Origin of the sequence: Aeribacillus sp. FSL K6-2848 (genome assembly GCF_038004325.1) — a bacterium.
GTDB classification, from domain to species: domain Bacteria; phylum Bacillota; class Bacilli; order Bacillales; family Aeribacillaceae; genus Aeribacillus; species Aeribacillus composti.
On the sequence record NZ_JBBOQQ010000001.1, the window covers coordinates 2,153,256 to 2,268,598 of the forward strand.

Consider the following 115,343-nt stretch of genomic DNA (forward strand, 5'->3'; position numbering starts at 1 on the left):
ACGATCAATGAATTTGAACAGCTTCCAGCACCAACTATTTGCGCGATTAATGGCGTTGCATTTGGCGGAGGCCTCGAATTGGCGTTAGCTTGCGATATCCGTATTGCCTCTGATCATGCTCAGCTTGGATTAACCGAAACGGCGCTTGGGATTATTCCAGGTGCTGGCGGAACTCAGCGTCTCCCGCGTTTAATCGGAAAAGGCAAAGCAAAGGAGCTCATTTTTACGGCTAAACGGCTAACGGCAGCGGAAGCAGCCAGCATCGGAATAGTAGAATATGTTGTGCCGTATGAGCAGTTAATGGAAAAGGCAAACGAACTTGCCGGACAAATAATTCAAAATGCGCCGATTGCTGTTGCCCAAGCTAAAATAGCCATTAATCGAGGTCTGGAAGTCGATTTATATACAGGTTTGAAGCTGGAGCAGATGGCTTATGAGATGACAATTCCAACGAAGGATCGTTTAGAAGGGCTGCAAGCCTTTAAAGAAAAGCGGAAGCCTGTTTATAAAGGAGAGTAAAGGAGGAAGTGCAAGTGATCAACGAGCAAGCAAAAACATTGACCGAGAAATTGGCGGAACAAGTCGAAAAAATTGAACAAGGCGGCGCATTAAAGTACCATCAAAAAAATGCGGAGAAAGGCAAGCTATTCGTACGAGATCGTCTAAAGCTGTTATTTGATGAGGGAATGCAATTTGAGGATGCTTTATTTGCCAATTGTCTTGCTGACGGTCTGCCAGCTGATGGCGTGGTAACAGGGATCGGAAAAATCAACGGGCAAACCGTATGTGTAATGGCCAATGATTCAACGGTAAAGGCGGGATCGTGGGGATCACGGACCGTAGAAAAAATCATTCGTATCCAAGAAACCGCAGAAAAGCTTCGGTGCCCGATGCTTTATTTAGTAGACTCGGCTGGAGCGCGGATTACGGATCAAGTCGAAATGTTTCCTGGTCGCCGCGGGGCAGGGCGCATTTTTTACAATCAAGTAAAGCTTTCTGGAAAAGTGCCGCAAATATGCTTATTATTTGGACCATCGGCGGCCGGCGGTGCTTATATTCCAGCTTTTTGCGATATCGTCATTGTGGTCGAAGGAAACGCTTCGATGTATTTAGGATCGCCGCGAATGGCGGAGATGGTGATTGGCGAAAAAGTGACGCTTGAAGAGATGGGTGGAGCGCGAATGCATTGCAGTGTCTCTGGATGTGGAGATGTACTTGTGAAAACAGAAGAAGAAGCCATTCAGTTTGCCCGCAAGTACTTATCTTATTTTCCAGCCAATTTCGCTGAAAAACCGCCAATTGTCGAAGCAAAGCCAGCGAAGAGCTTTGAAAAAACGATTGAGGACATTTTACCCCTGAATCAAAATGCGCCGTTTAATATGTATGACTTGATCGAGCGTTTTATTGATGAAGGCTCTTTTTGCGAAATCAAAAAGCTGTTTGCACCTGAATTGATTACAGGACTTGCTCGCTTGAATGGACAGCCAATCGGTATACTCGCTAACCAGCCGCGCATCAAAGGCGGTGTTCTATTCCATGATTCGGCTGATAAAGCAGCCAAATTTATTACTTTATGTGATGCCTTCCATATTCCGCTTTTATTTTTAGCCGATATTCCAGGATTTATGATCGGCACAAAAGTGGAAAGGGCAGGAATTATCCGCCATGGAGCGAAAATGATTTCAGCGATGTCAGAAGCAACGGTTCCGAAAATTTCTATTATCGTGCGAAAAGCGTATGGGGCAGGTCTTTATGCGATGGCTGGCCCGGCCTTTGAACCGGATTGCTGCTTAGCGTTTCCTAATGCGCAAATTGCCGTGATGGGACCAGAAGCAGCGGTTAATGCAGTCTATGCCAATAAAATTGCTGAGCTTCCTAAAGAAGAACAGGCAGCCTTTATTGAACAAAAACGGGAGGAGTATCGCCGCGATATTGATATTTATCGTTTAGCCTCAGAGATGGTGATAGATGGAATTATCGCTCCAAACCAGCTTCGCGAAGAATTGATTCGTCGCTTTGATGCCTATATGTCGAAATATATCGTCTTTTCGGAAAGAAAGCATGGAGTATATCCGGTGTAATAAAAAAGGTTCTTTGTCAAATATTGGGGTTCAGGCTGCCGCGCTTCGCTTGGTGGCCTTTTCTTCTGGAAAGGGGGTACCTCCCTTTCTAAAAGAAAAGGTAGTGCTAGCCTATATGTCCCTGTTACTAGTAAGAGACGCAAACAGTAAAAATAGAACTGTGTGCTAAATGAACAATATAAAAATAAATTTAATTTACTGTTTTTAAGGAAGTAAACACAAAATCTGAAAAAGGGGAATGCTATAAACCCCCTTTTTCCTCATAATTTGCTATAATTGATGTTAGCTTAAAGAGTAAGGCTGTCAATTAACTCTGAATAAGATTCGCGTTCATTTCACTGTCACAAATTTTTCCTTCGTGTAAATATAAAATTCGATTCCCCAATTTTTTTGCTTCCTCAAGATGATGGGTGACTAATATAATGGGAATGCGCCAAAGCTTATGGATACGTAATAGCTCTTCATGACCTTTTACACGTGTTTGATTATCTAATGCAGAAAAAGGTTCATCTAAAAGCAAGGCATCCGGCTCGGTTGCAATGGCTCGTGCAATGGCGACCCGTTGTTTTTCGCCGCCTGAAATTTCAGACGGATATTTATCTCTAAGGTGTTCAATTCGCAGCTCTTTCATTAAATTTTTGACAAAGCTTTCATTTTGCATGCCATAAGCAATGTTTTTCCAAACAGTCATATGGGGAAAAAGCGCATAATCTTGAAATACATAGCCGATGTTTCTTTTTTGAATAGGAACAAATACTTTCTTATTTTCAAATAAAATGGTGTCGTTTAATCGGATGATGCCAGCAGCAGGTTTGCTTATCCCAGCAATACAATTTAAGATTGTCGTTTTTCCGGAGCCGGAGGGACCAAAAAGGACAACAATCTCATTGGCCACTGAAAATTTTACATCTAATTCAAAATGGGATAGTCTTTTTTGGATTTCAACGATAAGCATAAGAAAAAACTCCTTTAAGTAAGCGACAAATAAGCTCTAAAAATTTTTGAACTTACTATTTTTGTACATGTCTCATCATATTCCTTTTGCTCCACCAATTTAGCCATAAAATAGCGCTAAAGCCAAGGGCAACGATAATGATCACCCAAAATTTTGCCGCTTCCAAATTACCTGACTCCACCGCAAAATAAATGGCTAGAGGAATGGTGTCGGTGACATTCGGAATATAGCCGGCGAGCATGAGAGTGGCACCAAACTCTCCTAACGCTCGTGCAAAGGATAAAACTAAGCCAGCTAACAGTCCTGGCCATGCCAGTGGAAAAGATATCGTCCAAAACACTCTCCATTTCGATGCCCCCATTGTATATGCAGCATTTTCAATATTTGGGTCATACTGCCGAAACGCTGCAGATGCACTTTGATACATTAAAGGAAAAGACACGACGACTGCTGCGATCACAACAGCATACCAAGTGAAAACAATTTGGAAATCAAACCAATCAAGCAGTAATCGACCAATAAATCCGTTTTTACCAAATATATATAATAAACCAAAGCCCACAACTGTAGGCGGAAGCACGAGTGGCAGCAAAATAATCGCTTCTATAATACTTTTCCCTCGAAAGGAGTTACGACTAATCAATCGTGCCAACACAACCCCAGTAACAAATACAATAAACGTGGCGATTGTTGCCGTTTTTAAAGAGAGTATAAGCGGCGAGTAATTCATATTTGTCGTTCACCTTTTCATAAAGTTTCATCATTTTTCGTTATAAATGGTTATAATTATTTTGAACTTTGGAGTAAAGGAAATGGTAAAACAAGAAGTTGAGTCATTTCCATTGAAAAAGAGCGAAACAAAACATGATATAATCAAGATTAGATATAAACTACATAGCCATCTTCTTGTTAAGAAAATAATTAATTTTATTTATATTTAAATATAAATCATTGATACAGAAGTTATCAATACAATATATCAAATTACATTTAATTACTTATAACGAATTTTTTTATGAAGGAGCAAGTAGGTATGGAAAAAAATCTTTCTTATACAACCGAGGAAGTGGCAAACATATTAAAGGTTTCAAAATTAACCGTATATGATTTAGTGAAAAAAGGGTTATTACCTGCTTATCGTGTCGGACGACAAATGCGAATTGATCCTTCCGATCTAGAAGAGTATATAAAAAAGTCAAAAGAAGAACTGCAGCCAAGCTCCGTACAGTCATCAAAAAAAGAAACATCGATTGAAACTCAAGGGTATTTGCAACCTAGACAATTAATTATAAGCGGCCAGGATATGAGCTTAGATATTTTGGCGAACTACTTAGAAAAATCCTCGAAAAGGTTTCGGCCACTTCGTTCTTATGTTGGAAGCTTAGAAAGCCTAATTTCAATGTATCAAGGATATTCAGACATTGTCAGTACACACTTAATCGAAGGAATTTCAGGTGAATATAATGTTCCGTATATCAATAAGATACTAGTGAATTTTCAGTATATCGTGATTCATTTACTAACAAGGAAGGCAGGCTTTTACGTCAAAAAGGGAAACCCGTTGAATATTAAGCATTGGGAAGATTTAAGAAGAAAAAATATAAAAATTGTGAACCGGGAAAAAGGTGCGGGTGCTCGTGTTTTACTAGATGAATGTTTGAGAAAGTATCGCATACCTGTTTCTGAAATTAACGGCTATGACAATGAGGTAACCAATCACGTAAGTGTCGCAAGTGCTATCGCTAAAGGGGATGCAGATGTCGGGGTAGGAATTGAAAGAGGGGCTAACCTAGTTAAAGATGTCGATTTCATTCCGTTAGTTAATGAAAAGTACGATTTGGTTATTTTAAAGAACGATGAAAATAGAGAGTTAATTAGTCAAGTCCTGCAAATTTTAAGATCGGTTCACTTTCAAAACGATTTAAAAGCACTAGGAGGCTATGATTTGTCACAAACCGGACAAGTCGTTTATGAAAGCTGAAATGGATCCAGCTAAAAGCCAGGGGTTCTCTTAAAAACCCCTGGCTTTGTTTTATCACTTTTTGGCACTGGAATATCTGGTTTTCTTGATTCGTGAGCACTGGAAATGAAAAACTAAAAAGAGAAACATAAGTATATCTTTTTCTATTATATTTATTTATAATTAAATATAATTAATTATAAATAAAAGAAAATAGGATGTTGTAAAGATGAACATTCATTTTAAAGCGATAGGAAAAATTCTAACCCCTTTTAACACCTTGGAAGGAATGCCGATTCAATCGGCGGCGGCGAAAAATGTAGAAGGAACAATAGAGCTTAACCCATTGTATGTAGAAGGGATGAAAGATCTGGACGGCTTTTCTCATCTTATTCTTATTTATTATTTTCATAAGGTTCATGAATATTCATTGCAGGTAGTTCCTTTCTTAGATGATCAACCCCATGGTATTTTTGCAACAAGATTCCCGAAAAGACCGAACCCAATCGGCTTTTCAGTCGTTCGATTGAAAAGTATTGAGGGGAACCATATCCATGTCTTAGATGTCGATGTATTGAACGAAACACCTTTACTCGATATAAAGCCTTACGTTCCGATGTTTGATGCAATAGAAACATCTAAGATTGGATGGTTTGAAAAAAGAATCGAAAACATAGATAAAGTAAAAGCTGATAAAAGCATTTATTGAAAAGGCGGTATTGGCAAGGCCGATTAAAAAGCACCTTATGGCTCTTTTTTCATTGCACTGAACAAATGTGTTTTTTCTATCCATGAACGGAGACACTTTACTATTCTATATAATTATATTTTATATAAATTAATTATATGCTATACAAAATAGTTATAAGAAATTATAATAAGTTTTATATTAGATTAAAAATAGAAGGGGGAGAGAAAGCATGAAGCATTCTATTCGCATGATCATGTTTTTGTGTGCTTCAATCTTTTTTATTTTTGGTTGTACAAACGAGGGAGAAAAACAGGAATCAAAGAAGACAGAGGATAAACAGACAGTACAATTAACCATCTCAGCAGCCGCAAGCTTACAAGATGCCTTAACGGAAATTCAGAAAAAGTATGAAAAAGAACATGAAAATATAAAAATTACATTTAACTTTGGAAGTTCTGGTGCATTGCAACAGCAAATCGAACAAGGAGCGCCGGTAGACCTATTTTTCTCGGCTGCTGAAAATAAGTTTCGTCCACTCGTAGACAAAGGATTGATTAACATAGAAGAGAGTAAAAACTTGCTAGGAAATGAAATCGTTTTAATCGTTCCGAAAGATAAAGCAGACACAGTAAAAGGATTTCAGTCTTTGGCAGACAGCGGTATTAAGCAATTTGCATTAGGAAATCCTGAAACTACTCCAGCAGGTCAATACGGGCAGCAAACTCTGACCAAGCTAAATCTTTGGCCAAAAGTAAAAGAGAAAGTCGTATACACAAAGGATGTGCGCCAAGTATTATCATATGTAGAAGCAAATACAGTGGACGCAGGAATTGTATTCAAAACTGATGCTCAAATATCTGATAAGGTAAAAATTGTCGAAATTGCAGACGCAAATATGCATGATCCTATTATTTATCCAGTTGGCATCATTAAGGACACAAAGCATAAAAAAGAGGCTGCCGATTTCTATCAGTACCTGCAGACAGAAGATTCGTTTCAAATTTTTGAAAAATTCGGATTTAAGATTTTGAAATAAGCGGGCTTCATTACTTTAAAAACAAAAAATCATAAACATCGATATATCAACGTTTCTAAAACATTAATGGGGGCGTCAATAAGCCGTATAAACGACTTATAAGACACCCCCAAAGCTCCTCAAGAACAACACTGTCATATTTTGGAGCACGAGGACTATGAGATGATAAGACCTTACATCGTTATTAGGTAATTGATTATGGTTTGTCAAAAACTTTTAGTAAAGGGCCCCTGCTAATCGACTTTCAAAAAAATAACCATGCACAACTCATGAAAGCAGCCCATAAAGTATATTATCATTCTAATGGATAATCGGGAGGAATCTATATTGAGTTATACATTTCCGGGAGGTCAACCGCAGGGGAAGCCCATCTTTATCACAAGTAAAATCAGGGAAGCGATGGTCGCTGAGTTAACCGCAATTAATGATTATAATTACCATATTGCAAATTCCAACATGGAAGAAGTCAATAGGGTTTGGAGAATGATCATGCTGGATGAAAAAAAACATTACGGAATGTTTCTAACCCTCTTGCGCAAATACGATCCTGTACAATATCAAACCTATCTCTACTATCAAAACACTCATTTGGATGTAAAGGAACCAATGCAGACCTATAGACCCAATTATGATAAACAATTGATATTAAATCTTGTCAGAAGTGATCTTAAAGGAGAACTAGAGACAGCCGTACTTTATGATCAATATGCAGCTGAAATCTCTATCCCGGATGTTAGTCATGTTTTCTCTGTCATTAGCCGTGATGAGAAATTCCATGCAGAACATTTAACGAAGCTCTTGATAAGTTATGATCCTGATCCCTACAATGGTCTGAAATAAAACTGAACTAAGCCCTTAAACGGTGAATTCCCTCCTTACTCAAGGGGAATGTGTCATCCTCATTCCCCTTGAGTAAGCAGTCTTCTCACCATAAATGATAAATCTAAAAGTCATGTCATTCATATAAGCTTCCCTAGCAATTTTTTATCTACAACTATTTCCACTTGTGATACGGTTCACCTTTAATTAATCTTAAACTGTTCAACAAATTCAATCCCTTTCCATTAGTGAAGTGACAAAAAATATCATCAAACTATAATTTTACTGAACCGTAAACTCTGACTCTTCACCTCTATATTTTTGAACTAATGTCCCAGCATCACGATTCTAACTCTCCCGCAGCCGCTTCATCACCATCCGCTCCCACCACTTCCACGGCAATATATTTTTCAAGACCATTCCTAATTTCACGCCTTTGCCAACCGGATACCGCAATTTCGGATAAGGAGACTTTGCCACGTGTACAATCTGTTGGATCACTTCATACGGAGAGGGTGCCGTGTCAGCAACATGGTTGACATATTTCAAAATTTTCTCCATCTCTTTAACATAAGGAGAATCCGGATTGACCGATACCGCATCCAGCCCTTTTGACCAGATTTCCGTTTTATAGGATCCCGGTTCAATTAAAACGACATGAACACCGTACGGCAGCATCTCTAAACGCAAAGACTCGCTGAATCCTTCCACCGCAAACTTGGATGCCACATAAGGTCCCATAGAAGGGAATCCGATTCGTCCGCTAATACTGCTTATATTCACAACCTTGCCGCTTCTGCGTGCCCTCATCGACGGCAAAACAGCTTTTGTTACTGCCACCAAACCGAAAAAATTCGTTTCAAATTGCCTCTGCCATTCTTCAACAGCAAGCTCCTCCGTAAACCCTCCCGCTGCATACCCCGCGTTGTTTACCAACAGATCAATTTGGCCGTAATCTTCAATCACATTCTGAATTACAGTTTCCGCTGCTGAAAAATCGGTTACATCTAGTTGGATAATCTCAATCCGGTCTGTTACACCTGCTTCTTTGGCTGCCGCTTCCAGTCGTCCTCTCTTATCCAAATCTCTCATTGAAGCCAGCACGCGGTAGCCTTCGCGGGCAAGCGCTACACTTGTTAGCAATCCAAAGCCGCTTGAAGCTCCTGTAACAAACGCAACAGGTTGTTTCTTTAAAGTTTGATTCACAAGATTCCCTCCAGCTATTCATATTCTAACACTGCCTCGTATACTAAGTTTCAGAAAGTTTTTTTATCGAATTTCCAGTCCGATACGCTCCTTGACAATCGCATATCTTGGGTGGTTGCCTTTGTGGGAGGGGCGCGCCCCTCCCACAAAGGGTTGAGCGTACCGGGGTTGGACTTTTCGCAATGTTCCTGGATAATGGTCTTAGGATCATCGGGGATACTCTTCTCACTCCTGTAGCTTTGACTACTTGTAAAGTCTGTCTCCTCGGCCCCTGTTTGGACGTCTAACCCGCAGGCTGTTCCCGTTGGTTTTCCCCATGCTGGAAGGAGCAGCTTCCAGGGCAGCCCATGGTCCAACGTGAGTTCTCATATGCGAGGGTGACTGGTCAACAGGCGCGATCCGGGGGCATCCCGAAGAGTCCGACCCCTCGATCCTACAACAATAGGAGGTGATCTCATGAAACTCTACGTCGGGATCGACGTGAGCTCACGCGACTTAGCCACCTGCATTATGGATCATGAAGGAAATACGTGCGCACGCTTCAAAGTGGATAATCATCTTCTGGGCGCCACCTTCCTTCGGGATCAAATCCTCCTGTGGGCTAACAAGCGAAAGCCAACCGAAATTCTGATCGGGATGGAAGCCACCTCGGTCTACAGTTGGCATCCAGCTATGTTTTTCCACCAGCAGGAGGCCTTGCAGGCTTGGAACGTCAAGGTGTTTACGATCAATCCAAAGCTCATTCGCAAGTTTAAAGAAGCCTATGTCGACTTGGAGAAAACGGATGACATCGATGCTTGGATCATTGCGGATCGGCTTCGCTTCGGCCGTCTGAAGATGACGGCTGTCCTCAAGGAGCAGTTTCTCGCGCTTCAGCGACTGACACGCATGCGATATCATCTCGTCCACCAGTTAACCCGTGAGAAACAGTATTTTCTCCAGCACTTGTTTTACAAATGCAGTTCCTTTACCCAAGAGGTGGACAGTTCGATCTTCGGACATGCCATTCTCGAACTGCTGCTTGAGTCGTGGAGCCTCGATGACATCTGCCAAATGGATGTCAAGCAGTTGGCCGACTTCCTGCGCCAAAAAGGGCGCAATCGCTTTGCCGATCCGGAATGCATCGCCAAGTCGATTCAAAAGGCGGCCCGTTCGTCGTATCGGTTGTCCAAGTGTGTCGAGGATTCCATCGACTTGCTGTTAGGGCTGTCGATTCAATCAATCCGCAGCCTGCAATCGCAGCTCAAAGAGCTCGATAAAGCCATTACCCGCCATCTTGAAGGCATTCCGAACACACTGCAAACCATCCCAGGCATCGGACCGGTTTATACCGCAGGCATCCTGGCCGAAATCGGGCAAATCGAGCGGTTTCACAACCAGGCCGCCTTGGCAAAATATGCCGGCTTGACATGGTCCAAGCACCAATCGGGCCGTTTTCAAGCCGAGGACACCTCCCTCATTCGTTCCGGCAATCGCTATCTCCGTTACTACCTAGTGGAGGCTGCCAACTCGGTGCAACGGCATGATGCGACGTTTCGTGCGTACTACCGGAAGAAGTATGAGGAAGTGCCCAAACACCAACATAAACGAGCCCTCGTCCTCACCGCTAGAAAACTCGTGCGTGTGATCGATGCGCTGCTACGCAACGGTCAAATCTACACGCCAAGAAAGGGGGAAGATCGATAAGAGGATCGATCTGGTATACCAATATCAACCTTTAGACCCAGTTTATTACATGTACCAATACTGGGTTTCTTCAGTATTGCCTTTTTTCGGATCATCGGACAAGGGAATTTCCAATTTCTATGATTTTTCACCTTGACATATTACCGCAGGACTTTTTGTCAAATATATGTAGAGCATCATCACTGCTTTCGTTCGCAAATTCCTTCAAAAATCTGCTCCACCTAGATGTTTTGACAATTCCTGTCTCTTCTTAATAAACACTTTTTATTGGAATTGTATCATGGAAATAATGAGATAAAATAAATCCTGCCTTCTTTACAGAGGATTGGTTAAAAATATTTAATTATTAAAAATCGCCAAGTATAATAATTACCGGCGATTTCTAACTTCTATCATAGCTCATATGAATAAGTCGCTTTGCCTTTTCAAAATCTTCATCATTATAAATACTGACTTCTAAATCCCCTGTTCCGATATGACCGATATTTCGTACATCACGGCTAAATCCTGGCTCGAGTTCAATTTCATCTGGATTCACTTTTAAAAATAAGACGATTTTTTCTGTCTGAGGATGCACTTCTAAGCAGACAAAATTTTTAATGCGCTTAAAGGCTATGTAGTATTTTAATACAGCCATTTGTACATCATCGCCTAGTGCCATAATATATGCTTTTATTGCTTCAAACCGGTCTTTTAATTCTGTACTGGATTGTTCCAGATATTCGGAGACTGTCTTATATCCGGGCTTCGATGAGTTAATATGGTTTTCAACTTCCAGTAATGGTTGTGCAGTTGTTGTATTTACTAAATCGAGCAAAAGAAATCCATCTTTATAAAACTTATACTGGTACAACTCAATGTTCCGATTAATTTGTTGAACAGCATGTTCGTCATATTTTGTGAATCCACCCGCAATACATAATAAGCGCGGATTCGTCCAATCAATTGCGTCAGCCAAGTCATTACCGTATTTGCGCATTACCATAAGAGTGAATTTTGCTTTATGATCCAACAGCCAGTCCAGATAATATAATCCTTGGTTAATGACATTTTCATTGACAGCTCGTTTATATTCGATAATAACTGGAGAGTTATTTTCATCAATACCTAATGTATCGATTCTGCCGCCATGTGTCTTGCCAGTAGAATATTCTGATGCTAAAAACCGTACACCTAAAAATGTTTCAAGATTACGCTCAATAAGGGTTTGCAGCGATTTTTCAATTGTCAGAGAAGTGCCTTCCAATTCACTTACATGTTCTCCATTTATACGAAATAATTTAATATCACCCATGAAACTACTCCTTCTTTTATTGTGCATCTAAAACTACAATTACAATAAATGAATAATGATAGTATACAATAAGCGTTGATATTTAGCGGACTAAATAATTTTTTCGCTTGTAAATGAGACATATTAGTCAATCTGTGTAAAGAATACGGAAGAACGTAACAAAAGACCCCAATTCAATTTTAATAATGTTCCACTCGTTCGGAAATATGTTTGCAAAATTATTTTGGCTCTTTGAAATACTAGAGAAACCAATCAATACATTCATTACAAAGACTGCTTGATTATTAACTACATGAAATGTTTATTACCCTTTACAAGAAAGGAAATCATGTTGCAAATTGCAACACCAAAGAAGAAAAAAAGTAAAACTGTTAATCGCTTTTACTCAAGTGTCGTTATTAAACTATGAAAAAATTGGGGAATTTTAACGTTTTATTTTTCCTCATAATCAATTGTATTTATATCCATTACCAGTATAATGTATAAAAATGTAGTCAAGAGGTGATATCAGTAAATCAAATCATCAAAATAGTTCTGCTAGATCGAAAGCATGTTGAAGCGTATGTACGTGCGGGAACAAAAGATGGTCGAGAACAATCGATATGAAAAGTGCAAATTTTTGCAATTCAAGCCGTGTAAACTAAGTTGTCAGGGAGGACCATTATTTGCAATCAGGTCATGTTTCAAAAATCAAAAGCTGCTTAAATAGGTTTCAAATTTTCACAAGTCTGGCGGCATGGTTGCATCGGTATGTTCAGGTGCACTATTGTTGGCAGAAGCAGGTCTATTATCCGGCAAAAGGCAACTACACATTCATTTGCGATTGAATACATGAAATCTAATTATAAGGACATTGAAGTAGTTCAAAATGTCCGATTTGTGGATGAAGGCAAAATTCTAACTTCTGCTGGAGTGTCAGCTGGAATCGATATGTCTTTATACATCGTAGCAAAATTACTGGGAGAAACAGTAGCACGTACAACAGCAGCTACAGAAGAATATCCATAATGATTTGAAAATATTGGGGGAGCTGGTCGGAAGGTTCAGTAAAGTTGAGCATCACTTGACTGTAACTTGATTTTCATACAGGCGAAACAGCGAAAATTTCTGTTTCGCCTGAAGTTATTTGCACTGACTTACAAAATTTCTTTCACACTTTCGGGTCAATTATAAGATTATGTTAAAAATCATCGTTGATTTATATAAGTATATTGTTATATACTTATTAATGTTAAGGAAATGATACTACTAAACAACATTTATGTCTCGGAGATGAAAAACAGCAATTTATCGTGTTGAAATGATTCTAAAGCAATTTAGGAGTTTTATCTTTCTTTTTCATTTATATATAAGCAAATAATTATATAACTATACAAGTATAGGAGGTTTTTCGATGCAAAAAGCAGTGGAGGAAATAGAAAAAGCAGCACACATTTTAAAGCTACTTGGTGATAAAACACGTTTAACGATTATGGCCATTTTAAAGAAACGCGAGTGTTGCGTCTGTGAGCTTCTAGAGGTATTTGATATGAGTCAGCCGGCTATTAGTCAGCATCTTCGCAAGTTAAAAGATGCAGGATTAGTAAAAGAGGATAAGAGGGGACAGTGGATTTATTATTCCCTCAATCTAGAAAATGAGTTATATGATTTCATTCAAGAAATTCTGCAGCACATTCCAGATCAAACAGAGAATATTCGTAAGATTGAGGAAACCAACCCTGCGCTTCGTTGCGGTTGTTAATCTACTAATTAAATGGGGAGGAAAAAATGAGTAATACGGGGAAAAAACGGCTATCGTTTTTGGATCGATACTTAACGCTTTGGATTTTCCTTGCTATGGTAGCAGGAATTGGCTTAGGATTCGTCTTTCCGGGCTTTGTAGACGGAATGAACAGTTTGCAGGTAGGAACGACATCGATTCCAATTGCCATTGGTTTAATTTTCATGATGTATCCTCCGTTAGCAAAAGTTCGCTACGAGGAGATGGGACGCGTCTTTAAAAATGTGAAAGTATTAGTGTTATCGCTCGTACAAAACTGGATTATTGGACCGATTCTTATGTTTTTGTTGGCGATCGTATTCTTGCCGGATAAACCGGAATACATGGTCGGACTCATCCTAATCGGTCTGGCACGTTGTATTGCGATGGTGATTGTCTGGAATGATTTAGCGAATGGAGATAGAGAGTACGCAGCTGGATTGGTGGCGTTTAACTCTGTATTCCAAGTGTTATTTTACTCTGTTTATGCGTATGTGTTTGTGACAATCATTCCGGAATGGTTAGGACTAGAAGGTGCTGTCGTTCATATTACAATGATGGAAGTCGCCAAGTCGGTGTTCATTTACTTAGGAATTCCGTTTCTTGGCGGAATGGTGACGCGCTTTTTGTTGGTAAAAGCAAAGGGCAGACAATGGTATGAAAAAGTATTCATTCCAAAAATCAGCCCGATTACATTGATTTCTTTATTGTTTACGATTATCGTCATGTTCTCTTTAAAAGGAGACGCTATCGTAAGTTTGCCGTTGGATGTAGTGAGAGTCGCCATTCCATTGTTCATTTACTTTGTATTGATGTTTTTCGTTTCCTTCTTCTTGGGGAAGAAATTTGGAGCGAGCTACCCTGTCACCACCACACTTGCCTTTACAGCCGGCAGCAATAACTTTGAGTTAGCGATTGCTGTAGCTGTTGGCGTGTTTGGGATCCATTCTGGTGCAGCATTTGCAGCTGTCATTGGACCACTTGTGGAAGTGCCTGTCATGATTGCATTGGTCAACGTAGCATTATGGTTTCAACGAAAATACTTTAAAACCGAATCAGTATCATACTAACAACAGAGGTGCAATAAAACATGAAAAACAAAAAGATCATTTACTTCTTATGCACTGGCAACTCTTGCCGCAGCCAAATGGCAGAAGGATGGGCAAAAAAATATCTTGGCGACGAGTGGGAAGTTTACAGCGCCGGTATCGAAGCTCGCGGATTAAATCCAAACGCGGTAAAAGTCATGAAAGAAGTAGGAATTGATATTTCGAACCAAACATCGGATATCATTGATCCGGAAATTTTAAATAAAGCGGATTTGGTCGTAACATTATGCGGTCACGCCGCAGACCATTGCCCGGTAACACCTCCGCACGTGAAACGCGTACATTGGGGATTCGATGATCCTGCGAAGGCAGAGGGGACAGAAGAAGAAAAATGGGCTGTTTTCATGCGTGTTCGCGATGAGATTGGTGAAAGAATTAAACGTTTTGCTGAGACTGGTGAATAACTTCCTTCAGTCCCTCCATATCAATAACAAAAAGAGCCTGGAGAACTTTCTCGGGCTCTTCGTGTTTTTTAGGAGAAGAATTAGACAATTAACGAAAAAGTCATATAGCATTGGCTGTTGCAAGACAATATCAACATTAAGATTAATAGATTTGCTGCAATGGGGCAGATTTTAGGGAGAAAAATAGATATTTAATTTAGGTAAAAGTTTTAAGGGATTTATAGTACGATTTGAGGCTTCAATTATTACATTTTTGAAACACCGCCCGATTTCTAACATTATTTTATTTTGGTTATGTGTAGTTTAAGTGGGGCTTGAAAGAATAAAATCGAGAAAGCTTCCGATACAAGCGTCGATTCACAATCGCCTGAATGTGGGACCTATTCAAGTTTCGATATTGGCTGTTTTATACGAGATGTTGATGTATGCGATGGATTCAACTACCGCTATGGAACGCACGTTAAAGAGTTAGGTGATTAGTTGTCGGATGACTTTCGAAAGACGGAACATTCCTTTCTCCAGGTCAGCTAAAGAAGCGTAGGAATAAGAAAGGCGAAGGTACTGGGCTGCATGCTTATCATAGACATTTCCTGGATTTAATAGAATTCCATGCTCTAATGCTTTTTCAAAAAGTTTCCGTATGGAGATTGAAGGCAATATGCGCAGCCATATATAAAAACCGCCTCTAGGAACAGTCCAGGTCGCAATATCGGAAAAATACCTCTGTAATGAATCAATCATGATCTTCCTTCGAACCTTCAATTCTTTTCTGACCTCTTCCAAATGTTGATGATAGAGCCCGCTTGCTAGCCATTCCGCAACAGCCCATTGAGACAAGGAACTGGATCCGTAATCGGTTTGCATTTTAATATCCGCCAATCGCTCAATAACAGGCTTCGGTCCGACTATCCAGCCGATTCTCAGACCGGGACTCAATGTTTTCGACATGCTCCCAAGATATAAAACAAGCCCATTTTTATCGATGGCTTTCAATGGTGGGGGAGGCGGTGAATCGAGCCAGAGTTCCCGGTATACGTCATCTTCAATAATCGGCATCCGCTCCTTTTCGCATACATCAATCAATTTTCTCCGTCTTTCTTCGGACATCAAAATTCCTGTTGGATTATGAAAGGACGGAATTGTATAAAGCAATGAAGCATTTTGCCGCTTTTTTTGTTCCGAAATCTTATTTGCTTGAATTCCATGCTCATCTAAAGGAAGTCCAAATAATCGCATATCGGCAGATTGAAATACATGCAGGGAATACAGGTACGATGGTTTTTCCAGAAAGATCGTAGCACCTCGCCGCAATAGACCTATTGATATCAATTGCAATGCCTGCAGAGCTCCTGACACAATCAAAATGGAAGAAGGGGAAGCTTCAATCCCGATGGTTTTCAAATATCTACTGAGCTGTTCCCTGAGAAAAAGCAGCCCTTTCGGTTCCTCGTAGCCAAGTGAATCAATGTGTCCCGTCAGCTTTTCAAATACTTGTTTCATCATCTCACGTGGAAATAAATCTGGAGAAAGCTCTCCTGTTCCTAAACGGATGATATTTGAATCAAACTCTGCTTTATTGATTTCCTGTATCGTAGGCAAATTAGGATAATAACTCCCCGCTTGCACATAGGAATTCCAGTCTGGGGGAGGGGTAGAGGTCATCAAAGACCATGAATTGTTAATAATCTTGGTACCGCTCCCTCTTTTTCCTTTCAGCAATCCATCAGCAATCAATTCTTCCATAGCCGCCACGATCGTACTGCGGTTCACTCCGAATGCTTTGGCCAATGTGCGTTGAGGAGGGATTTTTGTCCCTAAAGTCCATTCTCCTGTTTCAATCTTTTCTTTAATATATTCTTTGATCTGGATATAAAGGGGAACTGGAGTCGATTTGTCTGGCTTCCAATCTAATTCATTCATGAAAAAATACTCTCCCTTTACAATCATATGAGTCGATTATACAACTTGGTTGGTATTGAATCCATCCAATTGGTTGGAGACAATAATCGATTTCCGAGTAAAATTGTATTCATATGCTATACAATAGGAGGGATTGGAATGGCGGAAGCCTTTATTCACGGACTTATTCTTGCATTTGGACTTATTCTTCCTCTTGGCGTCCAAAACGTTTTTATATTTCATCAAGGAGCTCTTCAGAAACACTTCATTCATGCGCTCCCAGCCGTTTTAACTGCTTCACTATGCGATACGCTTTTAATCATCCTTGCTGTTTTCGGAGTATCTGTGATGAACTTTAGTTCTTTAACCAAAACGGTCCTACTAAGCATAGGAATTCTGTTTTTGTTATATATGGGGTGGAGCACTTGGAAAAGTACCTCTTCTACTGATAAAGAGAATAACGAAAAAACAGCCAAGGAAACTTTTACACCATTCAAACAAGTTGTGTTTTCAGCATCGGTCTCGCTGCTCAATCCACATGCGATCATGGATACGATTGGCGTGATCGGAACGAGTTCACTTCAATACAATGGAGGGGAAAAAGCAGCTTTTGCACTTGCCTGTATTCTAGTTTCCTGGATCTGGTTTGCGGGGCTGGCTTTGGCAGGACGGAGAATAGGGGATCTAGATCAATCTGGACGTTTGATGAATGCTTTTAACAAAATTTCCGCGCTCGTCATGTGGGGAGCAGCGATTTATATTGGATTCACACTGGCAAAATAAAAACAGGAGTTTGCAGTAGAGGTTTCATTACTCCAAATAGTAAACTCTTGTAAGTCTATGAAACAGGATAATAAACTAAAAAAAAATCCAGTTGCTGATTACTATAATAATCGGGAGACCAATAACTAGGAGAAAATTTTTTTTGCGGAGTTGAAGGGAGGAGATAGGATTGAAACACCCGTATGCTCATTATCGTCCTTTATTTCCTGTTTTAGCATCGAAAATCCATCTGGCGAGCTGTTCGCAAGGAGCCATTTCAAAAACTGTTTCCGAATCGATTGAAGAGTATATGAATAGTTTGCTAACGGCGGGGGGTAATTGGAATCAAGCAATAAAAGTAGTTGAACAGGCAAAATACAGTTTTGCAAAATTAATCGGTGCTGAACCTAATGAAATTGCTGTATTATGCTCGGTCTCTGACATTTTTTCTACTATCGCCTCTTCACTTTCTTTTGAAAAAGGGAAAAATATCATTGTGACGACAGATATGGACTTTCCAACCGCCGGTCATGTATGGCTCGCTCAGGAGAAATTTGGAGCAAAGGTCAGATTTATTCCTTCTCAACAAGGAGTCATTCCTTTAGAATATTATGAACGTTATGTAACGTCTGACACACTTGTCACATCCATTTCCCATGTCTGTTATTACAACGGTTTTAAACAAGATCTCAAGGCGATTGCAGACATTGTTCATCGTAAAGGTTCACTTCTTTTTGTTGATGCATATCAATCTGCTGGACAGGTGCCTATTGATGTAAAGAAAATGGATATCGACATATTGGCAGCAGGAACAAGGAAATACATGTTAGGTATTCCGGGAATATCCTTCCTATACATAAAAGCTGAATTGGCAGAGAAATGGAAACCGCGTGTCACAGGATGGTTTGGTCAGGAGGATCATTCGAAATTCAATGTTCATCAAATTATACCAGCAGCTGGAACACGTCGTTTTGAGACTGGAACGCCTTCTTTTATAAGCGCTTATGCAGCAGCTGCCGCTATTCGTTTACTTCTTGAAATAGGAGTGGAGAATATATCTTCTTATTTAAACCTATTAGCTCAATTCGCATTAGATTATGGACAAGAAAAAGGATTACACACTGTTACTCCTTTATCGGCTCACAAAAGAGGCGGCCTAACTGCTTTTTATGTAAAAAATGCTGGGCAAATAGAATCGATCTTGAAAGAGAGAAATATCATTGTTTCTGCTAGAAACGACGTCATCCGAATCGCTCCTCATTTTTACAATACGCAGGATGATATTCGGCAAGCCATTGACGAGCTAACAACTGTTTTAACAGCGAATAAATAAGCAGCACAGGTCTAGGTACTGAAAGACTCGAAACTTTTTCATGGTTCCAATAACAATATATGAGTGGTTTAAAGCGGACAAAAGATTTGTGTGAATAGTCTATTTTTAACTTTATAGTGCAAAATTCAGCTAGTTTCACAACTAATGTCTTAACAGTTTTTTTCGGCTCCATTCAACGATCTGATGGAGCTTCAGTTTATTATTTAAAATGATTATTTGCAAATTGCAAATAATATAGTATAAATAAATATAGAGGTGAAAAAATGGAAAACGTTAGAGAGCTTTTTCAAGTGATGACACGTCGTTTTGGATTGCTGAATAAAAATTGCTGTTCTATTGATGGTGTTGATATTTCTCTCGTTCAAAGCCATATTCTATATGAAATTGATAAAAGAGAATACCCTTCTATGCAACAAGTGGCCGAAGTATTGGGAATGGATATTACGACATTCAGCAGACAGATTCAAAATTTGGTCAAAATGGGTTTAGTAAAAAAAACGCCGCTCCCTGAAGATCGAAGAGTATACACGTTATCTCTAACCAACGAGGGAAAATTTATAGCAACAACTATCGATCGAGAAATCAGACAATATTTAGAAGAGGTATTTTCACACATGACGGAATTCGAGAAAGAAACAGTAATTCGTTCGATTAAATTGTTGAATGAGTGCATGGCAAAATCGAGCGTATGTTGCAAACCATTATTTTAAGGCAAGCTATCTTGGCTTGCCAATTCGTTAAACTTATATTTGCATTTTGCAAATAAAATAAAAGAGATAAGATTATTCGAAAATTTCTTTCTGTTTCGTTGGAATGAACTCTTTTATTTTTAGTATTTTGATTGTTATTCACTTTTTAGATAGATATATTCAGGCTTGAAAAATACGGGTTGAAAGTCAAGCTATGCAAAGTAATGCCGAAAGGAGAGATAAAGATTAAAAAGGAAACATGAGAGAAGATTCACAGGACACCTTTTACTATTTGCTTTTGGGTTCAGGCGTTGGAGCCGCTATTCATGGCGCTGTACCGACAGAATGAATTTCAATCTAAATGGGGGTGTATTGCTGCAATCATCGAAAATCCTTGGATGTCCGTCTTTTGGTGATTCCTATCTCGCCAATGTTGATTACAATGAGCATGACATTGCATTGATGATTAACTGAGAAGCTGCAAGCTTACCGGGATATCAATATTGCACAGTATCTTTAAAAAGAAACTAGTCTTTGCGTTTGTAGACTCTGTCATGACGATGGCAGGGTTATTAGGATTTTTATTCTATCTTATTTAAGGAGTGATCACTTATGAATCACATGAATAACGATCAAATCCGGCAAAATGTCCGAAACCGCTATAAGAAAATTGCGCTGCAGGAAGTGAATTCTGGGGGTTGTTGTTCAGTCAGTTCCGGAGGTTGTGGTACACCTAAGGAGGTATCGGCAAAACTAGGTTATTCGGATGAGGAATTATCTGCCGTACCAGAAGGAGCCAATCTTGGACTTGGCTGCGGCAACCCGCTGGCAATTACGGAATTGAAACCTGGAGAAGTAGTGTTGGATCTTGGTAGCGGTGCTGGATTTGATTGCTTTCTGGCGGCACAACAGGTTGGAGAAACCGGCCGCATCATTGGTGTAGATATGACGCCAGAAATGATCAGCAAAGCTCGGAATAATGCTGCCAAGAATGGTTATACCAACACTGAATTTCGATTAGGAGAGATTGAACATTTACCGGTTGCAGATCGTACGGTTGATGTTATTATTTCCAATTGTGTCATTAATCTTTCTCCAGATAAGCCCCAAGTGTTCAAGGAAGCCTATCGTGTGCTGAAAACAGGTGGTCGCCTTGTCATTTCCGACGTTGTAGCGACAGCAGAGCTTCCATCGGAAATCAAAAACAATATGGATGTCTTGTATTCGAGCTGCGTATCAGGAGCAGCATCAATTAGAGAACTGGAATCATTGTTGCAACAGAGTGGATTCATACAGATCACCATTGAACCGAAAGATGAATCGAAGGAGTTTATCAAAGACTGGGTGCCTGGAGCGAACATCGAAGATTACATTGCTTCTGCGGTCATAAAAGCAATGAAACCTTAAAAAACGTGGTGTAACAGATTAGAAACTGTTAGGTAAGACAAAATGAGCAACTTGTTTTCCATGATGATTCCGATCTCATGAAAAAAGTGAAGATATTGCATACAAAACCGTTATGGATGTTGCCCATCTACATTTAATCGTAAGTGTTGTTATTGTGACATAGAAAAGGCAGTAGGGCGATTCCTAGTGCCTTTTGCCTTTTCTATATAAAAAATAAGGAGAGATTAAATATGAACATTCGCAGCTTTTACAAAGAGGATTGGCTGCAAGTGAAGGAAATTTACGAGCAAGGAATTGCGACAGGACAAGCAACGTTTGAAACGACAGTGCCACAATTCGAAAAATGGGAATCGACAATTGCTGAAAACTTGTGTCTGGTTGCTGAAGATGAAAAAGGTATTCAAGGCTGGTGTAAGATCAGTAAAGTATCAGATCGCTGCGTATATGCAGGAGTGGGAGAGGTGAGTGTATATGTTCGAGATGAGAGCCGAGGAAATGGTGTTGGAAAACAACTTCTGCAAGCCATGATCAAAGAATCGGAAGCAAAAGGATTTTGGACATTAAATGCAGGGATTTTCCCTGAAAACATACCAAGCTTACGTTTACATCAAAGTGTTGGATTTCGTGAAGTTGGTATACGACAACGTTTAGGAAAGTTAAATGGCGTATGGCGTGATGTTGTATTCCTTGAACGCCGCAGCAAAATTGTGGGTATAGATTAATCGTTGCTTTAAAAAAATGATAAACATTTCAATTGAACAGGAAGTGATGGAATTTGTTAGGTAAAAAGGAAAACAGCAATTTATCAAAATTTTCTTTATATATTGGAATGGATAAAGAAATTAAATATAATAAAAATGATAATCATTATCATTAATGGATTGTGGAAGGGGGTATTATGTTGACTTCACATTTATTGATTAGGGATATTCACGATTATTTTGATCATTTCAGTCAACTTGTGCATGGACATGTTCAAAACAATGATTGGGAACAACAGTTTTTCCTGCCTTCACATATTGGGAACGGAACGGTTGACATCATTGCATCTAGGGGTTAAGCAAAAAATAACAGGTAATGAACGATAAGCAAAACAGGCGCGAAATGTTTATATATTTTTGGTAAAATCCTCTTGAAATATTCAGAAAATTCTTTTAAAATAAGTGTAAACTTCATCCTATCTACCTTTTACAGGTGAAGGTAATGAAGATATCTCTTCTTATCTTAATTTAACAGTTGACTGATAAGATTCCATTTCCAGCCTTAGCCGGCTGGTTCAAATGGTTCGTAAAGCCAGTCCATATCACTAAAGTGTGTTTGGGCTGGCTTTATTGTTTTTAAGAAACCTTTTTCAATAGGAGGCGGTGAACATCGGAGGCGCACTAGAGGGTGTAAAGGTATTAGATTTGACTAGGGTGCTTGCCGGCCCATATTGTACAATGATTTTGGCAGACCTCGGAGCAGATGTCATTAAGGTAGAAGCCCCGGGCGGCAGCGACGAAACGAGGTTCTGGGGACCGCCGTTTCAAAACGGTGTCAGTGCTTACTATTTATGTGCAAATCGCAATAAGCGAAGCATTACCGTGAATCTGAAATCGGAAGAGGGCAGGAAAATCATTCGAATTCTGGCAAAAGAAGCGGACGTGCTCATTCATAATTTTAAAACTGGATCGATGGAAAAATGGCAGCTCGACTACGACTCCTTACAAAAAATAAATTCACGGCTCGTCTATTGTTCCATCACGGGATTCGGGGAAACGGGCCCGTACCGGTATCTGCCGGGTTATGACTTTATTATTCAAGGGATGAGCGGCCTGATGAGTATAACCGGAAGCGAAGAGAGCGGTCCAATGAAAATCGGTGTTGCCATGGTGGATATTTTAACAGGATTATATTCGGTCATTTCCATTGAAGCGGCTTTGTTGGAAAGGGGAAGATCGGGCAAGGGGCAAAAAATTGATCTATCACTGATGGATACAGCGGTCAGCTCGCTTGCCAATGTCGCCAGCAATTATCTAATTTCCGGGAAGGTACCGCGTAGACTCGGGAATGACCATCCGAATATAGTCCCTTATTCGAAATTCAAAGCGTTAGATGGGGACATAATTATCGCCGTCGGGAATAACCGGCAGTTTGCCACACTATGTGAAGTAATGGGGCTGAGCGAAATGGCAATGGATGCTCGCTTCTGTACGAATGTGGCAAGAATGGAAAATAAGCTGGAGCTGACGAGGATTTTAGAAGACCAGCTCCAGCTCAAATCGGTCAATGAGTGGATAAAACTGTTTTCAGAAAAAAATATTCCATGCGGTCCCATCCATACTATAGATCAAGTATTTGAACATCCACAAGTTTTGGCCCGTGATATGGTTGTCCAAGTCGAACACCCGGAAGCAGGAATGGTAAAACTCGTTGGTTCGCCTGTTAAACTATCAAGAACGAATACAAAGATAGAACGTCATCCGCCGATGGTCGGGGAGCATACATGGGAAATCCTGCAGGAAGCTGGATTTTCATTTGAGGAGATTACCTATTTTAAAGAGAATAACATTATTTAATCGCGGGAGGAGTTTTTAAGATGAATTTTGAATTCACAGAAGAACAACGGATGTTGAGAAAGATGGTCAGAAATTTTGTTGATAAGGAAATTATCCCGAATATGCGAGAGTGGGATGAACGGGGATATTTCGATACGATCATTTGGAAGCGCTTAAAAGAATTAGGCTTGCTGGGTGTCTGCATCCCTGAAAAATACGGCGGCAGCGGAATGGATTATAATTCGCTGGCCATCGTTTGTGAAGAACTGGAAAGAGGCGACACAGCTTTCCGCACGGCGGTATCCGTTCATACCGGATTAAACAGTATGACGTTGTTACAGTGGGGGACCGAAGAACAAAAGCAAAAATATCTCGTTCCACAAGCAAAAGGTGAAAAAATCGGCGCCTTTGGCTTAACAGAACCGGGAGCTGGATCTGACGTGGCATCACTTGGAACAACGGCTGTTAAAGACGGTGACAACTACATTTTAAACGGCTCCAAAACATGGATATCTTTATGCGATGTCGCCGATCATTTTATCGTGTTTGCGTATACAGATAAATCGAAAAAGCATCATGGAATTTCCGCCTTTATCGTCGAACGCACTATGCCTGGATTTTCATCCAAGTCCATTAAAGGAAAGCTCGGAATCCGATCCGGAAATACAGGAGAATTGTTCTTTGATCAGGTCCGTGTACCAAAAGAAAATTTACTTGGCCAAGAAGGAGAAGGATTCAAAATTGCGATGTCTGCGCTGGATAATGGACGTTTTACCGTTGCTGCAGGGGCAGTAGGCCTGATTATGGCATGTTTGGAAGAAAGTGTAAAATATTGTCACGAGCGTAAAACATTTGGCAAAGAAATTGGTAAACACCAGCTTGTCCAGCAAATGATTGCCAACATGGAAGCGGGATTGCAAATGAGCCGTTTATTGGTGTACCGTGCTGGAGAGCTCAAAAACAAAGGATTGCGCAATACGAGAGAAACATCTCTAGCCAAATGGCAGGCCTGTAATTTTGCCAATAAGGCCGCAGATGATGCGGTTCAAATTCACGGAGCCTACGGTTATTCCAATGAATATCCTGTTGAGCGCTTCCTAAGAAACTCCAAAGCTCCTGTTATTTACGAAGGAACAAGAGAAATCCACACCATTATGCAGGCAGAATATGTGCTTGGGTATCGTGAAGATAAGCCATTAAATAACATGCTGCCAGCCTGGCCCTTTGAATGTGATAAAGAGACAGTAACGGATAGTTAGGTACCAATCGATAGCAGGATCGGATTCCATTTTGCATCCGATCCCCTTATTGCTTATTGATTGATAGCTTCATACTGTTTATACAGATCTTTTAATGCGGCAATTAGGGCATTATTGGCCTTTCCTAAATAACCATTCTTTAACTCTTCCAACGGCTTTTCAATGCCGTTGCGCAAACTATGACCTTTCAAGAGCCTGGAAATATATTCTCTGCCGTGTTCGGTAGCAAGCGTACAGGAAGCATCCACAATCACACCATATAATTTATCAACCTCTGCTGTAATCGTTAAAGTTTCATAAACACTTCTGGCCGCCATCCCTGTCGGAAGTTTGGCGTGACCGGCAATAAAATAAGTATTCATCCATAATCTCTCCTAATCGTTTTATTTTTAGAATAATATGAAAATAATCAAATGATAAGACTATTGATAGATGAAATTTCCAATACATCCCTAACGAAAAAGTTATGAAAATGAAAATATGTGAAAGGCAGAATTAATAGCAAACTTATTTTATGTGGTACGCCATACTTGGTCATATACCTTCGTATATGATTTGAATGTATTTTCTCCCCGTTGGAACAAGTGCGTTCGATATCTATCGGATTAAAACAGGTAGTCGTTTGTTTAAAGTACCAAGGTACCCTAAAATTTACATCTTTAATGCTCGAATGAAGCGATATTTAGAGGTAAGCGTTCAGATTACGGAGCTCTTTCTCTCATTTGAAGTGATTTTTAATCGCTCTTATGAAGAAAAACTTATCATTGGAAGCGGAGGAATTTAGCAGCTTTTGTCGTAAACTAAATACAGAAAGGAATCTTTGTTAAGAACATCAACCATCCTGCGAATAAAAGAAAAAAAGGTTAAGGCAACACTATTGCATTAATCAAATAGATTCACGGGAGGTTGTTTAATAAGTAAGGTGGTGTTGTAATATGGATAGAACTACTATTTTTATAAGTTCTGTTGCACAAGATGCTCTTTCCTCTATACGAAACGCTGTATTTGAAGAATTAAAAAATATGGGGCATGAACCTATTCGCTTTGAAGATAGTATGCGATATATTCATCAAGATGCCATCCGAACTTGTTTGGAGTACGTATCAAGAAGTGATATCTTTCTGCTATTTATCGCGGATAAAGCAGGAACATTCTTAGAGGATGAAGGGAAAACTGTTACTCACCTTGAATTTTTACGTGCATATCACGAAAATAAACGTCTTATCGTGTATGTTCACGATATAGTTCTTGATACCTATTTTCGGACGATCAGACCTCAAATAAAACAATCGTTAGTACAGTATTTAAGCGAACACGGTAAAGAACCGGATTCAATGTTGAATTTTATAAGCGAAAATATTAAAGAGGAGCCTCATATTGCCGAAAATTACGTATGGTACTTTCTTTATGATGCAGAACAAAAAGGGATATATTTCGAAAAATGCTCATTAGGTGTCGAAATTCTTTCAAACATAAAAAGCTATCTTTCAGCTCTTTTCAAAGAAAGCCTTCAATACTTAAATATTCGTTCTGAAATAGAACGGAGCTTAGAACATGTAGAATTATACGGGGATTTTTATGAACTATCACTTGAATTCATAAGTTTATTGCGGAATGGGCAAATTACAAATTGGAGAAGGCTATTAGCGCTTTTACGATCTAAGATGGTCGGCTGCAATATTTACTCTACAAATACAAAGTACCAACAAGAAGCTATAGGAGCATTAATGGACTGTAAAGCCGTAACTCTTTACGAAAAAAGAGATAACCAGATGATTTGCAAAGAATATGATGGATTAACAACTCCTGAGAACTTTTCATTAGATGATACCTCTTCTTATGTTGTGCAAACATATAATGATCATAATCATGATGAAAAGCTATACTATTCACTGGAAAAAAGAATATGTTATTTCTTGTTTAAGGTAAAGACTTACGTATTTTGCTTTCATCTGCCGCTGCTAGGAGAGTGGGATTATTATAAACTGAAGGCTTACCAAGAGAATATATTTAATGCTATACTTGAATCAAAAGGATATTCTTATTGTTACTTTATCAAAATGCTGTTAGGAGGTCTCTCAAATGAACAATTATAAAGAAAATGTAATATTAATCGCCTCCGCACCACATGGATATGGAAAAAAAGTTGTAACGAATCGTCTTAGTCAAATGAAACGTGATCACGCAAACTTACAAAATAAACTTTCCCAAATAAAAAGTTCATTTCGTCATTCAAAATAAACGCTCATGATGAAGGAGTAATATCCATTTCTTCGAATGTTTCAAATTTGCACGTTCTACAATTTCAATATGTTCATAGCAGAAGAAGCCCATCTATCACCAAAGTATTCAAGAAGAAGGTCAGCAGAACTTTATGAAAAGAATGCCCAAACGGATATCATAAAAGAGTTGTTTGGAAAAGCAATTGGAGGGGACATATCTGTATTCGAAAAGTTGGAGAAGTTAGATAAATTATCAAACCAGATGCAGAAAGGAATTTTCGTTAAATTAATCAAATAGATTCTAACTTCACAAATTCACGACACAAATGAACCCCCCTGAAGAAATTCTCGAATTTGAAGGAGTAACCATTAAGGATACACACCATGAAAGCTTTGCAACATCAGTAAAAAGTAAGAATTTTCTTAGACATGAAAAAAAGTACGTGGAAGCATTGCGCTTATATGAAGAACTGTATCAAAAAGAACCAGGAAATTTAAATTATCGTTATAAATTAGCTGTAAGTACTCCTCATGATTGATGATTTAGAATAATAATTCATCTAATCGGATTTTCTTACAGTAAAACGCGGTGTTATAATTTGCGGGTTGAATATTAATGCATGAAATCTAAGAAAATCAAGTCGATCGGTTTGTTAAATTAACTGCTTTTTAACGATGTTCACTTTCTTAACTAGATAATTAATAAATATTGTGAATACATCAACAATAATAACTTAAATTAATTTTTTTCTAGTTCAGATTCCTTTGAAATGCTTGTTGCATTGGTGATAGAGATTTATAGAAAAGTTATTGTAACTGCATTGGAGAATCATTTAAAAGCATGTGGATTTGAAGTAAACTTAACTAAATTCGTTTATATATGAGCGGTCGTAAAACCATTAAGGAATTTTACGACTGGATTTATCTCATGACAAAGGATTGTACTTAAAACGCAAATTTGAAGTGTTCCCGGATCAAAATTTTGATACAGAAACATTGCAAAACGCAAAATTAAAGACAAAACATGCTGTTGCAGAAAGAAAAAAGCTTTTATCGATGAATATCGAAAAAAAATTATTGCATTCATCGAGCCATGTGAAACTGCATGAATTACATTAGGAACATATTATACATGGTTAAAACGTGACAAATCATTTAGCGAAGAATTTTATAAAATTAACGAAAGGGCAGTTAAGTAGTCAATAGCTGCTTTATATTTTTCAAATTTTAGTTTACATAATATATAGTGAAGGGCTTAAAAATAGAATTATAGGAAGTTCTCATAATTTATCATACAAAATTTGATAAAACGAATAAAAAATGATAATTATCGTTCAAAATACTTTATAAAATTTTAGCAAATATGTTCTTAAAAGTCTACTTTATTACAATTCTCCTAACTATAGCTTATAGAGACTCATTCTTTCAACATTTAATAACTTTGTTCAATTTGTTTCTGCCACTCATCATAGAGCAAGGTTTAGAATATCTGGTGGGATTGGCAGGCTCCATCATGGTAGCATAAGTGGGTGAATAAGCCGTATCGAGAGTGTGTTTGATGAATTTTGTCATGACCTTGTTTTTTTGCAGCTCTTGCTACTGGTGGTGCAGTCATTGCTGGAAAGTATATGGGTAGTAAGAAAATGGAAGAATCAAGAGAATCAGCGAATCAACTGGTATGGTTCGTCGGTACCGTTTCCATCATCATGGTCATTATTTATCTAATAAAACCGCTTATTTTGAATGGTCTTTTTGGACAGATTACGAATGAAGTACACAAAGATGCGAGTACTTGCCTGATGATTACAGCAATATCTATTCCGTATCTTTCATTATATAATGCGCCGGAGCTGCGATATTCCGTACGATGGGTAATTCAAAACTACCGATGCAGAAGGGCTGAAAGTACAGAAATTTATTTTTGGTGATATGATTGACAGAATGTAGGAAAGCATGCCTGATAATCAGAAGCATATTCAGAGTTATCTTTCGGCGTATTGTTTTGGTGATATATATATAAGAGGTGGACTGCATTTGAAGACAAGGGAACTGTTGACATTCTGTATCCTCTGTACCTTGGGTGGATGTGAGAATCAGATCCGCAGACATATTCAGAAAAATGTCAATATGGGCAATAATAAAGAAATTTTGATATCAGCTCTGACCAGTGTATCCCTTATATTGGGTTTCCAAGGACTTTGAACGCACTTGCCTGTATTAATGAAATGATTCCGGAATAAGTAAAAATCTAATGTCCAAAAGGGAGACACCGAATGGTTGGAACTCGTAACAAATGAAGAATATAACAATTTAAAATAAGCAGTTAAAAAATTTGAACAAGCATTTATGTTATGGATTAAATGCTTTTATCCATATATAATCATTTATATAAAGGAATTTGTGTTAAAAAACTTAATTATTTGCAAATAGATTACTTCAATTTTTTTAATAGTATTAATAAAAGATATTCAGGAGGGTGTTTATATGGCAGTTGAAAATGCTGCAAAAATTGAAAATCAGGATACACATAGCGCAATCCCTTCTTGGAGTGGTTACGATTATCAAGGTAAAGTAGCTATATACACAGTTTTGTCCATGATAAATATCATGGATATTGAATCTGAAGATATGAACAAATTTACGGTGGAAATTGAACATTTAGAGGATTTTTCAATAAAAAAAAATGGGTATTATCAATCGATTCACCAGGTTAAATCTTATCAACAAAAATATAGTCTAAGTTCCTACAAAGGAGCAGTGCTAGAACTTTTGGGTAAAGGTTCAAAATATAATAAAGTTAAGTCCGCACATCTACATACAGCTTGTCAAATTAATTCAGTTACAAAAGAAGAAGTGAAAAAACAAATCAAAGAATTTAATCCTGATAGTAAAGTAGAGCAATTTAAAGAATATAAAAAGCTACTTTTTGATGAAAACAAGTTTGATGAGGCATATGAAAAACTCTTCATTAATGATGATGATAAAACCTCTTTCAAAAGAGTAATCGACATAACTGATATTGAAGATGAAATAAAAAATCAAATAGAATTATTTTTTGAAAAAAACGAATCGAAAATTGATGTTAACTACGCTGCAACATCTGAAAATATAAATTTTATCTACTCAAATTTATTAGCTGAAATTGATCGGATTGTTGTCTCTCTTCATAAGAATAAAGATAACTCTCGCGAAATTCCCTTTTCTGTTTTTATTAAAATATTAACAGAAAAAAATGTTTTTCAATTAACCCCATGTACAGTTTCAAACTTTTTAAAAAATGAACTTTACAAATATTTTATTGAATACTGCGAAGAAAATGAATTATCTGAAGAAGAAAACGCTAAAGAATTAGAAGTTTGGTATAAAAATTGGCAGTTCGTTAAAGAGTTAAGTGATAAAGATTTTTTATTGATATGCCGAAAAATATCTCCTAACGTTTTTGTGAAAAATGCAGATTCTTTATCTATAAATGACTATCGCTCATTAATGAATGAAAACGGTGTTAAATATAGTTTGTTTCGTATGATTTTAGAATTGGAACATTTACCCACGTGTTTAAAAAATATTTACGTGTTAGAAAAAAATGGTGTCCATCATCTTATAACTACTATTGCAAACAGTCCAGGGAAAAATACAGTAAATTCTATTGGTAAAAAAATATTTAATAATTTAAAAAAACATAACGATTTATTACAACTTTTATATGATATTAATAAAATGATTAACTTGCATCTCGAAGGAACATTTAGCGGAGATATTTTTGAAATCGAAAAAGCGTATCAAGAAGAATTCCTAAAATCACCAAACACTTATAAAGAGAATATAACTCGTCCGAAAAAAATTGAATTTATCAAGGTTGATGAAGCAGTGGAGGTACTAAAATGAAACAAATAATTGAAAAAATATTTGAAGAAAAAGATTTTCTTATCGATAAAGAGTTACTAAAAGACCGGAATAATTTTTTTGCAGAAAGAACTAACAATAACAAATTTGATTTTTTCGTCGTTATGTTTGAATCACTAGATTCTTTTGAAAAAGAAAATGTTGAAAAAAAAATCGAAAATTTTCTTACAGAAATTATTATAACAAAAACTAATTATTTAGGGATAGATAAAAATCTATCATTATTACTGCTATTAAATATACCTACAAATGAGTATACAAAACAATTAAATAATTTAATTTATGATTTTGAGGAAGACCCGTATGATTTTAAAAAATATGTATTAGTATATACAGATAAACAAGTTGCGTTGTTAAAGGAAAGATTAACACAATCTGGGGAAAACATATTGAATTATCTTCAATATACATTACTTAATGCGGATAAGTTTACAGCTTTTAAACAGGGGATTTCGTCGGAGGAAACCTTAGAATATGATTTAATTACAAAACTTTATATCAAGTTGCCGTTTTTAAACATAAATTACGAAACAAAACAGCTCTCCAATGTGGAAGAAGAAATTAAGCAAGGCATTAATAAAGAAGATTACGAAATATGGGAAAAGCTAATTCAATATCAAAATGAGGAGCTTATTGAGGATGAACTAGATCTAGATCTTTTACTGCAAGAATTAGGAGTTGAGGGAATTGAATAAGTATATTATTAAAAAAATATATATTGAAAATTTTAAGTCAATTGATAAAGCAACCATTCATTTTAAGGGTGAAAATTTAAATATTTTAGATGGTCCAAACGGTTTTGGAAAAACTACAATCTTTGATGCTATAGAGTTAACATTAACAGGGAAAATTAGGCGCATCGAATCAAACAGAATAGTACCCGCAAATAAAGGATTTGAAGATCTATTATTAAGTAAAAATCAAAGAAAGCCAACAATTATAAAAATAGAATTTTCGAATCTCACAAAACCAAATGATAATATTGTATTGGCAAGGAAACTAAATAATTTTACTGATTTGACAAGTAAACAAAAGCGTCCAGAGATATTTGATCAGTATTATCTGTATAAATTGGAAAGCTTTGATGATGAAATTACCGAAACAAAACGAATTAAAAATGAAAAAGTAAATGAGTTATTTGGTATTAATAATTTGCATGATCGATTTCATCTTTATCATTATGTTGAGCAAGAAGAATGTACATTTCTATTTAAGCAAAATGAAAAAGATAGAATGATTGCAGTATCAAAATTATTTAATATTGAAAAAGAAACTAATCAGAATAAGTTTTTTGAAAAGATTAAAGGAAAATTAATAACAAAAAGAACCAACATAAAAAGAGAGATTGAGGCGGAAAAAAGAAATTATAACGAAGAAGACTTAAAAAAGGAAAATAAAGAATTAGAGTATTTCCCTCTAATTTCTGACTCTTCTATCGAAGGAATACCGTGGGATCAAAAAGAAATAAAACCATTGGATAAATCAATAAAAGATCAATATATGAATCAATTAGACGAAGTAATGCATTTTATAAAATTTTTTTCCGAATTTAAAAAAGAATTAAAAAACGAAGAAATTGACAATATCATTAAAAATGAAAATAAAATAAAAGCATTAATTATATTTAGTCACTTTAAATATAATTTTTCTGAATTAGAAAAAAAACATAAATTACAGAAAAAGCTTGAAACTATTTTAGAAATTTTAATAAATAAAGATATTATTGAGAAAACAATAGATTGGAGTTTTTTGTATAATACACTAAATATTGAGATTAATGTAGAAGAAATTATTAATAAAATAAACATTATTAAATCCATAAACAATCAAGCAAATGAACTATCTAAACTAGTAGAAAAGATGAATGAAACTCGTGAAAAATTACAGCAGCAATTTGAAAAATACATACAAATGAAGAAGGACAAAGATAATCAATGCCCACTTTGTGGAGCAGACTGGGATAGTTTTTTGGATTTAACTGAACATATTTCAATTAAAACAAAGGAATTTTATAGCGATTACGATAAGTCAACAAATACAGTCGTTTATGAAACAGAGGAACTTTATAAGAAGTATTTAAGTGCTATCATAAAAGAAATAGAAAATTTTTTATCAAAACCTGAGAATAAAATAGATGAAACTTTTATGAATCAATTAAAAAAATATTCAGGTGTTTCGAATAATATACAGAAAGCAAAAAATTGGTTTAAAGAGTTGGGAATTAATATAGAAAAGTATATAAATAGAGAAATGAAATATGTTGAGGACTTAGAAGAAAGAGTAGAACAAATAACAAATGATTTAATATCTAAAAAAATTGAAGTTAGTGATGAATGCAAAGAAAAGATGAATAGCTTTAAGCGCTTATATTCTGATCTCTTCAGAAAAAATGATGAACTGATTCAAAGTCTTGATGTAGAAAAAATTCAAAAAAAGAAGCGGTATATTGATTATTTATATCTACTTCAATCAAGCCAATCATATAAAAAAGTACAAGCCCTGCGAAAAAAATTAGAAAAAATAGAAAATTTAATTACATCATTAGAAAATATTATACGAGTATATAACAATAAGATAAACGAATATAGAGGAAAAATGATAAGTGATATTGAAATCCCGTTTTATATTTATAGTGGTAAAATCATTCAAAATCACCAAAGAGGACTTGGGGTATTTATTAAAGAAAAAGATGATTCCAGAGATAATCAATTAAAAACGATTAATTTTATTCCTCCAGAAAAAACAGATCATGATATTGTGCATTCATTCAGTTCTGGGCAATTGGCTGCAACTGTTATTGCATTTACCTTAGCTTTAAATAAAGTTTATAATAAAAATGGCATTTTTACTTTATTAATCGATGATCCAATACATACAATGGATGAAATGAATATGGCATCATTTGTAGAGCTTCTAAGAAATGATTTTGAAAACAAACAAATCATTCTTTCAACCCACGAAGATAAAGTTTCATTATATATTCGATATAAATTTTTGAAATACAATTATAGTGTGGGTAATATCAACGTAAAAGATCATTTATATATTGAAGCATAATTAAATAATTGAGCATTTTGCAAAATTAGATTTTTTGGATAAAAGTATAAAAAATAAAGCACTCGACAAATAGCTACCAGTATGTTATTTTACAAAATATTACAATAATCTTGTTTTCGGGCATACCTACAGAATTTTTCACATTGAATTTTTTTAAGCGGCTTTCTTCCCTTTATTTTCCTTTGCCATCGCTAGCGCTGAAACAAGTAATACAATAGCGTTCAGGTAAATATGGGTCTTTACTTTTTCAATTCCCCATACATGTAGGGAGTTCGCCGTAAGGTAGCTTTTCATTCTTGAATTACAGCGTTCTACACTTGTCCTCTCGTTGTAAAGCTCTTTCCAACGTTTTGTATCACGGTGCGGATTGGAATATCGGCGCACATCCTTTTTGATGTCGACTTTTACCACCATTCCATAGTTGGAAGATGAACAGGCTGCCATTCCTAATGGGCAATCCACTTTGCCGGTTGCGTGAGGACATCTGAACTTGAGCTGGTCCTTATCAGCTCCCCAATAAGTCATTTCATAACCCATGGAACAACGCGGAGTTCCATTGGAAGAAATCCCTTCAGGAGGCTCTTTTTCGTTGCGCAAATTGAGCGGGATAATGGCTTGCGCTCCAATGTTTTTGGCTGATTCATAGTTTTTTAGTTGGTCATATCCGCCATCCATGATCAGAAATTCAATTTTGGATTTGGTACGCTCTGCCACTTGCTCTATTAATTCTGGTGCGACTTCTCCATCGTTCACATGGGCAGGGGTTACTTTTATGGCTATTGGCAGTTCGCTTGCGGTATCGACTGAAAGATGCATCTTATAGCCAAACCAGGTAATTTTATTGCCGAAGGAATCATATTTTGCGCCCCAATTGGCATTACCCGTTTGTTCACTACGCTTTTTGGGCTGTTTCTTTTCATAGGCATCAATGGCGGCACTGTCGATGGCCTGGTGGCTGCCGTCAATTATTCCTTCCTCCTGAGCTAACTGTACCAAGTCAAGGAAGATCTTTTCAGCCAGCTTTTTTTTGGTAAGTGCCGCAAAAACCCGGCTGAGAGTGGAGATAGACGGTGCGGGGCGATCAATCGATAAACCGCATTGATAACGGAAACGAAGGTCTTTATCCAATCGATGATGAAGGGCGGTAAAGGTGTCGATGCCTTCGAGTGGGGCAGCGATGAGAGCCCTTAGAATCCCTTCTCTGGAATGACCGTCAGCCCCTCGGGGTGAAGAACTTCTCAACTGTTTAGCATAAGGGCGTAAATCAAGCGAGCTAAAAAAGATAGGTAATTTCTCTTTTGACTCTAATTTTTGCAGTTCTTCAAAGGAAAATAGGCTTTCTTGTAGAATATACAAAGTGACTTCCTCCTTTTGAATTTTTGTGGTTTCGTCACTTCAAAAATTCTACATTTTAGGGGTGAAGTCCTTTTTTATTTCGTTAAAAACCTTGTCACTCTTGGGTTAAAAAATCTGCAAAATGCTCAATTCAGAAATAAGTATGTAATCTACTAATAATTTTTGTGTAGGTTACATACTTTTTTTTGAATAAATTTTACCCGTTCGACTAGAAATAATATTATATAAATGTTTAAATACAAAAGTAAATATTTACCAAAAGGGGATGGTTGTTTGCGTATTGATCAGGAAGAGCATTTTAGAAGAGAAGTAATTGGTGCAATAAATACCTATATTAGAATGATAAACGAATCAGATAAATGGGATCCAGTTGGCTTAGGAATAATCGATAATGTATGGAATTCTCATTTGGAGGATAATGGAGATACCTTTGTTGCCACTTTGAATATTAAAGGAAATAAAGAAAAGATTTATTTTAAAAAGGATGATTGGAAATCATTTAATGCCAATATGATGGCAAATCAACAATTACAAAATCTTTTTAACCGTTTTTCAAGAGGAGATTATAATAAACTTAATCAAAAGAGTATCTGATTTATGAAAGTCCAAAAATCAAGCAAGAACTGAAGAAACAAGGGATTCGTGTGTCTCAAAAGACGGTGTCTATAAATAAAGATAATTTAGATATTCGAAATATCGTAGATCGGAGTCTTGTCAAAAACTTAATAGAAGAATTAAAAAGGAACAAAAAAAACAATAAATTCAGACGCTATTGTAATCAACGGTGATAAAATCCCCAATAACAACGGTTTAAAATTCCCCAATAATAACAGATAATCGTTTCGAAACAACATCTTAGATGGAGTGGAGAAACGATGCTGAAGATTGGGGAGTTTTTTATGGTTCGAGAGTTGTATCAGAAAGGCTGGACACAAACAGCGATTGCTAAAGAAACAGGGTTTGATCGGAAAACCATCCATAAATATCTCAAGGAGGACAAGCTTCCAGAGCGCAAAGTCAATAAGAAAAAGAAAGAAAGTAAAAGCGATGGGATACACCGGCAAGATCACGATATTAAGAGATTTTGTTCGACCTTATCGAGAACAGCAAAAGAAACAAGCTACCTTACGGTATGAAACACCACCAGGTAAACAAGCCCAAATGGACTGGGCCTAAGTAGGAAAGTATATGGTGGCCAATCAATACCAAGATATTTATGCGTTCGTTATGGTACTTGGTTATTCTCGGATGAAATATGTGGAGTTTACCACCAATATGAATATGGAAACCTTAATAAAATGCCATATGAACACATTTGCTTATTTTAACGGTATTCCTGAACAAATTCTCTATGACAACATGAAAACCGTTGTTCTCAAACATACTCCAGTGGAAATTCGATTTAATCGAAAGTTTGAGGATTTTCTAGCCTACTACGGTATTATTCCAAAAGCATGTCGACCGAAACGTCCCCAAACAAAGGGAAAAGTAGAAAGAGTAGTCAAGTATTTAAAAGAGAATTTTTTTCAACGAAAGCATGAATCTACTCTTCAAGCCTTAAACGAAGACATTCGAACTTGGATGGATCAAGTTGCCAATCGAAAACCGAATCAAACAACGAAAGAACCGCCGATTCAACGTTTTGAGAAGGAACAGAAGTTCCTTCAATCATGGGGAGTCAAACTGTTATTCCCTACGAATCGTTGGGAAACACGAGAGGTCAGTCGAGATTGTTTTGTTTCACACAGAGGAAAAAAATATTCTGTTCCCTATCGCTACGCAGGACAAACGGTCAAAATAAAAGAAACGCTTATTGAGATTTATGATGAACAGGAATGTATCGCGAGACATCCGATATGGATTGGGCAGGCATCCGCACAGATCCAAATGGAACATTTATTGGTTCCGTTGTAAACAAATTATTCCTTGTATAACCAACTTTCTTTTCCGCATTGCCTTTCTCATGTCCACTAGACGGGTTACACGGTTGAACTTCAAAGCCATAGTGACATTTAAATCTAATAAAAGAGTCAGTGTATGTTCGCTTGTCCCCTTTACCAATTGAAACAACTACTACAGCTAAGTTATCAATTCGTAAATAGGTTGGAACTCCCCCCGCCTGATGAAACAGTTGTTTTAATCCTTCTAGGAAACATTCCGTATTTTCACTTTTTGCAACAGTCATGTTACCGAAATCCACTTGTGCTTCTCCAGGAGAGAGTTTCTTCAAAACTTTCTCCATCTGCGTATTTCTTAACTGTCCTCCAATTACGGCCAGTCTTTCTTGCAATTTCATTTATTGACAAATCTTCTTTCTCTCTTAAATGTTTGATATAATTAACTTCAGGCATTGCTAGCATCCTTTCATTTCCTCCCACTGTTAAGATCGCTCAATCTATACAGTAGGAGTTATTTTAGGGGCTGGCAAGCCTATTTTTTATGCAGTTAAGTTCTGCACAAATTCCTTGCAAATCTCTGTACTTTTATTTTGCAATAAACAGGAGCAATCCGGATTAGATTTAGTGTAAACTTAATTAGGTAATTCATCAGTCAATATTTATCTCGGCTTCCGCTCTTGATTTACACAAGATGATGTCTACTCAATTATCATTAATTGTATTGACTTTTTCGAAGGTGGTGTCATGGTGATCACTAAAATAAATTTTACAGATGGAACTTTTATTGCTTCCAAAGACGAATTTGGCTATCAGGAAGTGTTAGATGATTTTGATAATTGTAAGAAAATTAGAATAATTACATATAACATTTCAAAAGAAGAGGATATTTTAACTGAAAGTTTATTGGGATTAAAAGAAGATGTAGATATAGAGATAATTACAAATATTCCGGCTAGATTTGAATTTTACTCCAACTCATATAAAGGGCAGCATATGAGAAATACTGCTAGGACAAATATTAAGACATATTTAACAAAGTTAAAACCAGATAATTTCAGTGCAAAAATGATGCCTTTTTTTAATTTTAATAATCACTGTAAAATTATTGGTACTGAAAACATCATCTACATTGGAAGCCAAAATTTTTCAGAAGAAAGCCAAAAAAATTATGAAACAGGAGTAATCATTAAAGACCAAATTTTTATTGAGAATCTATATTCCACATTTTTTGAGCAATTAAAAGAAGAATCGATACCATATTTTGATGAGAGCTATGATGAATTAAGACTATTTTGTATAAGTATTTTAACGAGAATCAACAACCACTATAATCATATTAAAGATTCAATGTTCATTTATCATGAAAAAATCGATCAATGGATTTTTAATGATGATGAGACCAAGTTTTCGGTTAACGATTTTTATAAGTTAAAGTACGATTTATTGGAACTTGAACAGATAAAAACATTAATTGAAAATTTGGATGTAGATATATATGAATTAGAGGATGTAGTTCAGCGGTTACATGATATATTTTCTAACATAAATTCAACTAATCCTGTCTATCTATTATCAGATCAAGGCCCCTTTTATGATTATGTGAAATATAATTATGATGACATGTTTTGGGAGTGTTTTGATGAGTACAGGTTGGAAGCATATGATGAGTATCTCAGTGAATATCAGGAAAAAGCGATGAATGATGCTTCTAACATTTTGACAGATCTATTAGAAGAAGCAAGAGAAGATGTATACTTAATTTTTAACAGTTTAGAACAATTAATAAAATACCTAGAGGAATTAAATGTGATTCTAGAAAAATACTCTCACAAAGCCGTAAATAATAAAATCGATAATACTTAAAGAACGTGTTTCAAAACGCATAAGCGAGATACAGAAAGGAAGGAAAAATCTCGAAATTATATACAACAAAGTAATCAAAAACAACTTTCGAAAAAGAAGTATGAGCTTAACAAAAAAGTAGTAACAATAACAGTCAAAGCAAATGGCGATCACTAAACTCATTTAATTCATTTGATTTTTTGTCTTTCCAGAAATAAATAATTAAAAAAATTAGTTAAAAATCAAAATAAAAAATATTGACAATCAATATTAATTTGTTAAGACAATATCATATCAAAAAATCTGAAAAATGAATATAAACCAACAAGGGAAAACCCAAAATCATTTAGCATTACTTTTCGTGCTTTATGCACGTTTAGTGATGGTAATGGTTTGGGGTTTTTATTATGTATTGGAGGATGAAGTATATGGAAAAAACGAGAATTACGGCAAAAAGTACACTCATTGAAGCTTATATTGACTTTGAGAGTAAAAAAACTGGTCTAAAAATACGCGTCGCAGTTATAGCAATACTATAAGTGACGTTCAGGAAGATATGATTGCAAAAGGGATAGAACCCATACTAGAAGAATCTTGACTATGATTATGCATTAACATGGGAAAACGAAACTAAGACAGAGAAATTCTTTACTCCCCACGGATTTAGATATACTATTGCGACTTTGTTTCATGAAATCGGTGTATCAGAAGATAGTATTAGATTCTTATTGGGGCATTCAAATTTTGAACTGCGCAATCTTAGACATTACATTCTTAGCGACGCGAAATATATCAAGGAAATTAGAGCTGCGCAAACTCTATTAGAGTCATTATTTGAAACTACAATGTATCTTGAGACAAATCATAATATTAAAGTAGATTTGGATTTGGTTTTTCAAGAGTTTCCAAATGCTTTTGATAAACAAAACAAATACCCTAATTATGTAAATAACTTTACAGCGGAAATTATTTTTTTCTCGCTGTCCCAATTACGGCACGAGATTAATAAAAGAAGTCAAACTCAATTTGAAGATGGTATTACTTTCAAAGCTCCTGAATTGCATAATCCATTTCAAATCATGCCACAGCATGGATATGTGCCAATAAACAATCACATACCATTTAATGGAATATATAACCAAATACCGCAGGGAAGTTCAATGCCGTATAGCGGAGGAGGATACAACGGTTCATTGCAGCAACCAATATTTTTCACACACCGGTTACAGAATGGAAATAGATAACCAAATAACTACCCAGATTGGGTAGTTATTTGGTTATGAAGGAGCTTCAAAAATATTAAAGGAGTCGATTGCTTTCTTTTTCTGCTCAAAATCTACATGCGTATAGACTTGGGTTGTGACTAAACTTTCATGGCCAAGCAGATCCTGAACGATACGTAGATCGACATTTTCTTGAATCAGTAATGTGCAAAAGTATGACGCAAATGATGTAGAGAAAACCGTTTAGGTGGAAATCCAGCTTTTTCCAAAGTTTCTTTAATATTTTATGTAGACCTCGTGGGTTCAACCGGTCGCCATTCTTATTAATAAATACAGGTTGTGAAGGATGTAACAGGTACTCAGGTAAGCTGTTCTTATAGTTCACAATAAGAGGGACTATCATTGGGTGAAGAGGGAGTAGGCGTTCTTTTTTGCCTTTACCATGGATACGAATAGTGTTGTTAAATAGGTCAAGCTGCTCCCATGTTATGTCAACTAATTCAGATCTGCGCATACCAGTCGTTGCAAGTAATTTAAACATCAAATAAAAAATAGATAATTCGTTTAACAAAAAACTGACGAAAAATTATGAGGAACTTAGAAGAGGAAGTGCCTAATAATTGTTTTTATAGGAACTTGAAGGGAAGAACCCCTAACATTACGAAGAAATAAGTTAGTTTACATAATATATATTATAGGAAGTTAAGTAGATGGAATATCTCAAAAAGAAGATTACTTGTAGTAATGAGACAGAAAATGAAAAATGGAGGGCATCGAGTAAAAAAATATAAATTCATTTCGTTCCAATTGATTGCTTTCCGAAGAAAAAAATTTTTTGGGGTAACTGTTTAAGTCTTACCAGTTCATGAAAGGTTTTGAAACCAATTGGTTCTGACTCTCTAATTTCTCTGGTTTAGCGTCGAAATATTTTTATTTAAAGAATGTTCGAAACGATAAGGTTTTTTAAATCTTCTACTGACCGGGGAGCGTTTAATAATAACGGAACCATCAGTTCGATAATTTGCATTTTCTTTTTTCATATTCTCCCTCCTAAAAAATCAAGAAAGTAACTTTATAATATTTTAGTTTACATAATATGTTTATGTATAACTTTTTGTTCAAGCTTATCTGTTCCGCTTGCAAACAAATCGGGCAAGCAGGCGGCTAAATATTTGGCGTCCCCCGCCCCTTTTGCTCCCTATTTCTCATTTTTCTCATTTGGTAAAAACTGAACTCGATCGTTGAAAAACGTTTTATAGCCGAATTGCAGCGCTAAAAATGAAGAGATGCCGACACTGCCGGCAATGCCGATTAAAATGGCGATTTGGTATTCAATTGCAACTAAAGGGCTTGCCCCCGCTAAAATTTGCCCCGTCATCATTCCCGGCAAGAAGACAATTCCCATTCCGATCATGTTGTTAATCGTTGGCAAAATGGCGGAGTCAAAGGAAGAGTTGACGATATCTTTCGTCGCTTTTTCCGGCTTTGCTCCCAACATTAATGCTCCTTCAATGATATGTTTTTGCTTTGAAAAATTTTCGACCATTTGTTTCATTCCCAACGTGATGCCAGTCATGGAATTTCCGATAAACATGCCGGCAATTGGAATGAAATAACGAGGTTCATACCAAGGCTTAAAGTGAATAACAACTAAATTAAAGTAAAACAAGCATGCAATAGAACCAGCAATCATGGAAAAAGCAATGACGAATTTTAATTTTTTTGTTAATGGTGTGTCTAATTGCTTGTAAATATTATAAACTGCAAACGATTCCATCAAGAAAATGATCAGGAAAACAATCCAAGGCGACGGATGATCAAAAATAAACATTAATATGTATCCGACTAGCATTAGCTGCACAGACATGCGGATGGTTGCAATGATAATTCTTTTTTCCCTGTTGATTCCCCTTCTTTTTGTCAGCCATAATAAAATAACAATAAACAAGTAAGCGGAAATCAGTCTCCAAAATTCAATATTAATGACGCCGTTTTCCATGTGCCATCACCCTTATTTTTGAATTTGAATAATTTTGTCAGCATATGTTTCCGCCATTTCCACTGAATGCGTGACCATTATGACCGTTTTTCCTTTCTTACTTGCTTCGGTGAGGAAGGAGTTCATTACCTCGTCCTCTGTCCCTTTGTCTAATGCTGATGTCGGCTCATCCAGCAAAAAAACATCCGGTTCCATTAAAAATACCCTAGCAAGAGAAAGCCTTTGTTTTTCGCCGCCTGATAAGGAATCGGCATCTTCCTCTAGTTTTTTCTCCAATTTCACCAATTTTAACGCCTGAATGAGATAATGATCGTCACATTGTTTTTTCTCTGCAAAAATTCTTCCAATATTTAAATTTTCACGAATATTCCCGGTAAATACTATCGGCTGCTGAGAAAGCATGACAACTTCCCGCCTTAGTCTGATGGGATCCCATTCAAAGACAGAGCGCCCTTTATAATAAATTTCCCCTTCATCTGGTGAAAGCAAATGATTCAACATTTTTAATAATGTCGTTTTTCCGGAACCGCTTTGACCAATAATGCATGTTACTTGATTTTTTTCGATCTCGAGCTCTTCTATTGAAAGAATCTGTTTATATTTTAATCGCTTGATTTGAAACATTGCGGATTCTTCCTTCCTTTATACTATACGTATATGATTGCCATATAGGCTAAAGACTTTTCATGTCTTCCGCTTTTGTTCTCTAAAAACCATTTAAAAATGATCCGTTTATTAAAAATGGTCACAAAAACTAACATAAAAAAAGAAATCATCACCATGGTGATCACCCAAAGCCAAGCCATTTTCATATTTCCTGAATCCATTGCGACATAAATCGCTGTTGGCACGGTTTGTGTTTTACCCGGAATATTCCCGGCAAACATTAAAGTCGCTCCGAATTCTCCCAATGCTCTCGCAAAACTTAACACGAAACCTGATACGATCGATTTCATTGCTAACGGCAAGGAAACATAGACAAACACGTTCCATTCATTAGCCCCTTCCACTCTAGAAGCGTCCTCAATTTCCTTGTCAATCGCTTCAAAACCATTTTTCGCAGATTGGTACATCAATGGAAAAGCAACAACTGAAGATGCGATGACAGTTGCCCACCAACTAAATATAATCGGCTGGCCGAAAAGCCATTCCAGCGTCTTGCCAAGCCAACCATTTCTGCCGAACACGATGATCAGTAAAAATCCAACAACAGAAGGAGGCAATACGACCGGCAATAACAAGGCAGTTTCGATGAAAGACTTTCCTCTAAATCGCTTTCGTGCCATCAATTTGCCTAAGCAAACACCAGTAATCAACACAATCAACACGGAGACAAAAGCAGTTTTTAACGATAAAATGACCGGCGGCCAAAAATCGACCACATTAGTTCACCTGCTGAAATCCAAATTTTTTAAGAATCGACATTGCTTTTTCCCCTTGCAAAAATTGATAAAATGTCTCCGTTTCATCTGCGTGCTTTGTCCGTTTCATCATCGCCATCGGATAGACAATTCGGGAATGTGTTTTTGGGTCAATGGCAGCCGAAATTTTCACTTTTTTGGACTTCTTGGCATCTGTTCGATACACAATGCCAGCATCAACATTTTTCGTTTCTACATATGCCAGCACTTGGCGGACATCTTTTGCATAAATCATTTTAGGTTCAATCTTGTCCCAAATATGTACACTTTGCAGCGCTTCTTTTGCATATGTTCCGGCTGGAACCGCCCCGGGCGTACCAATAGCAATCCGCTTAATGTGCACCGCTGCTAAATCTTCCAGATGATCGGCAACTTGATTTGCGTCATTAGGCACAACCAAAACTAGCTCATTGCCGGCAAGATTTGTTTCTTTCTTAATGAATCCTTTGTCTCTCAGCGGTTTAAGTTGTTCTTTCCCCGCCGATATGAACAGATCCGTTGGCGCTCCTTGCAAAATTTGCCTTTGCAAAGTACCTGAACCGCCAAAATTCAATGACAAATGGATATTCCGATGCTCACGTTCAAAGGATTTTTTTATTTTCTGCATACAATCTTTTAAACTTGCCGCAGAAGAAATCGTCAACTCTACCTTTTCCTGCTTTGGAGGATTGCAGCCTGCCAAAATGAGGATCATCAATATAAAAATAACAAACATTTTCTTCCTTTTCACATTTCTTACCCTCCTAAAGAATCATAGTTTTTGCGTATGATACTTCATTATAAGTTAAGATTGCCCCTTAAGAGAACATTTTTGGCAAAATAAGAGAACAGCTGCCTGCAGAAATGGCAGCTGTTTGAGTGGTTTATTTGGCTAAATGTTGTTTTGAAGATCGTTTTCGATATATAACATAACTGCGGAGCAAATATTGAAAAGGAATGCTAAACACGTGAACTAATCGGGTGAAAGGCCAAACAATGAAAATGAAAAGAGCACAAACAATATGGATTTTAAACCAAATTGGTACATCAGCCATATAAGAAGGATCAGCTTGCAACAAGAAGATGCTTCTAAACCATGGTCCAATCGTCAATCTGTAATCAAAGCCGTTTGAATCAATGTTTAATATTGTCGAAGATAAACCGCTCATTATAACAACTGTCAATAAAAAGAGCACAAGCATATCCGTTTTGCTACTTGTCACCCGAATTCGCTTCACAAATAACCGTCGTTTCCATAAAATGAATAATCCGATGCACGATATGATTCCGGCCGGGATGCCAAATAGTATGGCCATTTTATGATAAATCGCTTCAGAAATGCCGATTGATTCATAAAATGATGCCGGAATCAAGATCCCCATAACGTGTCCTGCCATTACAATCAAAATTCCCCAGTGGAATAACAAACTGCCGATACGTAATTCTTTTTTTTCCAAAAATTCGCTTGATTTAGCCGTCCAACCCAGTTGGTCGTATTGGTAGCGAACAAAATGGCCGCCGATAAAGACCGTAAAAACAATATAAGGGAATATGCCCCAAAGAAATTGCTCCAGCATTTTTTCACCCCTTTCTCCCGATGCCGATTTCTCGAAGGACAAGCAATAATGCGTGCAAAATTTCTTGATAAATACTTTCAGCCTCTATTAATCTTTGCTGAATATCGCGAATGTTTTGTAAATATTTCCCAAAAATCGAAGCAACTTGGTGTTCCTCGGCCAGTGATGCAAATTCGAGCATTAGCGGCAGATAATCGGGAAGTTCTCTTTCAGTAGGTTCAAAGCCTGCTTTTTGGTAAGCCTGTTTTAATGCTATTAACTCGAAGCCGCGCTCCCTCTGTTCTCCCAAATTGTGATAAGTGACATATAAATTTGTTTTTTTTCCAAAATCGAATGTGTCAACATAAGATTGAATTCTTTCATTTTCATCCATTTTCCGAATAGCATCGATAAAATGCTCCATTTTTTCGCAGATTTGTTCCGGCATGTATTTTTTTGCTTCAAGACAATCATGCAGCCCTTTATACCACATGTCATCAGGATAGGTTAATAAATACGAAAGCACCTGAAAAACCGTTTTAAATGGTTCTTGCACAGCCAATCAACTCCGTTTCATGAAAGTGTGCCGCATGCGCCGGGGCCTCCAGCAAAAGAAAGGCCGCATGCGCCTTGCTCGTTATATAAGTCGGCCACTTGTTCACGATGGGAATGTGGAATAACAAATCGATCATTGTACTTGGCTATAGCCAGCAGCCGATACATTTCCTCCACCGCTTCTCCAGTCAAATGGAGCGATTTGATCATTTCTTCGTTTGGCACTTTATTCGTTTGCAATGCCCTCATATATATCCGCATTGCAGCCATTTTTTTCAAAACGGTGCGAATTTGTTCTTGATCTCCTGCCGTCAATAAATTGGCTAAATACTCGATCGGAATTCTCATTTGGTCGATTGCCGGGAAAATGTCCATATCATGTGCTTTGCTTCCTTTTCCTTCAATCATATTCGTAATCGGACTTAGCGGCGGAATGTACCAAACCATAGGAAGCGTGCGATATTCAGGATGAAGTGGAAGAGCAATTTTCCATTCAACCGTCATTTTGTAAATAGGCGATTTTTGAGCAGCTTCGATCCATTCTTCCGGTATTCCTTCCTCTTTTGCTTTTTGAATGACTTCAGGTTCATTCGGATCTAAGAAAATGGACAATTGCGATTCATACAATGATTTCTCGTCTGTTACGCTTGCCGCTTCTTTTACTTTGTCGGCATCATACAGAATGACGCCAATGTAGCGAATGCGGCCAACGCATGTTTCCGAACAAATAGTCGGCAAACCTGCTTCAATTCGAGGAAAACAAAGGGTACATTTTTCCGCTTTATTCGTCTTCCAGTTAAAATAAACTTTTTTATAGGGGCAGCTGGATACACAAAATCTCCATGAGCGGCATGCATTTTGATCAACCAAAACAATTCCGTCTTCCTCCCGCTTATACATAGCACCGGAAGGACATGCCGAAACACAGGACGGATTGATGCAATGTTCACAAATGCGCGGCAAATACATCATAAAGACATCTTCAAATTCGGACTTAATGGAGTTTTCCATTTTTAAGACATTCGGATCTTCCAGTGCTGTCACGTTGCCGCCGGCCAAATCATCTTCCCAGTTTGGCCCCCATTTCACTTCCATATATTCCCCCGTCAGAACTGATTTTGGCCGGGCGACAGGCTGATGTTTTTTTTCAGGACTGTTCGTTAATGTTTCGTAATCATAATTCCATGGTTCATAATAGTCATCAATCGTCGGCAAATCCGGGTTATAAAAAATGTTGAGCATCCGCTTTGTTTTGGAACCGGATTTCAATCGCAGATTCCTATTTTCATCCAATTCCCATCCACCATTATATTTTTCTTGATCTTCCCATTTTTTCGGGTAACCGATGCCCGGTTTTGTTTCGACATTGTTAAAGTACATATATTCTGCACCTAGGCGGTTTGTCCAAGTATTTTTGCATGTAACGCTGCACGTATGGCAGCCGATGCATTTATCTAAATTCATGACCATTCCAATTTGCGCCTTAACTTTCAAGCCAATCTACCTCCTTCAATTTGCGGATGATGACGTTTAAATCGCGCTGGTTTCCCGTTGGACCATAATAGTTAAAACCGTAGCTCAGCTGAGCATAACCACCAATCATGTGCGTCGGTTTCACATGAATCCTTGTTGGACTATTATGTGTTCCTCCCCTGTTATTTGTTAATTTCGTACTAGGAACATTAATATGGCGATCTTGGGCATGGTGCATAAATGCCATTCCTCTTGGAATTCGGTGGGAAACAACAGCACGTGCGACCACAACGCCATTGCGGTTAAAACATTCGATCCAATCGTTGTCTTGTATATCCGCTTCAGCTGCGTCATCCTTATTTAACCAAATGGTTGGACCGCCGCGGAATAAAGTAAGCATCGGTTGAGAATCAAAAAACATGCTGTGGATCGACCATTTGTTGTGTGGAGTTAGATAGTTCAATGTAATTTCTTTTCCTTCCGCTTCAGGTCGTTTTTCTTGAAACGGTTTATGCTGCAATGTTGGTTTATAAGTTGCCATCGCTTCGCCAAACTCCAACATGATTTCATGATCTATATAAAACGACTGGCGCCCGGTTAATGTCCGAAACGGGATAAGCCGTTCAATATTTGTTGTAAACGGCGAATAACGTCTTCCGCCTTTTTCGCAGCCGCTAAATGCAGGAGAAGTGATCACAGTTCTCGGTTGGGCCGTAATTTGTGCAAACGTAAAACATTCTTCTTCCCTTTCAGCAGCTAAATCTTTTAAAGGCATGTTTGTTTTTTTCTCAAGAGATTCCCAAGCCTTGACTGCAATGCGCCCGTTTGTCGTGGATGAGAGCGTCAAAATGGCTTCAGCCGCCTTTCTAGCATCACTGATATCAGGCATGCCTGCGCCAATCCCTTCTTTCATTGTTCCTAACGTTTTTTTCAATTTTTCATACTCCTCTTCAACAGACCAGTTAATCCCTTTAACACCATAAGGTGAGGCTGTTACATTCGGTCCTAGGGAAATCATTTTTTCAAAAATTTTTGTGTAATCTCTTTCCACAACATGAAATTGCGGCATTGTTTTCCCCGGGATAGCTTCCGCTTCGCCCTTGCTCCAGTCTTTCACTTTTCCAAACGGCTGTGCCATTTCTTGCGGTGTATCGTGTTGCAGCGGTGTTGCCACAATTTCTTTAACCGGCTTCATGTCCAATTCTTTTGCCAGATCTGAAACGGCTTTTGCTAATGATTTGAAAATTTCCCAATCGGTGCGTGCTTCCCACGGTGAAGCAATGGCCGGATTGAACGGGTGTACAAATGGGTGCATATCAGTACTGCTTAAATCATGTTTTTCATACCAAGTAGCGGCTGGAAGGACAATATCAGAATATAACGCCGTTCCAGCCATGCGAAAATCCAAATTGACCAATAAGTCCAATTTCCCTTCCGGAGCTTTTTCAGGCCAGTTAATTTCCGAAGGCCGCACCGAATCGCCGTCATCATTTAACAATCCGTTTGCAGCACCGAGCAAATGTTTCAAGAAATATTCATGCCCCTTGCCTGAGCTGGAAATTAAATTTGCCCGCCAAACAATTAAATTGCGGGGAAAATTTTTTTCATGATCCGGATCTTCAATAGCAAATTTTAGTCTTCTTTCTTTAAGCTCGTTGGCAACAAACTTTCTGATATCTTCCAATGTTTTCGCTCCTGATGAAATAGCCTCGTTGTACAGCTGAATTCCGCTTTTTTCAAAAGTCGGATAAGAGGGCAGCCAGCCGAGTCTCACGGCCAGCACATTGTAGTCAGCGTGATGGTGGTATCTCGCTTTATCCTGCAACGGAGAAACAAGACCATCCACCGATGACTCTTCATAACGCCATTGATCGGTAGCGAAATAAAAGAAAGACGTTCCGTTTTGCAATTTTGGAGGCATTTGCCAGTCACGGGCCATCGCAATCGTTTGAAAACCCTCTACAGGTCTCAGCTTTTCCTGCCCGACATAATGGGCCCAGCCTCCACCGTTTACGCCTTGAGCTCCAACAAATAACACAAGATTTAAAACGGCTCTGTATAAAATATCTGAATGAAACCAATGATTGATCCCAGCGCCGACAATGATCATCGAACGGCCGTTGGTTTCAATTGCATTTTCCGCAAACTCGCGGGCGATTTGAACTGCTTTTTCCCTGTTTACTCCTGTAATGGTTTCTTGCCAAGCCGGAGAAAAGGCTGCATTCTCATCATACGTTTTGGCGACATCGCCGCCTATGCCGCGGTCAACGCCATAATTGGCCAACACTAAATCATAAACGGTTGTGATAAACAGTTCTCCATTTTTTGTATTAAGTTTTTTTACCGGAACTTTTCGATGCAAAATATGATTTCCTTCAACAGAAAAATAAGGTATTTGAATTGTTGCCAATTCATCTTCAGTTCCAAGGAAAGACAAGAGCGGTTCGATTGCTTCGCCTGTTTGTTCGTCCTCGAGTTTCAAGTTCCATGTTCCGTTATTTTCCCAGCGGGAACCGATTGTTCCATTTGGAATGGCATACATTTCGGTTTTTTCATTCCAAACGAGCGGTTTCCATTCACCATTCTTTGTCTCCAGTCCAACATCCGCTGCATTTAAAAAGCGGTCTTGAACAAATTGTCCGTTTTTCTGTTTTGTCAGCGTCACTAAAAAAGGGAAATCTGTATATTGTTTTGCGTAATGGATAAAGTAATCGACTTTACGATCGACATAATATTCTTTTAAAATAACATGCCCCATCGCCATGGCTAATGCACCATCCGTTCCAGGTTTTACACTAAGCCATTCATCAGCAAATTTGGTTGATTCCGCATAATCGGGACTGACCGAAACAACTTTTGTCCCTTTATAGCGAACCTCAGCCAAAAAATGGGCATCAGGTGTTCTTGTCAACGGGACATTTGAACCCCATGTTAAAATATATCCGGAATTATACCAGTCGCTGCTTTCCGGAACGTCTGTTTGATCGCCCCATATTTGCGGCGATGCCGGAGGCAAATCGGCATACCAGTCATAAAAACTTAGCATTGGACCCCCGATGAGAGACATGAAACGTGAACCGCCGGCATAGCTCAACATCGACATTGCTGGGATCGGCGAAAAACCGATGTTGCGGTCTGGACCGTATTTAATGACAGTATAAAGCAAAGAGGCGGCAACAAGTTGGAGCACTTCATCCCATTTTGCACGCACAAACCCTCCTTTACCGCGTGCTTGTTTATATTGATTTGCTTTTTCCGGATTTTCTACAATGCTTTTCCATGCTTCTATCGGTGTTTCATGCTTTCTAAGAGCTTCGCGCCACATACTCCATAAAACGCCGCGAACATACGGATATTTGACACGCAACGGACTGTAAATATACCAAGAAAAGCTTGCCCCGCGCGGACAGCCTCTAGGTTCAAAATCAGGCATATCCGGTCCTGTACTTGGATAATCCAGCTGCTGGCCCTCCCATGTAACAATCCCGTCCTTCACATAAATGTTCCAACTGCATGAACCTGTACAGTTTACGCCATGGGTTGAACGAACTACTTTATCGTGCTGCCATCTTCTCCGATATACGTTTTCCCAATCACGATCCTCATTTGATAACTGGCTATGACCTTCTGAGTATTTTTCAATAGGTTGGATATATGTTAATTTTTTAAAAAACGATTTCCCATTTGCCAACGCTGTTCACTCCTTTTCTTTTATCCCTTTTATCCTTTCTTTCACTATAAAAAGTACGGAAATAAATAAATGTGATACACATCACAAACATTGCTGTTTTCACAAATATGTCGAAAAAACGTGATAAAATCTTTTTCCCATAAAAGAAAAAGCCGTTCCCTTTTGGTCGACAAGCGGCAGTTTATCACAGTTTCCTTTACGATCCTTCAATGGAAAGAAGCCTGCCCCATTTTCCTGAATTTGCAAAAAAAAGCCGGCATTCTGCCGGTCTTCCTGACGGTTATTCAATATTGCAATAAGATTTTGGACAATCTTCACAATTGATTTGCTTTTTTAAATAATCGAGATTATGAATGATGATTTTTCTCCCTTTGAACGAGACAATGCCTTTTGACTTTAAGGCATTTAACTCGCGGTTAACACTTTCGCGTGATGTTGAACTGAAATTAGCTAAATCTTGATGGGTGATTGAAACATCTAATAAAATTCCGCTGCTAATTTTCACACCATAACTATTTGACATCCGTATTAAGGTGGAATAAAGTGCGCCCTTTTTTCCATATAATACAAGGTCTCGAAATTTCGTATGCTGCTTGCGGAAATGTTCCGTCATCATTTTTAAAAACTCAACAGCAAACGCCGAATTTTTCAAAAGTTCTTTTTCAATCGTTTTATTGTAGATGATTAAGACTTCACTATCTTCCAATGCACGGCAATTAAATAAATATCGGCCGTTATTGGAAAAAATCATTAATTCGCCCATTACTGCGTTCGGTCCACATAAACGCAGACACAATTCTTTTCCGTCTCCGGAAAATTTGCTGATTTGAAATTTACCACGTGAGACAACAAAAAAGTTTTCGCCGACTTGTCCTTCTTGGAACAAAAACGTTCCTTTTTTAACTTTTTCTTTTAAATAAGCCAACTTTTTTAATGATTCTAAATGTTGGTCATTCAATGTGTTCGCCATTTTGATCACCATTTTTTAAATCTTTTCGGAAAAAGTCACCGTTTTTTCCGCCAGTTTTCTCAACCAAATAAGTCTGACCAATGATCATGCCTTTATCAATAGCTTTGCACATATCATAGACAGTCAAGGCGCATACACTGGCAGCTGTTAATGCTTCCATTTCCACTCCTGTACTGCCTTTTGTTTTGGCAAATGCATGGATCACCAATTGATAACGATTTTCATCAACTTGCCATTGAAAGTGAATGTCCACCGCTGTCAATGCGATCGGATGGCACATTGGAATAATATCGGCAGTTCGTTTTGCCGCCATGATACCGGCAACTTGAGCCACTGAGAGTACGTCTCCTTTTTTGATTTGCCCTTGCCGAATTTTTTCATACACTTCTTTTGCAACAAGAACACTGGAAACGGCATGGGCGGTTCTGACCGTTGTGTCTTTTTCTGAAATATCGACCATTCTTGCGCGTCCTTGTTCGTTCAGATGTGAAAATGAGTTCATTCTTTTACCCTCCACTTATTGGAGGAATCAAGGCGACGACGTCTCCATCGCCTATCACATCCTCCTCTGCAGCAAATTCTTCATTAACGGCAACCATGATCGATGAGGATGCCGATATTGAATAGTCGTTTTTTAAAATGTCCCGAAGTTGTTTAACAGTTATATTTTGGTACGGGAGCAAAAGTTCGTCTTTTTGCAATTGCTCTTTTAAATGGGCAAACAGCAACAGGCGGATCATTCCATCAACTCCTCAGGAAAGCCATTTTGATATGAAACAGTTCCTTTTTGATTGCCTACCCACATTTCGCCATCTTCCCAGTGTTCTTTTTTCCATATCGGAACGATTTCCTTGATTCGTTCGATTGCAAGCCGGCATGCTTTGAAAGCATCATCGCGATGCGGCGTTGAAACAGCAATGGCTACGGCAACATCCGTAATTTCCAATTTTCCAATGCGGTGAACAATCGCCGTTTTTGCTTCCGGAAAACGCTCTTTTATTTCAGAGCCGATTTGTTCCAATTTTTTTTGCGCCATTGATTCGTAAGCTTCATATTGCAAAAACAATGTTTTCTTGCCGTTGGTAAACTCTCTGACAGTGCCGACAAACGTCACAATAGCACCTGAAGAACGGTCGACAACATGGTCGATCACACTGGACACATTAATCGGTTCACGGACAATATGAAACATTTTTTGCAAGACGCCTCCTTTCACATTTTATCGGTTTAAATGCAGATAATTTTTTAACCAGTTTATTAGCAGGTCATCATCCTGACCGAGGATGAACGATCGTTTCTTTTTCATCGGTTTTCTGCTTGCGATTGCTTGAATGTTTGGAAGTTCAAGCAAATCCAAGTCATTTTCATCACGAAGACAAACGATTTTAGGATAGGATAATTTTTTATACCCTTCAATAAACAAAACCTCGATTTCAAAAAAATGTTGATAAAGCTCAATGAATTTCATTATAGATTTGCTTTCATCAATCCTTGCATGCAACAAGAGCGCCCCTTCCCCTGCAACAGCGGAAACTTTTGCACCTGCTTGAAAATGGCGAACGGAATCTTTTTGATATACGTCGGGAGTGCCTCCGTGGCCGTGATGCTTCAGCACACCGACTTTAATACCGAGGAAAGCAAACTCTTTGACGCATTTTTCGATAATGGTAGTTTTGCCGCTGTTTTGATAGCCGACAACTTGCATAATTAACATTGCCAAATAGGGGCTCCTTCTTCATCTTCTGTTAACAGCACATCCACTTCGGTTCCCGCTCGATAGCCTCTTGTCCCCCCTGGCAAGACGGTCAAACTATTGGAATCAATCAAAGAAGAGACAATATTTGATTTATCTTTGCCAATTGGTTCGACGGTCAATTTCCCATTTTGATAAGATAGTTTCGTGCGAACAAACCTTGTAAACGGATTCGGTTTTAAAAAATCCGCTGCCAGTTCGGCACGTATTTTTTTCAAATATCGGTGTTTTTGCCCGAGCATTGCTCGGATGTAAGGGCGGACAAACAGTTCAAAACCTACATAACAAGCAGAAGGGTTGCCGGATAAGCCAAATAACAATTTGTTGTCGACTACAGCAGCTGATGTCACACTTCCGGGGCGCATGGCAATTTTATCAAACAACAATTCGGCACGAAGCGATTCGTAGACGGCTGGAATATAATCGTAATCGCCGACTGAAACTCCGCCTGTCGTTACAACGATATCCGCCACATCCATGGCGTTTTTAACAGCTGCCAAAACATTTTCAAACGAATCATTGACAATTCCGCATCCAACCGGTTTAGCGTGTGCTCTTAAAATTTGCGCTTGCAACATGTAAGCATTGCTGTTGCGGATTTTCCCGGGTTCAAGCGGCTGATATACTTCAAGCAATTCGCTGCCCGTGGCGATGATGGCTACTCTCGGTCTTTTCATAACGGGAATATGATAAAAGCCAAATGTCGCCAAAATTGCGGTAATACCTGGATTAATCATCGTCCCTTTTTCAACTAGCAGGCTTCCTTTTTTGACATCTTCGCCAATGCGCGACAAATTTTCACCGGGCGATATATTCCGTTTGATTTCCACATACACTTTGCCATTGCGTTTCACTTCTTTTGTTAATTCTTTCATGACGACAGCATTTGCCCCTTTTGGAATAGCTGCACCAGTCATAATTTTAACGGCTTGATTCGGAAGAATGCCATCATTGTAGACACTTCCTGCCCCGATGGTTCCAATCACTTCCAATTGAACAGGCTGTTGGGATGACGCTGATTGCGTCGATTCAGCAAAAATGGCATAGCCATCATAAGGTGAACGGTCGAACCAAGGTACATCTGTCGTCGCAATGATGTCCTTGCCAAGGATGCGTCCAAAACATTTCTCGATCTGGACGTATTCCCATTCCCCTTCCATGCTTCTATTGATCACTCGTTCAATCGCTTCTTCCACCTTAATCGGTTTTCGCACGTTGTCCATTCCCTTCTTTTACCAGATTATAACATCACTTTACCCATGATGCGTGATAATCGGTGTGCAATTTATCACAAAATAAATGCGGATATAAACATTTCACATAATGTTCATTGTTAGAAAGAGAAATCTATTATTGGCTAAAAGTTTCGTAGTCTTCTTTTGTATTAATATTTAGAAACAATTTTTCTTCATCAAACTTTACATATTTTACCTTTATTTGGCCAAGCAGTTCCTTTACCGATAATTTTTTTTGCTCTAATAAGCTTTTGATTACCTTCTTTGTTTTTTGATGATATGCGGCCGCAAGCGGTTCTGTTTTGCCGTTTACGATAGGAACAACTGCCTCATACGGAGTGTTAAGATAGCCTGCCAGCTTTTGAAACACGGCTGCTTTTATAAAAGGGGTATCACACGGTGCGACCAAATACCATTCAGAATTGTATTGGGACATCACGGTGTAAATTCCTGCAAGCGGTCCGTGCCCTTTATATATTTTCAAATCATATGTATAAGGAATGTTTTGGAGTTCAGGCAATCCTGTTTTGATCTCCGGACGGATCACTGCAACAATCTCATCAGCAACTTCTTTCAAGGCATCGACGCTAATCATAAGAAAAGGCTTGCCGTTTCTTTTGGCCAGTGCCTTCGGTTCGCCAAAACGCTTGGATTCCCCTCCAGCCAAGACGATTCCAATGATGTTTTTCATTGCCTATGCATCTCCCAAACGATGTGGCGCAGTTCGGGCAGAATTAATTTTTCCATGGCAAGACGGACTGCATTCGTCGACCCCGGCATGCAAAAAATGACTTTATCTCCTATGGCACCAGCCAATGCTCTACTTAACATGGCGGCACTTCCGATTTCCTCGTAGCTTAAATAGCGGAACAATTCGCCAAACCCCACCATTTCTTTTTCAATTAAGCTTTTTACTGTCTCCACTGTTACGTCCCGTTTCGTAAACCCTGTTCCACCGTTTAATAAAATGATATCAATATCATGATTGCTTTCCAAAATGGCAGACCGTATCTCTTCTTTGCTATCTTCAACAATTACGTATTCTTTCACTTCCATCTGTTCTTTCTGCAGCATTTCAACAATTAGCGCACCGCTTCTGTCGGTTTCCTTTGTTCGTGTATCGGAAACTGTAATGACTTTGCAGCGAACTGAAACGTTTGCTTGCCTTTTATGATCGTTGGCACCCATTTTCCATCACCCGCCAATATAAGACATTTCAATTCGTTTTTTTGCAGAAACAGCTTTTCCTCTTTCTTCAGAGTAATGATCCCTGCGATTAGACCAAATACTTTCAATTATGCTTTTGAGTTCTTCATCATTTGCTCCATTTCTCATTACCGACAAAATGTCGACGCCATTTGAAGCAAAAAGGCAAGTAAATATTTTTCCATCCGCAGATAAGCGGATGCGTGTGCAGTCAGAGCAAAATGCCTGCGAAACAGAAGAAATAAAACCAATTTCAACTTTGGAATCGACGTATCTGTATCGTTTCGCCACTTCGCCCAAATAGTTGGCTTCCAACGGTTCAAGCGGCATTTCTTTGTTAATGAAATCATGAATTTCCTTGCTTGTTACCACTTCGTCCATCTTCCAGCCATTTAAAGTACCGACATCCATATATTCAATAAAACGGAGAATGATCCCTTTTTCTTTAAAAAAGCGGGCCATCGGCAAAATTTCTTGATCATTCCATCCTTTTTTTACAACCATATTCACTTTTACTGTAAGGCCATTGGAAACGGCTTCTTCGATTCCTTCCAAAATGACGGCCGATTTTGCTTTATTCCCGTTTAATTTCGCAAACACTTCGTCATTGAGAGCATCAAGGCTGACATTAATTCGGTTTACACCCGCTTTTTTTAATTTACCGGCATACTTTTTTAGCAAAAATCCGTTTGTTGTCAATGAAATATCTTGAAGACCTTCAATGTTTGCCAACATGCCGGCGAGAACGTCAATCTCTTTCCGTAAAAGCGGTTCACCGCCTGTCAGACGAATTTTTCGCACACCAAGTCCTACAAAAATATTGGCTAAGCGGTAAATTTCCTCAAAGGTCATCAGCTGCTCCCGCTTCAAAAAACAATATTCTTTTCCTTCTATTTCCGGCATACAATATACACAGCGAAAATTGCACCGATCCGTCACCGAAATGCGCAAATCCAATAAAGGGCGGTTCAATTGATCTCGCAACATCTTCCTCTCCTTATACATGCTTTCTTCATATGTTACAGACAAGCTAAACAAAAGAATGTGATCTCTGTCACATCAATTCGAATGATCATAAAAGATTAAATTAATTGTAAAAAAAATTTTCTGAAAATGAAACCTATTTGGAATTCATTTTGCCAATTTTCCATTTTTTATGGCTAACATGATGGGGCTCTATACGATGAATTGGGGAAACAAAATAGATAAACGAATAATACGTTAAGATTTCGGAAACGGAGGCTTTCTTAAAAGAATCAGCAGTTTTCATGATGGACACTGTACCCTTGCTTGGCGAACTGTAAAAAAGGCAGCCCTTCGGCAGCCCTTTTTGTCCAAACTATTCCTTTCTTAAAAGTTCGAGTGTTTCATTAAATTCTTTTTCAATTTCATGATTCGGCTGATAAGTAAAAATGCTGACAACAACTGTGACAAGGACGTTTAATAAAAACCCGGGAACAATTTCATACAGCGTGTCAGAAAGCGCGGAATTCCCCCAAATAAATACCGTTACAGCGCCAACAATCATGCCGCAAAGTGCACCAATCCCAGTTATTTTTCTCCAATATAACGCAAAGATAATAATTGGACCAAAAGCAGCTCCAAAACCAGCCCAAGCAAACGCAACAAGATTGAGAATGGTATCTGATTGTTCCCATGCAAAACAAACGGCAACAACCGATACAGCGAGTACTGCTAGACGGCCCAGCAAAATATATCTTTTGTCGGAACCATCCCGTTTGAAAACAGCCTTATAAATGTCTTCTACCAACGCCGATGAAATAACTATGAGCTGCGACGAAACGGTGCTCATAATAGCCGCAAGCACTGCAGCAAACATGATTCCCGCTATAAACGGGTGAAAAATCATTTGCCCCATGGAAATATAAACCGCTTCAGGATCAGAAAGAACTACTTCGGTGTTTTGGTGAAAATAGGCAACACCAATCAACCCTGATAACACTGCTCCTCCCAATGTTAAAATCATCCAACCGATGCCGATTCTTCTTGCTTGTTTTATTTCTTTGGCCGTTTTAATCGCCATAAATCTTATAATGATATGGGGCTGCCCAAAATACCCAAGCCCCCAAGCCAAGGAAGAAACCACACTGAAAACTGTTGCATTTGCAGTAAAGCTTAACAGATTCGGATCCACATGGCGGATGGATTCCACTGTTTCCTGAATGCCGCCAGTTTTCCATAAACCTATCACGGGTACAAGGATTAAAGCAAAAAACATAATGGTGCCCTGAACAAAATCTGTGTAACTAACAGCAAGGAATCCCCCAAACAAAGTATAAATGAGGATGACGGTGGCAACGACTAAGAGAAAGACATGATAATCATATCCGAATGAGCTTTCAAAAAATACTCCGCCAGCCACCATGCCTGATGAAACATAAAAGGTAAAATAAACGAAAATAATGAGCCCAGAAACAATGCGGAGAAATTTAGCATTTTGTTTAAAGCGGTTGTCAAAAAAACTCGGTATGGTGATCGAATCATTGGATACTTGTGTATAAACCCGCAGACGCGGTGCAATCAGTTTCCAGTTGAGCCAAGCACCGATCGTCAAACCGATGGCAATCCAAGCCTCTACCAGACCGGCGGCGTAAATGGCTCCCGGCAGCCCCATGAGCAGCCATTGCGACATATCCGCTGCCCCGGCGCTTAGCGCCGACACTGCCGGGCCGAGAGAACGCCCGCCAAGCATAAAGTCTGAAAGATTATGAACTTTCTTATATGCATAAAATCCAATTAATACCATTCCGATAAGGTAAAGAAAAATAGCGGTCAGTTGATAAACATAATCAGTCATGGAATCTCCCCTTATAAAAATAATTTTGGAAGCAGTTTTGAAAAATTATTTCCACTCGAAAGTTGTTTCAGATGTAAGAAGGTGCTTTCAACCACATTCAAAAAGGGTTTCTTCGCATAATTTTAGTAATTCCGGTCGATTGCTCCACAGCGCAGAAAATGCTAGGACAGGAGAAAAGAACGTGTTTATTATGGAGAAATTTGTACAGGCTTGATATTCTGCTTGAAACGGTCAGAATTTCTGAATTCTCGCTTCTTAACGATGATGATCTCCTCTTGCCTGTTCAGGTGAAAACAGTATAAAACAAATTCCTTTTTAAGACAATTTTTTTCGGGTAAGACGGAAAACGTCTTTGATGAGCCAATTGATATTTTGCGGTCGTTCAGCCAAACGGCGCATGTAATAGCCGAACCAGTCACGGCCGAAAGGCATATACGTTGTCATTTGATAGCCTTCGTTTGCCAATTCATATTGCATTTCCTGTCGAAATCCATAGAGCATTTGAAACTCAAATCGATCTTTTGGAATATTGTTTTCTTGAATAAATTTTTTCAATTGACGAATAATCCGATGGTCATGGGTTGCAATGGAAGTGAATGTATTGCCAAGCAGTCTTTTTTTCGCCAATTTCAAAAAATTTTGATCGATTTCTGTTTTGCATTGAAACGCAACTGCCGGACTTTCCTTATAGGCTCCTTTGACAATCCGAATGCGAACATTTTTCAATTTATCAAGAACCTCTTCCGCACATCGAAGATAGCTTTGTATAACCGTTCCCACGTTTTGATAATCTTTCAAAAGCAATTTTAAAATATCTATTGTCGGCTGAAAATGGGCATAATCTTCCATATCAATGTTTATAAAAATACAGTATTTGGTGGCCGCATCCAAGATTTCTCTCATATTTCCAAGGCAAAAATCCCGATCAATATCCAGCCCCAATTGGGTTAATTTTACTGAAACATGGCAATCCAGTTTTTCTTGATGAATTTTTTCCAACATATTAATGATTTGTCTTTTTGCTTTGCCGGCTTCTTCTTTATCGGATACGAATTCCCCCAGATTGTCAACAGTACAGCTGATTCCTTGTTCGTTCATTTTTTTAATTGTAAGTGTGACGCTGTCAATATCTGTCCCGGCAACGAACTTCTCAGCTCCAAGACGGAATCCCCATTTTCTTGCTTTTTTATTTAAAAATTTGTTTGTTGACAGAGCGATGAAAAAATTTCTTATTAAATTCTGCACCCCTTTTCCCCCTTACCTTTTTTACTCGGACCATCCGTTTATCAAGTTAACAATTCCCGCCTCTAGACATCGCTTTTATTGGACCTTTGTTCCTCAATTCTAATGTTAAAACATTTCGGAAACGGTTTTTGCTACCATGAACAATTTTAAATAGTCAGGGCCTCCAGCTTTTGAATCGGTACCGGACATTTTGAACCCCCCAAAAGGCTGATAGCCGACAATCGCAGCGGTGCATCCTCTGTTAAAATAAAGATTTCCAACATGAAATTCATATTTCGCCCGTTCCAAATGCTCCCTTGTATTTGAAATCACTGCACCTGTCAGCCCGTATTCAGTGTTGTTGGCAATTTCCAGCATTTCATTAAAATCTCTCACTTTTGCGAAAGCCACGACCGGGCCGAAAATCTCTTCCTGCATAATGCGCGCACTCGCATCCACATCTTTAAAAATTGTCGGGTACACAAAATATCCTTCGGAATCATCCGTTTGCCCGCCGTACACAAGTGTTCCTTCCTTTTTTCCGATTTCAATATAGCTTTTGATTTTATCAAATTGTTTTTGATTAATGACTGCCCCCATGTATACATCTTCTTCAGCTGGATTTCCCACCGTTAATGATTTTGTCAGCTCAACCGTTTTTCTCAACACTTCGTCATATACAGCCTCGTGAACCACCACTCTCGAGCAGGCCGAACATTTTTGGCCTGAAAAACCGAATGCGGAATGGACAATGGCATCGGCAGCCAAATCCAGATTTGCACTTTTATCTACAATGATCGTATCCTTGCCGCCCATCTCGGCAATCACCCGTTTTAAAAAATGCTGACCTTCCTGTACTTTTGCTGCCCGTTCATATATCCGGACACCAGTAGCCCTTGAACCGGTAAAATTAATGAAGTGCGCATCCTTATGGTCAACCAAGTAGTCCCCGATTTCTGCTGGGTCTCCGGGGACGAAATTGAGCACGCCTTCGGGCAGACCGGCTTCCTCTAGAATTTCCACCAGTTTGTATGCAACAACAGGAGTATTTTCCGACGGTTTCAGCAATACCGGGTTTCCGGCAACAAGGGGGGCAACTGTTGTTCCGACCACAATGGCGAAAGCAAAGTTCCATGGCGGAATCACCACCCCTGGCCCCATTGGCTGGTAAAAATAGATGTTATGTTCATTGGGCCGGTTGTTCATCTCTTGGTTCTTTGCAAGTTCGAGCATCTGTCTTCCATAGTATTCCAAAAAGTCAATACCTTCTGCTGTATCCGCATCTGCCTGTCTCCAAGGTTTGCCGGCATCATAGACGAGCCAGGCGGAAATCTCATGTTTTTTGCTGCGGGTGATGGCTGCCGCTTTAAAAAGCACATTTGCACGTGCCTCTGGGGACATTGTCCTCCATTTTTTAAAAGTTTCCTTTGCTGCTTCAAATGCCTGCTCAATGTGTTCTTTTGTCGCTTTTGACACTTTGCCGACAACCTGTTCTTTGTTCGCCGGATTAACAGATATCAGCTTTTCTTCGGTAAAAATTCTCTTGCCATTGATGATTAATGGGTACTCTTTGCCCAGTTGGCAACAAACCTTTTTTAAAGCGGCTTTAAACTCCCTTCGGTCAGCTGGATTGAGAAAATTGGTAAGTGGCTCGTGTTTGTAGGGAAAAACCATTAGTAAAACCTCCTTCATAAATCAACCTTCACTTTAAAATATGCAAAAATCATGCCAATCTTCTAAAATATTGGAAAAGTGGCATACATATTTTAATTTGTAATACTGCCCGTTTTTTTACTTGCAGCACACTTTCCAGTTCCAAGGCAACCTTCTATTTGTAGTAAATGACGCAGTTGAGAATGATCTTTTTTCAATGGCGTTTTGCCCGGGTTAGAAGAATTTTTCGCGCAATGGCCGCTGAACATATCAGCAAAGAAATAATCTCCCCCACCAAATACCTCAGCTGTTTCTACTTTAAAAACAACCTCTCTCTTTTCCATTTCCAGCAAAAACATTATTCATAGCGAAATGGGGGCAAGTCCTAATTATTGTAAAATCACACTCCCAGCTCAGCGAACTTAGCTCCCGGCAAATCAATACACAAAATTCTTTACTTAATCCGAAATGGTACCGATCTTTCATTGAAAACTGAAACATTTTCTAACAAGCAGTTCAATTGATGTTGCAACATCTTCCCTTCCCTCAATTGAAAGGCTATATGCCAATACGGCATCACGAATCAATTATTCATAAACTTTTCAAAAGTGATGCCGATGATGTGATGCAAATCACAAATTGCGGGAATTGTTTTTACTATGATGACCATTGATAAAAAAGATGGAAAGGAGAATATGGATGGGAAAAACTGTTGAATTAGATGTTCGCGAAGATTTAAAGAAGAAATTAGAGCCGTTTCAAAAAATCATGGCGGCCATTCAGCCTCTTGCACAAGGAGATGTATTTATTTTACACGCTCCGTTTAAACCCGTTCCGCTTTTTCCTATCATGAAGAAAAAAGGGTTTTCTTATCAAGCGGAAAAAATAGAGGATAAACATTGGAAAATTACCTTTGTTAAAACGGAGGAATGAAAAAATGATACTGGATAATCGCGGCTTAGAGCCCCCACAACCGATGATGCGGACTTTAACGGCATTAGCAAAATTAAAAAAAGGAGAAACGTTGAAAATTATTAATGACCGCCGCCCGATGTTTTTATTTGAACAACTTGACGATCTCGGTTATACCTATCAAACGCAAAAGCGCAGTGATGGAAGCTATGAAATAACGATTGAAAAGAAGGATGACGATGATGACGGCTAATCATACTTATGAAACGAATATTCGAATCCCTTTTTCGTTTATTATTTTTGGCTTACTGGCGTTTTTCCTTTCTCAAATTCTTTTATTTCTGTCAACTCGTCAGCTTTCAACCGGGGAAATGCGCCTTCCTGTCGTATTGTCAGCTGTCCATTTATTAGTGATTGGCTTTGCTTTAATGACAGCCATGGGGGCCATGTATCAGCTTGTTCCAGTCGTGTTTTTAACCCCGATATGGAATGAAGCATTCGCTTTTATCCAAATGGTCGTCACGTCATTAGGAATACTATCTTTTAGCATCAGCCTGGCCTTTAATATTCAAACGGCTATATTTTCAGGCTTGCTTCTTACTTGCGGGATTGTAATGTTTTTATGGCAGATGTTCATGACATTAAAAAAACAGAAAAAAAGAACGGTCATCACTTTATTTGTTGGTACCGCCCTCATTTGTTTGCTCCTAACGATCGGGCTCGGATTGACGCTTGCCTATCATTTTTGGAGCGGCAGACAATTAATCGATCATGATTTGATTTTCAAAGCACATATATTGCTGGGATTTTCCGGTTGGTTTACACTTCTTATCTTCGGATTTTCTTACAAAATGGTTCCGATGTTTTCATTGGCGCATCATTTTTCAATGAACACGGCCCGATATGTCTACATTTTTTATATAAGCGGTCTTGTATTAACTTTCATCAGTTTTATAACTGCAAATGACTGGTTGTTATCAGCAGGGCTTCAATTGATGGCTGTCGGATATGTGTTGTTTGCATACCATATGTTTGCCATTTTAAAGAAAAGGATGAAGAAAAAACTGGATAAACCTTTTCTGTTTGCTCTTTTGGCCATTGTTTTTGGAGTCATCCTGCACATAGCGGCGGCCGGTTTTTCTTTTGAAAGTGAAGCCCATTCCCGCATCTTTTCCATCATCATCTACTGTTATCTGTTCGGCTGGATTCTATTAAGCATCATTGGCTACTTATATAAAATTGTTCCTTTTCTATGGTGGACACACCGGTATAGCAAAAAAATCGGCAAAGAAGCGGTGCCGACTTTGAAACAAATGATAAATGAAAAATGGATTGTGATGGAATGCTGTTTATTTGTTGCGAGTCTTATCGGCATGATCGCTGCCCTTGCCTCTTCAAGTGCTGGTCTATTTTATCTTGCACAAGGAGGAATGGTGCTGTTTTCTGGATTATTTGCCTGTACGATTGGCTCCGTATTGCTGAAATAAAAAAATAAGGGAACGATTTACTGAAATATAAAGGGTGATGTTACAATGGAAATAAAAGCAAAAATTTTGGAAAAACTGCAAAACGTTTTAGATCCTGAATTGGGAATTAATGTCGTTGATTTAGGACTGATCTATAAGATTGAAGTAAAAGACGGAACTGCATTCATTTTAATGACATTGACTACACCCGGCTGTCCGTTGCACGACTCAATAGCAGGCGGTGTGAAACGCGCATTGCGTGATATTGAAGGCATTCAAGACGTAAATGTCCAAATCACTTGGAATCCGCCTTGGTCCCCTGATAGAATGAGCGAAAAAGCATTAAGGCAGCTAGGGTTCCTTTCCTAAACGTTTTTCAAAGACTGTTCCTTTCCTGAAAGGGACAGCTTTTTTTATGAAAAAAGTCCCAATGATTTTGGTGTTTTTGGCTCCACTTCCAGCGCACAAACAACAGCGTCACATTTAAGATTTTCGTCGTTTCATCCTTTCCCAGCCAAAAAAATCCCCCTCCAGGAAAACCTTTTTACAAATGCTGTCTGCCTGCAGGGGATAAGTTTTGGTTGGATCTTGCACAATTAATATTGGTCGGCTGTTTTTTCAACTGTTTTTCCTAATGCAATGCGATTTAATATATAACACACTATAGCAAATAAGCAAAGAAGCAAAAACCCTAGCGAATAAGAACTTGTCGCATCTTTTACGATTCCCATTAAAATGGGAGGAAAGAAACCGCCGATGCCGCCCCAGGCTCCAACAATCCCTGTTACAGCACCAGTTTCCTTTGCAAATAATTGCGGAACTAATTTAAAAACCGCACCATTTCCTAATCCTGCCATGATGGCAATCAACAAACAGGCGATAGTCATGACAAACATGTTGCTCATTCCGAATGCAAGGATGGCTGCCCCGATTGCAATACCCGCAAAAACAAACGTTAAAATCCTCTCTGCTCCCATCCTATCGCTCATATATCCGCCAATTGGTCTTGCCAAAGTGGCAATTACAGTAAAACCGGCTGCTCTAAGTCCTGCATCGACGGAAGATATATGAAACAAATCAATCAGAAGCGACGGCAAATACAAACCTAAAGCAACAAAAGCGCCGAATGTCACAAAATAGAGAATCGATAATATCCATGTATGCTTATATTTCATTACTGACAAGGAATCAATCATTCTTTGTTCAGTTTTCGGCATTTCCGGCGTGCAAAACCAAACGAACAGAAGCATTATAACGATCGGAAAAATATAGGTTAAAAATGCCCCTTTAAGTCCGAAAACTTCTGCGAGTGTCGGAACAGAAAAACTGGCTACGGCTGTTCCAATATTGCCCATGGCATTGATTCCTAAAGCTGTTCCTTGTTTTTCCGGCGGTGTCAACCGGGAAACAAATGTAACTGAAATCGCGAATGACGTACCGGCCATTCCGATGAAAAAAGCCCAAAACATCGTCATTCCGTAAGAATTGGCAAAACTGACGCCAACTAACGGAACAATTAAAAATAATAAAAGCAAGGAGAACATTTTCCGTCCGCCATACCGGTCAGTCCAAATTCCGAGTGGAATCCGCATCACAGAACCTAGCAAGACGGGTATGGCAACTAAGATGCTTTTTTGTGTTGATGTCAAATTATATATGTCCTGGAACGTACTTGCTAACGGAGATAAAATTCCCCATACGGCAAATGCAAATGTCATGGCTAAAGTAGTGACTGGCAGTAATGCTTTTTGTTTCATCAAAATCCCCCTCCTAAACAGATGATTGTTCCATCATTTGTATCATAGAAAAATAGGCGGGGAATGTTTGTGAACTTTATCACATAATTATTGATTGCCAAATAATTGTTAAAATTTCATCTCAACAAAAATGTTTTTACGATTTTTGCCCATTCAATCAAATTGAAAAGCCGCTTGCGTTTCCAACGGTTTAAACTTCCCGTTTTTGGCGAAGCGCTTTAGGAATGTATACACAATAAGGCTCACTCTCCAAATAGTCGCCTGTCACAGCATACGCTCTTGAGCGTGATCCTCCGCAAACAAAACGAAATTCGCAAACACCGCATTTTCCTTTATAAAGATTTGGATTGCGCAATTTTTGAAATATTGGTGATGTTCTATAAATATCGGCCAGTGATGTTTGTCTTATATTTCCCGCTTTGATTGGAAGCAATCCGCTCGGGTAAACATCGCCAATATGGGAAATAAACACAAAACCGTTGCCATCATTTACTCCCTTCGGAGCACGGCCGAGTCCGTCCACTTCCCCTGTAGCCCCTTTAAACAAAATATCTTCATAATGGATTTCTTTTCCATCTATTTGCTGTTCACGCATTTTGGCTTGCAAGACGACACGACGGTAATGTTGTCCGGCAGTCGTTTTAATATCAAATGGTACACGTTTGCTCTTTTCATATAACCAACGAAAAACTTGTTCATGTTGGGCGGGAGAAATCATATCCGATTGTTTTCCTCTTCCAGTTGGTACGAGGAAAAAAACGCTCCAAAGAACGCAATCAAGTTTTTCAACAAAATCCGCCATTTCTTCAAGAACATGAACATTGTAGCGTGATACAACCGTATTAATTTGAACAGGAATCTTAAATTCATGCAAATATTTGATTCCTTGCATCGTTAAATCGAAAGAACCTTTTGTGCCGCGAAAATGATCATGAATTTCCGCATTCGGGCCGTCCAAACTAAATGCCCAACGGGAAAGCCCGATATCTTTTGCCCTCTGCATCACTTCTTTTGTTACATTTGGAGTTGCACTCGGCGTGATTGAAACACGCAATCCCTTTTCAATAGCATATTCGGCAAGAGCGAATAAATCCGGCCGCATTAATGGATCACCGCCGGTAAATACTAATAGCGGCTGGTTCATCGCAAAAATATCATCAATTAATTTTTTTCCTTCCTGAAAAGTCAACTCATGGGGATCACGATGATATTGCGCCTCGGCTCGGCAATGCAAACAATTTAATTGACATGCTCTCGTCAACTCCCAAATGACTATAAAAGGGTTTTGGTCATAATCCATCATCACATACAAACTTTCTTTAAAATGAAAAATATCTCTGCTTCTTCTCATCATATAAAAAGGTGAGATTTTCGAAGTGAAAGCCATCACACTTTCCGATAAAAAGGAAGAAATGATTTTTACGAAAAAGTCATTTTTTTGACAAATGTTCAACTGCTGCGGATCTTCCCCGCGATTGCTTCGGTAATTCGCAAATGGATGAGCTGGTCTGCACCAAACCTTAAGTATGTTTACCACCTCATTTTTATTAAAAACTATGATTTACATCACACGACTCATTTGTAAAGAAACGCTATAATATGAAAAGAAAAACAAAGTTGAAATGAAGGTGTGATGCCATGACAAATAGCTGGGTCGTTGAAAGATTAAGAAGCGTTCCCCTTTTCCGCGAACTGTCTAATGAAGAATTGACTTCCATAGTCGCTATCTCTCAAGTACGTACCTATCAACCTAAATCATATGTATTCATGCAAGGCGACCTGCTGGAAAACGTATATTTCATCCATTCAGGAACGATTAAAATATATAAAACGGACAGAAATGGAAAAGAACAAATCGTTTCCATCTTGCAAAATGGAGAAATGTTTCCCCATATCGGATTTTTTCGCAAAGGATCTTACCCTGCTCATGCAGAAGTTATGGAAGAATCTACATTAATTGTCATTCCCATCAAAGATTTTGAGGAAACGCTTATGCTCTTTCCGGTATTGTCCATCAAATTGTTTCGTGTGATGAGTGAAAAAATTATAGATTTGCAAAATCGGTTAGAAGAGCAAATTCTTCATAATACATATGAACAAATCGTATTGTTGCTGTTGCGGCTTACCAAAACGAATGCACTGCCGCAAGGAAAACTTTATCGTTTGACAACCCATTTAACGAATCGGGAATTGGCAAATATGATCGGAACTTCCCGTGAAACCGTAAGCAGAACGCTTAACCAGATGAAGCGGAAGGGTCTTATTCTTGTTGATGACGACGGATATTATTTGGTTGATGCTGAACAATTGGAGAAAGAAATCTTTATGTAGCGGCCGCCAAAAAGAAAACTGTTTTTTGATGAATGTTTGAAGCGATTAAGAATCATAATAAAGGAAAACGAATTTTCATGGAGGAAACGAAATGTCCACAAAACGTCAAGACAAGAAAATGAAAAATAACCCAACCTTCGGAGCATATGATGAACCTGTAAAGAGCGGCAGCGAATCCGACCTAAAACAAGGTTTGGCCATAACGCAGGAACAAATAAGAGATACATATACGGAGGGCACAATTGATGGAATGATAGAGGATGTTGACGGCAACAACATCCCGTTGAAGACTGAAAAAGAATGATAATGCCTTTTTTTCCTGATATTAAAAATTTAAGTGAAAATGCCTGTACCCCCTGCAATCATCATGATGAATGCGGGGGAATTTCATGGCCAATTTTGTCTTGACAGCGTTTAAAAAAATATATCGGCATTACTTCCCCAAAAAAATCGAATGATCATTGGGCAATCAACCTTCTGCAAAGGGAAAATGCGCTTACGGCAGCATGAACAGATTGATGATCATAAACATTGCAAAACAAAAATATACGGCATTGCCCACTTCAATTAAACCGATTTTTAAAATCGGCATTTTTTTTCCGTAAAAATAAACAGCTCGAATAACACTCGGAATATAAGCTATTATAAAAACGGCATACTCGGTAGCGACCAAGCCGATCATTAAGAAAACATGAAAACCCCATGACAACCATTTATAGTTCGGATTGTTTTTTTCCCGAATCATTGTTTTGACATAAAAAGTGCTGCCCACAAAAAATAAAAAACAAAGCATTATGGTGATGAAAGCTTCTTTTGTTATTTCTCCGCTTACAATAAAAGAACTGGCAAGACCTCCAATGCAAAAAACAGCGATTGCTGCTAGATCATTGAAAAAAGCACGATCTTTTTTCTTTTTCCCATAATAAATATTTATTAAAAAAAACGGTGTCATCGCCATTCCGAAATATATTATTTCCCATCTATAAATTAATGGAAAGAGCAGTATAACGGCAGCAGCGGCAAAATAAAGAGCAAACCACTTTATATAAAATGGCTTGCGCTTATTTTTCATAGCCATCAGTAACGGATATGTTGCTAAATATAAACATAACCAGCCGATAAATAATGGAATATGAATCCAAGAGAACCCTCCTATATAAGCCCCCAATAGAAATGGTATAACAAGCATTGCCCAGGCTCCATGCTGTTTTGGAATCACTAATTTCTTGACGGTTGCCATCATGTATCCACCTTTCATCAACAATTTCTTCTAAATTCCATTATAGTGAAAAAAACTAGCTACGTTGTGATTTGTTGCATACCTCTTTGTTTTGTCACAAAATAGCCACAACACTAAACGGGAAAGTGACACCTGTCACTATTGAAAAGAACGAGTTGCGATATTATCTTTTTAACAATGAAATTGGGAGGGCAAAATAATGAAAACAATATTTACGGAAAATACGACAGTTGGAGAAATTGTCGCAATGCTTCCGAAAGCGAGCGATGTTTTTAAAAAAAATAAAATTGATTTTTGTTGCGGCGGTGATCGCTCTTTAAAAGAAGCAGCCGATAAACGGGGAGTGGCGATTGAGGAATTAATGAGTCAATTGCAGGATCTGTATGCTGCAATTGATGAAAAAACAGAGAAAAATTGGTTGACAGCAACATACTCAGAACTTATTGACCATATCATAAATAAACATCATCGTTATTTGTTGGAAGAACTGCCAAACCTTAGTCCCTATGTGACAAAAGTTATGCGAGTCCACGGCGGAAATCATCCACATCTAATAAAGGTTCATAAATTGTTTAATGAATTAAAAACGGAACTAGAACAACATTTATGGAAAGAAGAGTCTGAAGTATTTCCGCTTATTAGCCAGTTCGAGAAGCAGCCGACAAGCGAAAACGAACAAAAAATGAAAAAAATGATTGCCGATCTTACGAATGAACATGATAAAACAGGGGATATCATAAAAGAAATTAGACGGATCACAAATGACTATACCCTTCCGAACGGGGCTTGCCGAACATATCAACTCGTTTACAATCGTTTAGAAGCTTTGGAATCAGACTTATTTGAACATATTCATTTGGAAAATAACGTATTATTTCCACGCATTCTTCAATAATTTCGGGTGGAAGAGGCGGCGATCCCCCGCCTCTTTCTTCACCATCTACTTTCCATCTTCGTTGAGTCTAAGATCCATTTCAACATCACGGAAACGGACTGTTCAGACCTTGATCTAACCATTAAAACTTAAAACGTTTTATCAAGGACGAAGCTAAAGGCTATTGACAAGCAAAGTTTCATGGCATGCCGTCGTAATAGAGTTTTTTTCAGAGAATAGAAAGCTAAAAACGAAAAGCGCCTCGGTGTGTGACGTCATTTTCGCTGATGTTGCTGAATAAGCGGCTTTCGATATGGTTTCTTTCTTTTTGGAAGCGCTCTTTTTCTTGTTTTGATATTCTGCTTGTTTGGCACAAAAGAAGAATAACTTAAACATCTTTCTTCTGATATAATAAGTATAATAAGTTATATCCAACTTTTTTCAACTACACCACTACGATCACAAAGGAAGTGAAGGGAAATTGGAGGAATTTGTAGGATTTTGTATAAGGTGCAGCAAACCTATTCATTGTCTAAACGGTTTTTTGAATGGGGCTATTGACGAAAAAAATGGGTCGTTGTTTTGTTTTTCATGCTTAGAAGAGAATGAAAATTCGGATTTTTCTCATCAATCTCATTGAAAGCGCAAATAAATGGCATTTAGATTATGCATTTCAAACAACGTTTAGAAATGTGTCCGAATAATATGTCTGATCGAGACCAAGGGGTTTTCTTTCAGAATTTGCTCCTAAACCGCCAATGAAGCAAAATATCACTGTATTAGAGTGAAAAACCCCTATCCTCACTAAATCCGGATAGGGGTGATCATTTTTTATGCTTCCGTTTCCAGCCAGCTATCAGTGACTTCTCCTGCCTCCTCTTTATCTATGTAAAAGGAACCGTTGCTGTATCGATCAGTCACCTTCACATTGGAAAGAGGCACTATTTCCCTGATGCCTTTCTCCGTTTCCAATACCAAATTCTCATTTCCGTTGACGAGTAAGACGGCCGCTGTCCGATGCGGGTTTGTTTTCAGCTCTCTGTACAGCATTGATCCTCTTCTGGCTCGTTGTGTTCGTTCGATTTCCCCGATATTGATCATTTTCACAGCGCCTCTGTGCGTGACAATGGCGAGCTTTTGATCGTTAACATGTTTCTGAGCAAACACAAGTCCAGAAACGACTGCATCTCCTTCCTTTAATTGGATGCCTTTGACTCCTGCTGCACGGGAGCCGACAATATTCACTTCTTCTTCGTGAAATAAAAGACCGTATCCAAAACGGGTGGATAACAAAATCAATCCTGTTCCATCAGTTATATGAACCGCAACCACTTCATCGTCGTCTTTTAAATTGATCGCAACAAGCGGCTTGGAGTATCGCTGAGCTTTATATTGGCGAATTTCCGTTTTCTTCACCATGCCTTTTTTCGTAACAAACAAGAAAAATTTCTCGTCGTCAAAACTTTTTAAAGGAATTCCTTGTACAATCCGTTCATCTTGATCAATCGGAATGGTCCTTGAAATATGCTGTCCAATATCCTTCCAGCGAATATCCGGAAGCTCGTGAACAGGACAATATAAATAATTTCCTTTGTTTGTGAATAAGAGAAGAACATCTGTTGTGTTCATTTCATACTGGCATAGCAGTCGATCCGAATCCTTCATGCCGAAATCTTTTCCGTTTGATGCTGTATACGACCGCAAGCTCGTACGTTTCACATAGCCGTCTTTTGTCACAGTAACAATTGTATCCTCGCTTGCGATGAGGGATTCCATATTGATAGTTATGGATTCAATTTCCGCCTCAATCTTCGTCCGCCGCTCATCGGCAAATGTTTTTTTCAATTGTTTTAATTCGGATTGAATGACTTTGGAAAGCTTTTTTTCATCCTCCAAAATGCTTGTTAACCCCTTGATTTTTTTCTCAAGCTCTTCTTCTTCCGCTTTCAACGCTGTAATATCAGTGTTTGTCAGACGGTACAGCTGCAACGAGACAATCGCCTCTGCCTGCGGCTCAGTAAATGCAAATTCACTAATTAAATTATCTTTCGCATCCCGTTTATCTTTTGAAGCACGAATAACAGCGATCACTTCATCCAAGATGGATAGAGCTTTGATTAATCCCTTTACGACATGCTCCCTTTCTTGAGCTTTTTGGAGCTCAAAAGTCGATCGGTTAATCACGACTTCCTTTCGGTGTTCGATGTAGGCATCCAACAATTCAGGCAGGCTTAATAATTTCGGATGCCGACGGTGAATTGCAACCATATTAAAGTTATATGGAACTTGCAAATCTGTGTTTTTATATAAGTAATTTAAAACTCCTTCAGCATCGGCATCTTTTTTCAGTTCGATGACGATGCGAAGACCTGTCCGGTCCGTTTCATCGCGCACCTCGGCGATTCCGTCCACTTTTCTTTCGTACTTAAGGTCATCTATTTTTTTAACTAAATTTGCTTTATTGACCTCATACGGAATTTCTGTAATGACAATTTGCTCTTTTCCGCCTCTGATTTTTTCAATTTCCGCTTTACCGCGAACAACAATTTTTCCTTTTCCTGTTTTATATGCTTTTTTAATCTCGTCGATTCCTTGAATGATTCCTCCAGTCGGGAAATCAGGGCCTTTTAACACTTCCATTAATTCCTCAACTGTGCAATCCGGATGATTCATTCGCATAATCACAGCATCAATGACTTCGCCAAGATTGTGCGGAGGAATATCAGTTGCATAGCCGGCCGAAATCCCTGTTGAACCATTGACAAGCAAGTTTGGGAACATCGCGGGGAGAACGACGGGTTCTTTCGTTGTGTCATCAAAATTCGGTACAAACTCGACTGTATTTTTCTCAATATCTTTTAAAAGCTCGGAAGCAAGTTTGGACAGCCGTGCTTCCGTATAACGCATGGCGGCAGGAGGATCGCCGTCAAGGCTTCCGTTGTTTCCGTGCATTTCCACTAAAACATTGCGAACCTTCCACTCCTGGCTCATCCGAACCATCGCTTCATATACAGAAGAATCTCCATGCGGATGGAAGTTCCCGATAACATTCCCGACTGTTTTGGCCGCTTTTCGAAATCCTTTATCATGCGTATTTCCGTCCATCAGCATCGCGTATAAAATTCTCCGCTGCACCGGCTTCAGCCCGTCGCGAACATCCGGAAGCGCGCGGTCTTGAATAATGTATTTGCTGTACCGTCCAAAACGGTCGCCCAGCACATCTTCAAGGGGTAAATCGACATAACGTTGTTGAGCTTCCATGCTGCTCCTCCTCTAGCACATTGTTTTAAATTTCGAACATGTTGTCATTTTCGTCAATACCAAAAGACACATTTTTTTCGATCCATTGTCGACGCGGTTCAACCTTGTCACCCATTAAGGTTGTCACTCTTCTTTCCGCTCTTGCTGCATCATCAATCCGGACGCGGATGAGAGTGCGTGTTTCAGGATTCATCGTCGTCTCCCATAGCTGCGGCGCATTCATTTCTCCAAGCCCTTTGTATCGTTGGATTGTGTAGCCTTTGCCGACCTTCTTAATGGCAGCGGACAGCTCCTTCTCATTCCATGCGTATTCGATGACTTCGGATTTGCCGCTGCCTTTGCTTACTTTATATAAAGGCGGAAGCGCAATATAGACTTTCCCTGCCTGAATGAGCGGCTTCATATATCGATAGAAGAAAGTCAATAAAAGCACTTGGATGTGGGCGCCATCCGTATCAGCATCCGTCATAATGATCACTTTGTCGTAGTTGCAATCTTCAATGTTAAAATCAGCACCGACGCCAGCTCCGATTGCATGAATAATTGTATTGATTTCTTCGTTTTTAAAAATATCCTGCAGCTTCGCCTTCTCCGTATTGATCACTTTTCCGCGCAGAGGCAGAACAGCCTGAAATCTTCTATCCCGACCTTGTTTCGCTGATCCTCCCGCAGAATCCCCCTCCACAAGAAACAATTCATTTTTCTTTGGATTCCGTGATTGAGCAGGCGTAAGCTTTCCGCTTAAAGACATTTCAGATTTTTTTCGTTTTTTTCCTGATCTTGCTTCTTCGCGCGCTTTTCTTGCCGCCTCTCTTGCTTCTTGCGCTTTTATCGCCTTTTTAATCAGGAGGGTGCTGATCTCCGCATTCTCTTCTAAAAAATAAGATAATTTTTCCGAAATGACTGTGTCAACAGCAGATCTCGCCTCTGTTGTACCGAGTTTTCCTTTCGTTTGCCCTTCAAACTGCAAAAGTCCTTCAGGGATTCGGACGGAGATAATTGCCGATAGCCCTTCACGAATATCTGTTCCTTCCAAGTTTTTGTCTTTCTCTTTTAATAAACCGGTCTTTCGTGCGTATTCATTAAACACTCTTGTCATGGCAGTTTTGGCGCCTGCTTCATGTGTGCCGCCGTCTTTTGTTCTCACATGGTTGACAAACGACAAAATGTTTTCGCTGTAGCCGTCATTAAATTGGAAAGAAAATTCGACTTCAATTCCTTGCTGCTCACCTTCGAAAAAGACAACAGGATGAAGAGTTTCTTTTCCTTCATTTAAATATGCGACAAATGATTCGATCCCATTTTCATAACAATAAGATTCTTGAACATTGTTCCGTTCATCAATCAAATCAATTGTTAATCCTTTTAGGAGGAATGCAGACTCCCGCAATCGTTCACTCAATATGTCAAATTGAAAAGTCGTAGTGCTGAAGATGAGAGGATCTGGTTTAAAATGGACTGTCGTACCGGTTTCTTTTGTTTCTCCTATCTTTTCTAATGTCGTAACGGGTTTCCCGCCCTTTTCGAACCTTTGCTTGTAAATAAATCCGTCCCGTTTAATCGTCACTTCAAGCCACTCAGATAAAGCATTGACGACTGAAGCGCCTACTCCGTGCAAGCCGCCGCTTGTTTTGTAACCGCCTTGCCCGAATTTTCCTCCTGCATGAAGTACGGTTAAAATTACTTCCGGAGTCGGCTTACCAAGCTTATGCATGCCAGTCGGCATTCCTCTTCCTTTATCAGCAACAGAAATGCTTTCATCTTTATGTATTTTGACAATGATATGGTCTCCGAAGCCTGCTAATGCTTCATCTACAGAATTGTCAACAATTTCATATACAAGATGATGCAATCCTCTAGCATCCGTGCTGCCGATATACATCCCCGGCCGTTTCCTTACTGCTTCCAATCCTTCCAATACTTGAATCGCATCGTCATTGTATTCCATTATCTTTGCTTTTCCCACAAACAAATAACTCCTTTCAAAAAACAAGAACAGATGTTTGTAAACTGTATTTTACATGGTTTCCCTGCGTTTGGCAATCTTACACGGCAACGTATATTATTGTATTACTCAAATGTTGTATGTTTCAAACCTTTCTTCAAAAAAAGAACCCATCAAGATGATGGGGGAAACATTTGTTATTTTGTTAACGCATGCGCTACTTTTATACACATATCCATGATAACGGGATAACCTTTTTCTTTTAATAATTGATATGCTTCCTCGTTAACGCAGCCTAATTGAGCCCAAAAAACATCGGCATCAATTTCTAAAAATTCTTTCGCAACATCTAATAAATGCTCGGAACGTCTAAAAACGTTTACAATATCCACATGGCCTTCAATTTCTTTTAAGGATGAGACCGCTTTGACACCCAAGGCTTCATCGATCATTGGATTGACAGGAATAATCTCATACCCCGCATTTTGCATCGCTTGTGAAACTTGGTAAGATTCTCTTTCAGGATTGTTGGACAAGCCGACAACAGCGATTCGTTTGCTTTTTTTTAAAATATCACGGATTTCGTCCAGACTTGGATTTTGCATGAAAATTTGTTCACTCCTTCCAATGTTTCTTTTATTATAACTGTAAAAGCGTCGAACACCAAAGTTTTAAAATGGCTTTTATCAACAAAATATAGTCCTGATCGAATCAATTGTGTACAATAATAATAGAATCATGAATATAAAGGAGTTTCATTATGTCTTTTCTATTAATCTTAGTCCTTATCTTAGCTTATTTAATTGGTTCCATCCCCTTTGGACTTATCGTTGGCAAAATTGGATACGGCATTGATATTCGTGAACATGGAAGCGGAAATTTAGGTGCAACCAACACTTTTCGAGTGCTTGGAAAAAAAGCCGGGCTGTTTGTTACGGTTGCAGACATTTTAAAAGGAACTCTCGCAGCTAGCCTCCCCGTATTGCTTAGTGGCGACCTTCACCAAGCATGGACGCTCATTGCAGGAATGGTGGCTGCTGTAGGACATATGTATCCAATTTTCGCAGGCTTTCGGGGCGGAAAAGCCGTGGCGACAAGCGGAGGGGTGCTGCTTTTTTATAGCCCATTACTCTTTTTATCTATGCTTGCTGTATTTTTTCTTGTTTTATATGTATCAAAATATGTTTCTTTATCCTCTATGGTTACAGCACTGTATACGTTAGTTTATACCATTTTTACCGGTGATGCGGCTTTAATGATCATTGTCGCGATCCTCGCAATCTTTGTTTTCTATCGGCACAGAGCCAATATTAAAAGGATCTTAAATAAAACAGAGCCAAAAGTGAAATGGCTGTAAAATAGAAAGGAGCGGGAACTCATCTTCTCGCTCCTTGTTTTAATTGTGATAGTTTGATAAACACATCCATCAACGTTTTATAGCCTGATTCAACAAACATTTTTACATATTCACACCAGATCGCGGCTGTCATTTTTGCATCTTCTAAGGCGTGATGACGCTTTTGGACCGGGATGGAAAAAAACCGGCAGCATTCATCTAAACTTACGGCAATTTGTTCTCGCTGAACGAGCTGGAACAGCATGGCTGTATCCACAATCCGATGTTTAAATGGAATGCGGAAATGCTCCTTATTAGCTTCTGTAAGAAAATTTTTTTCATGATTGGCATGATGGGCGACAAGCGTCCGATTTTCTGCAAATTGATAGAAACGAATCAATACTTCCGATATAGGGGGAGCAGCTCTTACGTCTTCTTCAACAATTCCTGTCAATTTTTTTACATCAACGGGAATTTCCCCTTCATACTGAACAAAAGAGTAAAATGTATGCTTTTCTTCAATCTGCATGCCGTGAACTTTAACTGCTCCAATCGAAAGAATTTGATCCCCTTTTTCCGGAAAAAAACCTGTTGTTTCCAAATCAAGCACAACAACGTCCAGCTCCTGAAGAGGAGTTGACAAGCTTTCCTCCCGCTTTAAGTCTTGTTCCATTTTCCGCAAAAACGCTGCATGCTGAAGATTCGTTTCAAGACCTGTAAATGCTGAAGATTGCATTTTCCCCTGAAATTGCTTCATCAAGTGAAAAAAAGATGGAAGTTTCATGGATTAACGCCCTTTTCAATGATGGATTTCGTTTCATTCATCAATTTTTTTCCGCCTAAAATGATTTTTTTTAGCCTTCCTTTTTCTTCTTTTGATAAATCCTTTAAAGAGAGGTAATGAACTTCATCATATGTGTTCGCTTTTAATGAATTTTTAAAATGAATCGTTACTAATTCTTGAAAATATGTGTGATATGGAGATAATACATGACGAAAATACCCCTGCTTCATCAGAAGCTGAAACCTCGAGAGCGTAGACGTATCCAACAATCGTTCTTTGATCGCCAATAAGCGGACAGAATTAATGTAAGGCAACAACCCGGCCTGTTTTAAATCAATAGCGCCTGAATGAGGACCGTATGTTTCAGGAAGCAGCTGATGAAAAATACCCACCCCTTTTTTGACATGCATTGTGTTGTTTAACAATCGACCGAGAAAATCAGGATTATATTGAATATATTGGAAAATCTGGTTTTTCAATCGATGAATCGATTCGGATTGTCCGATGATCATACGCGCATCAAAAAAGATTAATAAATAGCGGATAGAATCAAATGTTTCATCCTGGAGCCATTTATTGATCTGCTTGCTCCAGCTTTGTTCCGATCGGCACCATAAAGAAGTTGAACACATGACATTTCCTTCGCAGTAAGGATAACCGATGACGTTCAAGCCGAATGAAACTTCTTTTCCAAGCAACAAAAAGTAGTCGAGAGCTTCTTTCTCATTGGAATGAAAAATGAGTCCGTGGTCTTGATCGCTTATTTTCGCCTGCTCGCCTCTTCCGCCGCTTCCGACTAAAAACCAAGTAAATTCACAAGGCGCAGGGCCGTATTTCTTTTTTACAATCTCGAAAGAAAGATGGAAGGATTGTTTCATAACCTGATCGTGTATACTGTTTAATTCCGTCACTGTTTTCGCTTTTTGCAAATGGCTGTTGCGCCATTCCTTCAATTGTTTGTAAGGATTCCCCATGTGTATAAAAATCCCCTTTTTTATAAATAAGCGTACAGATGATACATCATCCATACGCTCTTGCGGTTAGCTTCCAAGCTTTTGTTCATTAGATTCAAATGCTTCCGGATACCCATAAACTCCGTGCTCGCTTAAGTCCAAACCGATCATTTCTTCTTCTTCTGTCACCCGCAAACCATTGAGCAATTTTTTCATCACAGCTAAGATGACGAATGAAACAACAAAGGCGTATAAACCTGAAGTAAACACTCCCAATGCTTGAATGCCGAGCTGCGTAAAGCCTCCGCCGTAAAACAATCCAGGGTTACCAATAGTTGCTAATTCAGGGGTTGCAAAAAATCCAGTTGATAAAGTGCCCCAAACACCAGCTACTCCGTGAACAGACAAACAATAAATCGGATCATCAATTTTAACTTTATCAAAAAACTTCATACTAAAATATACAAGAATTCCAGCTATTAGTCCGATTACGACAGCAGCCCATGTGTCGACAAATGCACAAGATGCGGTAATGGCGACCAATCCTGCAAGCGCTCCGTTTAACATTGTCGGTATATCAGCTTTTCCGCCAGCGATCCATGAAATGATCAAGGCGCTTACGGCTCCTGCTCCGGCAGCTAAATTCGTGTTCAAAGCAACAAATCCAAAAAATCCATCCTCAACTGTAATCGTGCTTCCTGCATTGAAACCGAACCAGCCAACCCATAAAATAAGTACGCCTAGAGCTGTATAAACTTGGTTATGTCCATAAATATTATTAACAGAACCATCTTTGTTATATTTACCGATCCGAGGCTTCAACAAGATCGTTGCAGCCAAAGCTGCCATTGCACCTGTCAAATGAACAACGGTAGAACCTGCAAAATCTTGTTTTCCATGTTCTGACAGCCATCCTCCGCCCCAAATCCAATGAGCAACAACTGGATAAACAAGTGCGGTAAACAATACAGAAAAAATTAAATAAACTGAAAGTTTCGCCCGTTCCGCAAATCCAGCAAAGGCAATGGCGAGAGAAACTCCGGCAAAGGCTAACTGGAATACAAAAAAGACGGATGTTGAAAGAGATAATCCATCTATTTCATATCCTGAATAAAAAAAGTCAGACATTCCTACAAAAAAGTTGCCGTTCTTCCCAAAAATAAATCCATAGCCGACTGCCCAGAAAACAATGGAGGCAATTCCGAATGTAAAAACAGTTTTTCCGGCAATATGTCCGGCATTTTTCATTCGTGTAGAACCCGCTTCGAGCAATATAAATCCTGCTTGCATAAAGATGACCAAAATAGCTCCCAGCATCACCCATAAACTGTTCATTAACGTTAATGAGTCCATAGCACAACCTCCCATGTAATTATTTCTTCTTAATTGTGTTATAAAAAATAACATAAGAAGTATATCTCTATTTTTACACCCGTTTTATTTTAATGTCAATTCATTTTCCATAATTTTTCGAAAAAGTATGTTAGGAAATCTAACATATAAACAAAATTAGACAATAGTTTATTTTTTCCGACAAAACGTTTATGATAGTAAAAACAGTATTTAAGGAGGGTTTTATGAGAAAGGTTTTCTTAATATTCGCAATTATTTGTTTGATGCTTTTTTCAGGATGCGGCAGCAAAGGTCAGGCGAATGAGCAAAACGCGGTAAAAAAAGAAAATGTGGATGATTCGCCACAATCTATACAAGCTGCTCCCAAAAAAGTGGAGCCGACCGAATCGCTCGTCACTGTTTCTGCAATAGGTGATGTTCTCATACATAGCCAGCTTTTTAAAGATGCGAGAACCGGGAGCGAATCATACAATTTTAAGCCAATGTTTGCAACAGTAAAACCTTTGCTCTCGAAAAGCGACTTAGCCATCGCCAACCAAGAATCGATCATTGGGGGAACAGAACTTGGAATCTCCAGTTATCCGTTGTTTAACAGCCCGTTCGAAGTGGCAGATGCGCTAAAAGATGCTGGCATTGATCTCGTCTCAACAGCAAACAATCATAGTTTAGATAAAGGAGAAAAAGGTATTTTAAATGCGATTCAGCATTATGAACAAATCGGGCTACCGTATGTAGGGAGCTTTAAAAACGAAGCGGACGCCAATACATGGAGAATTCAACAGGTCAACGGGGTGAAAATCGGCTTTCTTTCGTATACATATGGGACAAACGGTATTCCAGTTCCGAAAAATAAACCCTATTTAGTAAACCTTATAGATGAAGAAAAAATGAAAAGGGATTTAGACACACTAAATGGACAAGTTGATGTAACTATTGTTAACATGCACTGGGGAGAAGAATATCAATCCTTTCCAAGCGACGCTCAAAAAAAATGGGCACAGCTGCTAGTCGATCATGGAGCAGACATAATCATTGGTCACCATCCTCATGTATTGCAGCCGATCGAATGGCTGGAAGCAAAAAATGGAAACAAGAGTATCGTTGTGTATTCGTTAGGCAACTTCTTGTCTGGCCAAAAGGGAGATGGAAAAGACATCGGTGGGATTTTTTCGATTGATGTAATTAAGCGGACTGATGCTAACGGTACGACACTGACTTTGAAAAATCCGCGTTTACTCCCTACCTACGTGACCAAAAATAAAAATCATCATTATTATGTTGAATTGCTGGACCGAATCGACAAAAACGCCTATGAAAAAGTGATGAAGCATATGCATCAATGGTTGGAAACGAAAGAAGTGACGAACTCTATCCAGTAGAGTTTATTCATGGAAAGAAAGCTTTTCATGTAATATAATGTAAACAGGAAGCTGATATTAGGAGTGACAAAAATGAAACTGAATATTACCGATGATGCAGCAAAATGGTACAAGGAAGAATTGGAGTTAAACGAGGGAGATGCAGTCCGCTTCTTTGTCCGATATGGCGGATGCGGCCATGTGCAAAGCGGTTTTTCCCTTGGAATTGCAAAAGAAGCTCCAAATCAAATCGGAATAAAAGCCGAAAAACTAGGGGTCACATTTTATGTTGAACATGATGATTTATGGTATTTCGACAATCATGACGTGACCATTCAATTGGATGAAAAAATTCATGAACCTGTTGTTCGTCTTATAAATTAGCAAATCGATTAAAAGCATGCTATAGGTCGAAAAACAAGTCTTTGTCAAAGAGCTGTTCTAGTAGACGAAGCATGCTATAGTCAGTAAAAGAAACCCAACCGCAAATTTAATTTGCCGATTGGGTTTCTTGTTTCATCTCATCATTTTTTACTCAAATCTGACTTCCACATGATGCCCGTCAAATCTTTTATTTTTTCAGCAATTTAAATCTTCTTAAATGATCGGTTAGCTGATATTTTTGCAGGATTTCTACTTGTTTTTCCCCCAGCAGGTCAAAATGCGGAAAATCTTTATGATGATGGATCCACTCCATTTTCAAACCGTTCTTATTTCCCCATTCTATTAAATGCTTTATATTGCTGCATCCGACCTTTGTTACAGAATGATAATCCGGAAACCGTTCATCATACCAATAATGCGTTAAAAAGGCGATTTCCCCTTTCCGCACTTTTTTCTTCCACTCAGCAAGCTCCTCTTTCTTGATTCCAAAGGCCAATCTTTATCTCTCCTCTTTCATCGCTTTTACATATGCTTCGTGCCATTCAGGATATAATTTCTTAAATACAACTGGGCGAAACGTTTCTTTTTTTACGCAAACATGGCTGGAAAAACCTTTTGCTGCCAATTCGCCATGAGAATTAAAAATTTCGTATCCATATACTGTTTTAATTCCGTTATATTTCTCAATCCACGTATGTATTATTGCCTTTTCACCGTATGTAATCGGTTTTTTATATTCGATTTGAATATCCACGACAGGGGAAATTATTCCGTCTTTCTCCATCGCTGCATACGAAAAGCCAAGATCTTGGATCAGCTTCGTCCGTCCAACTTCCATCCATATAATATAATTGGCATGGTACACGACACCCATTTGATCGGTTTCCGCATAACGAACTTCTATTTCTTTTGATGAAACAAACATAAGCTTCTCTCCCTTGCAAAAAATGAAATCGATCGAAAAAGCCTGCATCAGCGTCTGTGATACAGGCTTTCTATTTTAGGCCTTTTCAACTTTCTTACTTAAATTTTTTTGCGGAGTCTGTTTTTTATTCAAGCCGGTCCAACAAAGTTTGTCCCATTGTTGGCCGTTCATCAAATGAATTTAGAAGACAAAAATTTTCAATGAACAATTTTATTATAACATTTCCATTTGCAATCGAAAACTAAAATGGAATTATCAACCTAAATTGAAAGCTAGGAGTTTCGTTCACGGGCTTCATCTTTAATTTCTTGTCGCATCGCCTCAATGCTTTCTTCTCTGCGGCGATTTTTTGCCTCAATCTGTTCACGCTCTCTGTCGTTGGCAAACTCTAATGTTTCTTCTGCTCTTTCGATGTTTTCAATCGTATTTTGTACCATTTCCTGCAATTTTTCAACATTGTCGGAACGGTCATCACGATTTGTTCGATTTTGCATCAAATATTCTCCTTTCTGGGAAAAATTGTTTTATCGCCATTTCAAATATAGTTTGTGCATTTGATGTTAAATTATGAAACGAACCTGTTTCCTCAATGAAAAGGAGAAAAATGATGGAACCATAATTATATTATGTAAATTAAAAGGCGGTGGACATATGTCCTACTCGCCTTTTGTCTGAATCACTTGAGGATGCTCATTCGTCTTATTTTGCATTTTTTTCCCTTTGTTTCCACCGAATCCTCTCGGTTTTGTTCCGATATGATTCGGATTAAAATGAGACTGGATATCATTTGAATTTGTCATCAAACAATCGCCTCCTGCTTTTATTGTTTACCAATAAAGCAGAAAACATGCTGTCAAACACGACTGTTTGCTATCAGCTCGATTTTTCCAATTGCCGTTTTTCCAGCCTTTTTTCAAGTCTTTCTTCAATTTCATTCAATGCTTCACGGTCTTTTAGCAAGTTTTGCTTATTTTCCAACACAAGCTGTTTAAACGAAATTTTCGTTTTTTTCATTTTTTATCCCTCACTTCTTTTCTCTGTTACTTTTATTGTACAAAATATTCCGACACTTTCCCGTTGAAAATTTGAATGTTTAATGACAATATAACCAATAATGCAAAATTTCATACGTTTCAAAAAAACTCTTCTTTTGCAAAAAGAAAAAATCGGCAAAGTCAGCCGATTCTTTTTGATTCCCGAAAGGAAATCAGCGTCTTTTTATTTCAGGTTTAGTTTTTCTTTTATCGTTTTTTCATTTAATTCTCCCACTACTTTATCTTGTATGACTCCATTTTCATCAAGAAAAAATGACGTCGGATATGTAAGAATTTTATATCCACTGTTCATTTTATTTTTTGGATCAAGTAATATCGGAAACGTAAATCCAGCCTGTTGAACAAAATTTTCAACATCTTTTGCACTTTTCTCACTGGCAGTAAAGTTAACCGCGACAATCGTTACTTCATCTTGATGCTTTTCATATATTTTTTGCATGATCGGCATTTCTTTTTTACATGGTGGACACCAAGTGGCCCAAAAGTTTAAAAGTACTTTTTTTCCATAAAAATCGGAAAGCGATTTCTTTTCTCCATCCAAAGTCGTCACTTCAAAATTCGGAGCTTTGTTTCCTATTTCTAAACCGACTGTTTCCTTCTGGGAATTGATCCATTGCCATACTGCAATCGCTGCTAATGCGATTAATAAAAAAACAGCAAGCTTTTGTTTCATAAACCATAACACCTCTGATTCAATACGATAGCATTTCGAAATGATGCCCAACTTCATCATATATTATTTTTGTAAAAAAAACAGTATTTCATATCAATTGTCTAATTTTAGCCAAAAAATAACGGGAACTATGAACAGTTCCCGCTTTTTTTCAATTATTATCCTTTTAATCTTTCTCTTAATACCATTTGTAAAATTCCGCCATGTCGGTAGTAATCAATTTCAACTTCACTGTCAAAGCGAACTAATACTTCAAACTCTTTTTTGTTTCCGTTCTCATCAGTTGCCGTTACTTTGATGTAATCGCGCGGTTTTACCGATTCATCAATGTGAACATCCAATACTTCTTTACCGGTTAAACCAAGTGTTTCCGCATTTTCGCCTTCTTTAAACTGAAGCGGAAGAACACCCATAAGAACAAGATTAGAACGGTGAATACGTTCGAAGCTTTCAGCGATAACCGTTTTGATTCCCAATAAGTTCGTTCCTTTAGCAGCCCAGTCGCGAGAGCTTCCCATTCCGTAATCTTTTCCTGCCAGTACAACAAGTCCTGTTCCGTCCTGTTTATATTTCATGCAAGCGTCATAAATAGACATTACTTCGCCTGTCGGCCAGTACGTTGTATATCCGCCTTCAGTTCCTGGTGCAATTTGGTTGCGAATGCGGATGTTTGCAAACGTACCTCTCATCATTACTTCGTGGTTTCCGCGTCTTGAACCGTAAGAGTTGAAATCTCTTGGCGATACACCTTTAGACAGCAAGTATTGGCCTGCAGGAGTATCTTTGCCAATCGCACCTGCTGGAGAAATGTGGTCTGTTGTGACAGAATCACCGAATTTTCCAACAACGCGAAGCCCTTTCAACGGTTCTACTTTACCAGGCTCAGGAGACAATCCTTCAAAGAATGGCGGATTTTGGATATAAGTAGACTCTTCGTCCCATTGATATAATGGCTCATCTGTTGTTTCAATGGCATTCCAGCGTTCGTTATCATCAAATACACGTTCATATTCTTTACGGAATAATTCTGGTGTAACAGTTTGTTTCACAACTTCATTAATTTCTTCCATTGAAGGCCAAATATCTTTAAAGTAAACATCGCTTCCGTTTTGATCCTTTCCGATTGGATCATTCAGTAAATCAATGTCAACAGTCCCTGCTAATGCATAAGCAACAACTAGAGGCGGTGAAGCTAAATAGTTACCTTTCACGAGCGGATGAATACGGCCTTCAAAGTTCCGGTTTCCGGAAAGAACAGATGTGACGAGCAAATCATTTTCAGCGATCGCTTTTTCAATTTCATCTGCAAGCGGTCCAGAGTTCCCGATACAAGTTGTACATCCGTAACCGACGAGGTTAAACCCTAATTTTTCAAGATAAGGCATTAAGCCAGAATTTTGAAGATAACCGGTTACAACTTTTGAACCAGGTGCCAATGATGTTTTTACATATTTCGGAACAGTCAATCCTTTTTCAACAGCTTTTTTTGCAACGAGACCAGCGCCTACTAAAACATATGGGTTTGACGTATTCGTACAGCTTGTAATCGCCGCAATAACGACTGCACCCGTTTTCATTGTTGTTTTTTCACCATTCGCAAATTCAACCGTTACTTCCTTATTAAGTTCTTCCGGCTGCAAGCCAAATCCTTGGTTTCCTTGCGGAGCTGTAAGAGCTCTATGAAATTCTTCTTTCATTTTTGAAAGAGGAATTAAATCTTGAGGACGCTTCGGACCGGAAAGATTTGCTTCAATTTGAGAAAGATCGATTTCAACTACATCCGTAAAAATAGGATCCTCTGCTTCAGGCGTGAAGAATAAACCGTTTTCTTTACAATATGTTTCCACTACTTTTACATGCTCTTCATCGCGACCAGTTAAACGCAAATATTCAAGCGATTCATTATCAACAGGGAAAAATCCGCATGTTGCTCCGTATTCAGGCGCCATATTCGCAATAGTAGCACGGTCAGCAAGCGGAAGCTTTGCAACACCAGGGCCGAAAAACTCCACAAATTTTCCTACCACGCCTTTTTGACGCAGTACTTGAGTTACTTTAAGGGCTAAATCTGTTGCTGTTGTTCCGTTAGGCAGCTCGCCAACAAGTCTTACTCCGATGACTTCAGGTACAGGGAAATAGGAAGGCTGTCCAAGCATTCCAGCTTCAGCTTCGATTCCGCCGACACCCCAACCTAAAACACCGAGTCCGTTAATCATGGTTGTATGGGAGTCTGTTCCAACTAACGTATCAGGATATGTTTCGTATTCTCCATTTTCACCTTCAACCGCATGGACAACGCTTGCTAAATATTCCAAGTTTACTTGGTGGACAATACCTGTTGCTGGCGGAACAGCACGGTAGTTGTCAAATGCTTTTTGAGCCCAATTTAAAAATTTATATCTTTCAGCATTTCGTTCGAATTCAAGATTCATGTTATATTGCAGCGCATCATCTGTTCCGGCACGATCCACTTGAACAGAATGGTCGATAACAAGATCAACAGGCTTTTCCGGATTGATTTTTTGTGGATCTCCGCCCATGTCAGCCATCGCTTTTCTTAATGAAGCTAAATCAACGACAGCAGGAACGCCGGTGAAGTCTTGCAAAATGACACGAGATGGTTTAAATGGAACATCCAAATTTTTAATTTCATCTGTTCCCCATTTCGCAAGGTTTTCAACATGTTCTTTTGTAATAACTCGTCCATCCACTTGGCGCAGGACTGATTCCAAAAGAACTTTGATTGAATAAGGCAAACGGGAAACTTGACCAATTCCTGCATCTTCTAGCGCTTTTAATGAATAGTAGTTGTACGTTTTTCCGTTAATTGAAAAGCTTTTTCTTGCACGGAAAACGTCATTTTTCTCTAACTGTTGCTGTGACATGTCATTTTATCCCCCTTTAAACGTAATTTCGACAAAAATGCCGAATATCTCCCCACTTTAAACATCACACATTTAAATCTTAATATACTTTTTATGATAAGTAAATATCAATGATGTTATCAATTATTATAAGAAATGCTTATTTCACTAAAAAATTTAAATATTTTCAGTATAATTTTTCTTGCTAATGAAAACGTTCGTATAAGAGAAAAAATAGTGAAAAACTACGGAAGCTCCGCCGCTTTCAAGTCTCATCCAAATTCACTTCCTGCACAATTCGATCTAAATCGCGCTTGTACTGTTCTAAATGCTTTCTCTGCGTTTCCGATGCAACTTCCAATGCATTTTGAATTTGTTCATACGCCTCATTAATTTCCTGGCGAAGATGCTTTAGCTGATGTCCATAATCAGAACTGTTTTTCGTTAGATTGACATGTACTTTATGAACTTCCACCATTCCTTGTTGCACTGCATCAAATGCTTGTTTTTTATTTTTATGGTACGGCAAATATAGCACTCCTTTCGTTTTTTTATCTTCTATAGTGTTTTTTTCAAGAAATCAATTTATTCTAAAATGAATGAATGATTTCAAAATCATTCAAACTAAACGACGAAAGATAACAATGCTATTCTTTACTATTAAATATTAAGGAGCGATGTATATGGCAAAAGATCAAGTACAAAATGATCAAAAACAAAACGTTCAAAATCGGAAGGGACAGCCAGAGCCGTTATCTGGATCGAAAAAAATAAAAAATCGAAATCATAGCCGCCAAAAACATAACTCGGAGCATGATTTATAAAAAAATGGGGATGTTTAATTGAAATGTCCCCAAGTAGACAGCGGAAATAATAAAAATGCTTTAAGCGGCTTGAGCTCTACATTCTAATGGGCTTAAGCCGTTTAATTTTTTTGATAACGTTCGTTATTATAAAACTGAATATTCCTTAATGGTCTGTTGTAACGCTTCAAACGTTTCATATCCCTCTTTCACATTATAAGGTTCGCCAAAAAGATTCCATTGGGTCGTTATCAATGCAACGTCCAACTCTTGACACTATGGTTTTTAAGCATATCATAAGTCTTTCTTCGGCTTATAGACGTCCCCTTTCATCTTATAGAAATGTTGAAATGATGTTTATGTTTTCAATGAGAATTTGACTTTCTGGACAGCAGCAGTTTCGATTTTTATACACGTCTTTTCTACATATTATGTCTTGCGAAAATCCTTCGTTTATGGTTTTTCTTTAACGACGAATTTTTAAGTTATATCTATTTTTCATTTAGAACAATGTTTTTATTAATAATAAAAAGTTGATGACAAATGATTGAAATGAAAGTGGAATCTATCATAAAATATAGTAAGGTGAAAATGGAAGCTTTTTTTTCAGCAAATGACAGATATTGATAATATAAAATTTTTAAGTCTGGAGGCTGTCATGAACGGGCGTTTATATGAAATGTTAATTTATCCTTCCAAATCAGGCGATATTAAAATCAGTATTTACCGTGATGCAGTTGAATACCAAGTTTTCGCGGAAATTAATGACTGCTTTTCTGTCGGCCGTCATAAAAAGAAATTAGAAGCTGTGAGACGTGCTGTAAAAGAATTGATAGATGCATATGAGTCGATTAATCCTTAACGGTTTTCATCAACTTCGCCGAAGTGCACGAATTAATGGAAATGTTAAGGCGATGGGGGTGATTTCATGCTTGAAGGCTGGTTTTTATGGTTTATTCTCATATGGGTTGTGTTTCTTATAACTATGTTATCGATTGGCGGCTTCTTCATGTTTCGCAAATTTTTGAAACGGCTGCCGAAAGAAGACGGAAAATCTGAACTTGATTGGGAAGAGTATTATATTCAACAGACTCGGCATTTATGGTCAGAGGAACAAAAGGCGTTGTTAGAAGAATTGGTTGCACCGGTTCCAGAGCTTTTCCGCGATGTTGCCAGACAAAAAATCGCAGCAAAAATCGGTCAACTGGCATTAGAAGAAAAAGCTCCATCTATTACGCAAGATTTAGTCATTCGAGGCTATATTATCGCAACTCCAAAACGGGACCATAAATTTTTAATTAAAAGACTAAAAGAAAAAAATATCGACTATTCCAAATATGAAGCACTCTTTTAAACAAAAACATAAGCCTTTCGGGGATTTGTCCCGAAAGGCTTATTTATATAGAATAAACGGTAACCTGCTTTAAACAGCCGGCAGCTATATGTATTTTTTACGTTCCGTTCAGTTGATTTTTCAGTTTTTTATACGAAATGAACATCGCAATTCTCCAAGGCACAATCATTCCAAAAGCCAGCAGCCAGAACATACCGCTTAATTCGCCAACATCGATAGACGCGCTTAAATAAGATTTTAGCAGAATTCGTACAACTAACAGACCAATCAAAATGTAAACAAAAGCTTTTGACCTTTTTAAATAGATTTCTTCTCCCCGAACTTCAAAAGTAGAGGTTTTTATTAAAAAAATCGAAAAAATCAGCCCGACTGTCAACGCCTCTAAAATTTCCATCGGCGTTATGCGGAATTGCGGAAATAAATACATAAGGGCTCCAGTGCTCATAAAGATCGGAGGCAAAATAATTTTTTTCGCTGTCGCCGGCTTTTTAGCAGCCTTTGTTCTGATCATAATTACGACAATGCCCATTAATACAGCCGTAATAGAAGACCAAATGACCATGCAGAACCATCCTTTTATTTTCAGCTTCTTTCTTTAATAATATTATAGAAAAAAAAGCAAAATGAAAAGGCTAATTCATAACTCTTTTGATGGCTTCCATCACACGATCTTCATCAAAAGGCTTTGTAATAAAATCGAGTGCTCCTGCTTCTATCGCTTCGATAACCATTTTTTGCTGTCCCATTGCCGAACATATAATGATTTTCGCATCCGGAAATTCCTGTTTAATTTTTGTAATAGCCTCAATGCCGTTCATTTTCGGCATTGTGATATCTGTGATTAATACATCTGGTTGTAATTGTTTGTATAATTGTACCGCTTCGATGCCGTTTTCCCCTTCTGCAACAACCTCAATACTATGCTTTTTCAAAATGTCCTTTAATGTCTCCCTTAAAAATTTCGCATCGTCAACGATCAATGCTTTCAAATTAATTCCACCTCAATTATCCTCGCAAACTAAATCCTTTGATATTATACTACTTTCTGTCACAAAAAAGTACCGAGAGGTTTAAAATATTGTCAAAAATCTCGTTTTTCTCTTAAATGACTAAAAATTAAAACCCGGTTGGTAAAAATATAAGAATTTTGTTCATCCAATTAATAATTTTAGTCATCCAATCAAAAAACAGCAGAATTCCCATGAAAATCATGAATATGCCTCCAATTTTCATGATTTTCACATTATGTTTTTTGATCCAATTCATCCGCCCGATGAAGAATGATAAAATAAAGAACGGTACTGCAAAGCCTAGCACATATGCTGTCATATACAGAACTCCAGAACTAGGATTTGTTGCCGCTAAACCGATTACTACCATAAGAATTGGGCCCGTACATGGAGTCCATCCAGCTGCAAACGCCATACCAATCAGAACAGATCCAAGAAATCCGGCTGGACGATTTTTGAATTCAATCCTTCTTTCCTTCATTAAAACATCAGGTTGAAAAACACCGAGAATAACAAGTCCAAAAAAGATAATGAGGATCGCTCCTATTTGTCTTATCAGATCTTGATAGTTCAAGAAAAAGTTTCCAATCAAGGATGTGCCGAATCCCATTGCGATAAAAATGGCAGAAAAACCAACTAAAAAAAAGAAAGTATGTAATAAGCTTCTTTTTTGCAGCATAGCGTTTTCAGTTTTCAACTCATTAACCGATACCCCAGTTATATACGATAAAAAAGCAGGATATAAAGGCAAGCTGCACGGAGAAATAAACGATAAAAAACCTGCTCCAAATGCTAAAAACACATTAATTTCCGACATTTTGCTGCTCCTTCCAAAAGATTTACCTCCATCCATTCTAACAGATCATTGAATAAATGTTTAAAAGAACGTTTGACATTTTCCGCACATTATTACAATGAACCTTCCTATCATGAATACCATATTCTTACAACTTCTTATAACGAAAAAAGAATTAATCTTACCTTGAGAAAGGAAAGACTAATTCTTACTTCACAATTCCGTATAAAACAACGCATATATTAAATAGTATAGATAAAAATTACATGATGTCAAAAAATATGATTGGTCATCATGAACTAATTTAATGAAAAATCATTCAATAATGCCTGAAACGAAATTATTTTAATTGATTTTGCATCGCTTTCATCATTTGATTGATTTTCTTCTGGGACGGTTTCATTCCCATTTGCATCAAAAACCTTGATATTTCAGGGTTTTAAGCATTTTTTCAAACCACTTTTTCTGTAAAGAAAAATATACCATATTTTCTGTTATTTGTCTATCAAATATTTTGAGAAATAGAAAAAAATGTGGTTTATCCTATCTCACATGTCAAAATAATCAATCCCGCTTTTGTATAATTGACATTCACAACTCTATAAGTATAACCTGCAACCTCATATTCATCATTAACTGTAATTTTTCAAGTAAATAAAAAGTTGCACTTGTTTAGTACAGCCCACCTATTCATCATCCTCAACAATACTTTCCCAATCCATATCAACATCATGAACTTTTAAAGTTACTACTTCCCCATTGCTTGTTTTAATTGATATTTCATCTATCTCAATATTAAACGAATTAAGCTTTGTTATGATTTCCGCAATTGCTTCGTTTTCTGATCCAGCATTAATCAATTTTGAAACAGCAAACGATAAAGTGCCTTGAGCCAAATATTTTTTTAATTTCTCATTAACTTTAATCATTTTACATTCTCCTCTCAAATAGATGTTAAATTTTTTATTTTACCGAACTTAAATTTTTTCTTTCTGTTATAACTAAAGAAACATTACTTTTTTACCATACCTAATTTCTTCTGAACTGTAACCAATCCGACCAACAATAAATAACGTTGTTGTTTTGTTAATCGTAACCAATCTTTGCTTGCTATGATCATTCATTACCCTCCTTATCAAAAAATGTACTATATAGTGTTCATTTTGCATATTGTAGTGTTAATTAAATATTGCACACTATAATGTGCATTGTCAACACTATAATTGCCAAAATAAACAATTTAATATACAGTAGATGAGCAAAATCACTAACATAAATTTACATCGAAACAAAAAAGGAGACATGAACCCGATTCCTTGGTTAGAATAGATGTGCCAACAAACCATTCACACAAGGAGGTTCATGTCTCATGAATAGATTAGCACATCATCAAGGAATCCACAAGTTTTTCACGATGTTGGGGTTGGCACTTTATTTTTCAAAACCTGTCATGAAGCATCTCGTTCATATCGTGGATGCGATGATCACGAAAGGCTTTTCTGGAACGTTGACCGATCTTCATCATTGGAGCTTTCACCCCAATCATCGAACGACACTCAGCCATTTTTTCACGAAAAGCCCTTGGGATGAAGAGACGCTGCTTGGCAAACTCCAGCAATGGATGCTTCATCGTGTCGAACGGATCGCCAAACAGAAAAATCAACCCCTTTTTGTTTCGATCGATGATACGATTTGCCAAAAAATCAAGCCTTCGTCACGGGCAACGCACGCCATTCAAGGGTGTGATTGGCACTATTCTCACACAGAGAAAAAGTCGATCTGGGGACATTCTCTTGTTTGGCTCATGGTTCATACGATGACCCAGGCTTTTCCCTTTGCGTTCCGCCTCTACGACAAGGCGGCTGGGAAAAGCAAGGGGGAACTCGCGATCGAGATGCTTTCTTCTTTGGATGTACGCCGTCCCGTTTATGTGCTGATGGATTCGTGGTATCCATCGCAAGCGCTCGTGGAAGCCTGTCTGAAAAAAGGATTTCACGTCATCGCGATGCTCAAAACGAACCGGATTCTCTATCCGAAAGGCATCGCCATCCAAGCCAAACAGTTTGCCCGCTATATCGAACCGAACGACACCCATCTCGTCACGGTGGGAGAAGAGCGTTATCGCGTGTATCGCTACGAGGGATCGCTGAAAGGTCTCGATGATGCCGTTGTGTTGTTGGCTTGGAAAGCCGATCAGCCGATGACACCCGAACATCTTCACTGCGTCTTGAGCACCGACCGGGAGCTAAGCGATGAAGAGATCTTGCGCTACTATGCCCAACGTTGGTCGATCGAATGCTTTTTTCGACAAGCGAAAGACCAGCTGAAGCTCGATGGGTACCGTGTTCGTCATCGTCGGGCGGTGAAACGGTATTGGATCTTGGTGCAACTCGCTTATGTGTACAGTATGGTCGAGTCCAACCGGGATTTCTCTACTGGGCTTGATCTTCTCCGAACGAAGAAAGGGCATAGTCTCGTCGAGTTCATTTACCATGCAGCGAAGCAAGATATTCCCATTGATGTTGTCAAAAAACAGCTCCATGTGGCATAAGGGGTACCCTGTTTGTCTCTTTTGGTATGGTAATTATTGTTATGAAAATTGCTCATCTACAGTAATATATAATTTTCACTAGCAAGGAGGATTAATTATGATAAAAGTACATTTATCACGGATCATGGGAGAAAAAAAACTGAAAATAGCTGATGTGGCAAGAATGACAGGGTTGCATCGGAATGGAATTGCAAAGCTATACAATGAGGAAACTGATGGAATAAAGTTTGATACTTTAGACAAGTTATGTAAAACTTTGGATTGCAAAGTTGAGGATCTTATTGAATATATTGATGATGAAAAAGACCACTCGAAATGAGTGGTCTTAATTATTAATGCTATTGTCCATGTTAATATTCATAAACGGTTACCTTTTTGAACGAAATTCTTTTTAATTTCGATCTCCTAGATATTCCTGTTGGATTTTTTCTAATTTACCTGTTTCTTTAAACTTTAAGATCGTATCATTGAAAAATTTTAAAAGTTCTGTATCTTTTTTTCTTACTGCCATTGCATAGCTTTTCTTCGGTACAAACTCTTCTCCATTAGGGAGATATATAGCTCCCGTAAAATATGTATACGTCTTAGTTAAATCTGTTTCTACGAGGTTATCAATACCAGGCACAACATCAACATCTCCACGTTTTAAAGCAATAATCACATCGTCAAATGTAGGAAATTCTCTTAGTTCAACTGGAATATTATTTGATTGAGCCATTTCTTTTATTACTGCGATATTAAAGTCTCGATATACTTTTAAATCGTTTGTCCATTCTGTCTGAACGGGAACAATAATTTTATCTATATCGTACTTTGCCTTGTTTTCAATTTTACTTTGCACTTGTTGCTCTTCCTTTGTTTTATTTTCTTCAACAGTTTTTTCTGAACTGCAACCTATCATACTTATAAATGAGCATTTTGCAAAATTAGATTTTTTGGATAAAAGTATAAAAAATAAAGCACTCGACAAATAGCTACCAGCATGTTATTTTACAAAATATTACAATAATCTTGTTTTCGGGCATACCTACAGAATTTTTCACATTGAATTTTTTTAAGCGGCTTTCTTCCCTTTATTTTCCTTTGCCATCGCTAGCGCTGAAACAAGTAATACAATAGCGTTCAGGTAAATATGGGTCTTTACTTTTTCAATTCCCCATACATGTAGGGAGTTCGCCGTAAGGTAGCTTTTCATTCTTGAATTACAGCGTTCTACACTTGTCCTCTCGTTGTAAAGCTCTTTCCAACGTTTTGTATCACGGTGCGGATTGGAATATCGGCGCACATCCTTTTTGATGTCGACTTTTACCACCATTCCATAGTTGGAAGATGAACAGGCTGCCATTCCTAATGGGCAATCCACTTTGCCGGTTGCGTGAGGACATCTGAACTTGAGCTGGTCCTTATCAGCTCCCCAATAAGTCATTTCATAACCCATGGAACAACGCGGAGTTCCATTGGAAGAAATCCCTTCAGGAGGCTCTTTTTCGTTGCGCAAATTGAGCGGGATAATGGCTTGCGCTCCAATGTTTTTGGCTGATTCATAGTTTTTTAGTTGGTCATATCCGCCATCCATGATCAGAAATTCAATTTTGGATTTGGTACGCTCTGCCACTTGCTCTATTAATTCTGGTGCGACTTCTCCATCGTTCACATGGGCAGGGGTTACTTTTATGGCTATTGGCAGTTCGCTTGCGGTATCGACTGAAAGATGCATCTTATAGCCAAACCAGGTAATTTTATTGCCGAAGGAATCATATTTTGCGCCCCAATTGGCATTACCCGTTTGTTCACTACGCTTTTTGGGCTGTTTCTTTTCATAGGCATCAATGGCGGCACTGTCGATGGCCTGGTGGCTGCCGTCAATTATTCCTTCCTCCTGAGCTAACTGTACCAAGTCAAGGAAGATCTTTTCAGCCAGCTTTTTTTTGGTAAGTGCCGCAAAAACCCGGCTGAGAGTGGAGATAGACGGTGCGGGGCGATCAATCGATAAACCGCATTGATAACGGAAACGAAGGTCTTTATCCAATCGATGATGAAGGGCGGTAAAGGTGTCGATGCCTTCGAGTGGGGCAGCGATGAGAGCCCTTAGAATCCCTTCTCTGGAATGACCGTCAGCCCCTTGGGGTGAAGAACTTCTCAACTGTTTAGCATAAGGGCGTAAATCAAGCGAGCTAAAAAAGATAGGTAATTTCTCTTTTGACTCTAATTTTTGCAGTTCTTCAAAGGAAAATAGGCTTTCTTGTAGAATATACAAAGTGACTTCCTCCTTTTGAATTTTTGTGGTTTCGTCACTTCAAAAATTCTACATTTTAGGGGTGAAGTCCTTTTTTATGTCTTTGAAATCCTTATGGCTCTTGGGTCAAAAAATATGCAAAATGCTCAAATACCAAACAAAATATTGTTAAAAGCAAATTTTTTTTCAAACTTAATCACCTCTTTACGAAATTTTCCTACTAATTGAGCATTTTGCAAAATTAGATTTTTATTAAAAAGAGTTTTAAAAGAAACCCAAATAAATTGGGGTATTTTGTATCTTTGGTTTACAAATATTCTGTTTGTCCTTTTTTGGGCGTACTTGCAGAATTTTTCGCTTTAAAAATTTTTTAAGCGGTTTGTTGCTTTTTACTCTCTTTTGCCATTGCGAGAGCTGAAACCAGTAATACGATGGCGTTCAAGTAAATATGAGTTTTTACTTTATCGATTCCCCACACATGCAGGGAGTTCGCTGTAAGATAACTTTTCATTCTTGAATTGCACCGTTCTACACTGGTTCGCTCATTGTAAAGTTCTTTCCAACGTTTGGAATCGCGGTGTGGATTAGAGTACCGGCGAAGATCCTTATTCACGTTAATTTTTACTACCATTCCATAGTTGGAGGATGAACAGGCTGCCATTCCTAATGGGCAATCCACTTTTCCGGTTGCGTGTGGACATCTGAATTTGAGCTGGTCCTTATTGGCTCCCCAATAAGTCATTTCGTACCCCATAGAACAGCGTGGGGTTCCATTGGAGGCAATTCCTTCGGGAGTCATTTTCATTACGCAAATTGAGTGGAATAATAGCTTGAGCCCCAATGTTCTTGGCGGATTCGTAGTTTTTAAGCTGGTCGTACCCACCATCCATTATCAGGAAATCAATTTTAGAGTTTGTACAACTCTTTACTTGTTCAATTAATTGTGGTGCGACATCCCCATCGTTGATATGAGCAGGGGTTACTTCAATCGCCATTGGTAATTCACTTTTGGTGTCAACGGAAAGATGCATCTTATAGCCAAACCAAGTAATTTTATTACCGAAGGAATCAAACTTTGCCCCCCAATTGGCGTTGCCTGTTTGTTCACTTCGCTTCTTAGGCTGCTTCTTTTCGTAAGCATCAATGGCGGCACTGTCGATAGCCTGATGTTTTCCATCAATTACTCCTTCCTCTTGAGCTAACTGGACGAGATCTTGAAAGATTCTTTTCACGAGTCCAGTTTTGGTTAGTGAAGAAAATACTCGGCTAAGAGTAGAGATGGATGGTGCAGGCCTGCTAATATCTAAACCACATTGGTAACGAAAACGCAGGTCATTTTTCAATCGATTGTGAAGAGAAGTAAAAGTATCAATACCTTCTAATGGGGCAGCGATAAGAGCCCTTAATATCCCTTCTTTGGAATGTCCTTCAGCCCCTTGGGGTGAAGAACTTTTCAATTGTTTAGCATAAGGACGCAAATCTAGAGCACTAAAAAAGATCGGTAATTTCTCTTTTGACTCTAAAATTTGCAATTCTTCAAAGGAAAATAGACTTTCTTGTAGAATATACAAAGTGACTTCCTCCTTGTGGATTTTTGTGGTTTGGTCACTTCAAAATTCTACAAATAAGGGGTGAAGTCCTTTTTTATGCTTTAGAAAACCTTATGGCTCTTGGGTTGAAAAATGTGCAAAATGCTCACTAATTATAACATTACTATGTGAACCAAAAAAGGAACGGTAACTTACCGTCCCTTATGAGCGTAATTTTAGTCCATTTACTTGGACAATACGAAATGGATAATCTTTTTACATTAACTCTTTTTATTTATAACTGTATTTTTTATTTTGGACGAAGAAAAAAATGAAACGAGTGGAATTATTTTAAATGGTGATGAGTGATGAAAAAATACAGGTTCATCACCAAAAGATGTACTTGATTTTTACGTTAAAATGTGATAGAGGTCTCTAGACGGACACGCAAAGTAAAACGCTGGATATTTCGATACCCATATCCTCGCCTTTTGATCAATTTTATTTTGTTGTTGATTCCTTCCATTGGACCATTTGAGTAAGAAAAAACGATGCAAGAAAGCACTGCGTCTCTTCGGGTGATGAGTGCCTTGGCAATACTGCGTACGGCGGCACAGTCGCTAAAAAGGTACCGGTCAAACCATTGGGTCAAACGAGTTTCGGCTTGCTTTCTTGTTTGGCTTTTGGATACGTAACGGAAATGTTGAAGTGCTTGATAGACATCACGTAAATAAGCACTTTCTTGGCACCATTGTCGAACTTCCTGTCTCTCTTCTTCTGTTAATTTTTCTGGACGTTGGCTTAACAATCGGCACACGCGGCGAACGCTTCCATGTTTGGTTCCGCCTTTGGCAAGGTATTTGCGACAACGTTCCAGTGCATCGGTGAATAACTGAATCACATGGAAGTGGTCAAGAACATGGATGGCTTTTGGACATACCTTTTCAATGGCTTTTCTCATGGCAGGAGCCAAGTCGCTGACAACATACTTCACTTTGGAGGCGACGGGTTGAAGCGCCTCCACAATGGCTTCTTCATTTTTTCCAGAAGCAATGGAAAGGACATTCCGAGTCTGTGTATCCATCACCGCTACTCCGTAATCATGTCCCTTTCGGAAAGCGAATTCATCCACACATACTACTGTAGGATTCGATGTTGGTAAAAGAGCCGGGGCATATTGATAAAACCAGCGTTCTACTGTCGTATAGGCGAGTTGTAACAAGCGAGCGACTTCTTGAATCGTTTTTCCGATGCATAACTGGGCGACCCAATGTTGAAACGATTCCGTCGCGATACTGTGAGACGGAAGTCCCGGATAAGAAACGGTGAACGTCAGAAAACAGGCTTGGCAACGCCGTCTTTCTATGGGAAGTTCAATCCAAAATAAACCGACCGTATTGGTATAGCCATGAATCCATTGTTTTCGTTTCGATGATATTTTGGTTGTCCGTCCGAAGCAAGTCGGGCAGATCGGACAATGAGGAGGGAGGGAAAGTTCAAAAATCCATCGTTCTCCCTCTTTTCGTTCTCCATGAATAAGAAAGCCTGGTAAAGTGATCAAATCTTTGATAAACTGAGATTGCATGCGAAATTTCCTCCATGGTTGATGGTTTGGTCACCTTTACCATACAGGAAATTTCGCATTTTTTGTACCCTTGATCAGAAAACAACCTGATTGTCAAGTACATTTTGTGGTGAAGAGCCAAAATACAAACTGAAAAGCAATATTTGGGAACTAATTGAAAAGAGTGGATTGCGGAATGATTACATACGAAAACACGTAAATGTGCAACAAAAACAGCTTTGGAATTGAAAAAATGGAGTAAGTTTCCCGCCTTTGGAGAAAGCCTTTATTTTAGCGAAAATTGTAGGGTGTAAAGTGGACGATCTTGCGGAGCTGGTTGAGGTAGAAGAGGAAGAATAAACTTTTATGAGTAGACTTCAATCCTAATGTTGTACAGTACAATAATAAAGGAGTAAGTATATGAAGTTACTTTTGCCATTCATGATACTGATAGGCGTTGTACTAGGCTTTTGTTTAATAAATTTAATTAATATGAAGTTATTATTACCCTTCATGACATTAATTGGTGTTGTATTAGGTTTTTGTTTAAATTTAATCAAAGATTATATTCAAAATAAGCCTAAAATCAGAACTGGGATCAATGAGTCATCTGGAAAATTTAATTACTATAAAAATTTTGTAAATGAAAATGGTTTTGACGTAGAAAAGATAGCAACTCCCGATGAAGCTTCATTTTTAGAATTAAAAATAAAAATTGACGTTTATAATATTGGAAAATCCGATACTGCTATTAAAGATTTAATGATTGACGCAACAGCTAACAATACTACAATGAGTTTTAAACCTGAATTAAAGATTAATGGAGAAACCAACAAAGACTACACATTTAATGTAAAAAGTGGGAGTATTACTACTTTGGACTTACACTTAAAGATTCACAAAGATGAAGATACCGAATATCTATTTAATTTAATAAAAATGTAACATTGTTCCCAGATGAAAAAGAATGTTTGTTATTTACCGTAGTAAGGTACTGTCAAGAATTTTGTGTAATGTAAGATAGATAGGGTATCTCTGAAATGGATTTAGAATAGAGAGGGATATTTCCTCCACACAGGAGACTGAATATTCAGTCTCCTGTGTGGAAAGGGAGAATTCCCTTATTTTGTTTATTTACAATATTTGGTTAACAATAACGTTCTTCAAACATTCGTTGAAGGGCTTCATGCGCTTCGGCAAATCCTCGCAACTTTCGCCCTGCCCATTTCTCATTAAAATCTTGAACAGTCAAATACACGACTTTTTCCGCGGCTTCTAAACTGTTCAAACTGTTCATCGGCTTTAGGCGTTTCCGAATCTCCTTGATCGTTCGTTCGATGGCATTGGTCGTGTAAATCACACTTCGAATACTGTTTGGATAATCCATAAATGTAAGGAGGACATCCAACTCATTTGCCCAAGATTGAACTTCTCTTGGATATTTGCTGGACCATTTTGATTCAAACTGTTGAAACATCTCCAGTGCAATTTTTTTATTCGGAGATCGATAAATGAGTTTCAAATCTTCCGCCATTTCGAATTGGTCTTTTTTCCGAACACGACTAAGTGTGTTACGGACTTTGTGAACGACACAACGCTGCACATCGGCTTTCGGATAAACCGCCTTAAAGGCTTCCTCTAAACCCGGTAGTCCATCGAATACGCCCAGAAGCACTTCCTTGACGCCTCTTTGGTAGAGATTTTGAAGAATTTCCTGCCATACATAGGCACTTTCTTGTCCTCCTACAAAGAAATCAAGAATTTCACGATATCCTTCTTCATTCACACCTAACACCACATAAATGACTTCTTTCTCAACGGTTTCACGACGAAGTTTTACGTATAAACCATCCAAATATAAGACGGAATAACGCTTATGTAGAGGACGAGTGTGCCATTTCTCGATGTCTTCCTTCACGACATCGGTAATATGACTAATCGTTGTTGGTGAGTAGGCATTTCCTAAAATTCGTTCAATAAACTTACCAATTTCCCGCGTACTCATGCCACTTTGATACATTTTGATGACGGCTTCCTTGAGCCAGCCAGTATGACGTTGGTAAGGGGCAAACAGCTGCGTTTGAAATTCCCCATTTCGATCTCTTGGGACCAAAAGACCTTCAATCCGGCCATATTGCGTATCTAGATTTCGTTGATAATAACCGTTTCTCATATTCGACGTTCCAGCCTGTTCAATTTCGAGGAAACTTTTCATTTCTTCTCGCATGATCAGTTCTAATTTTTCCTTTACAAACTGACGAATAACACTTTCCAGTTGATTTGCCCAGTCTACATTCGGTATACTTTTAGACATAGGTAGGGTTCTCCTTTCTCTGGAATGTGTTTTTGTCCAAATCAGAGAATACCCTACCTTTTTTCTTTTGGTCTAGCAAAATGCTTTACACAAAATTTTATACATCATCTTTGGTTAAAAAATCTGACATTATTTTTTATTATTAAAGCAAATTATCCCTCTGAAGAAAAGAAATAGCAAAGGTTTTCCTGTATAACTAGCACCTAGTTTTACAAAGAAAGCTAAAAAACATGAAGAATTCGAAAACCCAATGTATAAATTGCACTTTAACACAAAAGAAAAAACCCTGATTTTTATAACAACATATAAATTAGTACCTGTTAAACATTTTTCGTTTAAGGTGGCGTGTTAGAATCCTCGTTGTCTCTTATATAAGATTTCCAGTATAATATCATGAGTAAAATAGAGGTATAACAGGTGTAAAATTAATGTATTCACCAAAAGGCAGGGTCAATCCCTGCTTTAAATTCGCTTCACGCGACCATTGAATTTTCTTTCCAGTAGCCTTTAGACATGTCCGCAATCGCTACACCTGTGCTTGTTTGCGTTCCGATAAATTTTCCATCACCGACATAAATGCCGACATGTCCATCTTTTTTATAAGTGTCAAAGAACACAAGATCACCCGTCTTCATTTTACTAGGCGGAACCGGAATTATCCGGATTTCCGCAAAATATACTTTTACAATTTTTGCAAAAAACTTAAAACTATTTATTATTGAATCAGAGAAAGATCTAAATCTGATCCTTTCCTTTTAACTCAGATAAATATTTTTCTACAGCTTCCTCAATAAGCAAATAAACATTCTTCTCCTGTAAGATCGACTGCATTTTCAGTTCTTTATGTAAATCCGTGCGTAAGTCAAAAGATACCCGTTTTCTTTCCACCTTTCTTTCTTCCTTTCTTCTTTGGTTGTTTTCTTCGTTCGTATCAACGTTACTTTCTTCCCCAACTACTTCTGTTAATATATGGGTAGGAGTTATTTGTTTCTGTTGGCGTTTCATGTTTTTAATGTCATTCACCTTTGACACGTTTCATCAACTCCTTATAGAAATTCTCATATTGTTCTAATGCCTGTTTTAGCTCTGCATTTTGGTAGAATCCATATAGAGATAGTCTACCTATCGGTGCTTTTCGTGTGATAATGGTTTTGAATACTTCATCCGGATAATCTTCCTCAATCATTTCATTAAAAGCCTTTGCATCACTGCGTCTGACATCATTCATCGTCCGTAAAATACCGATTACCTTTGTTCCCCGCTTTCCAAAATCTCTTGCACCATTTACAGAGTCCATGAAATTAGGAATAGCAGAGTAACACCAGTTGGAGCATTCAAATAAAACAACGACATATTCACTGGCACATAATGCATTCGTTGTCTGTTCACTTAATGATGGTGGAGTATCGATGACAATGAAATCATATTCCCCTCTTACTTGATCCAATACATGATCTAAAATTAAGCTAGGATTTCCACGAAACGGAACGGTTTCCCCTCGATATGTTTTTCCTGTATAAATCCAACGAGGAAAGGTTGCTAAAAAGTTATTGGCAGGAAGTAAGTCTAAATTTTCCCCAATCGGCACAATGTATTCTTTTACATCACCCTGCTGCATCGCTTCCAATACAGACTTCCCTATAAATTCATTTGAAGGTTTTTTAGATAATAACTCTGTCAGGTTTCCTTGTGAGTCCATATCTATTGCAAGTACCTTGTATCCGTCTTGATTTAACAAATACGATAAAATCCCTGTTGTTGTGGATTTGCCACATCCACCTTTTTGAATCCCCATTGTAATAGTGATTGCCATCCTTTACATCCTCCTTTCTTCCAAGGTTCTTTTCTTTTTTTCTTGTTTCTTTTGTTCGTTCTTATCATCACTATTTAATTGAATTCGACAAGATCAGTAAAACACCTTTTTAAACCAAAACAATAAAGGAAGCAAAAAGCTCCCCTTCTTACTCTAAAAACATTACAGAGTAATATACATGTAATGCAATGAAACAATTAATCGCCTATCGGCGAAGCCGAAACAGAAAGTGAACCACCTTCGGAACTTCACTTTCCGTTTCGGTTAAAATGGAATTCACGTATCGGAAATTAAAAAGGATGAAATCATAACAATTTATCATTTTTCCGCATAAGTACTTTCATGACAAAAGGTTAATCTTCCGAACGTTGACATGATGGAATCAAGTTTTGAATCATTTTTCTTTATGATAAGTGATCCCTTTACATCTTCCTTCTTCCAACGTTCTTTTCTTCTTTTCTTGGTTCTTTTGTTCATTCTTAACATCACTAATTAAATGAATTCGACATGATAAGTAAAACACCTTTTTAAACCAAAACCATAAAGGGAGCATAAAGCTTCCCTTCTTACTGTTGTGCAAATTCTTCACACCCGAACACTTATTTTTTTATATAGGGGCGTTTTAGGATCTGGTACGAAAATAACGTAAGTATGTCCAAGTTTGCAGATTTTTTGCACCAGAACTTTATATCCGATATATATAAACTCATTAAAAAAGGTAAACGTAAGATATATTCCTAAGCTTCTGCCCAGCACGCTAACAAACTTTGTTAGAATTTCGGCAACACCTCCACGGCATCGGCAAGATCACTGTATCTTTCTTTCAAATACCGTGATGTCGTGACGATATTGCTGTGACCAGCACCCAATGATTCACCATCTCTTAGATCAAAGCAGATTTTAGTCTATGTATACCTTCTTCTATTTCCTCTATTGCTAGATTACCATAGCCTAAAATTATTTTATTTTGATGTATTCCTTTATGAATCGTATGAAGTTCTACTGGGTAAATTTTAACTTTATGTTCTACCATTATTTCCTGTACCTTTTCATTTGAGAACTCTATATTTTGAAATTCAACAATCAAATGCAGACCTGTTGAATCACCTGAAATTTTAACCTTAGTACCAAACTGTTCTACTAAACATTTTTTTAAATGATCACGACGTGTTTTATATATTTTTTTCATTTTTCTAATATGGCGTTCCAGATGTCTTTCATCTATGAAACGCGCAAGGGTGAGTTGTTCTAATGAAGGGGTGTGAAGATCCGTGAACCATTTTAAATCTTTACAACGTTTTGTTAAAGAATGAGGGAGAACTAAATACCCCAACCTTAGGGCAGGTGATAAGATCTTGCTGAAAGTTCCAATATAAATCACCCTGTTTGGATCAAGCCCCTGAAGTGAATTAATTGGCGCTCCTTGATAACGAAATTCACTGTCATAATCGTCTTCTACAATAAAACAATCAACTTTTCTGGCAAATTGGATTAACTGAATTCGACGCTGAATAGGCAACGTTCCCCCAAGCGGAAACTGATGAGATGGAGTAACAAAAATAAATCTTGGTTTTTTATTTGGGGGGATTAAATCCGTTTTCATACCGTGTTCATCTACAGGTATAGGGTGGAGCATTGCCCCAGTAGAAGAAAAAATGGTTTGAATTTCGTGTGTAATAGGATCTTCAATCATTACTTCATCCCCTGGTGAAAGAAGTAGTTTTGCTATAAGGGATAAGGCTTGTGTTGCTCCAGATGTAATAACTAGCTGATCAGGATAACAATGTACCCCCCTTGTTCTCTTTAGATACCGAGACAGGATATGACGCAGTTCAATTCTACCTTCAGGGTATCCATAGCCAAATACGGAATGTGGAGTTTCTATACACACTCGTTTAGCGATTTGTCCCCAATTATGCCTTGGAAACATGTCTAAAGCGGGGATACCGGAACGAAAATCTATAAAATCATTTCTTTCATCTTTCAAGTGCTGAATTTCAAAAAAAGATAAATAATCCGTTCTCTCTTGTTGACTTAAGTAGGCTCCTTCCGCAACATATGTTCCGGAACCTTGCCTTGCTTCAATGTATCCTTCTGCTAGCAATTGTTCATAAACTTCTACAACCACATTCCGTGATATGCCTAAATTGGAGGCTAGTTCACGGGTAGGTGGAAGACGCTCTCCAGCTACAAGTTCTCCTTTCAATATTTGTGTGCGAATTTGTTCATAAACTTGTCGTGTTAAAGGTATGTCTAATGTTCGATCAATCGTGATCCAGAGCATGCTTATTCCCCTTTTGTTTAAATTGGTACTATAAAAATCAATAATAATTGGTCCTTATCACTACCATTTTATCATGCTAAATTATTTAAAAAAGATAATATACATAAATTGGGGTACAAGATAAATAATCCTAATCGTTACGGGGGCGGGGGCAAAATGATCGTTGAAACCCAAGCAAAGGAGCAAAATCATCCCTTATTAAATTGGAATCAACACTTTTTATCATCCCTGGTATTTTTAGAACAACTTGAAATTGCTACTCTAGGCCCTTCTGGAACAAGTAGTGAGGCATCAGCTCAATACTTGCTTTCATCCTTAAAAAACAGTCATGGAAAGTATTCACTTTTTCCTACTTATGAAGAAGCTTATGAAAACTTAGTTTCAGGGACATCTAATATTCTTCTTGTAGCTAATGCCTACAAGGGAATAGATAAGTTTTACATGTCAAAAGATATCCAATTTTTATTTCCATTTGTCTTTGAAACACCTTTATACGGAGTTGCAAAAAGACCTTGTGAAGAATTGAATAGGAACCGTTCATTGGTTATTGCTACTCATCATGCTCCTTCTTGTCTTCTTCCTTGGTTCTTAGCCGATTTCGACATGAAATATGAGGTGTTATTTGTCAATTCAACAAGCGAAGCTGCTATCAAATTACAGAAAGGTGAAGTGGACCTTTGTTTAACAACTGTCAATGCAGCCCAAAAATATAACGTAGAATTCATTTCGCCGACCTGTACCATTTTAATGTTATGGTCCGTTTTTGGTAAAAAGTCAACAATCGTATCGTTCAAACTTTAACAATGGAGGAAAAAATCATGGAAATGAAATGTGTAATGGTTATTGATGCAGATTTACCTACAGGATTAATCTCAAATACTGCTGCGGTATTAGCCCTGACTTTGGGAAAGGAAATTGAGGGAATTATTGGTCCAACGGTAAAGGATGGAAGCGGTCATCCTCATGTAGGGATAACTACTACACCTATTCCTATTTTAAAAGGTGATTCCCTAAAAATTAAAGAGTTAAGGAACAAGTTATACGCAGAGGAATTTTCTGATTTATTTGTTGTAGATTTCACCAATGCGGCACAGACAACAAAAAGTTATGAGGAATATATCGAAAAAATTTCGACCTTATCAACAAACGATCTTGAGTATTTAGGATTGGCTTTATATGGAGACAAGAAAAAAGTGAATAAACTAACCGGAAGTATGGGGCTTCTCAGATAATAGGGGGAATCCAAGATGGGGAATCAAGTGAAAAATCAGTTAGACAATATGATTGTGATTCCAGGGGGGACTTTTCTTCGTGGCAGCAATGAATCGCCGGATGAACAACCAGTTAAATCCGTAACATTACACCCTTTTGCCATTGATAAAACACCAGTAACAAATAAACAATTTCGAGTATTTGTAGAAGCAGGCGGATATGAAAACCCTGTTTTCTGGCTTCCGAAAGGATGGGAGTATATCAAAACTAACAACATTAAATATCCAAATTATTGGTACGATGATCATTTTAATCAAGACGACCATCCTGTCACAGGAGTCAGTTGGTGGGAGGCAATGGCCTTTGCTACGTTTGTAGGCAAGACCTTACCGACCGAAGCGCAATGGGAGTACGCATGCAAAGGAACGGATCAACGAAAATATCCGTGGGGAAATGAAGAACCAACTTCTGATCATGCAAACTTTGCTGTTGACTGCGATCCCGAAGAATTGAACCGTAGCTCAACCTCTGTTTATGCTTTTCCAAAGAATAAGTCCTTTTTCGGATGTTTAGATATGGCGGGGAATTTTGCAGAATGGTGTTTGGATAATGTTTCTCTTAATTACGAATGGGATGAAACCGGAGTAAATCCATTATATCTTACGCAAGAAGAAGATTATCACATAGTTAGAGGTGGATGCGGACTACATAATGAAGATTTCATGAGATGTACAGCAAGAGATTACTATCCCGTTTCAGTCAGGGATAATCTAATTAGTTTTCGTTGTGTTATCAATCTTATTTAAGGAGAGAGGACTATGAATCCAATAGTTAAAACTCCAAATTTAGATCGAAAGCCATCTTCACTTCGTTATTATCAGGAAGGGCCACCAAAATCGGTTGATTTAAATACCTGGCGTCTATCAGTTACTGGATTAGTAGACAAAAAATTGAGTTTTACCTATCAAGATTTATTAGAGATGCCACAAATAGAAGAAAGCAGAAGAATGGTTTGTGTCTGTAATTGGAGTATTCGTCGGACGTGGAAAGGTGTTTTATTATCGAACATTATAGAAATGGCTGGAGTATCCCATCCTGAGAAGTATTATTTAAAGCAAACAAGTATAGGAACTAAGGAAAAAGGAGTTTATGAATCTACGATTCCTTTGGGTGATGCTCTTTCCAGACGGGCATTGATTGTTCACTCAGTTGATGGGGAACCTTTACCCATGGAACAAGGGTATCCTGTTCGATTATTTGATTTCGGTTTATACGGCTACAAAAACGTCAAAGGGTTGGCTCAATTAGAAGTGAGCGAAGAATATCAAATTGGGGAATGGGAACGCCGTGCAGGATATGACATAAATGGGATTGTCCGTCCTAAAAAGTACTGGATCGTTGATTTGAAAAAATGGCGTTTTGTAGAAAAGCCAGGTGAAGTCACGGAATTTTAGCTCAATTGATGAAAGGGGAATTTCATGAACTTAAAAAGAGATTTAGGATGGAAAGAAGCTACCTCTCTTGGCACTGGCGCTATGGTCGGTGCGGGTATTTTTATTCTTAGTGGTGTAGCAGCTGGTAAAGCAGGGCCGGCTGTGATGCTTGCTTTTGTAATCGCAGCAATCTTAGAAATTTTACTAGGACTATGTTACGCAGAATTAGCATCGAGATACCCTAGAGCAGGTGGTGCTTATGAATATGTGAGGCAAACAATGGGTTCATTTGTTGGGACGTTAATTGGATGGTCATATTGGGGAGCATGGCTTGCAGCAAGCAGTTTCGTTTCACAAGGGTTTGGTAACTACCTTAACTCCTTAACGGGTGCTCCTCCGTTGCTAAGTGCAGTGGTACTCCTTCTGGTTTTAGGATTTCTAAATATTTTGGGTATCAAGTTCAGCGGCGTTGTTCAAGTAGGAATTGTAGTTGTTGAAATCATCGTACTCCTTTTATTTTTTGCTCTAGGTTTTAGTCATGTGGATTATTCGCTATATACACCTTTTGCTCCTAACGGCTTTGAAGGAATTCTTGCCGCAGCATTAGTTGGTTTTCTTTCGATGGTTGGATGGGATGTGATTGTGGATGCAGGAGAAGAAATGAAAAATCCGAGTAAAACCATTCCAAAGGCTATTTTTTCATCCATTATCATCGTACTTTTTCTATACTGTGGTCTTTTATTCGTTTCGACAGGAGTCGTCCCTTGGCAGGAACTTGGATCATCAAAAGTACCGGTCGCTTTCGCAAGTCAGCAATTTTTAGGAGACTTCGGGCCGACCTTAGTTAGCATTGTGATTGTTATTGCTTTACCAGCCACAGCTAATGCTTTTATTATCTCGATTTCGAGAACTGCCTTTGCCATGGGCCGCAATGGATTTTTGCCGAAAAAAATTGGCTTTATACATCCTCGCTTCCAAACTCCGGTTTACGCTATATTACTAGGAGTTAGTATTCAAATTCTTTTTACATTGGTAAGTTCAATTAATATTGCAGTTAATGCAACAGGTTTTTTATATTTAATCACTTTTATTTTTACGATGATTGCCTTTTTTATCTCGAGAAGAAAAGCGACTCTTGAAAAAAAATCAACGCAGTTTTTAACTCCTTTTTATCCCTTTCTTCCAGCTTTAGCCTTAATCATCAGCCTTTGTTTACTAATTCCAGTTGGAGGGTCTGGCTTTTTTTCAGGATTGATATGGCTATCAATGGGGTTTTGTATCTATTTAATTCGTACTAAATCGATCAAAGCTACTGACAAAGTAAGAAGAAAAGAAAATGAGATCAAGATATCCTCCAATGAAGTGATCGACAGTGTTGTTGAGTGATTCTACCTTCGTGAGAAAGTGTAAATATAAAACCAAAAAAAACATTTTCAGGGAATCAAAATCTAAAAAATGAAACATTAATAGTCATAAAACCTTTTGTTGATTATGGATTAAAAGAAGCAGCTCTTACGTCATATGAACATGCATTAATCTATTTGAGGGAGAAGGCTTTGCACAAGTGATCGAAGAGCACGACCAGAGATTGCGCACGCGTTTCCCGACCGATGGTTGCAGCCAACTTCTCCATTTGATACAAGCGCCCCATTGGTGAAGCTGCCGGGGCGCTTGTCATGCTTTTGCGGAAACCGTTTATTTCACGGAAACAGGAAGCTTTTTCAATCCATAAATCGCTGTGCTGTTGCCGATTGGAACAGGGCGGCGATCCGATTGCCAAGAAAGGCGATCCACTCTTTGCAGGAGACTGGTTAAAGCGATGTTAGCTTCCAAACGCGCCAGGGGGCACCTAGGCAAAAGTGGATGCCTTGCCCAAACGCAAGGTGGTGGTTGGGCTTGCGATGAATGTCAAACACATGGGCGTTTTCGAATTGGTTTTCGTCACGATTGGCGGAACCAATCCAAGCCATTACGATTTCGCCTTTTTTCAACTTGTTGTTCCCTAATTCCGTGTCTTGTTTCACTCTGCGGATGATGACTTGGGCGGGTGAACGGTAACGTAGCGTCTCCTCGACCAGTTGGGAAACCAGGGCCGGATCATGTTTGACCTGTTCAAACACCAGCTTATGCTCGATGAGGCTGTATACCGCATTGGAAATTAAATTGGTTGTAGTCTCATTTCCCGCCACAAGCAATAAGTTGCAAAAGGCAATTAGTTCTTGGCTGGACAGTTTCGCTTCCTCTTCCTTCGCTTTGATGAGGATCGAGATGAGGTCATTTCCTGGATGTGCCCGTTTTTCTTCAATGATTTGCTCAAAAAAAGGCGCTTAATTCCGCTTCGGTTCTGTTGCGGATCTCTTTGAATTTGGCCAAGTGTTCGGGGTGATCGTTCTCGGGGGAACTGACCAGCGTATCCGACCAGTCTTTGAACCGTTTCATTTCGGACGATGGAACACCCAACATCTCGGCAATGACAATCACGGGCAAAGGATAAGAGAAATCATTTACAATATCAAATTCCGATTGCCCTTGGACCGAATTGAGCAGTTCCACTGCAATCTCATGAATACGGGGTTCCCACTCTCTCATTACTTTGGGAGTAAAGGAGCGACTTACTATGGAGCGGATATCGGTGTGCTTGGGCGGGTCCATGGCAATGATGCTTTGTGAAAGTAAACTCTGCCCTCTTCGCGGAATGACATTTGAGAAAAATTCCTTATCCTCCAATACCCTTTTGACATCTTTATAGAGGAAAACATTCCACATGCCTGCCTTGTCATTGTAATAAACGGGGGTTTGTTTCCTCATTTCTTCATACCACAGGAAAGGATCATAGGGGTCTATTTTCCCACGCAAATAACTGCTGGGGATCAGTCTGACATCCATCGTTCGATTTTCCATGAGTTTCCCTCCAAAGTGAGATCAATTTGAAAAGATAAGACTCTTTTATTGTGCGACATGGGTATTAACGGCTTCCCTCTGCGCCCTCGAGAGAAAAGGGACATCTCTTTTGGAATAGGCAGGTCTCCGTGTTCATCATGCCCAATGAATTACTCTACTACTGCCCTCGCGAAGCGCACATGTTTACTCGCATAATAGCCGTCCGTTCGACTCTGAAAATAGCGTTCTTGAATATCGGATGGGCTTAAGTTCTCATGAAGACGGAGCCCTAAACTTTCCAGTTCAAAAGCCAGTGTTGACGGGTCAAAGGTCGTTTTAATCGGCTCTCCTATCTTTCGTAAATTCTCCTGTATCTTTTTCATATATGGAGTAGCTTCTTCTGGTACAAAGTAATCGAAAATAACCGCACTGCCCACGGGGGCAATATCGGTAATGGAACGCAGCGTTGCGAACACTTCGTTTTGAGTTAAGTACATTGTGACACCTAGCCAACTAAAAAAACTTTTAGTCTGCAAGTCATACGAAGTTCCCTTGAGTGCATCAGCCAAACTCTCCTTTGTGAAATCTACAGGTACAAAATGAAGATTTGATGGGATTTCCCATTCTAATTCAGCCAGTCGATTAAGTTTGAAGGCTTGTGTGGCCGGGTGGTCAACTTCAAATACCTGAACCTGACTTAGGAGATCTGGACGACGAAAAGCAAAAGTATCCAACCCAGCTCCGAGTATCACATACTGCTCCACCCCTTGTTTTACAGCCTGATCAAGGTTATCTTCCGTATATCTTGAACGGCTAAGGACATTAGGTAACCCCATGGCTTGCAATAAAGACGGCAAGGTATTTGTCGCCTGGTCGGAGCATGCCAAGATACTTTCAGGAACATTAATCTGGAGAGCCCTAGAAAATCCTTGTTCAATGAGTGCACGTCTTTCCTCTGGAATCAAACGATAGGCTAGAAAGTCATCAAAAATTTTTGGGGTATCATTCATGGCATGGTAGGCACGTAAGTAGGCGGTCATTATTGCGGTAAGACTGACTTGGTTTTTTTCATTTGAATATCCTCCTTTTTAGATGCATCAACGGACTCGATGGCATTGCTTTTTCAATAAGTTGAAAATCCTCAAGCGATTGCAAATATCTCTGTGTGGTGGATATATCAGAATGACCCAACAACTTAGAAAGTGTATAAATGTCTATCCCATTTAAAATACATTGAACTGCAAAAAAATGTCTAAATGTATGCGGACTTACTCTTTTATCTTTAATTCCTGCACGTCTAGCAGCTTCTTTAATGATGTTGTCTAAGCCAACATGCGAAATTAAATCGCCTTTGTATGACAAAAAGTAGTAGTTTGGATTAAAATATTTATCCCTGAAATATTCCTTTTTGATCCGCTCATATTTTATAAGAATTTTCTTTAACGCAGGGCTGATAAATATATAACGTTCTTTGTTACCTTTTCCATTGACGAGAATTGTGGTTTCTTTTACATTCTTTGTTTCTAATTGTCTTAATTCCATTGCACGCAGTCCACAGTCGGCAAGCATAGCAATAATTGCCTTGTTGCGTGCTTCAAAATAACTCTTATAAGTAAAAGAATTAATCATTTTATCAACTTCTTCTGCTGTGAAGCCCTTTAATACCTTTTTTGGCAGTTTAGGAGTTTCCACTTTTTTTGCTATATTTTCTTTTAAATACTCCTCTTCTTTACACCAAGAAAAGAATGCCCGGATTATCTTAAACATGGAAACAATGCTTTGTGGCTGTAACCCTGATTTTTGTTTTAATCTCACATATGCTTTTAAATCATACGTTGTAATACTTTCTAACTCTGTAATGCCACGTTTTTCCAATAAAAAATTTTTTAATTGTTTTAGTTCTTGACGTTTGTTTTTTATTGTCTTTTCTGTGAACCCTTTAGCTAAACAATAATAGTCATATTCCGATAAAACATCTTCTAACAACACAAAAAAACCACCCTTTCTGCTTAAGTTTTCACAGAAAAAAGTGGTTTGTTTTTAAATATGAAAGATAAAGCAATTTTAAGCGAAAAATCGTGAAGAAAAATAAACCAAAATAAGGGCATTTTTTTGATTTTTTGCTTAAAAAATGAAGGATAAACCTGCTAAAAAACCAATCATATCAAGGTTTCTGACACATTTCATTATTTTAATTGATTTTGCATCGCTTTCATCATTTGATTGATTTTCTTCTGGGACGGTTTCATTCCCATTTGCATCATCATCATTTTCAACATTTGTTCGTTAATAGGTGGATTTTTCTTCAAATAATTCATCATATACTTTCGAGCGATAAAAAAGCCTAGCGCTACGCCGGCAAGTAATGCCAGAACAGCGATTAATATCGCCAGCCAAAGTTCCATCTTATTTCCTCCTTCATGTTGTCTATCATACAGTGTACTAAACCATATGACATTATACAATATTTCATTAGCAAATTTCCGCAACTTTAGACAAATTTTCTTTCTTTAATCGGACTCAGCCACCCGTATCGTTCATTTGTAAAATCCATGGCAAAAAAATAAGGATCAAATTTTCCCAATATATCAAAAAACAATAACTCACCGTCAAAGCTGCCGGTACAAATCATTTCAATATACCGTTCCTTTAAAACCATAGTAGCTTGTCCTTTTTGATTTTCCATTTGGATGGCGTGAATCGATGATACCTTTTGATAATGGTTTCGGTGAGACAAGAATGACTGAAGCAGCAAATCTATTTCTGAAATGGGAATGGCTCTTGAAATATAATTGACTTGCCTTTCCAATTGTTCAAAAATAGGATGCGTTTTCCTTGTCCAAAAAAATTCTTGATATAACTGAAAAATTTTCGATTCCCTATGATAAAAATGCTCAGCAAATTCCTTTTTTATCAAATACAAATAAAAGTGCCTCATGCGCTCACCTCATTGTTACATTCCTTTTTTGCTATTATAAAGCAAGGAATGTAAAAGGTTTGTCTTATGGTGGCGGATAGAGGCACTAATTTTGGCGATTATTTCCGAACTAATTCTTTTACTTTTTCGACAACATTTTCAACAGTAAAACCGTACTCGCTTATAATTTTTTCCCCAGGTGCAGATGCTCCAAACTTGTCGATAGCTAAGATTTCACCTTCAGATCCGACATAGCGCTCCCAGCCAAGCGAAGATGCCATTTCGATCGCAAGACGCTTCGTTACGCTGCTAGGAAGAACTGATTCTTTATAATCTTTTGATTGCTTTTCAAAACGGTCCCATGACGGCATGCTGACGACTTGCACATCAATTCCATCGGATGCAAGAATTTGTTGAGCTTTAATAGCTAATGCTACTTCTGAACCTGATGCAAGTAGAAGAGCATCCGGTTGATCCGATTTCGCCGGTGAAATGACATAAGCGCCTTTTGCAACACCTTCTTCAGCATTTTCTTTCGTACCTTTAATAGTTTCTAAATTTTGGCGCGTTAATACTAATGCAGTCGGTGTTGATTTAGATTCCAGCGCAGCCTTCCACGCAGCTCTTGTTTCATTTCCATCAGCTGGACGAATGACAGAAAGATTCGGCATTGCTCTCAAAGAAGCTAATTGTTCAATCGGCTCATGTGTTGGTCCGTCTTCTCCAACCGCTATGCTGTCATGAGTGAACACGTAAGTTACAGGGAGATTCATTAATGCTGCTAAACGAATCGCTGGCCGCAAATAGTCAGAGAAAACAAAGAACGTTCCGCCAAAAACACGTAAACCTCCATGCAGAGCCATACCGTTCAATGCTGCTCCCATGGCAAACTCTCTGACACCAAACCAAATGTTTCGTCCGCTGTAATCTTCCGCAGAAAAGTCTCCTGAACCTTTTATTGTCGTCTTGTTTGATCCAGCTAAGTCTGCAGATCCCCCAAAGAAATAAGGAACTTTTTCAGCTATTGCATTTAATACTTCTCCAGAAGAAGAACGGGTTGCAACGCTTTTTCCTTCTTCATAAAAAGGTAAAGATTGATCCCAATTTTCTGGCAATTCACCATTGATTGCTGCCTTTAACTCTTTTGCAAGTTCAGGATATTCTTTCTCATACTTTTCAAACAAATTATTCCATTCAATTTCTTTCTGCTTTCCACGTTCTTTTACATTTTTCTCAAAATGCTCATAAACTTCTGC

The 115,343-nt window shown here is 38.3% G+C and carries 114 protein-coding genes and 6 pseudogenes (2 of these 120 cut by a window edge); 51 read left to right on the forward strand and 69 right to left on the reverse strand.

Annotated features, from left to right (window positions below):
- Positions 1-519 carry the 3' portion of an enoyl-CoA hydratase gene (locus tag NSS70_RS10390; RefSeq protein WP_063389474.1) on the forward strand. The gene continues 261 nt to the left of window position 1, outside the view, so only the last 519 of its 780 coding nucleotides appear in the window; the start codon falls outside the window, past its left edge; it ends in the stop codon at positions 517-519.
- A gap of 14 nt (positions 520-533) precedes the next feature.
- A complete protein-coding gene (locus NSS70_RS10395; protein ID WP_340881457.1) occupies positions 534-2,081 on the forward strand; it encodes an acyl-CoA carboxylase subunit beta in 1,548 nt (515 codons plus the stop codon).
- 307 nt (positions 2,082-2,388) lie between these two features.
- Here the strand turns inward: NSS70_RS10395 and NSS70_RS10400 are convergent, their stop codons facing one another.
- Positions 2,389-3,036: an ATP-binding cassette domain-containing protein gene (locus tag NSS70_RS10400; RefSeq protein ID WP_340881460.1), complete on the reverse strand. Its 648-nt coding sequence runs from the start codon at positions 3,034-3,036 to the stop codon at positions 2,389-2,391.
- A 55-nt stretch (positions 3,037-3,091) separates the two neighbouring features.
- Positions 3,092-3,766, reverse strand: coding sequence for a molybdate ABC transporter permease subunit (modB, locus tag NSS70_RS10405; protein WP_063389471.1), 675 nt, complete (start codon positions 3,764-3,766; stop codon positions 3,092-3,094).
- A 303-nt stretch (positions 3,767-4,069) separates the two neighbouring features.
- Here modB (NSS70_RS10405) and NSS70_RS10410 point away from each other — a divergent pair, with 303 nt between their 5' ends.
- From NSS70_RS10410 to NSS70_RS10425, 4 genes are all read left to right on the forward strand, one after another.
- Positions 4,070-5,017 (forward strand): helix-turn-helix transcriptional regulator, encoded by a 948-nt coding sequence (locus NSS70_RS10410; RefSeq protein ID WP_340881462.1) that lies wholly within the window; start codon positions 4,070-4,072, stop codon positions 5,015-5,017.
- A gap of 208 nt (positions 5,018-5,225) precedes the next feature.
- Positions 5,226-5,705, forward strand: coding sequence for a tRNA (N6-threonylcarbamoyladenosine(37)-N6)-methyltransferase TrmO (gene tsaA, locus NSS70_RS10415; RefSeq protein ID WP_066250716.1), 480 nt, complete (start codon positions 5,226-5,228; stop codon positions 5,703-5,705).
- 211 nt (positions 5,706-5,916) lie between these two features.
- Positions 5,917-6,723: a molybdate ABC transporter substrate-binding protein gene (modA, locus tag NSS70_RS10420; RefSeq protein WP_340881464.1), complete on the forward strand. Its 807-nt coding sequence runs from the start codon at positions 5,917-5,919 to the stop codon at positions 6,721-6,723.
- 327 nt (positions 6,724-7,050) lie between these two features.
- Positions 7,051-7,563, forward strand: coding sequence for a rubrerythrin (locus NSS70_RS10425; RefSeq protein WP_094245830.1), 513 nt, complete (start codon positions 7,051-7,053; stop codon positions 7,561-7,563).
- 327 nt (positions 7,564-7,890) lie between these two features.
- Here the strand turns inward: NSS70_RS10425 and NSS70_RS10430 are convergent, their stop codons facing one another.
- Positions 7,891-8,748, reverse strand: a complete 858-nt coding sequence (locus NSS70_RS10430) for an oxidoreductase (RefSeq protein WP_339212691.1) — start codon at positions 8,746-8,748, stop codon at positions 7,891-7,893.
- A 456-nt stretch (positions 8,749-9,204) separates the two neighbouring features.
- On the opposite strand from NSS70_RS10430, the gene NSS70_RS10435 reads away from it, so the two are divergent.
- The gene (locus tag NSS70_RS10435; RefSeq protein ID WP_027725928.1) at positions 9,205-10,434 is read left to right on the forward strand and encodes an IS110 family transposase; all 1,230 of its coding nucleotides are present in this window, start codon (positions 9,205-9,207) and stop codon (positions 10,432-10,434) included.
- A gap of 382 nt (positions 10,435-10,816) precedes the next feature.
- Here the strand turns inward: NSS70_RS10435 and NSS70_RS10440 are convergent, their stop codons facing one another.
- Positions 10,817-11,728: a DUF5655 domain-containing protein gene (locus NSS70_RS10440; protein WP_340881466.1), complete on the reverse strand. Its 912-nt coding sequence runs from the start codon at positions 11,726-11,728 to the stop codon at positions 10,817-10,819.
- A 750-nt stretch (positions 11,729-12,478) separates the two neighbouring features.
- On the opposite strand from NSS70_RS10440, the gene NSS70_RS10445 reads away from it, so the two are divergent.
- The 4 genes from NSS70_RS10445 to arsC all read left to right on the forward strand — a co-directional run bounded on the left by NSS70_RS10445 (position 12,479) and on the right by arsC (position 15,000).
- Positions 12,479-12,736 carry a hypothetical protein gene (locus tag NSS70_RS10445; RefSeq protein ID WP_066250736.1) on the forward strand — a complete coding sequence of 86 codons (258 nt, stop codon included), beginning with the start codon at positions 12,479-12,481 and terminating at the stop codon, positions 12,734-12,736.
- Positions 12,737-13,121: 385 nt separating this feature from the next.
- Positions 13,122-13,469, forward strand: coding sequence for an ArsR/SmtB family transcription factor (locus NSS70_RS10450; RefSeq protein ID WP_339192824.1), 348 nt, complete (start codon positions 13,122-13,124; stop codon positions 13,467-13,469).
- 26 nt (positions 13,470-13,495) lie between these two features.
- On the forward strand, positions 13,496-14,557 hold the full coding sequence (gene arsB / locus NSS70_RS10455; RefSeq protein ID WP_340881469.1) for an ACR3 family arsenite efflux transporter: 1,062 nt from the start codon (positions 13,496-13,498) through the stop codon (positions 14,555-14,557).
- A 20-nt stretch (positions 14,558-14,577) separates the two neighbouring features.
- Entirely contained in the window at positions 14,578-15,000 is a 423-nt protein-coding gene (gene arsC / locus NSS70_RS10460; protein ID WP_340733735.1) for an arsenate reductase (thioredoxin), read from the forward strand.
- A 468-nt stretch (positions 15,001-15,468) separates the two neighbouring features.
- Here arsC and pdxR (NSS70_RS10465) read toward each other — a convergent pair whose 3' ends face one another.
- Positions 15,469-16,920 (reverse strand): MocR-like pyridoxine biosynthesis transcription factor PdxR, encoded by a 1,452-nt coding sequence (gene pdxR / locus NSS70_RS10465; protein ID WP_340881471.1) that lies wholly within the window; start codon positions 16,918-16,920, stop codon positions 15,469-15,471.
- Between the two features lie 138 nt (positions 16,921-17,058).
- On the opposite strand from pdxR (NSS70_RS10465), the gene NSS70_RS10470 reads away from it, so the two are divergent.
- From NSS70_RS10470 to NSS70_RS10505, 8 genes are all read left to right on the forward strand, one after another.
- Positions 17,059-17,682 carry a LysE/ArgO family amino acid transporter gene (locus NSS70_RS10470; protein WP_340881472.1) on the forward strand — a complete coding sequence of 208 codons (624 nt, stop codon included), beginning with the start codon at positions 17,059-17,061 and terminating at the stop codon, positions 17,680-17,682.
- Between the two features lie 169 nt (positions 17,683-17,851).
- Positions 17,852-18,994 carry an aminotransferase class V-fold PLP-dependent enzyme gene (locus tag NSS70_RS10475; RefSeq protein ID WP_340881474.1) on the forward strand — a complete coding sequence of 381 codons (1,143 nt, stop codon included), beginning with the start codon at positions 17,852-17,854 and terminating at the stop codon, positions 18,992-18,994.
- Between the two features lie 263 nt (positions 18,995-19,257).
- The gene (locus NSS70_RS10480) at positions 19,258-19,704 is read left to right on the forward strand and encodes a MarR family winged helix-turn-helix transcriptional regulator (RefSeq protein ID WP_339211551.1); all 447 of its coding nucleotides are present in this window, start codon (positions 19,258-19,260) and stop codon (positions 19,702-19,704) included.
- A gap of 591 nt (positions 19,705-20,295) precedes the next feature.
- Entirely contained in the window at positions 20,296-21,090 is a 795-nt protein-coding gene (locus NSS70_RS10485) for an arsenite methyltransferase (RefSeq protein ID WP_339211552.1), read from the forward strand.
- 230 nt (positions 21,091-21,320) lie between these two features.
- Entirely contained in the window at positions 21,321-21,812 is a 492-nt protein-coding gene (locus NSS70_RS10490; protein WP_340881477.1) for a GNAT family N-acetyltransferase, read from the forward strand.
- A 176-nt stretch (positions 21,813-21,988) separates the two neighbouring features.
- Positions 21,989-22,150, forward strand: a complete 162-nt coding sequence (locus tag NSS70_RS10495; protein WP_340881479.1) for a hypothetical protein — start codon at positions 21,989-21,991, stop codon at positions 22,148-22,150.
- A gap of 310 nt (positions 22,151-22,460) precedes the next feature.
- Complete coding sequence (locus NSS70_RS10500) at positions 22,461-23,648, forward strand: CaiB/BaiF CoA transferase family protein (RefSeq protein WP_339200002.1); 1,188 nt, start codon at positions 22,461-22,463, stop codon at positions 23,646-23,648.
- A gap of 20 nt (positions 23,649-23,668) precedes the next feature.
- On the forward strand, positions 23,669-24,886 hold the full coding sequence (locus tag NSS70_RS10505) for an acyl-CoA dehydrogenase family protein (protein ID WP_117017190.1): 1,218 nt from the start codon (positions 23,669-23,671) through the stop codon (positions 24,884-24,886).
- A gap of 53 nt (positions 24,887-24,939) precedes the next feature.
- On the opposite strand, the gene NSS70_RS10510 is transcribed toward NSS70_RS10505, so the two are convergent.
- Positions 24,940-25,248, reverse strand: a complete 309-nt coding sequence (locus NSS70_RS10510) for a DUF3870 domain-containing protein (RefSeq protein ID WP_063388312.1) — start codon at positions 25,246-25,248, stop codon at positions 24,940-24,942.
- A gap of 573 nt (positions 25,249-25,821) precedes the next feature.
- Here NSS70_RS10510 and NSS70_RS10515 point away from each other — a divergent pair.
- The 7 genes from NSS70_RS10515 (at position 25,822) to NSS70_RS10545 (ending at position 34,068) form a co-directional block, all read left to right on the forward strand.
- Positions 25,822-26,982, forward strand: coding sequence for a DUF4062 domain-containing protein (locus NSS70_RS10515; protein WP_340881481.1), 1,161 nt, complete (start codon positions 25,822-25,824; stop codon positions 26,980-26,982).
- Positions 26,969-27,127, forward strand: a complete 159-nt coding sequence (locus tag NSS70_RS10520) for a hypothetical protein (RefSeq protein ID WP_165381934.1) — start codon at positions 26,969-26,971, stop codon at positions 27,125-27,127. The genes NSS70_RS10515 and NSS70_RS10520 overlap by 14 nt, the downstream gene beginning before the upstream one ends.
- A 1,609-nt stretch (positions 27,128-28,736) precedes the next feature.
- The gene (locus NSS70_RS10525; RefSeq protein ID WP_340881483.1) at positions 28,737-29,036 is read left to right on the forward strand and encodes an MATE family efflux transporter; all 300 of its coding nucleotides are present in this window, start codon (positions 28,737-28,739) and stop codon (positions 29,034-29,036) included.
- 25 nt (positions 29,037-29,061) lie between these two features.
- Positions 29,062-29,310 carry a carboxymuconolactone decarboxylase family protein gene (locus NSS70_RS10530; RefSeq protein ID WP_340881485.1) on the forward strand — a complete coding sequence of 83 codons (249 nt, stop codon included), beginning with the start codon at positions 29,062-29,064 and terminating at the stop codon, positions 29,308-29,310.
- 282 nt (positions 29,311-29,592) lie between these two features.
- Complete coding sequence (locus tag NSS70_RS10535) at positions 29,593-30,993, forward strand: ABC-three component system protein (protein WP_340881487.1); 1,401 nt, start codon at positions 29,593-29,595, stop codon at positions 30,991-30,993.
- Positions 30,990-31,706: an ABC-three component system middle component 1 gene (locus tag NSS70_RS10540; RefSeq protein ID WP_340881489.1), complete on the forward strand. Its 717-nt coding sequence runs from the start codon at positions 30,990-30,992 to the stop codon at positions 31,704-31,706. The genes NSS70_RS10535 and NSS70_RS10540 overlap by 4 nt, the downstream gene beginning before the upstream one ends.
- On the forward strand, positions 31,699-34,068 hold the full coding sequence (locus tag NSS70_RS10545) for an AAA family ATPase (RefSeq protein ID WP_340881491.1): 2,370 nt from the start codon (positions 31,699-31,701) through the stop codon (positions 34,066-34,068). The genes NSS70_RS10540 and NSS70_RS10545 overlap by 8 nt, the downstream gene beginning before the upstream one ends.
- Before the next feature lie 153 nt (positions 34,069-34,221).
- Here the strand turns inward: NSS70_RS10545 and NSS70_RS10550 are convergent, their stop codons facing one another.
- Positions 34,222-35,424 carry a transposase gene (locus NSS70_RS10550; protein ID WP_339192838.1) on the reverse strand — a complete coding sequence of 401 codons (1,203 nt, stop codon included), beginning with the start codon at positions 35,422-35,424 and terminating at the stop codon, positions 34,222-34,224.
- A gap of 273 nt (positions 35,425-35,697) precedes the next feature.
- Between NSS70_RS10550 and NSS70_RS10555 the strand changes: the two genes are divergently transcribed.
- Positions 35,698-36,018 (forward strand): hypothetical protein, encoded by a 321-nt coding sequence (locus NSS70_RS10555; RefSeq protein WP_340881493.1) that lies wholly within the window; start codon positions 35,698-35,700, stop codon positions 36,016-36,018.
- A 281-nt stretch (positions 36,019-36,299) separates the two neighbouring features.
- Positions 36,300-37,323: pseudogene (istA, locus tag NSS70_RS10560) on the forward strand (IS21 family transposase); the annotation flags it as partial.
- Here istA and NSS70_RS20865 read toward each other — a convergent pair.
- Positions 37,322-37,784, reverse strand: a pseudogene (locus tag NSS70_RS20865) (IS21 family transposase); the annotation flags it as partial. The pseudogenes istA and NSS70_RS20865 overlap by 2 nt on opposite strands.
- A gap of 282 nt (positions 37,785-38,066) precedes the next feature.
- On the opposite strand from NSS70_RS20865, the gene NSS70_RS10570 reads away from it, so the two are divergent.
- Positions 38,067-39,185 (forward strand): phospholipase D-like domain-containing protein, encoded by a 1,119-nt coding sequence (locus NSS70_RS10570; protein ID WP_340881495.1) that lies wholly within the window; start codon positions 38,067-38,069, stop codon positions 39,183-39,185.
- 662 nt (positions 39,186-39,847) lie between these two features.
- The gene (locus NSS70_RS10575; protein ID WP_340881497.1) at positions 39,848-40,408 is read left to right on the forward strand and encodes a hypothetical protein; all 561 of its coding nucleotides are present in this window, start codon (positions 39,848-39,850) and stop codon (positions 40,406-40,408) included.
- 33 nt (positions 40,409-40,441) lie between these two features.
- Here the strand turns inward: NSS70_RS10575 and NSS70_RS20870 are convergent, their stop codons facing one another.
- From NSS70_RS20870 to NSS70_RS10690, 24 genes are all read right to left on the reverse strand, one after another.
- Positions 40,442-40,588: a tyrosine-type recombinase/integrase gene (locus tag NSS70_RS20870; protein WP_445290598.1), complete on the reverse strand. Its 147-nt coding sequence runs from the start codon at positions 40,586-40,588 to the stop codon at positions 40,442-40,444.
- Positions 40,536-40,928 carry a site-specific integrase gene (locus NSS70_RS10580; protein WP_340882506.1) on the reverse strand — a complete coding sequence of 131 codons (393 nt, stop codon included), beginning with the start codon at positions 40,926-40,928 and terminating at the stop codon, positions 40,536-40,538. Before NSS70_RS10580 ends, NSS70_RS20870 begins: the two co-directional genes overlap by 53 nt.
- 358 nt (positions 40,929-41,286) lie before the next feature.
- Positions 41,287-41,427, reverse strand: coding sequence for a hypothetical protein (locus NSS70_RS10585; RefSeq protein WP_340881499.1), 141 nt, complete (start codon positions 41,425-41,427; stop codon positions 41,287-41,289).
- 158 nt (positions 41,428-41,585) lie between these two features.
- Positions 41,586-42,386 carry an ABC transporter permease gene (locus NSS70_RS10590; protein WP_340881500.1) on the reverse strand — a complete coding sequence of 267 codons (801 nt, stop codon included), beginning with the start codon at positions 42,384-42,386 and terminating at the stop codon, positions 41,586-41,588.
- A gap of 12 nt (positions 42,387-42,398) precedes the next feature.
- Positions 42,399-43,010, reverse strand: a complete 612-nt coding sequence (locus tag NSS70_RS10595; RefSeq protein ID WP_340881502.1) for an ABC transporter ATP-binding protein — start codon at positions 43,008-43,010, stop codon at positions 42,399-42,401.
- Between the two features lie 23 nt (positions 43,011-43,033).
- Complete coding sequence (modB, locus tag NSS70_RS10600; RefSeq protein ID WP_340881504.1) at positions 43,034-43,768, reverse strand: molybdate ABC transporter permease subunit; 735 nt, start codon at positions 43,766-43,768, stop codon at positions 43,034-43,036.
- Position 43,769: 1 nt separating this feature from the next.
- Positions 43,770-44,537 carry a molybdate ABC transporter substrate-binding protein gene (gene modA, locus NSS70_RS10605; RefSeq protein ID WP_340881506.1) on the reverse strand — a complete coding sequence of 256 codons (768 nt, stop codon included), beginning with the start codon at positions 44,535-44,537 and terminating at the stop codon, positions 43,770-43,772.
- A gap of 133 nt (positions 44,538-44,670) precedes the next feature.
- Positions 44,671-45,363 (reverse strand): respiratory nitrate reductase subunit gamma, encoded by a 693-nt coding sequence (gene narI / locus NSS70_RS10610; protein ID WP_340881508.1) that lies wholly within the window; start codon positions 45,361-45,363, stop codon positions 44,671-44,673.
- 4 nt (positions 45,364-45,367) lie between these two features.
- The gene (gene narJ / locus NSS70_RS10615) at positions 45,368-45,898 is read right to left on the reverse strand and encodes a nitrate reductase molybdenum cofactor assembly chaperone (RefSeq protein WP_340881510.1); all 531 of its coding nucleotides are present in this window, start codon (positions 45,896-45,898) and stop codon (positions 45,368-45,370) included.
- 17 nt (positions 45,899-45,915) lie between these two features.
- A complete protein-coding gene (gene narH, locus NSS70_RS10620) occupies positions 45,916-47,391 on the reverse strand; it encodes a nitrate reductase subunit beta (RefSeq protein WP_340881512.1) in 1,476 nt (491 codons plus the stop codon).
- Complete coding sequence (locus NSS70_RS10625) at positions 47,381-51,061, reverse strand: nitrate reductase subunit alpha (RefSeq protein WP_340881514.1); 3,681 nt, start codon at positions 51,059-51,061, stop codon at positions 47,381-47,383. The genes narH and NSS70_RS10625 overlap by 11 nt, the downstream gene beginning before the upstream one ends.
- A 280-nt stretch (positions 51,062-51,341) precedes the next feature.
- Positions 51,342-52,031, reverse strand: a complete 690-nt coding sequence (locus NSS70_RS10630) for a Crp/Fnr family transcriptional regulator (RefSeq protein WP_340881516.1) — start codon at positions 52,029-52,031, stop codon at positions 51,342-51,344.
- The gene (gene moaC, locus NSS70_RS10635; protein WP_340881518.1) at positions 52,012-52,533 is read right to left on the reverse strand and encodes a cyclic pyranopterin monophosphate synthase MoaC; all 522 of its coding nucleotides are present in this window, start codon (positions 52,531-52,533) and stop codon (positions 52,012-52,014) included. Before moaC ends, NSS70_RS10630 begins: the two co-directional genes overlap by 20 nt.
- A 4-nt stretch (positions 52,534-52,537) precedes the next feature.
- Complete coding sequence (gene moaD / locus NSS70_RS10640; RefSeq protein WP_340881520.1) at positions 52,538-52,771, reverse strand: molybdopterin converting factor subunit 1; 234 nt, start codon at positions 52,769-52,771, stop codon at positions 52,538-52,540.
- Positions 52,768-53,223, reverse strand: a complete 456-nt coding sequence (locus NSS70_RS10645; protein ID WP_340882508.1) for a molybdenum cofactor biosynthesis protein MoaE — start codon at positions 53,221-53,223, stop codon at positions 52,768-52,770. The genes moaD and NSS70_RS10645 overlap by 4 nt, the downstream gene beginning before the upstream one ends.
- Before the next feature lie 27 nt (positions 53,224-53,250).
- Positions 53,251-53,745 carry a molybdopterin-guanine dinucleotide biosynthesis protein B gene (mobB, locus tag NSS70_RS10650; protein WP_340882510.1) on the reverse strand — a complete coding sequence of 165 codons (495 nt, stop codon included), beginning with the start codon at positions 53,743-53,745 and terminating at the stop codon, positions 53,251-53,253.
- Positions 53,739-55,007 carry a molybdopterin molybdotransferase MoeA gene (locus tag NSS70_RS10655; RefSeq protein ID WP_340881522.1) on the reverse strand — a complete coding sequence of 423 codons (1,269 nt, stop codon included), beginning with the start codon at positions 55,005-55,007 and terminating at the stop codon, positions 53,739-53,741. Before NSS70_RS10655 ends, mobB begins: the two co-directional genes overlap by 7 nt.
- Before the next feature lie 127 nt (positions 55,008-55,134).
- The gene (locus NSS70_RS10660; protein WP_340881524.1) at positions 55,135-55,710 is read right to left on the reverse strand and encodes a molybdenum cofactor guanylyltransferase; all 576 of its coding nucleotides are present in this window, start codon (positions 55,708-55,710) and stop codon (positions 55,135-55,137) included.
- On the reverse strand, positions 55,707-56,207 hold the full coding sequence (locus NSS70_RS10665) for a MogA/MoaB family molybdenum cofactor biosynthesis protein (RefSeq protein ID WP_340881526.1): 501 nt from the start codon (positions 56,205-56,207) through the stop codon (positions 55,707-55,709). The genes NSS70_RS10660 and NSS70_RS10665 overlap by 4 nt, the downstream gene beginning before the upstream one ends.
- A 6-nt stretch (positions 56,208-56,213) precedes the next feature.
- Positions 56,214-57,212 (reverse strand): GTP 3',8-cyclase MoaA, encoded by a 999-nt coding sequence (gene moaA, locus NSS70_RS10670; protein ID WP_340881528.1) that lies wholly within the window; start codon positions 57,210-57,212, stop codon positions 56,214-56,216.
- A gap of 352 nt (positions 57,213-57,564) precedes the next feature.
- A complete protein-coding gene (gene putP, locus NSS70_RS10675) occupies positions 57,565-59,043 on the reverse strand; it encodes a sodium/proline symporter PutP (RefSeq protein WP_340881530.1) in 1,479 nt (492 codons plus the stop codon).
- 315 nt (positions 59,044-59,358) lie between these two features.
- Complete coding sequence (locus NSS70_RS10680) at positions 59,359-60,288, reverse strand: proline dehydrogenase family protein (RefSeq protein ID WP_340881532.1); 930 nt, start codon at positions 60,286-60,288, stop codon at positions 59,359-59,361.
- Positions 60,289-60,393: 105 nt separating this feature from the next.
- On the reverse strand, positions 60,394-61,941 hold the full coding sequence (gene pruA / locus NSS70_RS10685; protein ID WP_340881534.1) for an L-glutamate gamma-semialdehyde dehydrogenase: 1,548 nt from the start codon (positions 61,939-61,941) through the stop codon (positions 60,394-60,396).
- Positions 61,942-62,033: 92 nt separating this feature from the next.
- On the reverse strand, positions 62,034-62,273 hold the full coding sequence (locus tag NSS70_RS10690) for a hypothetical protein (RefSeq protein ID WP_340881536.1): 240 nt from the start codon (positions 62,271-62,273) through the stop codon (positions 62,034-62,036).
- A 346-nt stretch (positions 62,274-62,619) separates the two neighbouring features.
- On the opposite strand from NSS70_RS10690, the gene NSS70_RS10695 reads away from it, so the two are divergent.
- Genes NSS70_RS10695 through NSS70_RS10710 form a run of 4 tightly spaced genes read left to right on the forward strand, consistent with a single transcriptional unit; the run spans position 62,620 to position 64,667 of the window.
- Positions 62,620-62,853 carry a DUF2249 domain-containing protein gene (locus NSS70_RS10695; RefSeq protein WP_063387667.1) on the forward strand — a complete coding sequence of 78 codons (234 nt, stop codon included), beginning with the start codon at positions 62,620-62,622 and terminating at the stop codon, positions 62,851-62,853.
- 4 nt (positions 62,854-62,857) lie between these two features.
- On the forward strand, positions 62,858-63,085 hold the full coding sequence (locus NSS70_RS10700; protein ID WP_311066123.1) for a DUF2249 domain-containing protein: 228 nt from the start codon (positions 62,858-62,860) through the stop codon (positions 63,083-63,085).
- A complete protein-coding gene (locus NSS70_RS10705) occupies positions 63,072-64,319 on the forward strand; it encodes a hypothetical protein (RefSeq protein WP_340881538.1) in 1,248 nt (415 codons plus the stop codon). The genes NSS70_RS10700 and NSS70_RS10705 overlap by 14 nt, the downstream gene beginning before the upstream one ends.
- A 45-nt stretch (positions 64,320-64,364) precedes the next feature.
- Positions 64,365-64,667, forward strand: coding sequence for a metal-sulfur cluster assembly factor (locus tag NSS70_RS10710; protein WP_063387670.1), 303 nt, complete (start codon positions 64,365-64,367; stop codon positions 64,665-64,667).
- Positions 64,668-64,894: 227 nt separating this feature from the next.
- On the opposite strand, the gene NSS70_RS10715 is transcribed toward NSS70_RS10710, so the two are convergent.
- Complete coding sequence (locus tag NSS70_RS10715; protein ID WP_340881540.1) at positions 64,895-66,058, reverse strand: MFS transporter; 1,164 nt, start codon at positions 66,056-66,058, stop codon at positions 64,895-64,897.
- Positions 66,059-66,245: 187 nt separating this feature from the next.
- On the reverse strand, positions 66,246-67,358 hold the full coding sequence (locus tag NSS70_RS10720; protein WP_130156975.1) for a TIGR04053 family radical SAM/SPASM domain-containing protein: 1,113 nt from the start codon (positions 67,356-67,358) through the stop codon (positions 66,246-66,248).
- 335 nt (positions 67,359-67,693) lie between these two features.
- Here NSS70_RS10720 and NSS70_RS10725 point away from each other — a divergent pair, with 335 nt between their 5' ends.
- Complete coding sequence (locus NSS70_RS10725; RefSeq protein ID WP_340881544.1) at positions 67,694-68,386, forward strand: Crp/Fnr family transcriptional regulator; 693 nt, start codon at positions 67,694-67,696, stop codon at positions 68,384-68,386.
- A gap of 91 nt (positions 68,387-68,477) precedes the next feature.
- Positions 68,478-68,690 carry a YozQ family protein gene (locus tag NSS70_RS10730; protein ID WP_339192851.1) on the forward strand — a complete coding sequence of 71 codons (213 nt, stop codon included), beginning with the start codon at positions 68,478-68,480 and terminating at the stop codon, positions 68,688-68,690.
- Between the two features lie 192 nt (positions 68,691-68,882).
- Here the strand turns inward: NSS70_RS10730 and NSS70_RS10735 are convergent, their stop codons facing one another.
- A complete protein-coding gene (locus tag NSS70_RS10735; RefSeq protein WP_144598043.1) occupies positions 68,883-69,626 on the reverse strand; it encodes a YwiC-like family protein in 744 nt (247 codons plus the stop codon).
- A 199-nt stretch (positions 69,627-69,825) separates the two neighbouring features.
- Here NSS70_RS10735 and ric point away from each other — a divergent pair, with 199 nt between their 5' ends.
- Positions 69,826-70,521 (forward strand): iron-sulfur cluster repair di-iron protein, encoded by a 696-nt coding sequence (gene ric / locus NSS70_RS10740; RefSeq protein WP_339192852.1) that lies wholly within the window; start codon positions 69,826-69,828, stop codon positions 70,519-70,521.
- 810 nt (positions 70,522-71,331) lie between these two features.
- On the opposite strand, the gene parC is transcribed toward ric, so the two are convergent.
- The 3 genes from parC to NSS70_RS10755 form a co-directional block, all read right to left on the reverse strand.
- Positions 71,332-73,761, reverse strand: a complete 2,430-nt coding sequence (gene parC / locus NSS70_RS10745; RefSeq protein ID WP_340881548.1) for a DNA topoisomerase IV subunit A — start codon at positions 73,759-73,761, stop codon at positions 71,332-71,334.
- A 25-nt stretch (positions 73,762-73,786) separates the two neighbouring features.
- On the reverse strand, positions 73,787-75,709 hold the full coding sequence (gene parE, locus NSS70_RS10750; RefSeq protein WP_094246508.1) for a DNA topoisomerase IV subunit B: 1,923 nt from the start codon (positions 75,707-75,709) through the stop codon (positions 73,787-73,789).
- Positions 75,710-75,903: 194 nt separating this feature from the next.
- Entirely contained in the window at positions 75,904-76,311 is a 408-nt protein-coding gene (locus NSS70_RS10755) for a CoA-binding protein (protein ID WP_063387680.1), read from the reverse strand.
- A gap of 155 nt (positions 76,312-76,466) precedes the next feature.
- On the opposite strand from NSS70_RS10755, the gene plsY reads away from it, so the two are divergent.
- Positions 76,467-77,063, forward strand: a complete 597-nt coding sequence (gene plsY, locus NSS70_RS10760) for a glycerol-3-phosphate 1-O-acyltransferase PlsY (RefSeq protein ID WP_340733788.1) — start codon at positions 76,467-76,469, stop codon at positions 77,061-77,063.
- Positions 77,064-77,082: 19 nt separating this feature from the next.
- On the opposite strand, the gene NSS70_RS10765 is transcribed toward plsY, so the two are convergent.
- The 3 genes from NSS70_RS10765 to NSS70_RS10775 all read right to left on the reverse strand — a co-directional run bounded on the left by NSS70_RS10765 (position 77,083) and on the right by NSS70_RS10775 (position 80,132).
- A complete protein-coding gene (locus NSS70_RS10765) occupies positions 77,083-77,826 on the reverse strand; it encodes an exonuclease domain-containing protein (protein ID WP_094245866.1) in 744 nt (247 codons plus the stop codon).
- Complete coding sequence (locus NSS70_RS10770) at positions 77,823-78,800, reverse strand: DUF294 nucleotidyltransferase-like domain-containing protein (protein WP_340881550.1); 978 nt, start codon at positions 78,798-78,800, stop codon at positions 77,823-77,825. The genes NSS70_RS10765 and NSS70_RS10770 overlap by 4 nt, the downstream gene beginning before the upstream one ends.
- Positions 78,801-78,866: 66 nt before the next feature.
- Positions 78,867-80,132 carry an ammonium transporter gene (locus NSS70_RS10775; protein ID WP_066248561.1) on the reverse strand — a complete coding sequence of 422 codons (1,266 nt, stop codon included), beginning with the start codon at positions 80,130-80,132 and terminating at the stop codon, positions 78,867-78,869.
- Between the two features lie 224 nt (positions 80,133-80,356).
- Between NSS70_RS10775 and NSS70_RS10780 the strand changes: the two genes are divergently transcribed.
- Both NSS70_RS10780 and NSS70_RS10785 read left to right on the forward strand, forming a co-directional pair.
- Positions 80,357-81,511: a CapA family protein gene (locus NSS70_RS10780; protein WP_340881554.1), complete on the forward strand. Its 1,155-nt coding sequence runs from the start codon at positions 80,357-80,359 to the stop codon at positions 81,509-81,511.
- Between the two features lie 72 nt (positions 81,512-81,583).
- On the forward strand, positions 81,584-81,874 hold the full coding sequence (locus tag NSS70_RS10785; RefSeq protein ID WP_063387686.1) for a HesB/YadR/YfhF family protein: 291 nt from the start codon (positions 81,584-81,586) through the stop codon (positions 81,872-81,874).
- Between the two features lie 187 nt (positions 81,875-82,061).
- Here the strand turns inward: NSS70_RS10785 and NSS70_RS10790 are convergent, their stop codons facing one another.
- From NSS70_RS10790 to NSS70_RS10825, 8 genes are all read right to left on the reverse strand, one after another.
- Positions 82,062-82,370, reverse strand: coding sequence for a hypothetical protein (locus NSS70_RS10790; protein WP_144598039.1), 309 nt, complete (start codon positions 82,368-82,370; stop codon positions 82,062-82,064).
- 3 nt (positions 82,371-82,373) lie between these two features.
- Complete coding sequence (locus tag NSS70_RS10795) at positions 82,374-82,799, reverse strand: acyl-CoA thioesterase (protein ID WP_063387688.1); 426 nt, start codon at positions 82,797-82,799, stop codon at positions 82,374-82,376.
- 272 nt (positions 82,800-83,071) lie between these two features.
- Positions 83,072-83,293 carry a small acid-soluble spore protein Tlp gene (gene tlp / locus NSS70_RS10800; RefSeq protein WP_063387689.1) on the reverse strand — a complete coding sequence of 74 codons (222 nt, stop codon included), beginning with the start codon at positions 83,291-83,293 and terminating at the stop codon, positions 83,072-83,074.
- 162 nt (positions 83,294-83,455) lie between these two features.
- Positions 83,456-83,599, reverse strand: a complete 144-nt coding sequence (locus NSS70_RS10805; RefSeq protein ID WP_063387690.1) for an acid-soluble spore protein N — start codon at positions 83,597-83,599, stop codon at positions 83,456-83,458.
- A 73-nt stretch (positions 83,600-83,672) separates the two neighbouring features.
- Positions 83,673-83,813: an FbpB family small basic protein gene (locus NSS70_RS10810; protein ID WP_082829475.1), complete on the reverse strand. Its 141-nt coding sequence runs from the start codon at positions 83,811-83,813 to the stop codon at positions 83,673-83,675.
- 204 nt (positions 83,814-84,017) lie between these two features.
- Entirely contained in the window at positions 84,018-84,527 is a 510-nt protein-coding gene (locus NSS70_RS10815; protein WP_130156985.1) for a redoxin domain-containing protein, read from the reverse strand.
- 158 nt (positions 84,528-84,685) lie between these two features.
- On the reverse strand, positions 84,686-87,412 hold the full coding sequence (gene acnA, locus NSS70_RS10820) for an aconitate hydratase AcnA (RefSeq protein ID WP_063387692.1): 2,727 nt from the start codon (positions 87,410-87,412) through the stop codon (positions 84,686-84,688).
- A gap of 244 nt (positions 87,413-87,656) precedes the next feature.
- Positions 87,657-87,920, reverse strand: coding sequence for a hypothetical protein (locus NSS70_RS10825; RefSeq protein ID WP_063387693.1), 264 nt, complete (start codon positions 87,918-87,920; stop codon positions 87,657-87,659).
- Between the two features lie 154 nt (positions 87,921-88,074).
- On the opposite strand from NSS70_RS10825, the gene NSS70_RS10830 reads away from it, so the two are divergent.
- The 3 genes from NSS70_RS10830 to NSS70_RS10840 all read left to right on the forward strand — a co-directional run bounded on the left by NSS70_RS10830 (position 88,075) and on the right by NSS70_RS10840 (position 89,548).
- On the forward strand, positions 88,075-88,215 hold the full coding sequence (locus tag NSS70_RS10830; RefSeq protein ID WP_063387694.1) for a small acid-soluble spore protein P: 141 nt from the start codon (positions 88,075-88,077) through the stop codon (positions 88,213-88,215).
- Between the two features lie 637 nt (positions 88,216-88,852).
- Positions 88,853-89,056 carry a hypothetical protein gene (locus NSS70_RS10835; protein ID WP_311066131.1) on the forward strand — a complete coding sequence of 68 codons (204 nt, stop codon included), beginning with the start codon at positions 88,853-88,855 and terminating at the stop codon, positions 89,054-89,056.
- A 66-nt stretch (positions 89,057-89,122) separates the two neighbouring features.
- A complete protein-coding gene (locus NSS70_RS10840) occupies positions 89,123-89,548 on the forward strand; it encodes a DUF2621 domain-containing protein (protein ID WP_063387696.1) in 426 nt (141 codons plus the stop codon).
- Between the two features lie 97 nt (positions 89,549-89,645).
- Here NSS70_RS10840 and NSS70_RS10845 read toward each other — a convergent pair whose 3' ends face one another.
- From NSS70_RS10845 to NSS70_RS10865, 5 genes and pseudogenes are all read right to left on the reverse strand, one after another.
- Positions 89,646-90,110, reverse strand: a complete 465-nt coding sequence (locus NSS70_RS10845) for a CcdC family protein (RefSeq protein WP_063387697.1) — start codon at positions 90,108-90,110, stop codon at positions 89,646-89,648.
- A gap of 70 nt (positions 90,111-90,180) precedes the next feature.
- Positions 90,181-90,537, reverse strand: coding sequence for a response regulator (locus NSS70_RS10850; protein WP_063387698.1), 357 nt, complete (start codon positions 90,535-90,537; stop codon positions 90,181-90,183).
- A gap of 127 nt (positions 90,538-90,664) precedes the next feature.
- On the reverse strand, positions 90,665-91,375 hold the full coding sequence (locus tag NSS70_RS10855; protein WP_066251214.1) for a cytochrome c biogenesis CcdA family protein: 711 nt from the start codon (positions 91,373-91,375) through the stop codon (positions 90,665-90,667).
- Between the two features lie 319 nt (positions 91,376-91,694).
- Positions 91,695-91,775, reverse strand: a pseudogene (locus tag NSS70_RS10860) (YneF family protein); the annotation flags it as partial.
- A gap of 265 nt (positions 91,776-92,040) precedes the next feature.
- On the reverse strand, positions 92,041-92,283 hold the full coding sequence (locus NSS70_RS10865; RefSeq protein WP_339211578.1) for a hypothetical protein: 243 nt from the start codon (positions 92,281-92,283) through the stop codon (positions 92,041-92,043).
- 440 nt (positions 92,284-92,723) lie between these two features.
- On the opposite strand from NSS70_RS10865, the gene NSS70_RS10870 reads away from it, so the two are divergent.
- Both NSS70_RS10870 and NSS70_RS10875 read left to right on the forward strand, forming a co-directional pair.
- The gene (locus NSS70_RS10870; protein ID WP_339197155.1) at positions 92,724-93,905 is read left to right on the forward strand and encodes an IS701 family transposase; all 1,182 of its coding nucleotides are present in this window, start codon (positions 92,724-92,726) and stop codon (positions 93,903-93,905) included.
- A gap of 97 nt (positions 93,906-94,002) precedes the next feature.
- Positions 94,003-94,224: a helix-turn-helix domain-containing protein gene (locus NSS70_RS10875; RefSeq protein ID WP_339211580.1), complete on the forward strand. Its 222-nt coding sequence runs from the start codon at positions 94,003-94,005 to the stop codon at positions 94,222-94,224.
- 72 nt (positions 94,225-94,296) lie between these two features.
- Here NSS70_RS10875 and NSS70_RS10880 read toward each other — a convergent pair whose 3' ends face one another.
- The 4 genes and pseudogenes from NSS70_RS10880 to NSS70_RS10895 form a co-directional block, all read right to left on the reverse strand.
- Positions 94,297-94,875 (reverse strand): substrate-binding periplasmic protein, encoded by a 579-nt coding sequence (locus NSS70_RS10880; RefSeq protein ID WP_340881557.1) that lies wholly within the window; start codon positions 94,873-94,875, stop codon positions 94,297-94,299.
- An 84-nt stretch (positions 94,876-94,959) separates the two neighbouring features.
- Complete coding sequence (locus tag NSS70_RS10885; RefSeq protein WP_340732215.1) at positions 94,960-96,162, reverse strand: transposase; 1,203 nt, start codon at positions 96,160-96,162, stop codon at positions 94,960-94,962.
- A 349-nt stretch (positions 96,163-96,511) separates the two neighbouring features.
- Positions 96,512-97,712 (reverse strand): annotated as a pseudogene (locus tag NSS70_RS10890) (transposase).
- A 373-nt stretch (positions 97,713-98,085) separates the two neighbouring features.
- The gene (locus NSS70_RS10895) at positions 98,086-99,255 is read right to left on the reverse strand and encodes an ISL3 family transposase (protein WP_021292746.1); all 1,170 of its coding nucleotides are present in this window, start codon (positions 99,253-99,255) and stop codon (positions 98,086-98,088) included.
- A gap of 399 nt (positions 99,256-99,654) precedes the next feature.
- On the opposite strand from NSS70_RS10895, the gene NSS70_RS10900 reads away from it, so the two are divergent.
- The gene (locus tag NSS70_RS10900) at positions 99,655-100,179 is read left to right on the forward strand and encodes a hypothetical protein (RefSeq protein WP_339209805.1); all 525 of its coding nucleotides are present in this window, start codon (positions 99,655-99,657) and stop codon (positions 100,177-100,179) included.
- A 202-nt stretch (positions 100,180-100,381) separates the two neighbouring features.
- Here NSS70_RS10900 and NSS70_RS10905 read toward each other — a convergent pair whose 3' ends face one another.
- The 5 genes and pseudogenes from NSS70_RS10905 to pdxR (NSS70_RS10925) all read right to left on the reverse strand — a co-directional run bounded on the left by NSS70_RS10905 (position 100,382) and on the right by pdxR (NSS70_RS10925) (position 105,645).
- On the reverse strand, positions 100,382-101,548 hold the full coding sequence (locus tag NSS70_RS10905; RefSeq protein WP_340881559.1) for an IS256 family transposase: 1,167 nt from the start codon (positions 101,546-101,548) through the stop codon (positions 100,382-100,384).
- Between the two features lie 462 nt (positions 101,549-102,010).
- Positions 102,011-102,183 (reverse strand): annotated as a pseudogene (locus NSS70_RS10910) (NlpC/P60 family protein); the annotation flags it as partial.
- Positions 102,184-102,283: 100 nt separating this feature from the next.
- Positions 102,284-102,580, reverse strand: coding sequence for a hypothetical protein (locus NSS70_RS10915; protein WP_339209807.1), 297 nt, complete (start codon positions 102,578-102,580; stop codon positions 102,284-102,286).
- On the reverse strand, positions 102,564-103,361 hold the full coding sequence (locus tag NSS70_RS10920; protein WP_339209808.1) for a ParA family protein: 798 nt from the start codon (positions 103,359-103,361) through the stop codon (positions 102,564-102,566). The genes NSS70_RS10915 and NSS70_RS10920 overlap by 17 nt, the downstream gene beginning before the upstream one ends.
- A gap of 883 nt (positions 103,362-104,244) precedes the next feature.
- On the reverse strand, positions 104,245-105,645 hold the full coding sequence (gene pdxR, locus NSS70_RS10925; RefSeq protein ID WP_339209809.1) for a MocR-like pyridoxine biosynthesis transcription factor PdxR: 1,401 nt from the start codon (positions 105,643-105,645) through the stop codon (positions 104,245-104,247).
- A gap of 156 nt (positions 105,646-105,801) precedes the next feature.
- Between pdxR (NSS70_RS10925) and NSS70_RS10930 the strand changes: the two genes are divergently transcribed.
- The 5 genes from NSS70_RS10930 to NSS70_RS10950 are packed head-to-tail and all read left to right on the forward strand — an operon-like array spanning position 105,802 to position 109,676.
- The gene (locus NSS70_RS10930; RefSeq protein WP_339209810.1) at positions 105,802-106,446 is read left to right on the forward strand and encodes a bacilysin biosynthesis protein BacA; all 645 of its coding nucleotides are present in this window, start codon (positions 105,802-105,804) and stop codon (positions 106,444-106,446) included.
- 17 nt (positions 106,447-106,463) lie between these two features.
- On the forward strand, positions 106,464-106,877 hold the full coding sequence (locus NSS70_RS10935; RefSeq protein WP_003353594.1) for a DUF2000 domain-containing protein: 414 nt from the start codon (positions 106,464-106,466) through the stop codon (positions 106,875-106,877).
- Positions 106,878-106,892: 15 nt separating this feature from the next.
- Entirely contained in the window at positions 106,893-107,663 is a 771-nt protein-coding gene (locus tag NSS70_RS10940; RefSeq protein ID WP_339209811.1) for a formylglycine-generating enzyme family protein, read from the forward strand.
- A 12-nt stretch (positions 107,664-107,675) separates the two neighbouring features.
- The gene (locus NSS70_RS10945; protein WP_339209812.1) at positions 107,676-108,311 is read left to right on the forward strand and encodes a molybdopterin-dependent oxidoreductase; all 636 of its coding nucleotides are present in this window, start codon (positions 107,676-107,678) and stop codon (positions 108,309-108,311) included.
- Positions 108,312-108,335: 24 nt separating this feature from the next.
- Positions 108,336-109,676 carry an APC family permease gene (locus NSS70_RS10950; protein WP_339209813.1) on the forward strand — a complete coding sequence of 447 codons (1,341 nt, stop codon included), beginning with the start codon at positions 108,336-108,338 and terminating at the stop codon, positions 109,674-109,676.
- Positions 109,677-109,985: 309 nt separating this feature from the next.
- Here the strand turns inward: NSS70_RS10950 and NSS70_RS10955 are convergent.
- The 6 genes and pseudogenes from NSS70_RS10955 to tkt form a co-directional block, all read right to left on the reverse strand.
- Positions 109,986-111,191: pseudogene (locus NSS70_RS10955) on the reverse strand (cytochrome P450).
- Between the two features lie 149 nt (positions 111,192-111,340).
- Positions 111,341-112,210 (reverse strand): class I SAM-dependent methyltransferase, encoded by an 870-nt coding sequence (locus NSS70_RS10960; RefSeq protein WP_340881563.1) that lies wholly within the window; start codon positions 112,208-112,210, stop codon positions 111,341-111,343.
- 28 nt (positions 112,211-112,238) lie between these two features.
- On the reverse strand, positions 112,239-113,159 hold the full coding sequence (locus NSS70_RS10965; RefSeq protein WP_339209817.1) for a tyrosine-type recombinase/integrase: 921 nt from the start codon (positions 113,157-113,159) through the stop codon (positions 112,239-112,241).
- A 197-nt stretch (positions 113,160-113,356) separates the two neighbouring features.
- Positions 113,357-113,575 carry a YneF family protein gene (locus tag NSS70_RS10970; RefSeq protein WP_063388294.1) on the reverse strand — a complete coding sequence of 73 codons (219 nt, stop codon included), beginning with the start codon at positions 113,573-113,575 and terminating at the stop codon, positions 113,357-113,359.
- Positions 113,576-113,661: 86 nt separating this feature from the next.
- Positions 113,662-114,093 (reverse strand): sporulation inhibitor of replication protein SirA, encoded by a 432-nt coding sequence (gene sirA / locus NSS70_RS10975; RefSeq protein ID WP_157727967.1) that lies wholly within the window; start codon positions 114,091-114,093, stop codon positions 113,662-113,664.
- Between the two features lie 113 nt (positions 114,094-114,206).
- Positions 114,207-115,343 carry the 3' portion of a transketolase gene (gene tkt, locus NSS70_RS10980; RefSeq protein ID WP_066251217.1) on the reverse strand. It continues 873 nt past the right edge of the window, so only the last 1,137 of its 2,010 coding nucleotides appear in the window; its start codon lies beyond the right edge, outside the window; the stop codon is at positions 114,207-114,209.

Coding starts and splice junctions, on each gene's coding strand:
- NSS70_RS10400 (WP_340881460.1), bottom strand. CDS start 3,036: ATGCTTATCGTTGAAATCCAAAAAAGACTATCCCATTTTGAATTAGAT.
- modB (WP_063389471.1), bottom strand. CDS start 3,766: ATGAATTACTCGCCGCTTATACTCTCTTTAAAAACGGCAACAATCGCC.
- NSS70_RS10410 (WP_340881462.1), top strand. CDS start 4,070: ATGGAAAAAAATCTTTCTTATACAACCGAGGAAGTGGCAAACATATTA.
- tsaA (WP_066250716.1), top strand. CDS start 5,226: ATGAACATTCATTTTAAAGCGATAGGAAAAATTCTAACCCCTTTTAAC.
- modA (WP_340881464.1), top strand. CDS start 5,917: ATGAAGCATTCTATTCGCATGATCATGTTTTTGTGTGCTTCAATCTTT.
- NSS70_RS10435 (WP_027725928.1), top strand. CDS start 9,205: ATGAAACTCTACGTCGGGATCGACGTGAGCTCACGCGACTTAGCCACC.
- NSS70_RS10440 (WP_340881466.1), bottom strand. CDS start 11,728: ATGGGTGATATTAAATTATTTCGTATAAATGGAGAACATGTAAGTGAA.
- NSS70_RS10445 (WP_066250736.1), top strand. CDS start 12,479: ATGTTCAGGTGCACTATTGTTGGCAGAAGCAGGTCTATTATCCGGCAA.
- NSS70_RS10450 (WP_339192824.1), top strand. CDS start 13,122: ATGCAAAAAGCAGTGGAGGAAATAGAAAAAGCAGCACACATTTTAAAG.
- arsB (WP_340881469.1), top strand. CDS start 13,496: ATGAGTAATACGGGGAAAAAACGGCTATCGTTTTTGGATCGATACTTA.
- arsC (WP_340733735.1), top strand. CDS start 14,578: ATGAAAAACAAAAAGATCATTTACTTCTTATGCACTGGCAACTCTTGC.
- pdxR (WP_340881471.1), bottom strand. CDS start 16,920: ATGAATGAATTAGATTGGAAGCCAGACAAATCGACTCCAGTTCCCCTT.
- NSS70_RS10470 (WP_340881472.1), top strand. CDS start 17,059: ATGGCGGAAGCCTTTATTCACGGACTTATTCTTGCATTTGGACTTATT.
- NSS70_RS10480 (WP_339211551.1), top strand. CDS start 19,258: ATGGAAAACGTTAGAGAGCTTTTTCAAGTGATGACACGTCGTTTTGGA.
- NSS70_RS10485 (WP_339211552.1), top strand. CDS start 20,296: ATGAATCACATGAATAACGATCAAATCCGGCAAAATGTCCGAAACCGC.
- NSS70_RS10490 (WP_340881477.1), top strand. CDS start 21,321: ATGAACATTCGCAGCTTTTACAAAGAGGATTGGCTGCAAGTGAAGGAA.
- NSS70_RS10495 (WP_340881479.1), top strand. CDS start 21,989: ATGTTGACTTCACATTTATTGATTAGGGATATTCACGATTATTTTGAT.
- NSS70_RS10505 (WP_117017190.1), top strand. CDS start 23,669: ATGAATTTTGAATTCACAGAAGAACAACGGATGTTGAGAAAGATGGTC.
- NSS70_RS10510 (WP_063388312.1), bottom strand. CDS start 25,248: ATGAATACTTATTTTATTGCCGGTCACGCCAAACTTCCGACAGGGATG.
- NSS70_RS10515 (WP_340881481.1), top strand. CDS start 25,822: ATGGATAGAACTACTATTTTTATAAGTTCTGTTGCACAAGATGCTCTT.
- NSS70_RS10520 (WP_165381934.1), top strand. CDS start 26,969: ATGAACAATTATAAAGAAAATGTAATATTAATCGCCTCCGCACCACAT.
- NSS70_RS10525 (WP_340881483.1), top strand. CDS start 28,737: ATGGGTAGTAAGAAAATGGAAGAATCAAGAGAATCAGCGAATCAACTG.
- NSS70_RS10530 (WP_340881485.1), top strand. CDS start 29,062: ATGCCTGATAATCAGAAGCATATTCAGAGTTATCTTTCGGCGTATTGT.
- NSS70_RS10535 (WP_340881487.1), top strand. CDS start 29,593: ATGGCAGTTGAAAATGCTGCAAAAATTGAAAATCAGGATACACATAGC.
- NSS70_RS10540 (WP_340881489.1), top strand. CDS start 30,990: ATGAAACAAATAATTGAAAAAATATTTGAAGAAAAAGATTTTCTTATC.
- NSS70_RS10570 (WP_340881495.1), top strand. CDS start 38,067: ATGGTGATCACTAAAATAAATTTTACAGATGGAACTTTTATTGCTTCC.
- NSS70_RS10580 (WP_340882506.1), bottom strand. CDS start 40,928: ATGTTTAAATTACTTGCAACGACTGGTATGCGCAGATCTGAATTAGTT.
- NSS70_RS10585 (WP_340881499.1), bottom strand. CDS start 41,427: ATGAAAAAAGAAAATGCAAATTATCGAACTGATGGTTCCGTTATTATT.
- NSS70_RS10590 (WP_340881500.1), bottom strand. CDS start 42,386: ATGGAAAACGGCGTCATTAATATTGAATTTTGGAGACTGATTTCCGCT.
- NSS70_RS10595 (WP_340881502.1), bottom strand. CDS start 43,010: ATGTTTCAAATCAAGCGATTAAAATATAAACAGATTCTTTCAATAGAA.
- narI (WP_340881508.1), bottom strand. CDS start 45,363: ATGCTGGAGCAATTTCTTTGGGGCATATTCCCTTATATTGTTTTTACG.
- NSS70_RS10630 (WP_340881516.1), bottom strand. CDS start 52,031: ATGGCGAACACATTGAATGACCAACATTTAGAATCATTAAAAAAGTTG.
- moaC (WP_340881518.1), bottom strand. CDS start 52,533: ATGAACTCATTTTCACATCTGAACGAACAAGGACGCGCAAGAATGGTC.
- moaD (WP_340881520.1), bottom strand. CDS start 52,771: ATGATCCGCCTGTTGCTGTTTGCCCATTTAAAAGAGCAATTGCAAAAA.
- NSS70_RS10645 (WP_340882508.1), bottom strand. CDS start 53,223: ATGTTTCATATTGTCCGTGAACCGATTAATGTGTCCAGTGTGATCGAC.
- mobB (WP_340882510.1), bottom strand. CDS start 53,745: ATGTTAATTATGCAAGTTGTCGGCTATCAAAACAGCGGCAAAACTACC.
- NSS70_RS10655 (WP_340881522.1), bottom strand. CDS start 55,007: ATGGACAACGTGCGAAAACCGATTAAGGTGGAAGAAGCGATTGAACGA.
- NSS70_RS10660 (WP_340881524.1), bottom strand. CDS start 55,710: ATGAAAAACATCATTGGAATCGTCTTGGCTGGAGGGGAATCCAAGCGT.
- NSS70_RS10665 (WP_340881526.1), bottom strand. CDS start 56,207: ATGGGTGCCAACGATCATAAAAGGCAAGCAAACGTTTCAGTTCGCTGC.
- moaA (WP_340881528.1), bottom strand. CDS start 57,212: ATGTTGCGAGATCAATTGAACCGCCCTTTATTGGATTTGCGCATTTCG.
- putP (WP_340881530.1), bottom strand. CDS start 59,043: ATGACTGATTATGTTTATCAACTGACCGCTATTTTTCTTTACCTTATC.
- pruA (WP_340881534.1), bottom strand. CDS start 61,941: ATGGTTTTTCCCTACAAACACGAGCCACTTACCAATTTTCTCAATCCA.
- NSS70_RS10695 (WP_063387667.1), top strand. CDS start 62,620: ATGGGAAAAACTGTTGAATTAGATGTTCGCGAAGATTTAAAGAAGAAA.
- NSS70_RS10700 (WP_311066123.1), top strand. CDS start 62,858: ATGATACTGGATAATCGCGGCTTAGAGCCCCCACAACCGATGATGCGG.
- NSS70_RS10705 (WP_340881538.1), top strand. CDS start 63,072: ATGATGACGGCTAATCATACTTATGAAACGAATATTCGAATCCCTTTT.
- NSS70_RS10710 (WP_063387670.1), top strand. CDS start 64,365: ATGGAAATAAAAGCAAAAATTTTGGAAAAACTGCAAAACGTTTTAGAT.
- NSS70_RS10720 (WP_130156975.1), bottom strand. CDS start 67,358: ATGATGGATTATGACCAAAACCCTTTTATAGTCATTTGGGAGTTGACG.
- NSS70_RS10725 (WP_340881544.1), top strand. CDS start 67,694: ATGACAAATAGCTGGGTCGTTGAAAGATTAAGAAGCGTTCCCCTTTTC.
- NSS70_RS10730 (WP_339192851.1), top strand. CDS start 68,478: ATGTCCACAAAACGTCAAGACAAGAAAATGAAAAATAACCCAACCTTC.
- NSS70_RS10735 (WP_144598043.1), bottom strand. CDS start 69,626: ATGGCAACCGTCAAGAAATTAGTGATTCCAAAACAGCATGGAGCCTGG.
- ric (WP_339192852.1), top strand. CDS start 69,826: ATGAAAACAATATTTACGGAAAATACGACAGTTGGAGAAATTGTCGCA.
- parC (WP_340881548.1), bottom strand. CDS start 73,761: ATGGAAGCTCAACAACGTTATGTCGATTTACCCCTTGAAGATGTGCTG.
- parE (WP_094246508.1), bottom strand. CDS start 75,709: ATGGAATACAATGACGATGCGATTCAAGTATTGGAAGGATTGGAAGCA.
- NSS70_RS10755 (WP_063387680.1), bottom strand. CDS start 76,311: ATGCAAAATCCAAGTCTGGACGAAATCCGTGATATTTTAAAAAAAAGC.
- plsY (WP_340733788.1), top strand. CDS start 76,467: ATGTCTTTTCTATTAATCTTAGTCCTTATCTTAGCTTATTTAATTGGT.
- NSS70_RS10765 (WP_094245866.1), bottom strand. CDS start 77,826: ATGAAACTTCCATCTTTTTTTCACTTGATGAAGCAATTTCAGGGGAAA.
- NSS70_RS10770 (WP_340881550.1), bottom strand. CDS start 78,800: ATGGGGAATCCTTACAAACAATTGAAGGAATGGCGCAACAGCCATTTG.
- NSS70_RS10775 (WP_066248561.1), bottom strand. CDS start 80,132: ATGGACTCATTAACGTTAATGAACAGTTTATGGGTGATGCTGGGAGCT.
- NSS70_RS10780 (WP_340881554.1), top strand. CDS start 80,357: ATGAGAAAGGTTTTCTTAATATTCGCAATTATTTGTTTGATGCTTTTT.
- NSS70_RS10785 (WP_063387686.1), top strand. CDS start 81,584: ATGAAACTGAATATTACCGATGATGCAGCAAAATGGTACAAGGAAGAA.
- NSS70_RS10795 (WP_063387688.1), bottom strand. CDS start 82,799: ATGTTTGTTTCATCAAAAGAAATAGAAGTTCGTTATGCGGAAACCGAT.
- tlp (WP_063387689.1), bottom strand. CDS start 83,293: ATGCAAAATCGAACAAATCGTGATGACCGTTCCGACAATGTTGAAAAA.
- NSS70_RS10805 (WP_063387690.1), bottom strand. CDS start 83,599: ATGACAAATTCAAATGATATCCAGTCTCATTTTAATCCGAATCATATC.
- NSS70_RS10810 (WP_082829475.1), bottom strand. CDS start 83,813: ATGAAAAAAACGAAAATTTCGTTTAAACAGCTTGTGTTGGAAAATAAG.
- NSS70_RS10815 (WP_130156985.1), bottom strand. CDS start 84,527: ATGAAACAAAAGCTTGCTGTTTTTTTATTAATCGCATTAGCAGCGATT.
- acnA (WP_063387692.1), bottom strand. CDS start 87,412: ATGTCACAGCAACAGTTAGAGAAAAATGACGTTTTCCGTGCAAGAAAA.
- NSS70_RS10830 (WP_063387694.1), top strand. CDS start 88,075: ATGGCAAAAGATCAAGTACAAAATGATCAAAAACAAAACGTTCAAAAT.
- NSS70_RS10835 (WP_311066131.1), top strand. CDS start 88,853: ATGAACGGGCGTTTATATGAAATGTTAATTTATCCTTCCAAATCAGGC.
- NSS70_RS10840 (WP_063387696.1), top strand. CDS start 89,123: ATGCTTGAAGGCTGGTTTTTATGGTTTATTCTCATATGGGTTGTGTTT.
- NSS70_RS10845 (WP_063387697.1), bottom strand. CDS start 90,110: ATGGTCATTTGGTCTTCTATTACGGCTGTATTAATGGGCATTGTCGTA.
- NSS70_RS10855 (WP_066251214.1), bottom strand. CDS start 91,375: ATGTCGGAAATTAATGTGTTTTTAGCATTTGGAGCAGGTTTTTTATCG.
- NSS70_RS10865 (WP_339211578.1), bottom strand. CDS start 92,283: ATGATTAAAGTTAATGAGAAATTAAAAAAATATTTGGCTCAAGGCACT.
- NSS70_RS10870 (WP_339197155.1), top strand. CDS start 92,724: ATGAATAGATTAGCACATCATCAAGGAATCCACAAGTTTTTCACGATG.
- NSS70_RS10875 (WP_339211580.1), top strand. CDS start 94,003: ATGATAAAAGTACATTTATCACGGATCATGGGAGAAAAAAAACTGAAA.
- NSS70_RS10895 (WP_021292746.1), bottom strand. CDS start 99,255: ATGCAATCTCAGTTTATCAAAGATTTGATCACTTTACCAGGCTTTCTT.
- NSS70_RS10900 (WP_339209805.1), top strand. CDS start 99,655: ATGAAGTTACTTTTGCCATTCATGATACTGATAGGCGTTGTACTAGGC.
- NSS70_RS10905 (WP_340881559.1), bottom strand. CDS start 101,548: ATGTCTAAAAGTATACCGAATGTAGACTGGGCAAATCAACTGGAAAGT.
- NSS70_RS10920 (WP_339209808.1), bottom strand. CDS start 103,361: ATGGCAATCACTATTACAATGGGGATTCAAAAAGGTGGATGTGGCAAA.
- pdxR (WP_339209809.1), bottom strand. CDS start 105,645: ATGCTCTGGATCACGATTGATCGAACATTAGACATACCTTTAACACGA.
- NSS70_RS10930 (WP_339209810.1), top strand. CDS start 105,802: ATGATCGTTGAAACCCAAGCAAAGGAGCAAAATCATCCCTTATTAAAT.
- NSS70_RS10935 (WP_003353594.1), top strand. CDS start 106,464: ATGGAAATGAAATGTGTAATGGTTATTGATGCAGATTTACCTACAGGA.
- NSS70_RS10940 (WP_339209811.1), top strand. CDS start 106,893: ATGGGGAATCAAGTGAAAAATCAGTTAGACAATATGATTGTGATTCCA.
- NSS70_RS10945 (WP_339209812.1), top strand. CDS start 107,676: ATGAATCCAATAGTTAAAACTCCAAATTTAGATCGAAAGCCATCTTCA.
- NSS70_RS10950 (WP_339209813.1), top strand. CDS start 108,336: ATGAACTTAAAAAGAGATTTAGGATGGAAAGAAGCTACCTCTCTTGGC.
- NSS70_RS10960 (WP_340881563.1), bottom strand. CDS start 112,210: ATGACCGCCTACTTACGTGCCTACCATGCCATGAATGATACCCCAAAA.
- NSS70_RS10970 (WP_063388294.1), bottom strand. CDS start 113,575: ATGGAACTTTGGCTGGCGATATTAATCGCTGTTCTGGCATTACTTGCC.